Source organism: Sphingomonas benefaciens (assembly GCF_052907485.1).
Genome location: NZ_JBREIC010000002.1, coordinates 111,934 through 220,476, shown reverse-complemented (window position 1 = coordinate 220,476; position 108,543 = coordinate 111,934). Strand labels below are relative to the sequence as shown.

The following is a 108,543-nucleotide window of genomic DNA, read 5'->3' as shown; positions in this document are numbered from 1 at the left end:
ACCGACGCCAACCCCGCCGTCGATCTGACGCTGTTCGCCAATCGCAATTTCGCGATCGGCACGGTCGTCTTCTGCATCGGCTATGCGATCTTCTTCGCCAACACGCTGATCCTGCCGCTGTGGCTGCAGACCCAGCTCGGCTATACGGCGACCTGGGCGGGCCTGATCGCCGCGCCCAGCGGCCTGGTCGCGGTGATCGCCTCGCCGCTAGCGGCGCGACTGTCCGGCAAGATCGATGCGCGCATCCTCGCCAGCATCTCGTTCGTCGCCTTCGGCATCTCCTACTGGATGCGCGCGGGCTTCGTCACCGATGCGAGCTTCGTCGACTTCATGCTGCCGTTGCTGGTGCAGGGGATCGGCATGAGCATCTTCTTCCTGGCGATGGTGACGATCCTGCTCGACGGCATCGCGCCGCCGCGCATCCCGTCGGCGACCGGCATCTCCAACTTCGCCCGGATCGTCGCCGGATCGTTCGCGGCCTCGATCATCACCACCGCCTGGGACCGGCGCGAGGCGCTGCACCAGACGCGGCTGGCGGACGCCGTGGGGCAGGGGAGCGCCTTCCGCGCCGCATCGGAGCAGCTCCAGCATCTGGGCGCGAGCTCGACCCAGGCCGCGGCGGCGATCACCCGCCAGATGGTCGGCCAAGCGTATCTGCTCGCCTCGACCGACCTGTTCCGGCTGTCCGCCTATCTGTGCGCGGTGATGACGGTGGTGGTCTGGTTCACTCGGCGACCGGCGCCGCCGAGCGGCCCGGTGGCGGCCGACTAAACCCGAGGGTGGCGGCGGACCCCGCATGGGGTCAAGGAACGCGAGGCCCGCCGGCCACCCCCATAATAGGTCGAAAACGAACGTAATGAAAATAGGAATTAGTCGCGCTCGTTCCTGACAGGGTGACCGGAACCCGCGCCAACCCACCCAGCGTAAGAAAATGTGTCCACGGCGGGCTTGGTTGACCGGTCCGGTCCACCCGCCTACCTCATGCCCATGACCGCCCCCACCATCCTCCTGGTCGAGGACGATCCCGCCCTGCGCACGCTCACCACCCGCGCGCTGCAGGAGAACGGCTATGTCGTCCGCCCCGCCTCCGCCGCGCCCGAGATGTGGCTGGCGCTGGAGGCCGGGCCGGTCGATCTGGTCCTGCTCGACATCATGCTGCCCGGCACCAGCGGCATCGATCTGTGCCGGGCCTTGCGCCAGAAGAGCGAGGTGCCGATCATCTTCATCAGCGCCAAGGGCAGCGAGATGGATCGCGTCGTCGGGCTGGAGCTCGGCGCCGACGATTATCTGCCCAAGCCGTTCGGCACGCGCGAGCTGATCGCGCGCGTGCGCGCGGTGCTGCGCCGTGGCCAGCTCGAACGGCGTTCCGGCGAGCGCGAGGACGGCGTGCTCAGCTTCGACGGCTGGACGGTGACGCTGCCGCGGCGCGAGCTGACCTCGCCGACCGGCGCGGTCGTCGACCTGACCGGCGCCGAATTCGACCTGCTCGTCGCGCTCGCCGAACATGCCGGGCGGGTGATCGCGCGCGAGCGGCTGATCGAGCTGTCGCGCACCCGCCTCGGCGACAGTTCGGACCGCAGCATCGACGTGCTGATCAGCCGGCTGCGGCGCAAGCTGTCCAACGCCGGCCAGGATGCGCCGATCATCACCGTGCGCGGTGTCGGCTATATGTTCAACACCGAGGTGACGCGCCGTTGAGGCGGCTGATCCGCCCGTCGGTCGGCCTGATTGGGCAGATCGTCGCGATCCTGCTGCTCACCATGGTGATCGAATTCGGCGTGTCGACGCTGCTCTACGAGCGCGCCAGCCAGTTCTCGGTCCGCGACGACGAGGCGCGGCGGCTCGCCGAACATCTGGTGATCGCGCGGCGCCTGGTCGCCGAACAGCCGCCCTCCCGCCGGGCCGAGATGGCGGAGGACCTGACCACCGAACGCTATGCGATGCACTGGCAGCAGTCGCTGCCCGCGCCGCCGCCGATCGCGCCCGCGCTCGACAACATGCGGCACCAGGTCGTCGAGTGGGAGCCGTCGCTGCGGCACAGCGACCTTCGGCTGCGGCTGAGCTCGCCCGGGCGCAGCTCGGTGGTGACCGGCGGGCTGCAACTGCCCGACGGCAGCTGGCTGTATTTCCGCACGCTGGAGCCGATCCAGAACCTCAATCTCGCGACCGAACGCATCCTGCTCGCGCTGATCCCGGCGCTGGCGCTGATGATCCTCGGCGGGCTGCTGATCCGCCAGGCGCTCCGCCCGATGCGCCGCCTCGCCAGCGCGGCGGACAGTTTCGGCGACGGCGTCCACGCGCCGGTGCCGGAGGACGGGCCGGGTGAGGTCCGGCGCGTGATCGGCGCCTTCAACCGCATGGCGGCGCGGATCCAGCGGCTGATCGCCGACCGCACCCAGGCGCTCGCCGCCGTCGGCCACGATCTGCGCACGCCGCTCGCCCGGCTGCGGCTGCGCGCGGACGGGGTCGAGGATGCCGCGGTGCGCGACGCGATCGGCCGCGACCTGGGGGAGATGGAGGCGATGATCGCCTCGCTGCTCGCCTTTCTGGGCGGCGACAGCGACCCCGAAAAGCCGGTGCTGACCGACATTGCAGTGGTCTGCGCGACGCTGATCGACGATGTCGAAGATCGCGACCTGCCCGGCGTCTACGACGGGCCGGCGCATTGCGAGGTGCGCGTGCGCCCGGTCGCGTTCAAGCGCGCGCTCGGCAATCTGGTCGACAATGCGCTCCATTATGCCGGCAACGTCGTGCTGCGGCTCGACAGCAAGGCGGAGGGCGTGAGGATCGCCGTCGAAGACGACGGGCCGGGCATTCCGGAGGAACAATTGCGCCGCGTGCTCGAACCGTTCGTCCGCCTCGATAGCGCGCGGCCGCGCGACACGATCGGCTTTGGCCTCGGCCTGCCGATCGTCGCCAAGATCGTCCAGGGCGAGGGCGGCACGCTGACGCTGGGCAATCGGCCCGAAGGCGGCCTGCGCGCGACGATCTTCCTGCCGCGATAGCCCGTTCCACCGTCCGTCGATCCCGCGCAGGCGGCAATGACGGTGGCTGCGGCGAGAGGCCGCCGGCAACACTTTCTCACAGCGACGCGGCGTCGCAGCAAAATGCGGGCGGTATGACTCCTCCGTTGGGGCGGCGCAGCGGCGCGGCCCCTCGTCGAGGAGGAGAGAAACCCATGAACAACGAAGTGATCGGCCGCGTCCTCGCCTTCGAGAAGAAGGTGTTCCAGGATCAGCACGCGCTCTATTCGACGCTCGCCCGCCACGGGCAGAGCCCCAAGGCGCTGATCATCTCCTGTTCCGATTCGCGCATCGTGCCGGAACACATCATGCAGGCGCAGCCGGGCGACCTGTTCGTCTGCCGCAACGCCGGCAACATCGTGCCACCCTTCGCCCAGCCGGCCGGCGGCACCACCGCGACGGTCGAATATGCGATCTCGGTGCTCGGCGTGCGCGACATCATCGTCTGCGGCCATTCCGACTGCGGCGCCATGAAGGGCCTGTCGGGCGATCCCGCCGACCTCGCCTCCGTACCCAATGTCGCGCAGTGGCTGCGCCACGGTGCCGCCGCGCGCCAGGTCGTCGACCGCAGCTATCCGGAACTGACCAATGGCGAGCGCGTCCGCGCGCTCAGCCTGGAGAATGTCGTCGCCCAGATCGCCAATCTGCGCACCCATCCGTCGGTGGCCGCCGGCATCGCCCGCGGCGAGATCTCGCTGCACGGCTGGTTCGTCGACATCCACGAAGGCAATGTGCTGGGTCTGGACGGCAACACCGGCAAGTTCGTCGTGATCCGCGAACATCAGGCGTTCCCGGTCGCGCTGCCCGCCGCCGAGCGTCGCGCCAGCGACGTCGAATTCGCCCAGGCGGCCGAGTGATGCCAGCCCTCAGGCTACCCTCCACGGCGGTGCTGACGCGTGACTTCACCGCCTCGATCGTCGTCTTCCTGGTGGCGATGCCGCTGTGCATGGGCATCGCTGTCGCCTCCGGCGTGCCGCCGGAGAAGGGGCTGATCACCGGCATCATCGGCGGCATCGTCGTCGGCGCGTTGGCGGGTTCGCCGCTGCAGGTCAGCGGCCCCGCCGCCGGCCTGGCGGTGGTGGTGTTCGAATTGGTGCGCGATCACGGCATCTCCGCGCTCGGCCCGATCCTGATCGTCGCCGGCCTGATCCAGGTCATCGCCGGCGTCGCGCGGCTCGGCGGCTGGTTCCGCGCAATCAGCCCGGCGGTGGTGCACGGCATGCTCGCCGGCATCGGCGTATTGATCGTCGTCGGCCAGTTCCACGTGCTGTTCGACGCCAAGCCGCTGCCCAGCGGCCTCAAGAACCTTGCCGCGATGCCCGGCCGCCTGTTCGGCCTGTCGCCCGTCAACATCCAGGCGACCGAACTCGCCTTCGGCATCGGCCTGCTCACCATCGCCTGCATGATCGGCTGGGAAAAGCTGCGCCCGGCGTCGCTCAAGCTGGTGCCTGGTGCGCTGGTCGGGGTGCTCGCCGGCACCTTCACCGCCATGGCGTTCAGGCTCGACGTCGCCCGCGTCAACGTGCCCGAATCGATCACCGCGGCGGTGACGCTGCCCGGCAACGATCTGGTCGCGCGGTTCATGGACCCGTCGATCCTCGCCGCCGCGCTCGCCATCGCCTTCATCGCCAGCGCCGAGACGTTGCTGTCGGCGGCGGCGGTCGACCGGATGCACGACGGCGTGCGCACCAACTACAACAAGGAACTGCGCGCGCAGGGCATCGGCAACATGCTGTGCGGTCTGGCCGGCGCGCTGCCGATGACCGGCGTCATCGTCCGCTCGTCCGCCAACGTCCAGGCGGGCGCGAAGACGCGGGCCTCGACGATGATGCACGGCGTCTGGATCCTCGGCTTCGTCGCACTGCTGCCGTTCGTGCTGCGCGAGATCCCGATGGCGGCATTGGGCGCGATCCTGGTCGTCACCGGTTTCCGCCTGGTCAGCATCAGCCACGCCCGCCATCTGTTCACGCATTACGGCCCGCTGCCCGCGCTGATCTGGGCGGCGACGCTGGTCACGGTGGTCGGCGCGGACCTGCTCACCGGCGTGCTGGTCGGCATCGGCCTGTCGCTGCTCGAACTCGTCCCCAACCTGCTGCGGCTCAAGCTCAAGGTGTCGGAAGGCGAAGCGGCGGGCGCGCATGCGATCGGCCTGGCCGGCGCGGCGACCTTCGTCTCGCTGCCCAAGCTGTCCGACACGCTCGACCGTGCGCCCAAGGGGCCGGTGCGGCTCGACGTCAGCGATCTCAACACCGTCGACCATACTTGTGCCGAGCTAATCAAGGATTGGTTCCAGCGCCGCCGCGCCGCCGGCGATGCGGTGGAACTGTTCGGCGCCCGCGGCAAGGTGGCGGCGCTGGCGCACTGATCCTCGCCTATCCGTATCCGTCATCCCCGTGGACCGGGGGTGACGGAACCCGCACCATTCGGACCAAACGTGACGACGAGCAACATTTCGTCACGTTCAAGCAACCCGCGGGCAGCGTTGCTGCCTTAGCGAGGACCGTGCCCGGGCACGACCGGCGCGCCGTCTCATCCTCCTCCGAGACGAGTGTGCCGGCGGGTCCGGGCGCAGGAGGGACCTCACCGTCGTTCGTGTGAAAGGGGTCCCATGAAAGTTCTTCCGATTCTCGCCGCGGCCGGCGCCGCGCTGTTCGCCGTTCCTGCCGCCGCGCAGGAGACCGCGCCGCCCAAGCCCATCACCGTCACCGGCAGTGTTGCGCTCGTGTCCGATTACCGCTTCCGCGGCGTGTCGCAGTCGGACGAAGAGATGGCGATCCAGGGCGGCCTGACCGTAGCGCATGAAAGCGGCCTCTACGTCGGCACCTGGGCATCGAACCTCGCCGGTTGGGGCACGTTCGGTGGCGCCAATATGGAACTCGACCTGATCGGCGGCTACAAGATGCCGGTCGGTGGCGGCGGCACGCTCGACGTCGGCCTGACCTGGTATATGTATCCCGGCGGCGCGTCGAAGACCGACTTCGCCGAACCCTATGTGAAGCTGTCGGGCACGATCGGGCCCGCCAGCCTGCTCGCCGGCGTCGCCTATGCGCCCAAGCAGGAGGCGCTGGGCAATTGGTACGCGACCGGCGCGGCGGCGCAATCGGGCGTCTATACCAAGCCGGGCGACAAGCAGGACAACCTCTATCTCTGGGGCGATTTCGCCGCGGCGGTGCCGACCACGCCGCTGACCGCCAAGGCGCATATCGGCTATTCGGACGGCAACCCCGGCCTCGGCCCCAACGGTACCTCGGTGGCGCCGACGGGGAAATATTGGGACTGGATGCTCGGCGCCGATCTGGCGGTGAAGGGCACGCCGCTGACGCTGGGCGTCGCCTATGTCGACACCGACATCCGCCAGCGCGAATCGGCCTATCTGCTGCCGAACTTTTCCTCGACCAAGGACGGCGGCCCAATCGCGGGCGCGCAGGTGGTATTCTCGGTCAGCGCGGCGTTCTAAATCCCACTGCGCGGGGAGGGGACCAGCGAAGCTGGTGGAGGGGGGGCTGCCTCGCAGCACAGCGCTGGTGGCGAGCCCCCTCCACCGCCTGCGGCGGTCCCCCTCCCCGTGCCAGGGAGGACTGGCTGCGCGGAACCCATCGGGCCGCCCGCCATTCACGCCGCATGATCCATGCCGACACGCTGATCTTCACCCCCGACCAGGTCGACCTCCGCCGCTCGCCGCTGCGCCGTGGCATCGCCGAGCCGACCTTCGTGCTCGGCGCGTTCAATCCGGGCTTCACCCGGCTGCCGAGCGGCAATCTGCTGCTGATGGTCCGCGTCGCCGAGGCGCTGTCGGAGCCGGTGCGCGACGATCACGTCCGGGCGATCCGCTGGACGCCTCACGGCTATGTGCTCGATCCCTGGCCGCTCGACCAGGTCGACATGACCGACCCGCGCCAATTCGCGATCCGCGCGCACAAGCATCGCATCCTCGGCCTGACCTCGCTGTCGTGGCTGCTGCCGGTCGAGCTCGACCCGACCGGCCAGCGGATCGTCGCCATCCATTACGACCAGGCGATCGAGCCCACCGCCTCCTACCAATGCTATGGCGTCGAGGATGCGCGCATCACGCGCGTCGGCGACATGTGGTACATGACGACCTGTTCGGTCGGCGCCGAGCGCCATTGCACCACGCTCCACACGTCGACCGACGGCCTGCACTATCGGCTCGACGGCATCGTTCTCGACCACCAGAACAAGGACATGATCCTGTTCGAGGGCAAGGTGCGCGACAAGTTCCTGGCGCTGACCCGCCCGCTCGGCGAGGTCTATTTCGCCTATCCACCAAGCAGCGAATGGGTCGGCGGGCCGTCGATCAACTTCGCCCAGAGCCCCGACGCCCTGCACTGGAAGCCGCTCGACGCGCCCGGCCTGCGCGCGCGCAAGGGCTCGACCTCGGCGATGAAGATCGGCGGCGGGACGCAGCCGGTGCTGACGCCGGACGGGTGGATGATGATCTATCACGGTGTCGAGGCGCAGGAGACGGTCGGCATCTACCGCAGCTTCTGGGCGCTGCTCGACCGCGACGATCCCAGCCGCATCCTGCGCATCGAGGACGAGACGCCGCTGATCGAGGCCGACCCGATGCTGACCGCGCCGATCGCGCACCAAATGTACCTGCCGACGCCGGTCGTCTTCTCGACGGGGCTCGTCGAGGACGGCGACGACTATCTGGTCGCCAGCGGCGAGGCGGATCTCGCCTGCCGAATGACGCGCATCGCCAGGGCGCGCTTCGCCTGAGCCGGTCACCACGGCGGAACCGTTACGCTCCCATACCGTTCGAAGCGCCAATCGGGGGTGTCGGACGATGACGTGGTGGCAATCGGGCGCGATCTATCAGGTCTATCCGCGCTCGTTCCAGGATAGCGACGGCGACGGCATCGGCGACCTCAACGGCATTGCCGCGCGGCTCGACCATCTCGTCGCACTCGGCGTCGACGCCGTGTGGATCTCGCCGATCTTCCCCTCGCCGATGGCCGACTTCGGCTATGACGTCGCCGATTATTGCGGCATCGATCCGCGCTTCGGCACGCTCGCCGATTTCGACGCGCTGCTCGCCGCCGCGCACGAGCGGGGCCTCAAACTGCTGCTCGACTTCGTCCCCAACCATTCGTCGAGCGAACATCCCTGGTTCCGCGAGAGCCGGTCGTCGCGCGACAATCCGAAGCGCGACTGGTACATCTGGCGCGACCCCGCGCCGGACGGCGGGCCGCCAAACAACTGGATCAGCGATTTCGGCGGATCGGCCTGGGCGTGGGACGAGGCCACCGGCCAATATTATTACCACGCCTTTCTGAAGGAACAGCCGGACCTCAACTGGCGCAATCCCGATCTCAGGCGCGCGATGATGGACGTGCTGCGCTTCTGGTTCGATCGCGGCGTCGACGGCTTCCGCATCGACGTGCTGTGGCACATGGTCAAGCACGCCGACTTTCCCGACAACCCGGCCAACCCGGAGTATCGGCCGGAGATGGGCGAGATGCACGCCGTCCACCAGCTCCATTCAACCGACCAGCCGGAGGTGCACGGGATCGCTGCGGAGATGCGCGCCATCGCCGATTCCTACCCGGGCGACCGGGTGCTGATCGGCGAAATCTACCTGCCGGTCGAACGGCTGATGCATTATTATGGCCTCGACGCGCCGGAGGTGCATCTTCCCTTCAACTTCCAGCTGATCGATGCGCCCTGGCAGGCGCGCCGGCTCGCGCGGCTGATCGGCGACTATGAGGCGGCGCTGCCACCGGGCGGCTGGCCGAACTGGGTGCTCGGCAATCACGACCGGCCGCGCATCGCGACGCGTGTCGGCGAGGCGCAGGCGCGGGGCGCCGCGATGCTGCTGCTGACGCTGCGCGGCACGCCGACGATCTATTATGGGGACGAGATCGGGCTGGCCGATGTGGCGATCCCCGCGGATCTGGTGCAGGACCCGCGCGAATTGCGCGAGCCCGGCCTCGGCCTCGGTCGCGATCCGGTGCGTACGCCGATGCCGTGGAACGATAGCGAAAACGCCGGTTTCACCACCGGTGCGCCGTGGCTGCCGCTCGGGCCGGACTGGCGGACGCGCAACGTGGCTGCGCAAGGGGAGGACGACGCGTCGATGCTCGTGCTGTACAAGCGGCTGCTGCACCTCAGGCGCAAGCATGCGGCCTTGGCGACGGGCGACTTCCGGTTGCTGGAGGCGGAGGGCGACGTGCTCGCCTACGAACGCTGGCAGGGCGACGAGCGGATCGTCGTGGCGCTGAACCTGAGTGCGGAGCCGCAGCCGTTCGTCATCCCGGAGGGTGAGGTGCTGGCGAGCACGCTCGGTGGAGAGCCCCAGCCGGGCACGCTGCGCGGCGACGAGGGCGTCGTCGTGCTGACCCGTCCATGACCATCTATATTCGTCATCCCCGCGCAGGCGGGGATCAGAGACGCTGCCCTCCCGCCCCTATCCCGGACCCGCGCGTCTGGATCCCCGCCGGCGCGGGGATGACGGAGGAGGCGGGGCGCCAATGACGAGGACCCAAGCCACCCCATGAAGATCGCGATGCTCGCCCCGATTTCCTGGCGCACGCCGCCGCGCCACTATGGCCCGTGGGAACTCGTCACCAGCCTGCTGACCGAGGCGCTGGTCGCGCGCGGGGTCGACGTCACGTTGTTCGCGACGCAGGACAGCCTGACCGCCGGTACGCTCGCCGGTGTCGTCCCGGCGCCCTATTCGGAAGACCCGTCGATCGACGCGAAGGTATGGGAATATCGCCACCTCGCCCATGTCTTCGAACGCGCCGGCGACTTCGACCTGATCCACAACCAGGCGGATTTCCCCGCCCACGCCTTCGCCAACCTCGTCGCCACGCCGATGGTGACGACGATCCACGGCTTTTCGTCGGATCGCATCCTGCCGATGTACAAGCCGTACGAGGATCGCGTCCATTATGTCGCGATCAGCGACGCCGACCGTTCGCCCCAGCTCCATTATGCCGCGACGATCCACCACGGCATCGTCCTAGACGATTTCCCCTTCGACGCGAACGGCAGCGACGACCTGCTGTTCTTCGGCCGGATGCACCCCGACAAGGGCGCCGCCGAGGCGATCCGCGTCGCGCAGGCGACCGGCCGCAATCTCGCCATGTACGGCATCGTCCAGGACCAGGGCTATTACGACCGCGCCGTCGCGCCGCATCTCGACGGCACGCGCATCCGCCATCCCGGCGCGGTCGGCGGTGCCGAGCGGACGCGCGCGCTGGGCGGCGCGGCGGCCCTGCTCCACCTGATCAACTTCGACGAGCCGTTCGGCCTGTCGGTGATCGAGGCGATGGCCTGCGGCACGCCGGTGATCGCGATCAACCGCGGCTCGATGCCCGAATTGATCGAGCACGGCGTCACCGGCTTCCTGGTCGACAGCGTCGATGCGGCGATCGCAGCGGTGGGCCGGCTGGGCGAGATCGACCGCGCCGCATGCCGCGCGGCGGTGGCCGCGCGCTTCACCGTCGAGCGCATGGCCGATCGCTACATCGCCCTCTACCGCAGCATAATAGGTGCTTGAACGGGCAGGACGTTTGGCGCGTATAGCGTCCCCATGCTGAGCCGGTTGCGCCGCTTCCTGACCGAGGAACATTGGGAGTTCCTGCCGCACGAGCGGCCGGCGCTGCCCGGCTCGCCCGGCTCGGTGGAGCATGCGACGCGCACGCGCATCGCCTATGGCGTGATCGCGGTGCTGCTCGGCATGACCGGCGGTTTCGGCAATGCGCTGATCTCCGCCAACACCCAGACGCTGCAGGGGGCGCTCGGCCTCGATCCGGCGCAGATCGCCTGGCTGCCGACCGTCTACGTGATGACCAACGTCAGCATCAATCTGCTGCTGATCAAGTTCCGCGCGCAGTTCGGGCTGCGGCCCTTCGCGCTGATCTTCCTCGGCCTCTACTGCCTGGTGACGCTCGGCCATCTGTTCGTCCGCGAATTCCAGACCGCGGTGCTGGTGCGGGCGGTCAGCGGCATGGCCGGCGCGCCCTTGTCCAGCCTGTGCCTCTATTACATGATGCAGGCGCTGCCGCTGAAATGGCGGCTGAAGGCGATCGTGCTCGGCATCGGCGTGCCGCAATGCGCGACGCCGCTCGCCCGGCTGTTCTCGCCCGAATTGCTCGCCATGTCGCAATGGCGGACGCTCTACCTGTTCGAGCTCGGCCTGTCGTTGCTCAGTTTCGCCGCCGTCGCCCTGCTCCGCCTGCCGCCGACCACCCGGTCCAAGGCGTTCGAGAAACTGGACTTCGTCACCTTCGTCCTGTTCGGCGGCGCGCTCGCGCTGATCGCCGCGGTGCTCGGGCTCGGCCGCTACGTCTGGTGGACCAACGCCGCCTGGATCGGCTGGGCACTGATCGTCGCCATACCGATGCTCGCCGCCGCGCTGATCGTCGAGCATCACCGCGCCAATCCACTGCTCAACACGCGTTGGCTGGGCAGCGGCGACATCATTCGCTTCGCGGTGGTGACGATCATGGCGCGGATCGTCCTGTCCGAGCAGACCTTCGCCTCCGTCGGCCTGCTCACCGTGCTCGGCCAGAACAACGACCAGCTCGGCACCTTCTTCCTGATCATCTTCTTCGCCTCCGCCGCCGGCGTCGGCTTGAGCGCGCTGACGCTGGACACCGAGCGATCGGCGCATCCGATCATGCTGGCAGTCGGGCTGGTCGCGGTCGCCGCCTGGCTCGACAGCTATTCGACCAGCCTGACCCGCGCGCCGCAGATGTACGTGACGCAGGCGCTGATCGCCTTCGCCGGCACCTATTTCCTGGGGCCGGCGCTGCTGTTCGGCATGCTGCGCGCGCTGCAGCAGGGCGCCGGCCACGTGATCAGCTTCATCGCGGTGTTCGGCATCGTCAACGGCATCGGCGGCCTTGCCGGATCGGCGCTGCTCGGCACCTATCAGATCGTCCGCGAGAAGGCGAACAGCGCCGGCATCGTCCAGGGCATCGACCCGACCGACCCGATCGTCACGCAGCGGCTGCAGGCAGGCGGATCGGCGGTGGCGCGGGTCGTCGGCGACCCGGCGCTGCGCAGTGCGGAGGGCGGCGCGCTGCTGTCGCAAACCGCGACGCGCGAGGCGAACGTGCTCGCCTATGACGACACCTTCCGCCTCGTCGCGATCCTCGCCGCCGCGACCTTCCTCTACCTCCTCTTCCTCTTGATCCGCCGCGCCTATCGTGCCCGCCGCGCTGCGCTGGCAGGAGCTCCCGCATGACCGACACCCGCAGCCCCGCCGCCACCAATCCCGTCGACTCCGCCCCCGCCACCGAAGAAGCGCAGGCGGAGGCGCAAACGGGGGCCGCCGCTCCCGCCAGCTCGGGCTGGACGCCGGCGCCGCCGAGCCGGACGGCGGTGATCGTGCTGACGGTGATCGCCATCGCCGGCGTGCTCGCGGTGCTCGCCGCCTGGCGGCTGCCACCCTTCGCCACCGCCTATGAATCGACCGACAATGCCTATGTCCGCGGCCGCACCACGGTGATCGCACCGCAGGTGTGGGGCTATGTGACGCAGGTGCTGGTCCGCGACTTCGAGCAGGTCCAGGCCGGCCAGCCGTTGGTGCGCATCGACGACCGCATCTATCGCCAGCGCGTCGACCAGGCGGCGGCACAGGTGTCCGCCCAGGCGGCGACGCTCGCCAATGCGCAGCAATCGGAGCGCAGCCGCGAGGCGAGCCTCGCCGCGCAGAATGCCGCGGTCGCCAATGCGCAGGCGCAGCTGATGCGGGCGGAGGCCGACATGGCGCGCGTCAACGATCTGGTGAAGGACGGATCGGTCAGCTTGCGCGAACGCGACCAGACGCTCGCCGCGTTGCGCCAGGCCCAGGCAGCGGTGCAGCAGGCGACCGCGGCGCGCGAGATCGCCCGCCAGGACATCCGTACCGTGCAGGTCGGTCGCGGCGGCCAGCGTGCCGGCGTCTCCGGCGCGGAGGCGGCGCAGCGGCTGGCGCAGATCGACCTCGCCAACACCGTGATCCGCGCGCCGGAGGCGGGGCGGCTGTCGGAGGTCGGCGTGCGCGTCGGCCAGTATGTCACCGCGGGGTCGCAGTTGATGTTCCTGGTGCCGCCGGAAACCTGGGTGATCGCCAACTTCAAGGAGGCGCAGACCGCCCGCATGATGGTCGGCCAGCCGGCGAGCTTCACCGTCGACGGCCTCGCCAATGCGCGGCTGACCGGCCGGGTCGAGCGCATTTCGCCCGCCGCCGGCTCCGAATTCGCGGTGCTCAAGGCGGACAATGCGACCGGCAATTTCACCAAGGTGCCGCAGCGTATCGCGGTGCGCATCCGCATCGATCCGGGCCAGTCGCTGGCGCAGCGCCTGCGCCCGGGCATGTCGGTGCAGGCACGGGTCGACACCTCCTCCGGCCCGGCGGTGCGCTGATGCAGGAGGCGATACGGCTTGGATGCGACGTCACACCGTTGGCGGCAATCCCCGACGTCGCACACAGCCGCGCCGAGCCCCTCCCCTTCAGGGGAGGGGTTGGGGTGGGGCATTGCCCCAGGGAAGGCGTCTGCGGCAGCGCCCCACCCCCGTCCCCTCCCCTGAAGGGGAGGGGAGGCATTCACCTTTCGCGTCTTCGCGTCTTCGCGCGCATCGTCACTGTGCTTGCCGCGAGCACCAGCCTCGCCGCGTGCATCGGCCCGCGCCCCGCACCGCCCGCCGCCAGCGCGATCGTGCCGCCGCCCGGCTGGCGCACCGCGCTTGGTCCGGCCACGCCGATCCGCGCGGACTGGTGGAACGCCTTCGGCGATCCGGTGCTGACCGATCTCGTCGACCGCACGCTCGCCAACAACGTCGACATCGCCACCGCCGCCGCGCGGGTCGAGGAGGCGCGCGCCGCCTTCCGTCTCGCCCGCGCCCAGCAATCGCCGCAACTCGGCGGGCAGGTGCCGTCGACCAGCGGCCAGACGGTCAGCCCGCTCGGCACCCCCAGCGACGCGATCGGCGCCGCGCCCGCCGTCGCCGCCAGCTACGACCTCGACCTGTTCGGCCGCCTCCGCCAGGCGAGCCGCGCCGCGCGGGCGCAGGAACTGGCCAGTGAAGGTGCCCGCGACACCGTCCGCCTCGCCGTCGCGAGCGGCGTCGCCACCGGCTACATCACCCTGCGCAGCCTCGACCAGCGGCTCGCGGTGGCGCGCCAGACGCTCGCCGCCCGCGCCGAAGGGCTGCGCATCGCCCGTCGTCGCGCCGAGACCGGCTATACCTCCAACCTCGAGCTGCATCAGGCGGAGGCGGAATATCGCGCCACCGAACAATTGATCCCCGCCGCCGAACTCGCCGTGACGCGGCAGGAGAATGCGCTCAGCCTGCTGCTCGGCGCAGCGCCGGCGGCGATCCCGCGCGGCCTGCCGCTCGACCGGCTGGCGCCGCCGCCGATCCCCGACGGCCTGCCATCCGACCTGTTGCGCCGCCGTCCCGACCTGTTCCAGGCGGAGCAGACCTTGGTCGCCGCCGACCGCACGCTCGACAGCGCGCGCGCGGCAATGCTGCCCAATCTCGCGCTGACCGGCAGCGCCGGCGTGACGCTGTCGACCGCGCTCGCCAACCCAATCGGCGTGTTCACCATCGGCGCCAGCATCCTGTCGCCGATCTTCGACGGCGGCCGGTTGCGCGCGCAAAGCGACGTCGCCACCGCCCGCCGCGACCAGGCCGCCTTTACCTATCGCCGCACCGCGCTCGGCGCGTTCCGCGAGGTCGACGACGCGCTCGCCGGGGTGCGCCGCTCGGGCGAGCAGGCGGTCGCGCTCGGCCGCCAGGTCGACGCGCTCGCCGCCGCGCTCAACAATGCGCGCAACCGCTACCGCGCCGGCTACAGCAGCTATATCGAGCAGCTCGATGCGCAGCGGGGCCTGCTGACCGCGCAGCTGTCGCTGGTGCAGGCGCGTGCCGACCGGCTCAACGCCTATGTCTCCCTCTATCAGGCGATGGGCGGCGGCTGGAGCCGCGACGACATCGACGCCGTGCGCCGGCCATGAAGGACCCGACCGGCCCGAACGGATCGACTCCTGTGCCCGGACGTTCCGCCGCCCCATCCCCTCCCACTTTCGACCATGACCACCTATGCCGGACCCGAACGTGACAGACGAAGTGCAGAGCAGCGTCGGCAGCTGGGACTGGGACATTCCCAACGATCGCGTCACGGCCGACCCCGGCTTCGCGGCGCTCTACGGCGTCGATGCGCAGGAGGCGGAGCGCGGGGTCGCGATCAGCGGATTCTTCGCCGGCATCCACCCTGACGATGCGCCCCGCGTCCAGGCGGAGGTGGCGCAGACCATGGCGACCGGTGGCGATTTCACCAGCGAATACCGCCTGCTCCAGCCCGACGGGCGCAGCCTGTGGGTGATGGCCAAGGGGCGCTGCATCGTCGATGAGGCGGGCCGGCCGCAGCGCTTTCCGGGCATCAGTTTCGACATCGATGCGCGCAAGCGGGCGGAGATGCGGCTCGCCGCGCTGCTCGAACTCAACGATCGCCTGCGCGAGCCCGGCGATGCCGCCGACCTCGCCTTCGCCGCGGCGGAAATCCTCGGCCGCCTGTTCGAGGTCAGCCGCGTCGGCTACGGCACGATCGACCGGGCGGCGGAGACGATCGTCACCGAACGCGCCTGGTGCGCGCCGGGCATCCTGCCATTGCCCGGCATCCTCCATTTCCGCGACTATGGCTCGTATATCGAGGATCTGAAGCGCGGCGACACCGTCGCCATCGGCAACGTCTACGACGACCCGCGCACCCGCGACACGGCAGAGGGGCTGAAGGGCCTGGCGGCGCTGTCCTTCATCAACATGCCGGTGACCGAACAGGGCGGCTTCGTCGCCTTGCTCTACCTCAATCACGCGGTGCCGCGGGCCTGGCAGCCGGAAGAGGTCGCCTTCGTCCGCGACGTCGCCGAGCGGACCCGCGACGCGGTCGAGCGCCGCCGCGCCGAACAGGAGCTGGCCGCGCTGACCGTGTCGCTCGAGGAGCAGGTCGAGGCGCGCACCGCCGAGCTGATGGCGGCGGAAGAGCATCTGCGGCAGGCGCAGAAGATGGAGGCGGTCGGCCAGCTCACCGGCGGCCTCGCCCATGATTTCAACAACATGCTGACCGGCATCTCCGGCGCGCTGGAGATGATGCAGGTGCGCATCCGCCAGGGGCGGATCGGCGACCTCGAACGCTATGTCACCGCGGCGCAGGGGGCGGCGCGGCGCGCGGCGGCGCTGACCCACCGCCTGCTCGCCTTTTCGCGACGCCAGACGCTCGATCCCAAGCCGACCGACATCAACCGGCTGGTGCGCGACCTGCACGATCTGATCCAGCGCACCGTCGGTCCGGGGATCGAGGTCGAGGTGGTCGGTGCCGCCGGGCTATGGCCGGCGATGGTCGATCCCAACCAGCTTGAGAATGCGCTGCTCAACCTGTGCATCAATGCGCGCGACGCGATGCCCGACGGTGGCCGCATCACGATCGAGACCGCCAACCGCTGGCTCGACCAGCGCACCGCGCGCGAGCGCGACCTCGAGCCTGGCCAATATCTGTCGCTTTGCGTCACCGACACCGGCACCGGCATGACGCCGGAGGTACAGGCGCGCGCCTTCGATCCCTTCTACACCACCAAGCCGATGGGCGAGGGCACGGGCCTCGGCCTGTCGATGATCTACGGCTTCGCGCGCCAGTCGGGCGGGCAGGTCCGCATCTATTCGGAGGTCGGGCAGGGCACGACGATGTGCATCTACCTGCCGCGCCATTACGGCGACGCCGAGGGCGACATCTTGGTCGACACCAGCGAAGCGGTGACGGTGTCCGAGGGGCAGGCGACGGTGATGGTCGTCGACGATGAACCGACGATCCGCATGCTCGTCACCGAGGTGCTCGACGAAATGGGCCATACCGTGCTGGAGGCGGGCGACGCGGCGGCGGCGATGCGGCTGTTCGCGACCGGGGCGCATGTCGACCTGCTGGTCACCGACGTCGGCCTGCCGGGGCAGATGAACGGTCGCCAGCTCGCCGATGCGGTGCTGGAGCAGCGGCCGGAGCTGAAGGTGCTGTTCATCACCGGCTATGCGGAAAATGCGGTGATCGGCAACGGCCCGCTCGCGCCCAACATGGCGCTGGTCACCAAGCCCTTCGCGATGGACGTCATCGCCGACCGCATCGCCGCGATGCTGGACGCCTAGACCTTCCCGCCGCCGGGGGATCAGCGGGTCGACGCCAGGATCCGCTCCGCCTCGGCCAGGTGCAGCCGCTCGACCATCGCGCCGTCGAGCCGGATTGCGCCCTTGTCGGCGGCCCCTGGCGTCGCAAAGGCTGCCACGACCTGGCGCGCCCAGGCGACTTGCTGCGCATCGGGCGCGAACGCCGCATTGGCGGCATCGATCTGGCTGGGGTGGATCAGGGTCTTGCCGTCGAAGCCGAGCATCGCCCCCTGCGCGCATTCGGCGGCCAGCCGCTCCGCGTCGCCGATCGCGTTGCACACGCCGTCCAGCACGGTCAGCCCGGCGGCGCGGCCGGCGATCACCAGCTGCGACAGCGCCGGCAGCAGCGGCATCCGGTCTGGCCCTGGTCGGCAGCGCATCTCCTTGGCGAGATCGTTGGTGCCCGCGATCAGCAACTCGCAGCGCGTCGCCGCCGCGGCCGCGACGATCTCGGCCAGGCGAAGGATCGCGCCGCAGGTTTCGATCATCGCCCAGAGCGGCGGGCCGTCGCCGCCGATCGCCGCGCGGGCGGCGTGCAGATCGTCGGCCCGAGCCACCTTGGGCAGCACCACCGCCATCGCCTCGCCCACCATCGCCGCGTCGGCCGCGCCCCAGGGCGTGTCGAGCGCATTGATGCGGATTGCGACCGGCCGCGTCCGCGCCACCGCCGCCGCGGCATCCCGCCCGCTCGCCTTCATCTCGGGCGCGACCGCATCTTCGAGGTCGAGGATCGCCGCGTCGCACGCCAGCCCGTCGAGCTTGGCGATCGCCCGCGGATTGGACGCGGGCAGGAACAGCACGCTGCGCCGCGCGCCCGTCACCGCCGCAGGCCCTTCAGCACATTGCCCTCGGTCGACAGGTAATTGTCCTTGTAGTCGAAGCGCTTGGTCTCGCTGAAGATCAGCCAGTAATATTTCATCTGCTCCGACCACCAATAGCCCGGGCAGGCATCGTCCTGCGCGCCGGTGCGCACGTCCTTGAGGCCGGAAAAGCCGTGCGGCGCCTTGTTCTTGGCGATCATCAGCCGGAAATGCTTGGCGACGACATGCCGCCAGCGTTCGTCGCGGTCGTGCAGCCACAAGGTGAAGGCACCGTCGGCGAGTTCGGGACGCAGCGCGTTGGTCGGCGCCAGCACGCGCCAGTCGGTCGGATCGAATGCCTCGGGCAGCACGCCATAACGGTCCTGCGCCGCGATCCACCCCGTCATCGCCGCGACCCCGGCGTCATGGTCGCCGCCCTCCGACAACAGGCCGCCGTAATAGGCCGACAGCTCGCTCTGCCGCAGGCTCAGCTTCGCCCCCGTCTCGAAATCGACGTTGGCGAACCACAGGTCGCCCGTCGTCCGGTCCGCCATCCGCGCCAGGATCGCTGCCGTTTCGACACGATAGGCGTCGCGGCAGCGGACGTCGCCGGTCAGCCGCCACGTGTCCCACAGATATTCGAGATAGCTGTCGGTCGGCGGCCCCACCGTGGCGCGGCGACCGACCCATTGTCCGGTGGTGACGTCGATCGTGTCGCCGACCAGCCCGATCTTCGATCGCCGTGCATGCAGCGCCAGCATCGCGGCGACCGCCTTGTCGGCGAACCGTCGCTCGCCGGTCAGCCGCGACAGCGTGACATATTCGGGCGCCATGCCGCCGCCGATCTCTGCCGGGAAGGATTGTCCGTCACGGGTCTTGCCGGTGCGCAGATTGACGTAGCGCATCGGCATGCCCGTCGGCGTGTCGAAACAGGGCATCATCCGGCTGGCCAGATCGTGCGCCAGTTCAAGCAATCTGGCATCGCCGGTGGCGAGATGACCGGAAAGCAGGCCGCCGACCAGTCGGATCGACGCCTCGAACACCTGCGCGTCGCCGTCCAGGTCGAAGGTCAGCCGCTGGTGGATCCAGCGCACCGCATCTTCCAGCTCGGCGTCCAGTCCCATCAGCCACAACGTATCGAGCGCCTCGACGATCGACAGGCCGACGCTGGCGCCGGGGATCAGGAACGACTGGCCGCCGCCCGACACCGGCTTCACCTCGTCCTGCCCCCAGGCGATCCGACGATAGGCGGCGAAGGCGAAGCGCATCGCGGCCTTCACCTCGCCGGCCAGGGCCTGCCAATCCTCCCGTGGGGTGGCGGCGGGGAGCGGGGCGGCCGTGGCGGCGAGACCGGCGGCGATCAATTGGCGTCGATTCATGCCGCGAGTCTACGCGGCCATGCGGCGATCTCAACCGCCCTGCGCTGGTCCGCGTCAGCGCATCATTGATGCGGCACGCCGGCCCTTCGCGGCAGAATGATGTGCTTTCGGCGCTACGACAGCAACATTGCTATTTTTCGCATATTTCGGAGTGTTGCACGGCTGCAACAGAGCGAAAAAATCAAAGTGGGACGACAACCAATTCAGTAGCTTAGACATTTCCAGCGCTCTAGGGGCGCCGGTCCTCTGGACAGATAAACTGTCCTAATCCGCCGGCCGCATAATCATAGGACCAGGGACATGACCGTAGCGTATCGTCGCCAGTTGCTCGCGACCTCACTTCTCGTCGGCGCGAGCCTGCTCGCCACCCCCACGCTCGCGCAGCAGCAGGCCGGTACCGACCAGATCACCCCGGCGCAGACCACCCCCGCCGACACCACCAACGATCAGGCCGCCAGCCCGGCCGCGACCGGCGTGACCCCCGCCGGCGATGACGCCACCTCGACCCAGGCGCCGACCCCCGGCGGCGATATCGTCGTCACCGGTTCGCGCATCGCCTCGCCCGCCGCCGCCAGCGCCTCGCCGCTGCAGGTGATCGGCGCCGAGCAGATCCAGCAGCAGGGCGCGATCAACGTCCAGGAAGTGCTGCAGCTCAATCCGGCCTTTGGTACGCCGGGCATCAGCCGCACCAATTCGTCCTTCGCGACCCAGGGCGCCGGCGCCGCCACCGTCAACCTGCGCAACCTCGGTGAGGACCGCACGCTGGTGCTGGTCAACGGCCGCCGCTTCGTGTCGGGCCAGCCGGGCAGCCAGGCGGTCGACCTCAACGTCATCCCGACCCAGTTCATCGACCGCATCGACGTGCTGACCGGCGGCGCCTCCGCCGTCTACGGTTCGGACGCGGTCGCCGGCGTCGTCAACATCATCTACAAGAAGAATTACGAGGGCCTGCAGCTCGACGGCCAGACCGGCATTTCCGAGCGCGGCGACGGCTTCGATCGCCAGGTCAGCCTGCTTGCCGGCAAGAATTTCGCCGACGGCCGCGGCAACATCATGCTGTTCGGCGGCTATTCGAAGCAGGGTACCGTGCTGAAGCGGAACCGTTCGACCGAGGCGGGTTCGAGCGCAATCGACACCACCAGCCTGGGTGCGCAGAACGGCAACGATGCGGACCTGTTCAAGCAGCAGGTGTTGCTGTCCGGCTTCACGCCAGGCGGCCGCTTCTACGCCGGCGATCAGACCTTCAGCTACAATACCGGCTCGCTGGTCAATTGCACCGGGGTCAGCTGTGGTGGCTTCAACCGGTCCGACTCCCGTTATCTCGCGGTGCCGGTCGAGCGCTACACCGCTGCCGGCCGTGCCAATTTCGAAGTCTCACCGGCGGCCAACCTGTGGGTCGAGGGCAATTACGCCAAGACCAAGGTCAACACCGTCATCGAGCCCTTCCCGCTCAGTTCCGACCTGGTCGCGATCGCGAGCGGCGGCCAGGTGCCGATCCAGACGCGCGTCGGCGGCGTGACCTATCGCAACCCGTTCGTGCCTGACGCGATCTTCAATGCGGCGACCGACACGGACGGCGACGGGCTGAAGGATATCTATTTCGATCGTCGCCTCGCCGATTTCGGGCCGCGTACCAGCTCGGCAGATCGCGACCTGTACCGGATCGCCGGTGGCCTCAACGGCAGCTTCGCGGGCAATCGCTGGAGCTACGAGCTTTATGGTATCTACGGTGAGAGCAAGGAGCATCAGACCGGCAGCGGCCAGTTCAACAGCACCAATTTCCTTCAGGCGCTGAATTCGTACCGTGATCCCGCCACCGGCCAGATCGTCTGCGCCGACCCCGCGGCGCGTGCGGCGGGCTGCATCCCGGCCAACATCTACGGCATCGGCACGCTCGCCGCGGCGGCGCCGTACCTTGCCGTGCCGACGACGCTGGATGCCAAGATCACGCAGACCGTGTTCGGCGGCAACGTCACCGGCAAGCTGTTCTCGCTGTTCGGCGCCGACCCAATCGGCGTCAACATCGGTACCGAATATCGGCGCGAGACCAGCAGCAACACGTTCGACATCCTCACGCAGCAGGGCCTGAACGGTAACAATGCGCTGCCGTCCACGTCGGGCAGCTTCCACCTGTGGGAAGGCTTCGCCGAGGCGATCGTGCCGATCGTTCAGGACAAGCCGTTCTTCCATTCGCTGTCGCTGCGCGGGGCGGTGCGCGTGTCGGATTACTCGACCGTCGGGACCACCTTCAGCTACAATTACGGCGGTGAATGGGCGCCCGTGGAGGACATCCGCTTCCGCGTCATCAAGGCGCGGTCGGTGCGTGCGCCGAACATCAACGAACTGTACCAGCCGGCGCAGCAGGACTTCCCGTCGGGTCTGCAGGACCCCTGTCTGGGCGTGACGGCGACGACCACCGGTACGGTGGCGACCAACTGCCGTGCGGCCGCGGGCGTGGCGGCGAACATCGCGGCCAACGGCGCGTTCACCAACAACCAGGCTGACCTTCAGGGCATCACCAGCTTCGCCGGCGGCAACCCGAACCTGCAGGAAGAAAAGGGCGACAGCTTCACGGCGGGCGTGGTCATCAACCCGCGTTCGGTGAACGCGCTGCGCAACCTCGTTATCACGGTCGATTACTTCAACATCCGGATCAAGGATGCGATCGTCACGACGCCGCTGCAGTTCATCCTCAACCAGTGCTATTCGGCGTCGATCCAGAGCTATTGCGATCTGATCGTGCGTCGCCCGGCGGCGCTCGGACCGAACAGCGCCGGCTCGCTTGACGAGGTCAATTCCAGCCCGCTCAACAGCGGCGGCGTGAAGACGTCGGGCATCGACACGACGGTGACCTGGCGTCAGAACCTCGCCAACTGGGGCCTGGACGGTACGCTCGGCCTGCGCGGTTCGTATACGCATCTGATCAGCGGCTACAGCATCCCCACGCAGGGGTCGGCACGCGACTATTTCGCTGGCGAGATCGGCGCGTCGCGTGACAAGTTCACGATCAACAGCTCGTATGATCTCGACGGCGTCGGCCTGACCGTCACCGGCACCTGGCTCAGCCAGGCGAGCCTTGACGATCAGCTGACTGGCGCACGTCCGGGCAGCAATCCGCTGTACCGCGTCCGTCCGCAATTCTACCTCGATTCGCAGCTGCGCTTCCGCACCCGCGACAATTTCGAGTTCTTCGTTGGCGGCGACAACCTGCTCGACAACAAGCCGCCGTACCTCGCCGACATCGGCAGCTCGGCGGGGCAGGACACCGATGCGGGCACCTACGACCCGCTCGGCCGTCGCTATTATGCCGGCGTGCGCATCGGCTTCTGATCCGTCCGCTTCGACGATCTAGAAAGGGGGAGTGGCCGCAAGGTCGCTCCCCTTTTTCGTCAGGCCTTCTTGCCGAACAGCTTGCCCAGCACGCTTTCCGCAACCGTGCCGACCATCGCCAGCATCGCCGCCGGATCGGGGTCGCCCTGCGTGCCCTGCGGCGGCGTCGGCGGAGCGTGGGGCGGGGCGGGGGGCGCGGGCGGCGCATCGGGACCGGCGGGCGTCGGCGGCACGGGGGGCACTGGCGCGGCCGCAGCCTCGCGCTTGGCCCGGCCCTTGGCGACGGCGGCGCTCGCCGCGGCGGCGGCCATCGTCAGCCCGGCGGCGAGCATCTCGCGCCCCTGCGGCGTGTTGGCCTTCTCCAGCACCGCACCGCCGATCTCGCGCACCTCCTTGGGCAGGCGGATGCCCATCACCTCCTTGGGCAGCTTCGCTTTCTTGGTCTTCTTCTTGTCGCCGCTCTTCTTGCTCATGACTGCCTCTTCGCTGTGCTACAGCTAGGTAATACACGCCCGCATCAAATCAACGGGTGCTGGCAGGCCGGTTCGTGCGTTCCTATCTGCCCAACCTAGCATAATCCCCGGAACAGAAGTAGAACCGCGAGCATGAGCCTCACCACCATCTCCGTCCGCGGCGCGCGCGAGCACAATCTCAAGGACGTCGACGTCGACATCCCCCGCGACACGCTGACGGTGATCACCGGCCTCAGCGGCTCGGGCAAGTCGAGCCTCGCCTTCGACACCATCTATGCCGAGGGGCAGCGCCGCTATGTCGAGAGCCTGTCGGCCTATGCGCGCCAGTTCCTCGAACTGATGCAGAAGCCGGACGTCGACCATATCGAGGGCCTGTCGCCGGCGATCTCGATCGAGCAGAAGACGACCAGCCGCAATCCGCGCTCGACCGTGGCGACGGTCACCGAGATCTACGATTACATGCGCCTGCTGTGGGCGCGCGTCGGCATCCCCTACAGCCCGGCGACCGGCGAGCCGATCGCCGCGCAGACGGTCAGCCAGATGGTCGACCGCGTCATGACCCTGCCGGAGGGGACGCGCCTCTATCTGCTCGCGCCGGTGGTGCGCGGCCGCAAGGGCGAATATCGCAAGGAGCTGGCGGAGTGGCAGAAGGCGGGCTTCACCCGCGTCCGCATCGATGGCCAGATCCACGAGATCGACGAGGCGCCCGCGCTCGACAAGAAGTTCAAGCACGACATCGAGGTGGTCGTCGACCGGCTGGTGATCCGCGAGGACATCACCACCCGTCTCGCCGAAAGCTTCGAGACCGCGCTCGCGCTTGCCGACGGCCTGGCCTATGTCGACCCGGCCGATCCGGCGACCGACGAATATACCCCGCACACGCCCAAGTCGGCGGTGCTCGGCGATCACGCGCCGCCGGGCCGCATCGTGTTCAGCGAGAAGTTCGCCTGCCCGATCAGCGGCTTCACCATTCCCGAGATCGAGCCGCGGCTGTTCTCGTTCAACGCGCCGCAGGGCGCCTGTCCGGCCTGCGACGGCCTCGGCGAGAAATTGCTGTTCGACGAGGATCTCGTCGTCCCCAATCACGACCTTTCCATCAAGAAGGGCGCGGTCGTGCCCTGGGCCAAGTCCAATCCGCCCTCGCCCTATTACATGCAGGTGCTCGGCTCCCTCGCGCGCGAGCTCAAGTTCGACCTCGACACGCCGTGGAAGGACCTCCACCCGGAGGTACAGGACAAGATCCTGTTCGGCACCGGCAAGACGCCGGTCACGCTGACCTTCATCGACGGCAAGAAGAGCTACGACGTCAAGAAGCCGTTCGAGGGCGTCATCGGCAACCTCAACCGCCGCATGCTGCAGACCGAGAGCGCGTGGATGCGCGAGGAACTGTCGCGCTACCAATCGAGCCGCCCGTGCGAGGTCTGCCACGGCGCGCGCCTCAAGCCGGAGGCACTGGCGGTCAAGATCGCCGGCCAGGACATCGCCCACGCCACCCATCTGTCGGTGGTCGACGCGCTAACCTTCTTCACCGCCATGCCGGACACGCTGTCGGACCAGCAGCGCGCGATCGCCGAACGCATCCTCAAGGAGATCGTCGAGCGCCTCGGCTTCCTCAACAACGTCGGGCTCGACTATCTCAACCTCGACCGCACCAGCGGCACATTGTCGGGCGGCGAAAGCCAGCGCATCCGCCTCGCCAGCCAGATCGGCAGCGGCCTGTCCGGCGTGCTCTACGTGCTCGACGAACCGTCGATCGGCCTGCACCAGCGCGACAACGACATGCTGCTCGCGACACTCCGCCGGCTGCGCGACCTCGGCAACACCGTGCTGGTCGTCGAGCATGACGAGGATGCGATCCGCACCGCCGACTATGTCATCGACATGGGGCCGGGCGCCGGCGTCCACGGCGGCCAGGTCGTCGCCAAGGGCACGCTCAAGCAATTGCTGAAGAGCAAGACCAGCGTCACCGCCGATTACCTGAACGGCGTGCGCGAGGTGCCGGTCCCCGCCACGCGCCGCAAGGGCAATGGCAAGAAGCTGACCGTCCACAACGCCCGCGCCAACAACCTCACCGGCGTCACCGCGAGCGTGCCGCTCGGCACCTTCACCTGCATCACCGGGGTCAGCGGCTCGGGCAAGTCGAGCTTCACCATCGACACGCTCTTCGCCGCCGCCGCGCGCCAATTGAACGGCGCGCGAATCCTCGCCGGCAAGCACGACAAGGTGACGGGGCTCCAGCACCTCGACAAGGTGATCGACATCGACCAGTCGCCGATCGGCCGCACCCCGCGCTCCAACCCGGCGACCTACACCGGCAGCTTCACGCAGATCCGCGACTGGTTCGCCGGCCTGCCGGAGGCGCAGGCGCGCGGCTACAAGCCCGGCCGGTTCAGCTTCAACGTCAAGGGCGGCCGTTGCGAGGCGTGCCAGGGCGACGGCGTGCTCAAGATCGAGATGCACTTCCTGCCCGACGTCTACGTCACCTGCGACGTCTGCCACGGCGCGCGCTACAATCGCGAGACGCTGGAGGTGAAGTTCAAGGGCAAGAGCATCGCCGACGTGCTCGACATGACGGTCGAGGATGCCGCCGAGTTCTTCAAGGCGGTGCCGCCGATCCGCGACAAGATGGAGATGCTGGTCGAGGTCGGTTTGGGCTACGTCAAGGTCGGCCAGCAGGCGACGACTTTGTCCGGCGGCGAGGCGCAGCGCGTCAAGCTCGCCAAGGAATTGTCGCGGAGAGCCACCGGCAACACGCTCTACATCCTCGACGAACCCACCACCGGACTCCACTTCGAGGACGTGCGCAAGTTGCTCGAAGTGCTCCACCAACTGGTCGAGCAGGGCAACACCGTGGTGGTGATCGAGCACAATCTCGACGTCATCAAGACCGCCGACTGGATCATCGACCTGGGGCCGGAAGGCGGGGTGAAGGGCGGCGAGATCGTCGCCACCGGCACGCCGGAAGAGGTGGTGAAGGAGCCGCGGAGTTACACGGGGAAGTATCTGGCGCCTTTGTTGAAGGGTGCGCGGGCGGAGGCGGCGGAGTGAAATCCGAGTTCGCACCAGGCGAACCCTGTGGTTGCGGCAGCAGACAGCCATACTCACGTTGCTGTCAGACAGAACGAGTTAAGTATTACAGAGATGGCCGAGGCAGCGTTTTTAAGTCTATATCGCTAAACGAAGCAGGTGTTGATGCCTTCAAGGAGGCAAGTGATCGCTTTAGAGAAATGTTTGGTCGAAAACCTAGTAAAAAAGATCAGATTCTTGTAGATAGTTATTCGTATAGTCCTGATGATCTTTACCGCGATATGATGAAGGCATTTAGAGAGGCGGGCACGCCGGGCCACCTTGCTTATGCATTTTCTCGCACAGGATTGATCGTTACAGAGAAAAATCGCGACTTGGCGAGCCCGATTGATCTGGAAGAGTACGAGGCGGCCATCGATGAATACATGCTCGCATACGAAGCAGGAATCGACTTATTAGAAGCCGATGGCGGACCTGTTGCAATTAGATTGAGCGAATTTCATGATATTCTGAATATGATTGTTATTCATCTTGGAAGCTATGCGGCTAAATCGCCAAGAGAAACAGGAAAAACTCAATCTACTTTTTTTCAATACCTGCTGGTAGGAAAAGTTCACCAGTGCGCCAAAGCATTGCACCGCGGCTGGGGTACTCACCTTACGACTGAGACGTTTTCACTTTTACGTAGTGTATTTGAATGCGCACTTTTAATACGAAGGCTTCATGAGCAAAAAGAATTTGCCAAGACCCTATTTGCTCAGGCGCTTGTTGGCATTGGCCCATTTTCTTATCGACTGAAGAAGAATGGGGAGATAGATCGTTCCAAGATTTTTGATTCGTCCTCGGGCGAATTTTTTGAGGCAAGGACCTCTTATTTTGATTGCGCGAAAATAGCGTCTGAAGATGAGGCAATTTTTTTTGAGGTGATATACCCGTTCCTCAGTAGTAATATCCATTTTGATGGAGCCAGCTTCATCAAACAGTATCGCGACACTGGCAGTTTCCTAATTTGGGAAAAAGGTGATAGCGCAACTCAAGCAATCTTCATACTGGCGGTTTTCTCGTATTTTATCATATCACTCCGCCAAATCGAAGCCGTCCCATCGCTTCAAAAGCGCGATATGCAGTATCTATTGGGAGAGATCGCAGATTGTTTTTACGGACTCTACATCGCTCTTGACGATGAAGATACGGAGATAGACGAACACACATCTCTCGTATTCCACTCTGCGGACCGCTTATTCAGGGGAGAAAGTTTAAGCGAAGTAAAAGATCAAGATAGTAGCGTATAGGTTCTAAACTCCCTAGCCGCGTTCACCTCAACCTGCTATTTTTGCAACCCGCGCGAATTAATTTGATGTCAGCCAAGCCTTAACATCATTCCCTTCCGCCAGCTCCCGCGGCCCGCTACATTCCCCTAATGACCGACCTAACCCCATCGAGTCGGAGTTCGCGACCAGCGAGGACGCTGTCGCGCATGACGCGTGGTTCCGCGGTAAGGTGGAGCGGGCAATGGCGTCCACCGCCCCCAAAATCCCGCACGACCAGGTGATGGCAGAGGCGCGCATGATCATCGATCGGCACCGGGGGAAGTGACACTCGCCGTCGTCTGACACGACGACGCCTCCGCCGACTTTCTCGACATTCTCGATTACATCGCCGAACGCAACGTTGCTGCCGCGGACCGGCTAGAGGCGCTGATTCTGCATGCCGCCGACCGGCTGCCCGATCACCCCTACATTCACCGCCCCGGCCGCGTGCCCGGCACGCGCGGGGCGATCGTCCACCCAACTACATCCTCGTCTACCGCGTCGGCACGGACGCGATCGACATCCTCGCCATCCTCCACGCCCGCGAGCAATATCCCTGACGACATGCGCAGGGGCGGCTAACGCAAAACGCCCCACGTTCGTTCTATCCGAAAGATCAAACCAAGAACAAAGCGCTGTCCTACATCGCGCCGATCTGCCAGCCTCGCCCCTATCAACCGAGCGACGGAGGGTAGGATGAGCAAGCAGCAACGCACCTGGACCAAGACCGAAAGCGAGTTCTTCTGGATGCGCGGCGAGGCGCAGCGCGAGGCGACCGACCGCGCGATCCTCGCCGGGATCGAGGCGACGAAACGGGGCGAGGACCCCGGCCCGGCGATCGAGGCGACGCGGCCGATCAGCGAGGCGCACTGGCAGGAGAAGGCCGCCGCCTGGGACGCCGGCCGCCGGGCCGCCGGCGGCGAGACGCCCGACCCGGCGACGCCCGAGCCGCCCGCCGACGACCGATGCGACCGCCTGCGCGAACTCGAGGCGCGGCTCCAGCCGACGCGACTGCGCGTCGCCGGCTGGTCGACCGCGAAGCAGCGCGCGTTCATCGTCGCGCTGGCGGAAACCGGCTGCGTCAGCCACGCCGCCGCCGCGGTCGGCCGCTCGCGCCAGAGCGCCTATGCGCTGCGCAACCGGGCGCCGCGCTCGATCTTCGCGCTCGCCTGGGACGTCGCGATCGATCTCGGCCGCAAGCGCCTGCTCGATATCGCACTCGAACATGCGATCGAGGGGCGTGAGGTCGCCGTCTGGTACCGGGGCGAACAGGTCGGCACCCGCCGCGTCTTCAACGACCGGCTGATCGCCTTCCTCCTCGCCCACAAGCGCGCGCCCGCACATCCCGCGCTCACCGATTACGAGGCGGCGGGGTCGCTGCCGCAGCTGCTCGCCCGCATCGACGCGGTATTGCCCGACCCGATCACCGTTCACGCCGCGGCGGAGGCCGCGCTGCACGCGTCGGCGGACGAGGGGGGCGGTCGCACCCGTTCGCGCTGGGGCGATCTGTTCCCGCAGCCCGACGCGCTCTTCCCCCCGCTGGAGGACTGAGCGCCGGGAGGGCGGAGATTGGCCGTTCAGGCGTCAATTCTGTCAAGACTCGCGATGCTGGGGCTGGGGCGGGGCGGTGGTGGGCGCAGGACAAGGGCAGGGGCTGAGCCGGTGAACACGTGCCACTCGCCACGGAACGCCGCCGCGCCTTGACCCGTTGGGCGCAGGTATCCCGACCGGCGAAAGGACATTCTCCATGGTTTACAAGAAGATCGCCTTCGGCCTCGGCGCCTTTGCGGCGGGCGCGGCGGCGTGGACCGCGGGCGCCGCCGCCTTCGGTCCGCAGCCCGGCAGGAAGCCCGGCCGCCGCGGTGACGCCGCCAACGACCGCGCCTCCGATCCGCTCGACGACGGCGTCGGCGCGGTGCCCGGCGACAGCACCACCTCGCCGGTCACCCCGCGCCCCGCGACCATGGCGGCCGCGCCGGTCGGCCGCGCCGAGGAGGAGAAGCATTTCGAGGAGCAGCCCGGCAACCCGGCCGCGGAGCATGTCCCGACCGATCTGATGGGCGACACCCACCCCGGCAACGACAGCCGCGCGCCCGACGCCTTCCGCCCCGATCCCACCGCCGTGCCGACCGACGCCGAGAAGGAGGCGCTGCGCCCCGCCACCGGCCCCGCGCCGACCCTGGTCGCCGACCGCGGCAGCGGCTTCAGCGAGGGCGCCGGCGCCGCCTGATTCCCTTTTCCCCGTACAGGAGCTTTACCGATGAGCATTTTCGGCGCGATCAAGCACGCGATCTTCGGCGACAAGGGGCCGCTCGGCGGCCAATTCTCCGGCCAGAAGGCGGATACCGCCAGCGGCCATGCCCAGACCACCGATGCCGAGCCGCAGCGCCCGGCATCGCCCGCGCCGGCGCCTGCCGCTCCCGCACCGGCCGCCGCTCCGCAGGCCGCCGCCCCACAGGCCGCGGCACCTGCCGCGCAGCCGGTCGACGCCGAAGCGGCGATCGCGCGCATCGCCGAACAGAAGGGCAATCCCAATCTCGACTGGCGCCATTCGATCGTCGACCTGATGAAGCTGCTCGACCTCGATTCCAGTCTCGACAACCGCAAGCAGCTGGCGACCGAGCTCGGCTATACCGGCGCCAAGGACGGTTCGGCGGAGATGAACATCTGGCTGCACAAGGCGGTGATGCAGCAGCTGTCGCAGAATGGCGGCGCCGTGCCCGCGGGCCTCAAGGACTGACCTGATCCGCCCGGAACGCACCCCGGTCCGGCCCGTTGCGCCGGGGCCGTTTCCGGTCGGAGAAATACCATGGATTATAAGAAGCTTAGCTTGGGGCTCGGGGTATTCAGCCTGGCCCTAGGCGCTGCCGAACTGTTCGCGCCGCGACGCATCGCCAAGGGCCTGTCGGCCGAGGGGCACGAGGGGCTGGTCAAGGGCTTCGGCGGGCGGGAGATCGCCGCCGGTGCCGCGATCCTGCAGGCGCCGGGCCATTCCACCGCGGTCTGGAACCGCGTGCTCGGCGACGCGATGGACCTGACCGCGCTCGGCGCCTCCGCGCGCAAATCGCCCGGCAACCGGCTGGTCTGGGGCGCGCTGGCGTTCGTCGCCGCAGTCACCGCGCTCGACGTGGTCACCGCCCTGGGCCTCGATCGCGAGACGGGCAAGGCGCTGCCGGTCAGAGAACCGGCGACGGCGTAACCAGATCCTCCCCGGCACGGGGAGGGGGACCGCCGACGGCGGTGGAGGGGGGCTTCCACGCAGCGCTGCGTCGGCCGATACCCCCCTCCGTCAGGCCCGCGGCCTGCCACCTCCCCGTGCCGGGGAGGATGGGCTCACGCATTCTTGGTCAGCGACGATTTGCGCGGGATCGTCTCGCCCTGCGGCTGGCCCTTGTCGAGCGTCTCGCTCGGCCGGCGCGCGTCGCCGGGTTGCTGATGCTCGGTCGACAGATTGGGGTCGCGCGTCACCTCGGTCGGCTTCGTATCGTCCTTCATGTCCATGGCTCCTCTCGTCCCCCGCCAACGGTCCGGGTGAGCGACCCGTTCCCCTTGCGGGGCGACGCATGGCCGCTAAGCTGGCCCGGTCCACCGCCCGTTCCGGAGCCGTCATGCGTCTGAAATCCGCCGCTTTTGCATCCGCTGCCATTCTCCTTGCCGCCGCGCCCGGCGCGACCCAGACCGCCCCTGCGATCCACGGCTACGGCAGCCTCGCGCTCAGCCCCGCCGGCGACCGGACCGCGACGATCGAGGCGCAGGGCACGCGCGGCGTCGTCACGCTGCGCAGCGCCGCCGACGGCCGCGTCCTCGGCACGCTCGATCCCTGCCCAAGCTGCGGCTATTCCGGCCTGACCTTCGCGCCCGACGGCGGCCTCGTCTTCCTCGCCCGCGATTACAAGGCCGGCACCGTCGCGCTGGATCATGCCGACGCCAGGGGGGCGGTGCGCACGCTGGCGACGATCCGCGGCATCGCGCAGACGCCGCGCGTCTCGCCCGACGGCAAGCGCGTGGCGCTGCTCGTCACGCTCGGCGCCAACAAGGAATCGGGCGCGACCCAGGCGGGCGTGCGGATGATCGGCGAGATCGGCGAGCAGAATGACGAGCAGCGGCTCGCCGTCTTCGACATCGCCGGCAGCAACGTCACCGCCGTCACGCCGGTGTCGCCGCAGGGCCGCTACATCTACGAATATGACTGGACGCCCGACGGCCGCGGCTTCGTCGCGACCACCGCGCTGGGCAATGGCGACAACAATTGGTGGGTGGCGACGCTCGACGCGATCGATGCGCAGAGCGGCGCGGTGCGCCAGATCGCCAAGCCGGCGACGCAGCTCAATCAGCCGCGCGTCTCGCCCGACGGTAAGACCGTCGCCTATATCGGCGGGTTGATGAGCGACTTCGGCTCGATCGGCGGCGACGTCTTCACCGTGCCGCTCGCCGGCGGCACGCCGCGCAACATCACGCAGGGCGCCCGCGAGACGGTGACGACGATCGACTGGACGCGCGGCGGCCTGCGCACCGTCAGCCTGGCGGGCGACCAGGTGCGGCTTGGCACGTTGGTGCCCGGCCGGCCGGTCGCGCCCGGCTTCGCCAAGGCGGCGAGCGCGACCGCGGGCGACGGCCGCGCCGTCTTCTCCGCCGATGGGCGTATCGCCGCTGCGGTGGTGCAGGATTACGAACATGCCCCGGCCATCTACGCTGGCCCGGTCGCGGCGCTGCGGCAGGTGACGCACGACAATGACGCGATCCAGCCGATCGCCAGCGCGCGCAGCGTCACCTGGAAGAACGAGGGCTTCGACGTGCAGGGCTGGCTGCTCGGCCCGCGCATTGCGCCGACCGCCAAGGCGCCGATGATCACGATGGTCCACGGCGGCCCGTCCGCGGCATCGACGCCCAATTTCTACACGCCGGCCAGCATGGTCGCGCAGCTGATCGGCGCGGGCTATTACGTCTTCTATCCCAATCCGCGCGGCAGCTACGGCCAGGGCGAGGCGTTCACCGCCGCCAACAGGCGCGATTTCGGCGGCGGCGACCTGCGCGACATCCTCGCCGGCATCGATGCCGTCGAGAAGGTGGCGCCGATCGACGACAACCGCCTCGGCCTCGGTGGCTGCAGCTATGGCGGCTTCATGGCGATGTGGGCGAATACCCAGACCAACCGCTTCAAGGCGATCGTCGCCGGCGCCGGCCTGTCCAACTGGGTCAGCTATTACGGCACCAACGGCATCGACCAGTGGATGCTGCCGTTCTTCGGCAAGTCGATGTACGACGACATGAAGGCGTACGAGGACGTGTCGGCGATCTACCAGGCCAAGAAGGCGAAGACGCCGACCTTCATCTACGTCGGCGAACGCGACATCGAGGTGCCGCCGACCCAGTCGATCGAATGGTGGCATGCGTTGAAGGACAACCATGTGCCGGTCAGTTTGGTGATCTATCCCGACGCCGGCCATTGCGTCCCGGCGCCGGAACAGTCCCGCGACGTCACCAAGCGCGCGATCGCCTGGTACGACACTTATGTGAAGGCGGCGAAATAGGCGCCGTCCTGCCCCACGCCGCGGGGCGGGGGCCGGCGAAGCCGATGGAGGGACTGTTCCGCGGGCGGTATCGTCGGCGGCGGTACCTTCCCTGGGCGCCCGCGCGCTGCCGCTACGCCGCGAGCGACAGGGGTCAGCGCAGCGGCGTGCCCGAATCCTTCCACTTGTCGAGCACGGTCGATGCCGGCGGCAGATGGTCCTCGCCGGCCGCCGCGACCGGAGACAGCGCGCGGCCGCTGTCGGCATAGGGTGCGCGCACCTCCGCCGCGGGCGTCACCGGCGCGACCGGCACCGGGGCGGCGGCGGCGATCAGCGCCGGCGCGGCGGGCGTGACCGGCAACAGCGGCGGTGCATGCGGCCCGGGCAGCGGCTCGCCGCCGCGATAGGGGCGGCCGAACGCCGCCGCCGTCCCCCACGGCCCCTTCCAGCGGTGGAACAGGTGCGCGCCGACCACGTCGGTCAGCACCAAGGTCCGGTTCCACGCCGGCGTCACCGCATAGGTGTGGTAATGCGTCGCCAGCCCGACCGGCGCATAGACATAGCCGGCGAGCGCCTTGGCCGCGCTACGCGCCGCCCGCGCCCAGCCGCTGCGCGACGGCACCCGCGCCATCGCTCCGTCGCAGGCGAAGCTGAACTGGCAGCCGGCGTGCTCCGATCCCTGGTAGACGACGCCGCACACCGTCGCCGGAAAGGCGGGATGGCGGACGCGGTTGAGGACGACCTGCGCCACCGCCGCCTGGCCGGCGTCCGATTCGGACGCCGCCTCGTAATAGACCGCCGCGGTCAGGCATTCGAGCGCGCGGCCGCGGTCGATCGCGGTCGCCGCCCGGGTCGAGAAGGGGGCGGCGCCCGCCTGCATCGACGGACCGAGCGCGGCGCGGGCCACGGCGGCGGGCAGCGGCGGCAGCGCGATGGTCCCGGTGACGCCGACCGCCGGCGCCGCCTGTTCGGCGACCGGCGCGTCCGTCCGGTCCGCCGCGGCGTAGAGCAGGGCGGCGCCGGGGAAATGCGCTTCCGCCTCATAGCCGGTGGCCTGCGGCAGCGGCGGCACCGCGCCGGCATGGGCGGCGATCGCCAGCCACGCCGCCCGCACCGCCAGCGCGACGAGCACCGAAGCCGCCAGCGCGACCAGCGCCAGCCACGCCCGCGTCATCGTTCTTATGGTCCGTGCCCGCACCCGCATCGCCCGGCCATAGCGGGATAGGGGTTGCCAGTCCGTCACCATCGCCGGCCCGTCCCGCGGCGGGACGGGCCGTCCCCCTCCCGCGCGGGGAGGGGGGCTCACTTCAGCGTCGCGCTGTCCAGGTTCAGCTGCGTCTCGCCGATCGTCTCGACCTGCGGATAGGCGGCGCGCAGCGGGGCGATGAACTGCTTGGCGTCGCCGACCACGGCGATGCTCGCCGCCTTGGGATCGAGCAGCGCCGCCGACGCCGCCTGCACCTCGGCCGGGGTCACTGCCTCGACCTTCCGCGTGTAAAGCTGCAGCTCGCCGAGCGACACGCCGTCGAGGACATATTCGCCCAATATGCCGGCGACGCCGTCGGTGGTCTCGATGCCGCGGCCGAAATTGCCGACCAGCACCGCCTTGCGCGTCGCCAGCTCCGCCTCGGGCACCGGCGCGCTGCCCATCTTCGCCATTTCCGCGGTCATCAGCGTCACCACTTCCGCCGCGGTCGGGTTCTTGGTCTGCGTCCGCGCCGCGACGCTGCCGATCGTTCGGGCCGCATCGACGCCGCTCGACGCGCCGTAAGCGAGGCCGCGCTTGATCCGCACCTCCTGGTTGATCCGCGACGAGAAGCCGCCGCCCAGCACGGTGTTGGCGACCGCCAGCGGGTAATAGCGCGGATCGGCCCGCGCGATCGCCGGCCGTTCGACGACGACGCCCGCCTGTCCCGCGCCCGGCATGTCGACCGCGACGACGCGCGGTGCGGGCAGCGCCGGCGGCGGCGGCAGCGTCTGGGCGGTGCCACCGGCGCGCCAGCCGCCGAGCTGCGATTCCGCCAGCGTCCTCGCCTGCGCGGGCGTCACGTCGCCGACCAGGATCAGCGCCGCCTGGTCCGGTCGCCAGGTGCGGCCATAGGCACCGACCACGTCGGCCCGCGTGATCGCCTTCAGCGACGAAGGGGTGCCGTTGCCCGGCGCGCCATAGGGCGAGGCGCCGAAGGTGGCGCGATCGGCGACCAGCGCGGCGAGCTGCGCCGGGTTCTTGAGCGCGACGGTGACCCCGTCGATCTGCTGCGCGCGCGCCCGTTCCAGCTCCTGCGGCGCGAACACCGGATGCTGCGCGACATCGGCAAGGATCGTCATCGCCGGGGCGAGCTGGTCGGACTTGACCGTCACCGCGACCGAGCCGCCCTCGCTGGCGGCGTCGGCGCCGATCGACGCGCCCAGGCTTTCGATCTGCCGCGCGATCTCCGTCGCGGAGCGGGTCGTCGTGCCCTTGGTCATCAGATCGGCGGCGAGCTGGCTGACGCCCGACCGGCCGGCCGGATCGAGCGCCTCGCCACCGGTCGCAACCAGATAGGCGGTGGCGATCGGCAGGTCGTGCTTCTCGACCGTGATGACGCGCAGCCCGTTGGCCAGTCGCGTCTCCACCGGCTGCGGCAGATTGGCCGTGACCGGCGCCCCCGGTGGCGGCGGCAGGATGCGCTGCCCCTCGGGCGCGGGCGTCACCACCGCGATCTGCGCCGGCGGGGTCAGCGGCGCAGTCTGCACGGTCGCGGCGACTGCGATCGTGTCGCCGCTGCGGCCGGCCGGCTTGGCGCTGTCCGGCAGATAACGGATCGTCGCCGACTGGTCGTCCCGAAGATAGGCACGCGCCACCCGCTGTACGTCGGCCGCGGTCACCCGGGCGATCTCCGCCAGCTGGCGGTCGGCGGCGCGCGGATCGCCGTCGATGATGACGGAGGAGGCGAGGATGCGCGCCTTGCCCTCGGCGGTCTCGCGGCTTCTGATCGCCGCGGTCAGGATTTCGTTCTTCGCCTCGGCCAGTTCCGCCGCCGACACCGGCGCGTCGCGGAAGCGGGCGATCTCGCGCTTCAGCGCCGCCTCGCCCTGGTCGACCGTCTTGCCGCCCGCCAGGATCGCATAGGCGATGAGATTGCCCGTGCCCTGCTTGCTGTCGAGGAAGCTCGACGCGTCCTGCGCGAGTCTGTCGCGATAGACCAGGCTCTCGTACATCCGGCTGCTTTCGCCGGTCGACAATATGGTGTTGAGCACGGTCAGCGCCGGGATGTCGGCGGCGCGATCGGCCGGCACGTGCCAGCTCATCAGCACCGCGGGCAGCGGCGTATTGGGCTCGTAGACGGTGTAGCTGACCGCCCTGGTCCGCGCCGGCTCCTGCACCGTCACGCGTGGGATGGCGCCCGCGGGCTTGGCGATGCCGGCGAAATACTGGTCGATCCAGCGGTCGAGCTGCGCCGGATCGAAATTGCCCGACACCACCAGGATCGCATTGTCCGGCCGGTAATAGGTCGCGTGGAAGGCGCGCACGTCGTCGATGGACGCGGCCTCCAGATTCTCGATGCTGCCGATCGTCGAACGGGCATAGGGATGCGTCGTATAGGCCGCCGCCGAGAGATAGGTGGAGAAGAGCTTGCCGTAGGGCCGCGCCAGCGTCGACTGGCGCAGTTCCTCCTTCACCACGTCGCGCTCCGAGGCGAAACTCTTCGGCTCGACGACCAGCGCCGCCATCCGGTCGGCTTCCGCGAACAGCAGCCGCTGCAGGTGATTGGCCGGGATCACCTCATAGTAATTGGTATAGTCGTCGTTGGTCGACGCATTGTTGTAGCCGCCGACATCCTCGGTCAGCCGGTCCATCTGTTCGGAGACGAGATTGCGCGTCGCCTTGAACATCAGATGTTCGAACATGTGCGCGAAGCCGGAACGCCCCTTCGGATCGTCCTTCGACCCGACATCGTACCAGACCTGCACCGCGACGTTGGGCGTCGAGGTGTCGCGCAGCGCATAGACGCGCAGGCCGTTGGCGAGGGTGCGCTCGGTAAAGGCGATCGGCTTCACCGCCGATGCAATGGGGGCGGGACGGGTCTGGGCGGTGGCGGCAAGCGGCAGCAGGGCGGCGCCCAGAAGCAGGGCGGCACGAACGAGGCGCATCGAGTCAGGCTCCGACATGATGGGAGCGGCGAGCGTGGCAGGGCGCGCAGGTCGGTGTCAATCATCCTCCCCGGCACGGGGAGGGGGACCGCCGCGCAGCGGTGGTGGAGGGGGCTATCCGCGAACGTTGCGCTGCGTGGAAGCCCCCCTCCACCAGCTTCGCTGGTCCCCCTCCCCGCAAAGCGGGGAGGACCTAGACGCCGTCACCCCTTCTTCTTGCCTTTCTGGCCCTTGCCCGAATTGGCGAACAGCACCGCCGCGGCGACCGCCGCCGAACCGATGCCGACGCCGATGATCCGCATCGGCCAATGGCCCTTCTTCGCCGGGTCCGCGGTATGCGCCTGGGCGGCGCTGCCCGAGGCTTTCGCGGCGGCGGCGGCGGCGAGGATCTCGTTGGGCTGGTCGGCGGACTGGTCTGCCATCTTACTCTCCCTGCTCGCGCCGGTACTTGGCACGAAACGAACTGGCGAATGCGGTCAACGTGCCGCTCGCAATGGCCCCGCGCAGGTCCGCCATCAAGTCCTGATAGAAGCGAATATTATGCTCGGTCATCAGCATCGCGCCGAGGATCTCGCCGGCGCGGACCAGATGGTGCAGATAGGCGCGGCTCCAGGTCGTGCACACCGGGCAGCCGCACGACGGGTCGAGCGGGCCGGTATCCTCGGCGAATTTGGCGTTGCGCAGGTTGATCGGCCCGCCCCGCGTGAACGCCTGGCCGGTCCGCCCGGACCGGGTCGGCAGCACGCAATCGAACATGTCGATGCCGCGCTCCACCGCGCCGACGATGTCGTCGGGCTTGCCGACGCCCATCAGATAGCGGGGCTTGTCGGCGGGCAGCTGGCCGGGCGCGAAGTCGAGGCAGCCGAACATCGCCTCCTGCCCTTCGCCGACCGCGAGGCCGCCGACCGCATAGCCGTCGAAGCCGATGTCGATCAGCGCATCGGCGCTCGCCCTGCGCAATCCCTCGTCGAGCGCGCCCTGCTGGATGCCGAAGATCGCGTTGTTGGCGCCATGTTCGCCGCCGCCGTCGAAGGCGTCACGGCTGCGCTTCGCCCAGCGCATCGACCGCTCCATCGCCGCCGCCTGCACCTCGCGCGTCGAGGTCGTCGGCACCAGTTCGTCGAACGCCATGACGATGTTGCTGCCGAGCAGCCGCTGGATCTCGATCGAGCGCTCCGGGCTGAGCAGGTGGCGCGTGCCGTCGAGATGCGACTTGAACGACACGCCCTCCTCCGACCTTTTGGTCAGATCGGCGAGGCTCATCACCTGATAGCCGCCCGAGTCGGTCAGGATCGGCTTCGACCAGCCCATGAAATCGTGCAGCCCGCCCAGCCGCGCGACGCGCTCCGCGCCAGGCCGCAGCATCAGGTGATAGGTGTTGCCGAGGATGATGTCGGCGCCGGCGGCGGCAACGTCACCGGGCTTCATCGCCTTGACGGTGGCGGCGGTGCCGACCGGCATGAAGGCGGGGGTGCGGATCGTGCCGCGCTGCATCCGGATCGTGCCGGTGCGCGCGCGGCCGTCGGTGGCCGCGATGGAGAAGGCGAAACGTTCGGTCATGGGGCAGGGCTCATGACGAAAGCGGCGTCCGGTGTCGAGCGTGCCCCTCGTGCGTTGGGGCCGGTGAGACAGGAGGATAGCATGACCGACCCCGACATGGCCCCCGGCGATCAGGCCGCGCCCGGCACCCCCGGCACCGGCGAGAACGTCTGCCCGCGCTGCAACGGCAGCGGCCGGATCGACAGCGGTCCTTGCCCGAATTGCGACGGCAGCGGCGTGGTGATCGAAGGGATCGGCGGCGGCTGAAACCGCTGTCCTACAAAGGTGCAGGTGGGGTAGTGGGTGGGGATCGCTCCACCGCTCTTTCGCATCGTCCAATCATGCCCGTTCGAGCGCTTGCGCAGAGGACCGGAAGAAACGGCGTTCAGGCGTCAATTCTGTCAAGACTCGCGAGAATATGCATGCAAGCGAGAGGCTTAGCGGGCCCTATCCCGGCACCCATCCCCCTTCGTCATCCCGGCGAAAGCCGGGACCCATGGAGGCGATCGGTTGAAGGTGGCGCATCACGCCGCTGGCGCGCTGTCCATGGGTCCCCGCGCGCGCCGGGATGACCGGGGGAGAAAGGGCTGCGTCCCCCTAGCCGTCATCCCCGCGCAGGCGGGGATCCAGACGCGCAGGTGGTCATGGGGGCCGCCACGTCAGCGCCTCTGGATTCCCGCCTCCGCGGGAATGACGATGGAGACAGATGACCCGCCCCTCGTTCCCCTATATCCTTGGAACGGAAGCCCAGCCTCTTGGCCGTCATCCCGGCGAAAGCCGGGACCCACGGAGGCGATCGGTTGAACGTGGCGCATCACGCCGCTGGCGCGCTGTCCATGGGTCCCCGCGCGCGCCGGGATGACTGGGGGAGAAAGGGCTGCGTCCCCCTAGCCGTCATCCCCGCGCAGGCGGGGATCCAGACGCGCAGGTCGTCATGGGGGCCGCCACGTCAGCGCCTCTGGATTCCCGCCTCCGCGGGAATGACGATGGAGACAGATGACCCGCCCCTCGTTCCCCTATATCCTTGGAACGGAAGCCCAGCCTCTTGGCCGTCATCCCGGCGAAAGCCGGGACCCACGGAGGCGATCGGTTGAAGGTGGCGCGTCACGCCGCTGGCGCGCAGTCCATGGGTCCCGGCTTTCGCCGGGATGAACGGGGGACAAAGGGCGGCCCTCGCGCCACCGTCATCCCCGCGAAGGCGGGGATCCAGACGCGCAGGTCATCGTAGGAACCGCCACGTCAGCGTCTCTGGATTCCCGCCTCCGCGGGAATGACGGTGGAGTGGGGCTCGAGCAGCGTCCGATCCATCATCCAAGGTCTCGGGACGCTTGCCGCGGGTGCGACCTTTGCGACTTTCCACCGCACCGCCGCCCCCGCGCAAGTGCGACCTTTGAGACCTTCCGCAACCCGTCGGTCTTACCGCCGCCGCCCGCGTCCCGGCACCGGCCCCGTCGCCATCCCGGCATTGGCGCGGATCGTCAGCGTTTCCTTGCGAGTCACCGTGCCGTCCCTGTCCTTGTCGAGCCGGTCGAAGATCCGCCCGAACGCCGCGTCCAGCTCGGCGAGCGTGATCCGGTTGTCGCCATCGGCATCGACCTCGAACGGGCTCGGCAGGGCGTTGCGGTCGCCCAGCCAGCGCTCCGCCCAATCGGCGAAGGCGATATAGCCGATCGATCCGCCGCTCGCGCCGTCGGCGGTCGCGAAGCTGCGCCGCACGCCGGCCTGCAGCTCGGCGCGGGTCGTGCGGCCGTCGCCGTCGGCGTCCCAGGCGGCGATCGCCATCGCCGCCGGCGCGACGACGAAGGTCGCGGGCGGCTGTGCCTGGGTCGGCGGCGCCGTCGGCACGGGTGCGACCTGAAGCAGCAGCGCGATCAGCATAAGCATCACCGTGACGGCAGGAGGAGCGAGGAATCCCCGTAACTGTAGAAGCGATAGCCGGACGCGATCGCGCGGGCATAGGCGGCCTGCATCCGCTCCAGCCCCATCAGCGCGCTGACCAGCATGAACAGCGTCGACTTGGGCAGGTGAAAATTGGTCATCAGCCCGTCGATCGCGCGAAAGCGGTAGCCCGGCGTGATGAAGATCGACGTGTCGCCCTCGAACGGCGCGATGCCGTCGCCGCCCTGCGCGGCGCTTTCCAGCAGCCGCAGCGAGGTGGTGCCGACCGCGATCACCCGCCTGCCGCGGGCGCGCACCGCGTTCAGCCGATCGGCGGTGGCGGCGTCGATCCGCCCCCATTCGGCATGCATGCGGTGCGCGTCGGTATCCTCCGCCTTGACGGGGAGGAAGGTGCCGGCGCCGACGTGCAGCGTCAGCGTCTCGTGCAGGATCCCCGCCGTCGCCAGTCGCGCCATCAGTTCGGGCGTGAAATGCAGCGCCGCCGTCGGCGCGGCGACCGCGCCCGCCGCCGCGGCGAACATCGTCTGGTAATCGTCGGCGTCGCGCGCGTCGGTCGGGCGCTTGGCGGCGATATAGGGCGGCAGCGGCATCCGCCCGGCGCGTTCGAGCAGCAACTCGACCGGCTCCTCGCCGGCGAAATCCAGCGCGAAGCTGCCGTCGTCGGCTCGGTCGGACGCGGTCGCGGTGACGCCCTGGCCGAAGTCGATCGCATCGCCCTCGCGCAGCCGCTTGGCATTGCGGATGAAGGCGCGCCACCGCCGCGGCCCCTCGCGCTTGTGCAGCGTCGCGCCGATGCTGGCATCGCCCCGGCGTCCCTCCAGCTGCGCCGGGATCACCTTGGTGTCGTTGAACACCAGGCAGTCGCCGGCGCGCAGCAGGTCTGGCAGGTCGCGGACCTGCGCGTCGCTGGTCCCGTCGCCGTGGAGCACCAGCATCCGCGCCGAATCGCGTGGGCTGGCGGGGCGCAGCGCGATATTCTCGGGCGGCAGCGCGAAGTCGAAGAGCTCGACCCTCACTTGGCCTGCGGTGCCACCTTCTTGGGGGCCGCCTTGCCGGCGGGGCGAGGGGTGCCCTTGCCCGCACCGGGCAGCGTCACCGGCGCCCCCAACGTCACCGGCGCGGGCGCCGGCATGTTGGCATAGGGCGGGGGATTGTCCGCGGCGATATAGGCGTGGACGATCTTGGTCGGGTCCGACGGCGGCTCGCCGCGCTCGATCGCGTCGACATATTGCATGCCGTCGATGACGCGGCCGAACACGGTGTACTTCTTGTCGAGGCTGAGCCTGGGCTGGAAGACGATGAAGAACTGGCTGTTGGCGCTGTTCGGATCGTCGGCCCGTGCCGCCGCCACCGCACCGCGGACGTGGGGCAGATAGTTGAATTCGGACGCGACGTTGGGCAGCGTCGAACCGCCGGTGCCGTCGCCCTTCGGGTCGCCGCCCTGCGCCATGAAGCCGTCGATCACCCGGTGGAAGGCGAGGCCGTCATAGAAATGCTGGCGGGTCAGCGTCTTGATCCGCTCGACCATCTTCGGCGCGACATCCGGACGCAGCCAGATCGTGACCCGGCCGCCGTCGGACAGGTCGAGCAGCCACTGATTCTCCTTGTCGGTGATCGCCGGCGGTGTCGCCCGGCCGGGGACATTGGCCTCGATGACCTGCGCGGCCACCGGACTGGTCGCCAGAAACAGGGAAAGCGTCAAAAAACGGGCAAACGAACGCATGGACTTCCTATCCCGAAGATGGCGCGGGCTTAGACCAGAACCGGGCTTGCGCCAAACTGAACATTGCCAGGGGTTTGCCGCGTCCCGCCGGCGGGCGGGACTAGCTGCCCTTGCGGCCGATCGCCTCGACCCGCGCGATCACCTCTTCGCACACCTGCGGCGTGACGAACTTGCCGATCGGCCCGCCGAACAGCGCGATCTCCTTGACCAGCCGGCTGGCGATCGGCTGCAGCGCGACGTCCGCCATCAGGAAGACGGTCTCGACCCGCGGATTGATCTGCTGGTTCATGCCCGCCATCTGATATTCGTATTCGAAGTCGGCGACCGCGCGCAGGCCCCGGACGATGACCCTGGCGCCCTCGCGCTCGGCGAAGTCCATCAGCAGCGAATCGAACGCGACGACCTCGATCGCACCGGCGATGCCCGCCACCTCGCGCCGCACGATCGCCATCCGCTCGTCGAGCGTGAACATCGGCGACTTGGACGGATTGGTGGTCACCCCGATCACCAATTTGTCGACCAGCTTCGCGCCGCGGCGGATGATGTCCATATGCCCGAGCGTGATCGGGTCGAACGTGCCGGGATAGACGCCGATGCGGGTCGTCATGGTGCAGGGCTCCCCTTAGCGGTCGCGCGTCACGACGTAGCGGGCGAGGGCGCGCAGCACGTCCGCCTCCGCGCCGAAGCCCTTGAGATGCTCGACCGCCTGGTCGACCAACATGCGGCATTGCTCGCGCGCTCGCTCGATGCCGAGCAGGGTCAGGAACGTCTCCTTGCCCGCGCCGTCGTCCTTGCGCAGCCGCTTGCCGGCCACCGCCTCGTCACCCTCTGCGTCGAGCAGATCGTCGGCGATCTGGAAGGCGAGGCCGAGGTCGTGCGCATAGCCGCGCAGCGCGGTGCGGCCCTCCGGCGGCACCCGGCCGAGGATCGCGCCCGCCTCGACCGACACGCCGATCAGCGCGCCGGTCTTCATCTGCTGCAGCCGGGTCACCGTCGGCAGGTCGAAGCGCGATCGTTCGGCGACCAGGTCCATCATCTGGCCGCCCGCCATGCCGGTCGGGCCGGAGGCATGGGCGACCGCCATCACCAGTTCGGCGCGGACGAACGGGTCGGCGTGCGTCGCCGGATCGGCCAGCACCTCGAACGCCAGCGCATGCAGGCAGTCGCCGGCCAGGATCGCCGTCGCCTCGTCGAACGCCTTGTGCACCGTCGGCTTGCCGCGACGCATGTCGTCGTCGTCCATAGCCGGCAGGTCGTCGTGGATCAGCGAATAGACGTGGATCGCCTCGATCGCCGCCGCGACCTCGCCCGAACAGTCGCGCGACACGCCGAACAGATCGGCGGTGGCACAGACCAGCAGCGGTCGCAGCCGCTTGCCGCCGCCGATGGCGGCATGGCGCATCGCCCGGTACAGGTCGGCGCGGGCATCGTCGGGAACGGCGAGCAGCCGGTCGAAGCGCGCATCGATGTCGGCGGCGACGTCGCTGAGGGCGGTGGCGAGCACCGGCGGGATCATGTCAGCCTGCGGCAAAGGGACGCGTTCCCGCCGGCTTGCCCTCGGCGTCCAGCCGGATCGCCTCGATCCGCGCCTGCGCCGCATCGAGCCGCTCCGCGCAGCGCTGGCGCAGGCGGTCGCCGCGTTCGTAAAGCGCGATCGACTCGTCCAGCGTCGCTTCGCCGCTTTCCAGCCGCGACACGATCCGCTCCAGTTCCTTCAGCGCATCCTCGAACGACAGGTTTTCGATCGGCGTATCCATAACATGGCGCTATGCGGCAGGGCGCCGGATCGGGCAAGCGCCCCCGCGCGTTCGGTCCGCCATGTTCACCAGCATCAATCCCGCCACTGGCGAGGCCGGCACGCCCATCCCGGAGCTCACCGCCGATCAGATCGAGCAACGGCTCGCCCGCGCCGCCGCCGCCTATGCCGCCTGGCGGCTGACCTCCTACGACGAGCGCACGGCGCTGTTGGAACGGATCGCCGAAGCGTTCGAGGCGGACAAGCGCCGCCTCGCCGAAATTGCGACGCGGGAAATGGGCAAGACGCTGAAGTCGGCGATCGCCGAAGTCGAGAAATGCGCCGCCGCCTTCCGCCATTATGCGCAACAGGGGCCGGCGATGCTGACCCCGGCGACCTTCGACACCGCCTCCGGCCCGGCCAAGGCGCGCTGGCTGCCGATGGGGCCGGTACTGGCGGTGATGCCGTGGAACTTCCCCTATTGGCAGGTGATCCGCTTCGTCGCGCCGACGATCATGGCGGGCAATGTCGGGCTGCTCAAACATGCCTCGATCACGCAGGGCTGCGGCGCCGCGATCGAGGAGACGATCATCGCCGCCGGCGCCCCGGCCGGTCTGTTCCAGAACCTCGCCATCCGCTCTGACAAGGTCGGCGCGCTGATCGCCGATCCGCGCATCGTCGCAGTCACGCTGACCGGCAGCGAGGGCGCGGGGATCAAGGTTGCCGAGGCGGCGGGCCGGCAGTTGAAGAAGGTCGTGCTGGAATTGGGCGGCTCCGACCCGTTCATCGTCATGCCCTCCGCCGATCTCGACAAAGCGGTCGAACAGGCGGTCAAGGCGCGCACCCAGAACACCGGCCAGTCATGCATCTGCGCCAAGCGGATGATCGTCCACGCCGATGTGTACGACGCCTTTCTGGAACGATTTTCGGCGGCGATGCGCGCGGTCAAGGCCGGGGATCCGATGGCGGCGGATACCGACATGGGGCCGCTGTCGAGCGAGGAGCAGCGGCAGACCACGCTCGACCAGCTCGATGCGATCCAACGCGCCGGCGGCCGCCTGCTGTTCGGCGGCGAAGCGCTGCCCGGCAAGGGCGCCTATATGTCCGCCGGCGTGCTGGTCGACGTGCCGATCGATGATCCGGCGGCGCAGGAAGAGCTGTTCGGGCCGGTGGCGATGGTCTTCAGGGCCGCCGACATCGATGCGGCGATCGCGCTCGCCAACGACATCCCCTTCGGGCTTGGCTCGTCGGTGTGGACCAACGATCCTGCCGAGCGCGAACGCTTTGAGCGCGATATCGAGGCGGGGATGATCGCGGTCAATGCGATGCTGGCCTCGTCACCCGAGGCGCCGTTCGGCGGCATCAAGCGCTCCGGCCATGGTCGCGAACTCGGCCCCTACGGCCTGCACGAATTCATGAACCTGAAGACAGTGTTCGGCTGAGTCGCGCGGCTATCCGGCAACGGTCAGCGCAGGTGCTGTGTCCAGGTGTAGAGGACCGACACGCCGACCAGCCCCAGGTCGATCGCCGCCTGCATCCGCCGCGGGGCCGGGTCACCGACGTCATGGGTGATCAGCCGGATGTCGGCGGTCGGGTGGCGCATGCACAGTGCCGCCAGCACCAGGCCGGCGCCTATCGCAACTTTCCGCCGATCGCCCATGCGCTTGCCTCCACGACGCAGCCTAGCAGAGATGCGCCTCCGGCGCCAGTCGGTCAGGCGGCGCGGAACAGCGGCGCGGCATCGCGGACGCGATCGCGCCCCGCCGCCTTGGCCTCGAACAGGGCGCGGTCGGCGCAGCGGTACAGCGCCTTCCAATCGATCTCGCGCAGCAGCGGCCCGACGCAGGTGCCGACGCTGGCCGTGACGGTCATGTCGAAGGGCATGCGCTCGGCGCGCAGCCGGTCGAGCACGCCCTCCGCGTCGAACGGCACGCCGGCCGGAACGATCAGGGCGAATTCCTCGCCGCCGACCCGCGCCACCAGCCCCTCGGCCGGCACCGCCGCCTGCAGCGCGCGGGCGACGACGCGCAGCACCTCGTCGCCGCCATCGTGGCCGATCGTCTCGTTGACCGTCTTGAAGTGGTCGATGTCGGCCAGGATCAGCCGCTGCTCGCCCTCACGCCCGATCGCCTGTTCCAGAAAGGCGCGGCGGTTGAGCAGGCCGGTCAGCGGATCGGTCGCGGCGAGCAGCCGCGCCGCGATCTCCTGCTCGCGTGCCTCGTCGCGCTCGACGCTGAGCAGGCGGATCCGATAGGCGACGCCGAGCGACGACAATGCCGCCTCCATCGCCATGGCGAGCAGCGTCGACTGGTCGATCCACCAATGCCAGGCGATGACGTTCATCGCCGCGAGGATGCGCACGCCCGCCAGGAACACCGGGCCGCCCCAGGCGAGCGCGAAGATCCAGAGATGATTGCTGCGCAGCCGCCACGCCCGCCACAGGATCGCCGGGACGAGGCCGAGCAGCAGCAGGTAGGAAAGATTGACGGCGGCATCGATCGGCCGGGCGAAATGCGGTGCGAACAGCGCGAAGCCGATGGTGGTGACGATCACCGCACCGGCGACGGCACTGCTCGCCGGACGAAGCCAGCCGTCGAACACGCGTCGTTCGAAGAAGGCGCGGGCGAAGGTCAGCGCGGCGACCGCCGATGCCGCGAGCAGCAGATAGTTGATCCGCATCCGGTCGTTGTTGTCGATGTTGGTGATCTGGCCGAGCAGGCCCGACGACGAGAAGGCATAGCCGAGCAGGCACAGCACCATCAGGCAATAGGCCGGCTGGAATGCCTGGCGCAGCGCCGCCCAGAGGGCGAGATTGTAGATCAGCAACGCCAGGCACATACCGGCGAAGGCGGCATAGAGCGCCGCCATGCCGAGTTCGCTACCCGCCGCCTGGTGGTGGTCGGCGATGCGCGCGCCGCTGATCACGCCGCGCAGATTGAGCGAGCGTTCGACCCGCCACAGGATCTGCACCGGCGGCGCGGCGCGGGGCGGCAGCATGAACTGGAAGGTCGCGCCGAGCATCAGGTTGTTGCCCGCATGGCCGCTGTCGAAGCCGTGGCGGGTGATATGCCCGTCGGCATGGAGCACGTAGAGCGTGACGCGATCCTGCCAGGTGCTGGCGAATCGGACGGCGGTCATCGTGCCTGGTGCGACGAAAGGCCGCGACCGGATCCAGAAATCGCCCGAGCCGTAACTGCTCTGCCGGCGGCGACAATCGAACCGGTCGCGTACGCCGAACATCGTGGCGGGAGTGTCGTGCGGCTGGACCCGCGCGATGCAGGTGTCGAGGGCGGTGCCGATCGCTGCAGTGGCAGGCGTCGCGAGCACGGCGAACAGCAACGCGATGGCCATCGCCCATGTTCGTCGCAGACCCCCGTTCGGCATATTCAACCCGCTAAACCGGTTTCCCCAAACATTGGTTAACAGTGGGAAAAGTGGCTGCCGCACGGTGGCGAGAGCGTTCAAAAGGAATGCTGTGCCGCAACGCACCCTCGCGCGCTACTGGCGGTCAGGCGGTGTACAGGCGGTGGCCGATGCGCTCCTGCGGCGAACGGGTCTTTTCTCGGCTGACGGCGGCGCGGCCCGGCTCGACCATCGGTCGATCTGACCGTGCCGAAGCCGTGCCCTGACCAGCCTGGCGTGCTAGGGCCGGCGATATGTCGAAATCACATAGCAACGGCGGCACCGTCGATGTCGATGGCGTCGCCTATGAGTGGCACCTGCAACGCGAACCGCATCAGTCCGATGACGAGGGCTGGAAGGGCATGACGATCGCCCTCCTCGAACGCGACGCACAGCGCGAAGCCTGGGTCGAGTTTCCGCCGCCCAAGCGGCTTTTGAAAGGCCTGCCACGAGGCCGCCTGCAACTCGACGATGCGACCATCGCACGGTGCGTGCGCGCCGCCTTGTCGGCGGGTTGGGAGCCGACGTCCCGCGGTAAGCCGGTGGTGTTCACGGTCGATGCCGACGGCAATTGAGGCGGCCCCTTGGACTGTGAAGGTCGGACGTGAAAGTGAAGTCGCGCAATGGCCGAACGCGACAATGCCTTGGAGAACTTGGCCTGCTAGCGGCACTCGACCCGTGTCGGTGATTCCAGGCCGGCGGGGGCGCCCGCATCGATCGCCGCCAGCGTATCAGGCGGAGCAACGGGATTTGAGATTGCAGTGAACTATCGCCATTCCTTCCACGCCGGCAACAGCGCCGACGTCGTCAAGCACGCCCTGCTGATCGCGCTGGTGCGTGCCCTGCAACTGAAACAGGGTGCGCTGACCCTGATCGATACGCATGCCGGTTGCGGGCTGTACGACCTCTACGGCGAGGCTGCCCAGCGCACGGGTGAATCGATCCACGGCGTGGTACGGGCGGCTGCTGACCCCAACCCATTGCTGGACGAATATCGCGCTGCCGTGCGGGCGGTGAATGACGCGGCCGAGCCGCGTCTCTACCCGGGGTCGCCGCGCGTGCTGGCGCAGCTTCTGCGCCCGCAGGATCTTTTGATCCTCAATGAAAAACATCCCGAAGACGCCGATACCCTGCGCAGGGAGATGCGCGGCACACCCGCCGCCGTGCACGAGCGGGACGCCTATGAATTTTGGCTGGCGATGGTGCCGCCGCGGACCGCACGCGGCGTGGTGGTGGTCGACCCGCCCTATGAGCAAACGGACGAACGCGCCCGCATCGCGGCCACGCTGGGCATGGCGCACCGCAAATGGGGGCACGGCGTGACGGTGATCTGGTATCCGCTGAAAGACCGCGCGACACATTTGCGGTGGAAAGAACAGTTGCGGAAGCTTGGCATCCCCAAGTTTCTGACGGTCGAGCATTGGTTGTACGACGAGGATCAGCCCGGCATCTACAACGGTGCGGGGCTCTTCATCATCAACCCGCCCTATGCCTTCACCCAGGCGCTGCCAGCCCTGCTGGGGGCCCTGCGCACTGCCCTAGCGCCTGAGGGGCATGATGGCGTCATGTCCGCCGACTGGTTAATCGTCTAAGGCAAAGCTGTATTGCCCCCTCTTTCACGGCGGGGACGAGTGCCGCGGAAACGAAAACGGATCGGACTCCATCGAGTCCGATCCGCTTCGCCATCAGCCTGTGGGAAGAGACGCCCTACTTGGCGTCGACCGCCTCGGGCTTGCCCTTCTTGCGCGGCTTCTTCGGCGCGGCCGGCTCGATCGCGAAGGACAAGGCGCCGTCCTTCATCTTCACCGTCACCTCGCCGCCGTGGACCAGCTTGCCGAACAGCAATTCCTCGGCGAGCGGCTGCTTGATCTTCTCTTGGATCAAACGACCCATTGGGCGGGCACCGTACAATTTGTCATAGCCCTTTTCAGTCAGCCACGCCTTGGCCGCATCATCCAGGTTGATATGGACCTGCCGATCCGCCAGCTGCAGCTCGAGCTGGAGGATGAACTTGTCCACCACCCGCGCCACCACCTCGGTCGGCAGATAGCCGAACGGCACGATCGCATCGAGCCGGTTGCGGAATTCCGGCGAGAACATCCGCTGCACCGCCTGCTCGTCCTCGCCCTCGCGGGTGAGGTTGCCGAAGCCGACCGTCTCGCGCGCCATGTCGGCGGCGCCGGCATTGGTCGTCATGATCAGGATGACGTTGCGGAAGTCGACCGTCTTGCCGTGCTGGTCGGTCAGGCGCCCGTTGTCCATCACCTGCAACAGGATGTTGAACAGGTCCGGGTGCGCCTTCTCAATCTCGTCGAGCAGCAGCACGCAATGAGGGTTCTGATCGACCGCGTCGGTCAGCAGCCCGCCCTGGTCGAAGCCGACATAGCCGGGAGGCGCACCGATCAATCGACTGACCGAATGCCGCTCCATATATTCGGACATGTCGAACCGCTGGAGCGGGATGCCGAGGATCGCCGACAGCTGCTTGGCGACCTCCGTCTTGCCGACGCCGGTCGGGCCGGTGAACAGATAGTTGCCGATCGGCTTTTCCGGATCGCGCAAGCCCGCACGGGACAGCTTGATTGCGGCGGCGAGCTTCTCGATCGCCCCGTTCTGGCCGAACACCACGCGCTTCAGATCGGTTTCCAGCGTCTCCAGCGCCTTCTTGTCGTCCGTGCTGACCGACTTCGGCGGGATGCGCGCCATCGTCGCGATCACCGCCTCGATCTCGCGCGCCGTGATCGTCTTCTTGCGCTTGTTCTGCGGCACCAGCATCTGCATCGCGCCGACCTCGTCGATCACATCGATCGCCTTGTCGGGCAGCTTGCGGTCGTTGATGTAGCGCGCCGACAGCTCCACCGCCGACTTGATCGCGTCGGGTGTGTATTTGACGCTGTGATGCTCCTCGAACGCCGAGCGCAAGCCGGCGAGGATCTTGATCGTATCCTCGATCGTCGGTTCGTTGACGTCGATCTTCTGGAAGCGGCGCAGCAGCGCGCGATCCTTCTCGAAGTGGTTGCGGAACTCCTTGTAGGTCGTCGAGCCGATGCAGCGGATCGTGCCGCCCGACAGCGCCGGCTTGAGCAGGTTGGACGCGTCCATCGCACCGCCGCTGGTCGCGCCGGCACCGATCACGGTGTGGATCTCGTCGATGAACAGGACCGCGTGCGGCAGCTTCTCCAGCTCGTTGACGACCGCCTTCAGCCGCTCCTCGAAATCGCCGCGGTAGCGGGTACCGGCGAGCAGCGCGCCCATGTCGAGGCTGTAGATGACGGCTTCCCTGAGCACGTCGGGCACCTCGCCCTCGACGATCTTGCGCGCCAGCCCTTCGGCGATCGCGGTCTTGCCGACGCCGGGATCACCGACATAGAGCGGGTTGTTCTTGCTGCGGCGGCACAGGATCTGGATCGTGCGGTCGACCTCCGGCCCGCGGCCGATCAGCGGATCGACCTTGCCGATCTTCGCCTTCTCGTTGAGATCGACGGTGAACTGCTTGAGCGCGCTTTCGCCCTTGCCCTTGTCGGCGGCGACCTTCGGCTTTTCCTCCTCGGCACCCTTCGGGGGCGTCGCCTCGTTGGCTTGGGCGCCCTTGCCGACGCCGTGGCTGATGAAGCTGACCGCATCGAGACGGCTCATGTCCTGCTGCTGCAGGAAATAGACGGCATAACTCTCGCGCTCGCTGAACAGAGCGACGAGCACGTTGGCGCCGGTCACCTCGTCGCGGCCCGACGATTGGACGTGCAGGATGGCGCGCTGGACGACGCGCTGGAACCCGCTGGTCGGCGACGGGTCGGTCGCGGCATCGACCTTCAGCGCATCGAGTTCGGTATCGAGATAATGAGCGACGGTGGTCTTCAGATCGCCGAGATCGACGTTGCAGGCCTCCATCACTTTCGACGCATGTTCGTCGCCGATCAGCGCCAGGAGCAGATGCTCCAGCGTCGCATATTCGTGGCGGCGGGACGACGCGGCCTCGAGCGCCTTGTGCAGCGTGGTCTCGAGCGCGGGGGCGAAGGATGGCATTCAGCTTACTCCAGTCGGGCCACGGTGGATCGCCGGGCCCTTTCCACCAATGTCGGTATTATGGGGCGTTCCATCAACCATCCGGGTAACGGGCCGATGCCGGTTGCGACCGGCGGGGGCGATACCCGGCTGCGTCATCGCCGGAATAAGGCGTCGGCGCTTGCGCGGTGGTCAACGGCGCGTTGCATATGCGTCCGGGTCCGCTCGATCTCCGCGGACAGCGCGGCGATCCGCGCCTCCAGCTCGGCGACCGACAGCGGATCGAGATCCTGCCGGTGCAGTTCGGCAAGCGCGTCATTGGGACGAGATGGGCGGTCGTCCAGTTCCATGATCCCGGCAACGTTGACCCGCGGCCGTGCGATGTCAATAAGCTGAAGGCCGCCCCACCAATAGGATGCGACCGGATGAGCGATCTTCCCCAGACGATGCAGGCGATCGATCCGGCCGAGCCCGGCGGGCCGGAGGTGTTGCGGCTGGTCGAGCGGCCAGTGCCGCAACCGGGCGCGGGCGAGGTGCTGATCCGCGTCGCCGCGGCGGGGGTCAACCGGCCCGACGTGCTGCAGCGCCAGGGCAACTATCCCCCGCCGCCGGGCGCGCCGTCGATCCCCGGCCTGGAGGTCGCCGGCACGATCGCCGCATTGGGCGAGGGGGTGGACACGCTCTCTGTCGGCCAGCCCGTCTGCGCCCTGCTCGCCGGCGGCGGCTATGCCGAATTCGCCACTGTCGCGGCGGGTCAGTGCCTACCGGTCCCCGACGGGCTGGAAATGTATGAGGCGGCCGCGCTGCCGGAGACATTGTTCACCGTCTGGACCAATCTGTTCGAACGCGCCTTCGCCAGCCAGGGCGACACGGTGCTGGTCCATGGCGGTACCAGCGGCATCGGCACCACCGCGATCGCTCTCGGCAAGCTGTTCGGCCTGACCGTCATCGTCACCTGCGGCGACGCCCGCAAATGCGCGCGGGCGCTGGAACTAGGCGCGGACCATGCGATCGACTATCGCGAGCAGGATTTCGTCGAGGAGGTGCGCCGGATCACCGACGGGCGCGGTGTCGCCATCGTGCTCGATATGGTCGGCGGTGATTATGTCCCGCGCAATATCGCCTGCCTTGCCGAGGACGGCCGGCACGTGTCGATCGCGGTGCAGCGCGGCGCCCACGCCACCGTGCCGTTGTTCGAGATCATGCGCCGCCGGTTGACGCTGACCGGATCGACGCTGCGTCCGCGCGATGCGGCGTTCAAGTCGCTGGTCGCCGACGAGATCCACCGCCACGTCTGGCCGCATGTCGAGGCGGGGCGGCTGCGCCCGGTGATCGACCAGATCTATCCGCTCGGCGAGGCGGCGGCGGCCCATGCCCGGATGGAAGCGGGCGACCATGTCGGCAAGATCGTGCTGACGCTCTGACCGGATCGGCACAAGGTCATTTCGCGACCGGATCGAACCGTGGTGCGGTGCGTTGACGGACGGTTCAAGAAGAGGAGAGGGGATGCGGCCCTGGCGGTTGGGGGCGACTCTGGTCGCGATGGCGGTATCCTGCCCCTGCGCCGCGCAAAGTGCGCGCGAGATCCTGACCCAGGCGTCCTTCGCCGATCGCGATCCCGACGATGCGCTCAAGAAGGTCATGCAGGCGCAGGCGCTGACCAGCGCGCAGCTACGCCGCGACCCGGGCGATCGCGAAGCGCTGCTGATGCAGGCAACGGCGCTGGGGTATCGCGCCAAGCTGACCGGCAGCCGCACCGACGCGGTGGGCGCACGCCACGCGTTCGAGGCGCTGGTCGCCCGCGATCCCCGCAATGCTGAGGCGCAATTGGGTTTCGGCGCCTGGCATATGGGGGCGATCGCCAAGGTCGGCCGGATGGTCGGTCGTGCCTTGCTGGGCGCGCAGAAGCCGGTCGCGTTCGCCGCGCTCGACCGGGCGGTGGCGCTGGGGGGTGATCGCGCCTTGTTCCCGGGACTGGCCGCGTTGCTGCGGCTACAGGCCGATCCTGCCGACCCGCGCGGGCGACAGTTGGCGGAAGTGGCGGCGCGCGCCGGCGTGGTGACGCCGCTCGACCGGCTGATGCAGCGCGGCGCGGTGGCGATATTGGCATCGCTGCGCAGCGACGACCCCGCCGCGACCCGCAAGCTCGCCTCGCAATTGCTGCCGCTGGGCCGCTTGCCCGATCGCTAGAGTTGGCGGGCTCGCGAAGCCAAGAAAAGGGCCCCGCGGATCGACGCCGCGAGGCCCAATTTCATGCCGTGACGGCGCTATCGATCAGTTGCTGGCGGAATTGTCGCCGCCATCCGTCGCGACCAGCACGATCGCGACCAGTGCGGCAAGCACGCCGATGCTGATGAGGGTCGCGGTCGGCACCGATGCGCCGATCTTGCTCTTGCCGGCGGCCGGCGCCGCGGCGCGCGCGACCGAGAGGCTGGCGGCCGGGTTGCCGGTCGTCGGCGCGGCCGAGGCGGCCACCGGTGCGGCGAGAAGCGCAGTGCCGGCAACGGCGGCAAGCAGGCCCTTGAGGACGGTCATTTTATCAAACTCCCTGAACACGATATGCGGTGATCGAGCGTCGCATAGTCGAGAATTGTGACAGTTCGGTCAACGCAGGTGCCGCAAATCGTACGCCAGTTGCCATTCGGCCACACGCACAGTACATCGGGCCATTGTGACGGCCGCTCCGTGATGGGGCGGCCCTATTTATTTCCGACGGAGTAAATCCCGTGGCCCAGCCGCTCATGCCTCATGCGACCGCTTCCTGGCTGGTCGACAACACCTCGCTGTCGTTCGATCAGATCGCCGACTTCTGCGGGCTGCACATCCTCGAAGTCCAGGCGATCGCCGACGATACCGCCGGCACCAAGCTGACCGGTCGCGATCCCGTCCGCGCCCATGAGGTGACTCAGGACGAGATCGACAAGGGGCAGGCCGATCCGGCGTACCGCCTGAAGATGACCAAGGGGCCGGAGCAGGTGCGCCGAACCAAGGGGCCGCGCTACACGCCGGTGTCCAAGCGCCAGGACAAGCCGGACGGCATCGCCTGGATCATCCGCAACCATCCGGAAATCAGCGACGGCGCGATCAGCAATTTGATCGGCACGACGCGCACCACGATCGCCGCGATCCGCGACCGCAGCCACTGGAACATCGCCAACATCACGCCGAAGGACCCGGTGACGCTCGGCCTGACGTCGCAGCGCGAACTCGACGCGGCGGTAGCCAAGGCCGCCAAGGCGGCGGGTACCGAGCCGGCGCCGCAGGATACCCGGCTGGAGGGCGATCGCGAGGCGCTGATCGCGTCGCTCCGTGCCGAGCGCGAGGCGGCCGCCCGCGGCGGTGTCGAGGGCGAGACCGACGCGCAGGCAGAGGCGCGGGCGCTGTTCGGCGACCGCTGAGCCGGAAGAGCTAGGCGTCGCCCCTATCCTGCGTTAGCCTGGCGCCACAACCGATCGGGAGAGGCGCGATGTGCGACGAATGGACCGCCGAGGATAACGACCATCATCTGTCGCGCCGCCAGTTCGGCGCGGCGGCCGGCGTCGCCGGCTTGGCGATGATGCTGCCGGTCGCCGCCGATGCGCTGCCGGCGACGGGCCGCGACGTGACGATCGCGACGCCCGACGGCCAATGCGACGCCTATTTCACCGCGCCGACGAGCGGTCGTCACCCGGGCGTGGTGATGTGGCCGGACATCATGGGCTTGCGACCGGCTTTCAGACAGATGGCGGATCGGTTGGCGCAGAGCGGTTATGCCGTTCTCGTCGTCAACCAGTTCTACCGTTCGACCAAGGCGCCGTTCCTGAAGGAAGGCGAATCGTTCGACCAGCCGCAGGTGCGCGACCGGATCATGCCGTGGCGCGAGAAGCTGACGCCGGCGGCAGTGACGGCCGACGCGCATGCCTTCGTCGCGTTCATCGATCGTCAGCCCGGCGTCGATACCAAGCGGCCGCTCGGCACGGCAGGCTATTGCATGGGTGGCCCCTTCGTCCTGCGCACCGCCACAGCGGAACCGGCGCGGGTCCACGCCGGCGCCTCCTTCCACGGGGCCCAGCTGGTCACCGATACGCCGGACAGTCCGCACCGCCTCGCGCCAAAGCTGCGCGGCAGCTATCTGATCGCCATTGCGGAGAATGACGATGCGCGCAGCCCCGGCGACAAGGAAGCGTTGCGTGCCGCCTTCGCCGCGGCCAAGCGCCCGGCGGAGATCGAGGTTTACAAGGGGGCGATGCACGGCTGGTGCGTGATCGACAGCCGCGTCTACAATCAGTCGCAGGCGGAGCGCGCCTGGGGCCGGATGCTCGACCTGTTCAAGCGGACGCTCTGACCCAAGCTTTTGCATTGCTTCGGGATTGACGCGCCGCTTCGGGAATGTTCCACATTCGTTCGCAAACGAATCGCTGGGAGACGAACGATGGCGGCGCTGACCTTCTACACCAATCCGCAGTCGCGCGGGCGCATCGCCCGCTGGATGCTGGAAGAGGTCGGCGCGCCCTATGATACGGTGGTGCTCGATTATGCGTCGAGCATGAAGGCCGACGATTATCGCGCGATCAATCCGATGATGAAGGTGCCGGCCATCCGCCATGGCGACAAGGTGGTGACCGAGGGAGCGGCGATCTGCGCGTATCTGGCGGCGGCCTTTCCGGTGGCCGATCTGGCACCGCAGCCGGACGAGCTCGCCGATTATTACCGCTGGCTGTTCTTCGCGGCGGGCCCACTGGAGGCGGCGGTGACCAACCGCTCGATGAACTTCGAGCCGAACAGCGACCAGCAACGGATGGCGGGCTACGGCCATTTCGATCTGGCTGCGACCGTGTTCGACGGGGCGGTGGCGCGCCATCCCTATATCGCCGGTGATCGGTTCACCGCGGCGGACGTCTTCGTCGGGTCCGCGGCGATGTGGTACACGCAATTCGGCCTGTTGCCGAAGACCGAAGCGATGACCGGCTATATCGCCCGTCTCGCCGAGCGGCCCGCCTATCGCCGCGCGGCGGAGATCGACGACGGGCTGATCGCCGCGGCCCAGGCGTCGGCGCCGGCGACCGCCTGACCGCGCGTCAGAACCGCTGCGCGACGCCGAGCAGCAATTGCCAGCGCGGGGTGGCGGGATTGAGCCCGGCATAGGCGGCGACATCGATCTGGGCGTTCTTGCCGAGCTGATAGGCGGCGGTCGCATCGAACGAGGCCTTGGTCTCGTGGCCGCCGGGATCGTCGTCGCGCCGCACATAGGTCTCGCCGGCCAGCTGCAGCGACTGGGTGGCTTTCCAGCGCAGATTGGCGACCATCGCATAAGCGAGGTGGCGGCCGGCGCCGTCCTCGTTCGGCGCGGCATCGACTTCGGGATCGACGGTGATCGACCAGGCCTTGGACAGGAAGACCTGCGCCGGCACGATCACCCCGGCGCCCCAGGTGCCGGCGCCGATCGGCGTCCGCCCGACCGGCAGCGTCACGAACGGTTGCAGGCTGATCGCCGCGCCGCGCGACGGACCGCCGTCGCGCAGGCTCTGGCGCACGCCCAAGGTCAGGTCGCCGCTGCCCGTCTGCCGGTCGATCTCGCCGGAATGGCGGTCGCGCGTCCTGTCGATGCCGTAGCTGGTGAATCCGGCGCGCAATTCGGTGCTGCGCGTCAGGCCGTAACGGACGAGCAGATCACCGACGAGCGTCTCGTCCTCGATCGTGTCGCTGTCGCGGCTGTGCGACCAGTCGATCAGGCTCGCTTCGGCCTGCACCTTCCCCGCATCGAGCGTACAGGTCGGATTGCTCTTGCCGGGCCGGTCGGCGCAAAAATCCTTTTCCGCCTGCGCCTGGCTCGCCCAGATTGCGAGCGGTGCGATCAGCCAGCGCGCTTTCATCATGCCATCTCCCTTTCGCCAGCGTAACGAGCGGCGGAGGGTCCGGTTGCCGACCGGCTAAAGGTTGGGCTGGCCGAGCGCCCGCATGCGCGCCGGCAGCGCGGCGAGGATCGCCCGGCGCTCCTCGGCCGGTTTGGCGCTCCAGTTCGAGATCTCGCCGATCGTCCGGCCGCAGCCGCGGCACCAGCCGGTGGCGGCGTCCAGCGTGCAGATGTTGACGCAGGGCGAGGCGAGGCTGATCGGCTCGGCCGGAACCAGTTCGATCATCGCGCCTCAGCCTCAGTCCTCGACCGGCGCGCCGACCGCGAGCGACACCGACAGGAAGTCGGGGATCGGCCCGTTCCAGCCGCCGTTCCAATCCGACTCAGTGTTGTCGTCGTGGGACTCGCGGCGCGGGCGCCGATCGTTGCCGCGCGGACGCTCGTCGCGCCGCGCCTCGGCGGGGCGGGGAGTCGCTTCGGCAGCGCGGCCACCACGCCGCGCACCGCGCTCGCTCCGGTTGCCACCACGCTCGCCATCACGCGGGGCCCGGGCGCGGGGCGCCTCGTCGTCGCCGTCGTCACCGGTGTCGAGCGCCAGCCGGTCGATCTTCTGCCCGGTCAGCTTCTCGATATTCTCGATATTTTCTGCATCCTCGGCGGTGATCAGCGTGTAGGCGGTGCCAGTCGCGCCACCGCGGCCGGTGCGGCCGATCCGGTGGACGTAATCGTCGGGATGCCAGGGCGCGTCGAAGTTGAACACGTGGCTGACGCCCTTGATGTCGAGCCCACGCGCCGCGACGTCGGACGCGACGAGAATGTTGATCTCGCCCTTCTTGAACAGGTCGAGCTCGGCGAGCCGCTGCGGCTGTTCCATGTCACCATGGATCTCACCCGAGCGGAAGCCGTGCTTCTTCAGGCTCTTGTTCAGCTCGCGCACCGTCGTCTTGCGGTTGCAGAAGATGATCGCATTAGTGACATCGTCACGGCGCAGCAGCTGGCGCAGCGCGTCGCGCTTCTTGAACGACGACCCCGGCACCGGCACCAGGAACTGCTTGATATTGGTGTTGGTCGTCGCCGGCCGCGCGACCTCGATCGTCTTGGGATTGTCGAGGAACTTGTCCGCCAGCTTCTTGATCGGCGGCGGCATCGTCGCGGAGAAGAGCAGCGTCTGGCGCTGCTTGGGCAGCTTGGTGCAGATCTCCTCGATATCGGGGATGAACCCCATGTCGAGCATCCGGTCCGCCTCGTCGATGACCAGCATCGAACAGCCGGTCAGCAGGATGTTGCCGCGACCGAACAGGTCCATCAGCCGGCCCGGCGTCGCGATCAGCACGTCGACGCCCTTTTCAAGCGCCTTGATCTGATCGCCCATCGACACGCCGCCGATCAGCAGGGCCATGGAGAGCTTGTGGCCGGCGCCGTATTTCTCGAAATTCTCGGCGACCTGCGCGGCGAGTTCGCGCGTCGGCTCGAGGATCAGCGAGCGCGGCATGCGGGCGCGGCTGCGGCCGTGGGCGAGGATGTCGATCATCGGCAGCACGAAGGCGGCGGTCTTGCCCGTCCCCGTCTGGGCGATGCCGATCAGGTCGCGCATCATCAGCACGGACGGGATGGCGCTCGCCTGGATCGGGGTCGGCTCCGAATAGCCGGCCTCGTTGACCGCCTTCAGGAGTTCGTCGGAAAGGCCGAGATCGGCAAAGCTCATGCAAATGTCCGGATAAGGGCGCGCCAGACAAAGGGGTGGCCGCCGCGCTGCAACGTCGCCCCCGCGCGCTTGCGGATTTGGGCGTAAAAGTCAAGGAAACCCGGCGGGCAGCCGAAGACGAGGCTCGGCGTCGGCCGCGAGTCTTGACACAATTGACACCTGAAACGGACGAAAACGATCTTCGCCATGCAACTTCGTTGCGCGGGTAGGTTGCGGTGCGGGCTCTTGCTCTTCGTCATGAGAAGTCGCGGTCGACTCGATGGGCGATCAGGGTGATGACAGAGCCGGGCCATGTAGGACAGTGCGGCGCGTGCCGCGATGACGTTACGTCGTGTTGCAAGGCCCGGAATGCGCGCCAACGCCCAACGGCAAGCATTCGCGTTTGGCCTGGAGCAGATTCTACGGCTGAGGGCTGACCTTGAAATGCCGGTAAGCCAACAGTGCGTACCCGACCCCAGCTTTGGAAACAAAGTCGTCGGCGTCGATTGAGTGCACCAAGCGTTCCATCGAGGAGCGGGGCAGCAAGGGGCATCAAGATGCAGGTCGTCCGCGGCAACGTCGAAGGTCCGATCACCCTAGAGGCCGATACGGTGCTGCGGGGCAACGTCATGGGCGATGTCACCGTGCGTCCTGGCTGTCGGCTTGAGCTTCGCGGCAACGTGATGGGCGATGTCGTACTGGAGGGCAACGCAACGGCTAGGATCAAGGGCAACCTCATGGGAGATGTAGTGCAAGCCGGATAGCTCCGTGAGAACGCCGGTTGCTCAATCACGGCAGTGAACAGGCCGTGTGCGCCCAACGCCGGACGCTCAGGCTGACGATCTCCTTTCCAGACAACAGTCGCTCGTTGCGCGCGGTGGTTAGAGCTAGCTCCCCGCGCCAGATTTCTCCTCAACAGTAGATTTGGGGCATGGAACGTCACCATGAAGATCATGTTCGCCGTGCTGCTGGTGGCGGTCGCAGCCGGGGCGCAGGCCCAGACAGCGCAAGAACGACCCATTGGAAGGACAGCCATGAATGACGCCGCAAATGTGATTGCCGTCGACCACACGGGCTTCGCCGTGTCGTCCTTGAGCGAAGCCATCCGGTTTTGGACGGGAGCGCTCGGTTTCACGCTAGAGCGGCAATCGGAAATGGGAGGCGAGTTCCTGCATCAGGTGACAGGCGTCGATGATCCCAGCGTAAAGACGGCGATTGTCAGAGCGCCAGACGGTTACGTGGTTGAGTTGTTGCAATATTCGAACGGCCGCCGGAACGGGGTGGTGCCATCCAGCGCGGGTTCGATCGGAGCGGCACATTTGGCGCTGACCGTAAAGGATATCCATGCGGCCATTTCCCGAGTCGAGGCAGCCGGATGGAAGGCCAAGGGTAGTCCCCTGCCGATCGCCGGTGGTCCACGCAAAGGAACGCTTGTGGCCTATGTTTCAGGCCCCGATCATATCACGGTAGAGCTGATGCAGCGGCCGGTCGGCTAAGAGACGAGCGAGACTTTTTTCCACTACCCGCCCCTTTCTAGCGAGGGCAGCGAGCCGACGTCTTCTATCGCAACCAGCCTGCCAGAAGCCGCTGTTCCGCTTCCCCCCACAGCCGGACGCTCGTTCACGACCCCCGCGCTGCACTCACCGCACGGCGACCAGTTTGCGGAACGCCTTGATCTCGCAGGTCAGCCCGGATCGCATGCTGAGCACGTCGCGGCCGGCGCAGACCTGGCCGTCCGCCGCCGGCTTCAGGTAGAAGCGCGCATAGAAATCCATCGGCCGGCAATCGTCGCCGAGCTTGGCCCGGATGCGCCGGTTGCCGGTGAGCGCCAGGTCGAGCATGCCGGCCCCGCTGACCAGCGCACCGCCGAGATCGGCGATGGCGATGCATTTCGGCCCCTTCTTTTCCTTCCAGCGATTCGGCGTCACGGTGACGGCGCGGGGCGGCGGGGCCGACGGGCCGACACGGATCACGATGCGCTCGTGGATCGTCACCTGCGCCAGCTGAAGGCCGCCGAGATCGTCGCCCACGGCGGCGACGGCCGGGGCGGCGAGCGCCAGCAGCGAAACGGGAATCGCGGGATGGATCATGCGGGATCGGTCATGACGAGATCGGCGACTCCTAGTCCGCATCGTTGAACACGGGATGAACTTGGCCTAGCGCCAACGGCATGACTCCCGCGCAGACCGCGATGCTCGAGGCGCTCGCCCCCCGGCTGGGCCGTCAGGCGATCGTCACCGACCGCGACCTGATCGCGCCCTGGGAAATCGACTGGCGCCGCCGTTTCCACGGCCACGCCCCCGCGATCGTCGCCCCCGCCGACACGGCGGAGGTCGCCGCCGTCGTCGCCGCCGCCGCCGCGCATCGCGTGCCGCTGGTGCCGCAGGGCGGCAACAGCTCGATGGTCGGCGGCGCGACGCCGCCGGCGGACGGATCGGCGCTGATCCTGTCGCTGCGCCGCCTGAACACGATCCGCACCGTCGATGCCGAGGCAGGGCTGGCGGTGGCGGAGGCGGGGGTGATCCTCGCCGACCTGCACGATGCCGCGCTGGCGGTGGATCGCCGCTTTCCGCTGACCCTGGGCGCCAAGGGCAATGCGACGGTCGGCGGCCTCGTCTCGACCAATGCCGGCGGCACGCAGGTGCTGCGCTTCGGTTCGATGCGCGGGCTGGTCGCGGGGGTGGAGGCGGTGCTTGCCGACGGATCGATCCACGACGGGCTCGCCGCGCTGAAGAAGGACAATCGCGGCTACGACCTGACCCAATTGCTGATCGGCGGCGAGGGGACGCTGGGCATCGTCACCGCCGCCGCGCTGCGGCTGGTGCCGCTGCCTGCGGTGCGTGCGACCGCCTGGGCGGCGACGCACGACCCGGAAGCGGCGCTGAAGCTGTTGCGCCGCTTCCAGCATGCCAGCGACGCGGTCGAGAGTTTCGAGATCCTGCCGCGCGAATCTCTGGCCGCGGTGCTCGCGCATCTGCCGACCGCGCGCGCGCCGCTTGCCGGCGACCATCCCTGGCATCTGCTGATCGAGCTGACCGGCGCCGACGCGCCCGCCGTGCTGGAGCGCGAGCTGGCGGCGGGACTGGATGACGGGCTGATCGCCGATGCGACGATCGCGGCCAGCGAGGCGCAGGCGCAGGCGTTCTGGCGGATGCGCGAGTCGATCTCCGATGCCGAGCGCGCGCTCGGCCCCGCGTCGCAGCACGACATCTCCGTACCGGTCGCGATCATGCCGCGCTTCATGATCGAGGCGGCGGCGGCGTGCGAGGCGCGCTTCCCCGGCACCCATGCGAGCGGCTTCGGCCATCTGGGCGACGGCAACATCCATTTCCACGTCCGCGCCGCGCCCGGCACCGATCCGGCGCGCTGGTATGCCGAGGACGTACCGGTGGTGACGCGCTTCGTCGACGATCTGGTCGTCGCGGCGGGCGGGTCGATCGCGGCGGAACACGGCATCGGTCAGATGAAGGTCGCCGAGCTCGCCCGCCTGTCGTCGCCGGCCCGGCTGACCGCGCTGCGCGCGGTCAAGGCGGCGATGGACCCGCTCGGCATTCTCAACCCCGGCAAGCTCGTCGCGCTTGCGCCCCCCGCCGCCGCGCAATAGAGCAGCCGCCGGTTACCGGCGCGCGGGCCGCGCCAAAACTCACGGATACGGAGAGAGTTCCCATGGCCAGTGCGCCGCTTCCCCTGTTCTACAACGGCCTCGAGCCGCTTTCGAGCGAGATGCATGCGACCTGGCGCGTCAAGCCGGCGGACAGCGCGCCGTTTCTGATCGGCCAGCATGCCATTCCGATCACCACCGACGAATTTCCGCTCGTGCAGCGCTTCATGCCGATCGTCTTCTCGAGCGGCGACGATGCCATCCCGCTCGCGCTGATGGGCCTGAACGAGGGCGTCAACGTCTTCGTCGGCGACGACGGCAAGCTGACCGAGAGCAATTTCTACGTTCCGGCCTATGTCCGCCGCTATCCCTACATGCTCGCCCGGCTGCGTCCCGACAGCGAGGAGCTGTCGCTGTGCTTCGACCCGACGTCGGAGACGATCGGCGACTTCGCGGAGGGCGAGGCGCTGTTCGAGGGTGGCCAGCCGACCGAATTCACCAAGAACATCCTCGGCTTCGCCGAACAGTTCGAACAGGCCGGCGCCCGTACCCAGGCGTTCATGAACGAGCTGCGCGAGCAGGAGCTGCTGATGGAGGGCGAGGTCACCATTCAGGTCGACCAGAACCAGCAGCCGTTCGTCTATCGCGGCTTCCAGATGATCAACGAGGAAAAGCTCAGCAACCTGCGCGGCGACCAGCTGCGCAAGATGAGCCAGTCGGGCATGCTGCCGCTGCTCTATGCGCATCTGTTCTCGCTGGCGCTGATGCGCGAGGTGTTCGGGCGCCAGATGGACCAGGGCAAGGCCCCGCAGCCGCAGCTGGGGTAAGTACCGATAGTCCCCCGTGACCGTCGTCATCCCTGCCGCACCGCCGGGGTGACGACTGGGGCTGCAAGGAACCGCACTGCGACAGGCCGGTCTTGACCTCGGGCTTGCAGGGCGCAACGGTACGGTTCCTAACCCAGAGAAAGAACCGACGATGAGCCGACTGCCGCGCGACGAGCGCTATTCCCGCGTCGCCATCTGGTTCCACTGGACGATCGCGGTGCTGATCGTCGCCAATCTGATCATCGGCATCGGTCACGACGGCATTCCCGCGCTGCGCCGGCTGATGGGCGCTCATATGGCGATCGGCATCACCGTGTTGGTGCTGACCGCCCTGCGCCTCTTCTGGCGGCTGGGGCATCGTCCGCCGGCCTATCCCGCGGCGATGCCGTCCTGGGAAAAGGGTGTCGCCCATGCCAGCCACTGGACGCTGTACCTGCTGATGGTCGCGTTGCCGGTGACCGGATGGATGATGGTCTCCGGACCCGAGGCCCGCCGGCCATTGAGCTGGTTCGGCCTGTTCAACGTGCCGCTCCTGCCCGTCTCCGGCGCCACCTCCGGCTTCGGGCACGAGGCGCACGGCGTGCTCGGCTGGATGATGGTCGCCTTGCTCGTGCTGCACGTCGCGGCGGCGCTGCGCCACCATTACATCCGTCGCGATTCGATCCTGATCCGGATGGCGCCGGCGTTCGATCGGCACTGATCGTTAAAAAATTCGCACCGTTCGGTCGCAGGGGTTGAACCAATCGCGCCGTGACTTATTTGTAACAGCGTACGGTTCTCGTGTCCCCCCTTTCGCGAGGCCGTATGACACACCTTCGGGTGTGTCTCCTCCCTGAACCTTGGCCACCTCGTGCTCGGCACGAGGTGGTTTTTTTATTCCGCCGCCAGCGGCAGCGTGCCGCCCGACGCCTCGTCCTCGACCGCGGCGATCATCCGGCGGAGCAGCGCCACCGTCTGTGCGAACCCCGATCCGAGCTCGTCGAGCGCGGCGTCGAGATAGAGCGCGCGATCGAATTCGATCTGGATCGCATGCACGCCCCGCGCAGGATCGGCGTGCCGCGCCAGGATGTGCCCGCCGGCATAAGGCGTGTTGAGCGCGACGCCGAGGCCGACCCGCATCGCTTCCGCCTCGAGCCGCGCGACGAAGCGCGGCGCCGCCGATTTGCCGAACCGGTCGCCGATGACGATCCGCGTCGCATTGCCCAGCGACGGCATCGAATGGATGTCGAGCAGCACCGCGACCCCGAAGTGCGATCGCGCCGCCGCCAGCCGCCCGGCCAGCATCGCATGGTAGGGCCGATGATCGGCGGCGATCCGCGCCGCCACCTCCGCGGCGGTGAACCGGCGCCGCCACAGGTCGCCGGCCGCCCCGGCGCGGCGCGGGATCAGCCCCAGGCCACTGCGCAGCTTCGCCGACAGCGCCGGCTGACCCTGCGGCCGGACGCCCTCGTCGACCTTGGCGTCGCGCTCCTCCTCGCTGCGATTGAGGTCGATCCAGGCGCGCGGCCGGCGCTGCACCAGCATCGTCTCGACCCCCCGCGCCGCCGCCGCGACCTGATCGATGTGGCGATCCTCCAGCAGCGCCAGCGCGGTCGCCGGCACGCGCAGGGCCGCGACCAGCGCCGGCGGATAGGCGCGTCCGGCGTGCGGCACCGACAGCACCACGGGGCTGGCGGGAGGCTCGGTGCCAAGCAGGTCGAACGAAGCGTCCATCAATGGCACGTCTTATCCGCTTTGATGCGTCCATGCGCTGGAAATCTGTCCGCACCCGCCGCATAGAGGCGCGGAGACTCAGGAAGGGCCGATGATCCGTATTCTGCTGGCAGAAGACGACCAGGTGATGCGCGAATATCTGACGCGCGCGCTGGAACGTGCAGGCTATGCCGTCGCGGCGGTCGACCGCGGCACGGCGGCGCTGCCGCTGCTCGTCAACGAGCGCTTCGATCTGCTGCTCACCGATATCGTCATGCCCGAAATGGACGGCATCGAGCTGGCGCGCCGTGCCAACGAGATGGTCGAGGGGCTGCGCGTGATGTTCATCACCGGCTTTGCCGCGGTGACGCTGAAGGCGGGGCGCGAGATGCCCAATGCCCGCGTCCTGTCCAAGCCGTTCCACCTGCGCGACCTGGTGGCGGAGGTCGATCGCGTTTTCGAACGGGGAAATGCCAGCGGCATCAATTGACGCTTGCATCCCCGCAAGCGCCCGGCTAATGGCGCCACTCCCTTGTGGGCGTGTAGCTCAGTGGTAGAGCACTGTGTTGACATCGCAGGGGTCGCAAGTTCAATCCTTGCCACGCCCACCACCAAAGTTACGGCTATCCGGTCATTTTTGCCTCCTCGGCGAGAGGACCGGATAGCCTGACTTCGGCGCAGTTTCGGCGCAGAGCACCTGGCGCACGAAGCTCAATCTCCCCGACAATGTCACTGAGCGCGGTCGCGACGGTCTTGAAATGGCCGATCGCATAGACCTCGGTCATGCTGTTCGAGTCGTGACCGAGGAAGCCCTCGAGGTCCCACTTCGCCACGCCAGGTCGATTGCGGACGATCGTCGCAAGGCTGTGGCGCAGCAGGTACGGCTTCCATTCTCGGCCGGACGGCAGCTTCAGCTCGCGCAGCATGGTCCGCCAGGACGTGTCGACGTCCAGGACCGAGCGGCCGTAATAGTTGACCAGGAAGCCTGCGCCCTTCCGCGCGGTGCGATCGAGGCGCTCATAGACCGCCAGCTCGGCTGCCAGCCAATCCGCCAGCACTGGCAGGACCGGTATGACGGGCCGATACTTGTTGGTCTGGGCCCGGCCGAAGGGATTGAGGTCAAGCGTCGGCGATCCTGGGTACCACTGCTCCCGCTCGGGCGCGACGCAGATGTCCACGACGCTGTCCGGCCGCGCCATCGTGCAGATCGATCCGACCAGGAAGGCATGCAGCGAGGCGCGCTTCTTCCCCGGCTCGGCGGCATAGGCAAGCATATCGGCGATCGCCGGCACGTCGATTCGCACCTTGCGCGGTCGCGACACCTGCTTGCGTGGCAGCGGCTTGTATATCGGCCGGCGTTCTGAGCGCGGCGGATCCGCATCAGCGGCATGGTTGAGCGCGGCCGCCACCTGCAGCACCGACTCCTCGGTCGTCGCAGCTGCGCGCGGCCGCGAGGCGGTGATGGCGCCGGCCTTGTTGCGCCACACGACCGGCTGCTTTGCCGACCAGGCGCGAAAGGCAGTGATGAACGGCGTGCCGCACGCGACAGCGCAGCTGGTCTCGAGCCCGAACGTGCCGCCAGCCTCCTCCTCCGCATCCAGGAAGTCGGCGACGTGCTTGAGGCGCGCGGCGATGCTGTCGGCCGATCGCGCGTGCACCGCGTGCTCGAGCTGATAGTCGGCCATGGCGTCGGTCAGCAGATAGGCGTCGGCCGAGGCGAGCGGCTGGCCACAGGCGTAGCAATACGCCGGCGCCTCGCTTGCATCACCGAGGTAGCGCCGATCGAGCGCTACGATCGCTTCGTCGACGTCTGTTGTACCCGTCGACGCGCTTGCTTCGCGTCGCGCCTCGGGATCGTACCAGAAGACGTACCAACGAGGCGAACGGGGGGTGCCGTCCTCCCGTCTGAGCTTGTCGAGCCAGTATTTTCCCCTGCGATAGACTGGCGCCTGGCGTTCCGGCATCGTCCCTGTTCCTTCAGAAATTCGGCTTTGGCGTCGTGAAGCAGGTCGATGAGACCGAGGCTGACGAGCAGATCGAGGTCGGCAGCGGTGAGATCGACGCCGCGCCCGACCTCGGCGGCACGGCTGACCCGTTTGTCGAGGTGGACGATCGAAGGGGCATTCATTTCGGGGGACCTCCCAGCAGGAGCGGGCCCGGGCGGCGAGCCTCGTATTCTGCGGCGATCGGCGCCGCGATCCGGTCGTAAACAGTGGCGCCATCGGCCATCACAACGTTCGCGAGGAATGCTTCCTCGAACGTCTCAACGCCGCTTTCCACGCTCTCGAGCTTCGCTTTGATGACCAGGAGCAGGGCCCGGCCGCGCTGGCGACGCCATTGCTCCCCGACGCGCTGCGCGTCCTGGCGTGGCCCCTTCATCTGCTCGACCTCTTCCCGCGTGGGGAAAGTGACGCGGAAGCGCACCGCGCGATCGGCCAGATGGAATTCCAGCGTGAACCGATCACGCTCCTCCATCTGGCCGATCCGATCAGCACCCGCCCTGCGGACGAGGCCCGAGATCTCCGCGATCGAGCGCTCGAAAGGCACCTTGGTGTCCTTGGCAAAAGTCATGCGCGCCTCGTCCACCAGCAGAGGTCGCACTCACCAGTCGGGTGCAAGCTGCACTCGGGGCATGGACGGGCGATCAGGCGTATCCTGTTCCACCGCCTGCGCCACCAGCTGCACGGAGGCCGACCCGGGGGCTTGCCGTCGATCGGTGTCACGCTCCCTCCCTCTCCCCGTTCCTCGGCCATGTGCGCGCCTCCGTCGAAAGGGGGCTGCCGATCGCGAACAGCCGGGCTTTGCGGCGGAGGTCGGCGTTTTCAGCCATGGCCGCGTAATAGAGGAGGGCGAAGGTCAGGGCGGTGATCAGCAGCAAGCCGATTACGGCCGCGATCAGCACGAGCTCGAACGGCGACAGCGTCATGGCAGCACCGCACGCAAAGCGTCGGCAGCGCCAGCGGGATCGATCAGGAACATGATCGCGGTGACCACAGCGGCGGCACACAGCGCCAGGTGTCCCATCATCGACAGGCTAAGCTGGTCGGCCGGCACGGCGGGCGCGCAGCGCTCGCAGCTGCAGTGCATCGCATGATACCGAGCGGTGAGCGCCGGGGGCGCGCTATCCCGGTGGTGGAAGGTCTGGCCAGTCGAGAACATTGGCTTTTCTCCGGGCATGCAAAAGGCCGCCTCCGAAAGCGGCATGCGTCGGAGCGGCGTGGTTCAGTCGTGGCGTCGTTGCTTCGGGCGTCGGCTAGATCGGGGCGCCGTGTGCTCCTTCCCTGGCGCGATCGAGCGCGTCGCGGCAGACCGCGATCGCGCGATCGACGATCTCGTCGCACTGTTCGAGTTCGGGGAGGGCAGCGCGCAGCTTGTCAGGATCGGCGTTGCTCAGCCCGATCGCGACCAGGGCGGCGATCGCCTCGCCGCCTTCCTTCGCCAACGCTGCACCGAGATTGCCGAGCGCGGCAGCGTCGACGAAGCGCTCGGCGTGCTTCGTCTCGAGGCGACGGCTGTACGCCTCGAGCAGTGGGAAACCGCCCCCGTTCTTCTCGTGATAGGCGAGATCAAGCAGCTCGGCATCGCGCATCGAGAGGACCTCGCGCTTGTCTGGGTCGGTGCAGGCGCGGAGATAATCCTTGCCCTTGTTGGTTACCTCGGCGGCCCGCTCGATCGTCAGATCGCCGAGCACCCTGAACAGCGTGTTTTCGATCGACAGGGCGTCGCGAACCTTGGTCATGCCACTGCACCGGAAAGGGCCGCCGTCGGGAGCAGACGAAGCTGCTCGCGGCGGGCAGATTGAGACTGCGGCGCGCAAGGGGCGCGCCGGATGCGAAAGGTCCAGGCTGTCCGTGCTTGCTCCACTGCGACTTTGGGCGCGCGCCGACGGGAGAGGAAACGTCGCGACAACCCGGGGCGGCCAGGCGCCCGGTTCGAAAGGGTGGCAGGCATCACGGCGACCCGACGGCAATTTTGACAAACTCCGGGCCTTCCACCCCGCCGGCCTGCCAGCGCCGGGGCGAAATCAATATTATCAGTCAGGTTGGTGCCGGCCCCTTGGGGCAGGCCGGCACCGTTTTTACCGGAATGCAGATTGCTTGCCCGCGCGCCTGGGATGCGCGAACTCCGACCGGCCTGCTGGCGGTCGAACTGATAGGGAGGGGGCGTCATCGCGCTGCCTCGAGAAGATCGGTTTGCGGTCCGCCCAGGTGCTCGGACGGGTACAAATCTGGGCGCAACCTGTGTCGGCTAACTCCCGTAGCGGCCTCCAGCGGGAGAACCCACTTCGCACTGCACACCTTGCCGGACGCGAGCTTTGCAGAAACCGCCTGCTGAGACACCTTAAGCAGCCGCGCGGTCGCAGATTGGCCGTTGAGAAGCTGCACAGCCTCCGCCAGCGCGTCGGCAGCCATCTGATGCGATTCTTCTGGTGGGCGACTCATTCTTGCTACCTACAAGTGTATTTGTAGGATGGTCAACCAGAAATGGTCGTCGCCATCTACAAATTATCCTGTAGCTAAAGGTACCGTGCTAGACGCGGATCGTCTCCGGGCTCGAATGAAGCTGATCGGCCTGTCGCAGTCAGAGCTGGCACGACGCGTGGGCGTGTCTCAGCAGAACATCGGCCATCTTCTCTCTGGCAACGCCCAAGGGTCCAAGCGCCTCCACCTGATCGCTCGGGAGTTGCGCACCACGCCCGCCTATCTCACCGGCGAGATCGATGATGCAGATGAGGGGGCACCGCCGCCTGTGCCACCCCGGCCGCCGCGGATTATGCTCGAGGTTGTGCTGCCGTCCGAGGATTTGCTGGCGGCCATGTTCGAGGGGGTGCTGCTAGGGATCGACCGCGAGCTGCCGCTCGACGCGCAAGCTCGGCTGCTCGCACGGTCGCTCCCCATCGCGATGTCGCAAATTCAATGCGCTCGACCTGTCCCGGCGCCTCCCGTTCCGGAGATCCGGGCGGATGCGCGAGAAGCTGTTGAAGCTCTCGCCACGCATGGTCACGGAGGGCAACCGTGACGCTGCAGGCGACGGTGCAGAAGGAACAGCCGAGGATACAGGCAGGCGCAGAAAGGAGCATACGATCTCGCAAGCGAGGGAATCGAGGGCACAGCTTGCTCCTTGCCCAGGCCAGATTAGCAGATCGTCTTAAGATTAGGACAAAATCGCTGCCGATTTGGTTCTATCTCCGTGCCTGACGTCCGGCTGAGCCCTCGCCAGGCGGAATGTCTACGGCTCGTCTATCAGCGCCGTACCACCAAGGAGATTGCGGTGATCCTTGGTCTCGCGCCGGGCACCGTCAGCACCTACTGCAGCGAAGCCGTTGCGCTGCTCGGTGCGCGCGATCGGCGCCACGCTGCCGAGATTTTGCACGCCCTGGAAACCGCCCCCTCAAATCAGGGGCCCCAATCTGAAGGGGTGGCCGACGAGGCTGTCATCCCGCCAACGATCGTCCCGCCAGGCAAGCCGGCCCACCCCCTGGGCCCGCTTTCGCCACAGAATAGGGATGCAGACAATGACACAGGCGTCTTCGCTCGGCTCGCATGGATCCTCGTCCTCGCTATCGGTCTTGCGGTCGGGTTCGGATCGATCGTCTCGTCGACCCGAGCCATCAGCGACGTCGTTCGCGAGCGACAATGATGCTGCGAAGGTAATCGAGCTCATGCACAAGTATGAGGACACGCTGCGCAACGCGCACGTCGCAGGCTTGGAGCTGCTGCTTGGAATGCGACAGGCACAGGCGGAGCGTGGTCTGACGGCGATTACCGGACACGCGATGTTCCGCCAGTTCGATGAGGCTCAAGTGCAGATTGGGACGGCGATCGCCAGCGCGGCCGCCGGGCACCGGCTGGCCCGCTCGGTCGCGACGTCGGTGGGCGTCGACCCGCACGCGTACGGCGAGGTCACCGATCCTGCCGCGGTAGAAACGCCGCTGCGGCGGGTCGGCTGAGCTAGGCCACGATGAACCAGGCGGCCCGATGCTGCGCATAGTTGCTTTCGAGCTGCTGCAGCTAGCGGTCTCCTGGTTCGCGATACGGCGAGGTGGCGCGCCTGAGCGCGTTGTTGGCTGGATGCTGTTGATTGCAGCGATAGCCAGTGTGGCGATCGGCGTGCCAGCAAGCCAGTGGCGCGAGATCAGCGTCGTGCTCGTCGCGGTCGATGTCGGCGTGCTCCTCGGTTTGGTTGCGGTGGCGCTGCGAGCCAATCGCTTCTGGCCGTATTGGGCCTCTGCACTGCAATTGCTGGCGATCGGCGTCCATGCCGCACGCGCCTTTGATCCAACCTTGGTGCCCATCGTCTATTCCCGGATGATTGGGGAGGTCGCCTATCCCATGTGCTTCGTGCTCGTGATGGGGACCTACCATTACATCCGCCGAACACGCCGCCAGGGGGTGGCGCCTAGGCCTTGGGCACCGTTCAGATGGTAACAGACCATGGAGCAGAAGCCCGGTACGTCGCCGGCCGCGGCGCGGGTACAGCGCGCGTTTGAGCTCTACGCGGCCCGGCGGGCACGCGATGCCGCTTTCGGTGCAGCGGCAGACGGTTTTGGTGAGCCAGCTTGGGACATGCTGCTGATACTCTGCGTGCATGACGGACCTGGCGGGGGCCTGACACGTGACACCCTGCTGGATGCGGCTGGCGGCACGCGGATGATCGCGGAGCGCTATCTAGACTGGCTGGCATCGCGCGAGCTGATCACCGTCGACGTTGAGAACGGGGACACGGTCATCCGGCTGCAGGAGCACGGTCGAGTTTTGCTCCAGGCCTACTTCGATCGGGAGACCAAACGATGCTCATGATGGGAGCGGGCGCGCAGATCCGTATCGCGGCGGACCCGGAATATTATGATGCGCTAGCCAACACCGTCAAAGGTGAGAAGCTGGTGCTCGCTCGTGAGACTGATCAGTCAGACTCGCGGATCGCGGTGCTGAACGAAAGCCAGGAAATCATTGGCTGGCTGCCGCCCGACGATCCGATCGTTGCAAAGCTACTTGGTGGATCGCGGTATCAGGCAACGGCAGCGAATATCGTTCGTGGCAGCGGATTGACCCGCTTCACCAACATACATCTGTCGATCACCCTGCCCCTTGGTGAGCTCAAGATGCCGCCCGACCTGAATTAGATTGCTGCCGATCTAAGGGGTTATCGCGCGGGTACTTCCCCAATAGCTTCACGCAAAAGCCGCGCATTTCTGCGGCTCTTGGACAACCACGGCGGAGGGCATCTCCGCCCTGTGCTCATTGCTTGACGGGATAATGGGCCGCTCATCGGGCGAACCCATCACAGAGGTTCCCACAAGGGGAACATACGGGAGAACGTCTATGAAGATACTGAAGCTTCTGGCTGTAGTGCCAATGGCCTTGATTGTTCCATCCGTAGCAGTTCCGACCCCAGCAAAAGCTCGGGGTACGCAATGTATGTATGATTCATGGCATATTGCTGATCGGGCTACCAACAATGCGCCGCATACCGATCCTGATTGGCAGGCTATCCAAACGCAATATATGGAAGATAACTGCGGCGAAGAGCAGGACGGCACTAGCTTCTACGGGCTAGGTTATTACTATTGCGAAAATCGACACCTTCCTGAACTTTGGCCCGCAGATCAGCCTTATCCCGCGGGCTGGGGTGGCTTTGACTGCCGCCCGATCTAATTGACGGCCATGGGTAAACTGACGACTTAAACGGGTGGCGGATGCAATCGTGCATCCGCCATTCAACCTCGAGAGCCCCGTCACGGAATTGGCTAGGCGGAGGGTATCTCCGCCGCGAATGACTGTTTTGGGAGGGAAGCGGACGTTCGCGAGATCAAGACCGAGGGCCGAACGTCAGTACCATCGCTTTTGCCACCGCGATTGGACGATGTTCCATTGTTCGTCGGCAAGGCTGAAACCGTAATAGCTATTCGCCGCTTCTCGGACGTCAGTGATCCCGTTCGCTTTGGCGCTCTCAATCGCCTCATCGATCAATTCAGTCGATCGGTCACCTGGCGCCGGACGAAACCACCGACGCAATCGAGTTAGCAAGTTAGCCGGGGGTCGCACGCTTCGCCGGTGCATCAACCCATTTGAGAATGCCACGATTAATTTCAAAGGTACGCAATCAGGCAAAATAGCAGAATAGAGGTACGGGTCTGACGACCGTTTTTGGGCGATAGCGGACGCGGGTATCGAGCGGGTATTTCTGCCGCGCGCAGCCTCGAAACCAACGCTAATCTGCGGGCTGGCGGCAACCACGGCGGAGGGCACCTCCATCTGCATCACTCATCTTGAGGTGCCGCCGGAGCATCGGGCAAGCGGATTTTTCGTATATCGTTACGCGGGGGGTTCAGTGACTCATGTTTCAAAGTAGACCTTGGTACGAAACTTGGCCCGACGGATCCGAGGGGAGTTTCAGCCCCGAACGAGCTGCAAGTAATGCTGAGTTTCTTGCTCGAATACTTGGGAACTGGATTGTCCAGCTCCCCAAAGGGCCGAAGCCACACCCGCTAAATCAGTCTTGGAATTACGGTGGATCTGCTGCTTTCATGCAACTGAACCGACTGGCTGAAGATATCCGGATACTAGAAGAGGTGCCGGGATTAGTAGCCTTGATAAGCGATTTGAAAATCGTGAAGCGGTTTGAACCCACATTGCACGAAATTCATACGGCAGCGCTATTCCATCGTGGTGCTCAGGCAGTGCTGAAGTTTTACCCTCACTCAAATGACTCAGTTCCTGATTTTGACACAAATATTCAACAGAGGACGCCAGTAGAGGTAAAACAGCTGATGCCGTCTGCGATGTCTAGTAGATTTTCAGGGCTATCATTTGAGCTTCATCAGCAGCTAATCAAAGATCTGGATATAGCTAATCTCAGCGCCGAGGCAGAGATCGTCATTGCCGTTAAAAAATACGGAGATATGCCTCATCCGGCGGAGCTCGTCGGATTAATACCTGAAATACTGAGCGAACTTTTGCGGGGGAGAATGTATGCAAGCCCCGTTTTCAATCTATTTGCGAAGCCGCTGCCTCCGTCTGAGGGATTTCATGAGAGAATAAATATTCAGGTAATTTCGCCAGCCGATCCGAAAGAGGACGAGAGAGTGGAAGGCTTGCTCAAGAAGGCTAATCGTCAGCTTCGGTTAAATACTCAAGAAGCGGCTCCAGGGATCGTTTGCATTGGGCTTAGCGAGATGCAGGACGCTGAGGCAGTTGTAAACTTAATGCAGCGCAAATTTTCCGATGGTCAGTTTCGGAGCATATCCGCGGTACTGCTTCATCGAAACGCCCGGTTTGGTGATAGTAGATCGGATAAAATGGCGGATGCCCTTTCATTTGTATCCAACGAGAATGCCAACGTACCAATTGTGTCTACAGTGCAATTGAGCGGCCCCGAGCTAATCGGAAAAATCGAAGAGCTTCCTCTCGGTGACACCATCTCATGCTACAATACGTGTTGGAGCCAAGGTCGCATAAAAGACAAAAATTTGCCAGGATGGATCGGAGTGAACCCGATGCGGCGGGCCGATCCCAAAATGTTCGCGTAAATAGCCTTATTCAAACCTCGCGTATAAGCGTTATTCCACCTATGTTCCTCAAATGGGGGTATCATGGATGGGAGTGCAAACTGCTGTAGTTGCGATCCCGCGGCGGTACGAGGCGTTGGCGTACATCATCGAGCGGATCGTCCAGACCGGCATCAGCCCGAGCTATGACGAGATCGCCGACCGGCTCGGCGTGCGCAAGACCCGCGCACGCGAGCTGGTCGACCAGCTGATCGCCGAGGGTTTGGTCGAGCGGCCGCTCGGCAAACAGCGCAGCTTCCGCGTTCGCGACGTCTCCGGATCGCGCAACATCCTGGTCGAGGTGCTGAACCGCCTCGGCTGGACTGACGCCGTGCCGCTCGGCGAACTCGAGCAGCCCCGCACACATGAGCGGCTATCGATGTTGCCGCCATTCGCGCATTTGCCGAGCGTCGATTAGCCGGGAACCAGCATCATGCAGAGCAGCGAGCGCGAGGCGCAACGCATCGAACACCTCGTGCTCGGCCGGCCACGGCCGGCGCCGATGACGGGCCCTAAGCCGAAGGGCATGTCGAAGCAGGAGTGGCGCGCTGAGAAAGCGCGACTGCGCGCCCGCGGGAGCGAGCTGCTGCCCGGCATCGAAGAGCGCGTGTCGCTGATCGAGGCGTTCGGCGGCCGGCAGGGGACACCCGAAACGATCGCCCAGCTTGAGCACCGGGAGCGACGGTCCGGCGCGATCGCGCGCCTCTATGCGACCAGAGCGATCGACGCCGATCAGCTCGCCGCGGCCGACAAGATCGCGACGACGTACCGCGCCGTGACAGCCGATGCGCCGATGCAAACCGCCAGCTGGGAGACGCGGACGGGCGGCGGCTACGGCGGTGGCGACGCCGATATCATGATCTTGGGCGCGAGCCTGGGCGAATATGCGCTGTGGTGGTGGCTGCGCACGATCCAACAGCCGCAGGCGATCGTCGCGATCGTCGTGGCCGACATGGCGCTGACAACCGCGGCCGACCGCTTTGCGCTATCAGTGCCGCGGTTGCGTAAACTGCTCGGCGAGGCGCTGACAACCTGGTGGCTGCGGTTCGGCCGCGGCGACGTCGTCGGCTCGTAATCCCTGCACTTTCGAGCACTGCACACACGAGCGGGGCGCAAAATCGTCACGTAACGGCCAGAAACGACCCCGCCACAGCCGCGTCTGGAGCCCGCCTCGAGCGGACTTTTGCGCTTCTGGGAGACCTCCGTATGGCCGACCAGCGCCTCATGGTCGATGAGTGCGAGCGCGTTAGCGCCGACCTCGACCGGCTCATTGCGAGCATGCGTACCGGCCGATCGCCGCTCACCCGGCACGGCGATCATATCGACCAGGTGGAGGCTCTCGGGCTGCGCCTCATCGCAGCGGCCCGTGGCCCTGGTCGACCCATCAATCCGCCGATCGCGCTCAGCGCCGACGGCCGCAGCGCAGCGTGGTGAAGCAATGATCGACGTCGCACATGCCATCGCCGCGGTAGCTGCGATCCCCGGCACCGTCGTGGCTATGCCGAAAAGCCAGATCGCCGAGCTGCTCGCCGAGGTCGAGCTGGGGCAGCGGGCGCGGCGTATCCTCGCGAACGCCGGGATCCCGATCGGCGCGGCGGCCGGCACGACGGGAGCACCGGCATGACCGACCTCGCGCACCCCAACATCATCACCGTCGGCGAAACCGACTATCTGCGCGACGCCAAGGGCAACTTGGTGCCGATCGCGACCGTCAAGACGGCCGATCTCCTCATGGACGAGCTGGTCCGCAAGGTGCTGGACCGCGCCCGCGAGCAGTCGGCGCAGATCGCCGCGTTCAAAGCATCCACCTTCGAGCAGGTCGGCTCGCTGCAGGCGCTGCTGGCGCAGCAGTACGGTGCCAGCGTTGGCGGCGCCAAGGGCAACCTGACGCTGCTGTCCTTCGACGGCTGTCAGAAGATCCAGGTGCAGGTCGCTGATCTGATCGAGTTCGGCCCCGAGCTGCAGACGGCCAAGGCGATCATCGACGAATGCCTGACGCGCTGGTCGGCCGGCAGCCAGGTCGAGCTGCAGGCCCTCGTCAACCGCGTCTTCTCGGTCGAGAAGCAGGGCCAGATCAACCGGGCCGAGCTGTTCATGCTGCTGCGCGTCGAGATCCAGGACGAGCAGTGGAAGAGCGCCATGGACGCGATCCGTGACAGCATCCGCCCCGTCGGGTCGCGCACCTATGTCCGCTTCTACGAGCGGCCGGCGCCGGACGCAGCGTGGCGCGCCGTGTCGCTCGACATGGCAGCCGTCTGATTGGGCAAGCTTAAGGCGATCGGTAGCAGCCTCACCAGGCTGAAGCCGACGATCGGGTCACTCGCGCCAGTTGAGCGCAGCACTGACGCTGAGCGGCAGCTCTTTGCCCCGTGGCGCGCCTGGTACAAGTCGGCACGCTGGCGGGCGTTGCGGCTCATCGTGTTCGCCCGAGACCTCTACACTTGCCAGTGGCCGGGCTGCGGCTTCACGACGGCGAACACCGCGTTGCTGGTCGCCGACCACCGCGAGCCGCATCGGGGCGACGAAGCGCGCTTCTGGGACATCGACGGGCTGCAGACGCTCTGCAAGCCCTGCCACGACCGGCATAAGCAGCGGGCAGAGCGGCGCGCAGCGCAAGGCTGACCCCCCGGGGGGGGCGGTCAATCTCTGACTGACCGCCGCCCCCTGGACCGGTCTCGCCGGCACGCAGAGATTTTTTCCCGGTGGGCGATCGGGGGTGCGCACTTTCGGGGCGGGAGGCTATGTGAATGGCGGCCCGCAAAACTGCTGACGAATGGTCGCGAATTCAGCGCGAATACTTGGCGGGCGAAGACTCGATCCGCGAAATAGCTGATCGATACGAGATCTCGGAAGCGGCTATTCGCAAGCGCGCGAAGGCGGAAGGGTGGGAAAGGCCGGTTCGCACCCGCGAACCAGTGCGCACTTTGCTGCCGGTACCGCGGCCGGCGATCGCGCAGCCGATCGAGCCGCCGGCGCCGGTCGAGAACGGCGAGATCGTCGATCATGCGCGCCAGCTGGTCGCCCGCATGCTCGACGAGCTGGATACGGTCACCAGCTATCAGGGCGAGCTGGAAGAGGTGATCGAGATCGCCACCGCCAACGATGAGAACGACCAGCGGCGCGACGCGATGATGAAGGCTGTGTCGCTGCCGGCGCGCTCGCAGATCGCGAAGAACCTTGCCAGCGCGCTGAAGACGATCAACGAGGCCGGCGGCCCGGCGAAGGGCAAGAAGGCGCAGGCGCAGGATCGCGCGGCGGCCGCCGGGCGGAAGTTCGGCACGATCGGCGCGCCGACCAGGTCGATCAACTGACATGTCGGTCACCTGGTCAACGGCCTGCCTGGATTGGAAGCGCAGGATCCGCGATCGCCGCACGCTGATCCCGTTCACCCCGCTGTTTCCAGCGTCGGCCGAGGCGAAGATGGCGGTGTTCACCGCGCTGCGGATCGCCGACCTCGGCATCAACCCGGCGACGGACGAGACCTGGACGATCGGCGAGTCGGCCGACGAATGGCTGCTGGACTTCGCCGCGGCGATCTTCGGCGCCTACAACCCCGAAACGGGCGAGCAGATGATCCGCGAGGGCATGCTGCTCGTCTCGAAGAAGAACACGAAGTCGACGATCGCGGCCGGCATCATGCTCACCGAGCTGATCTGCGGGTGGCGACCGTCCGACGAGAACCTGATCCTCGCGCCGACGATCGAGGTTGCCGGCAACAGCTTCAAGCCCGCGTGTGACATGATCCGCGCGGACGAGGAGCTGCTTGATCTGCTCCATATTCAGGAGCACGTCCGGCTCATCACCAACCGCGAGACCAAGGCCACGCTGAAAGTGGTGGCGGCCGACGCGGCGACGGTGTCGGGCAAGAAGGCCAGCCGCGTGCTCGTCGACGAGCTATGGCTGTTCGGCAAGAAGGCAACGGCGGACGCGATGCTGCGCGAGGCGACGGGCGGGCAGGTGTCGCGGCCGGAGGGCTACACGCTCTACCTGACGACGCAGTCGGACGAGCCGCCGGCGGGCGTCTTCAAGGACAAGCTCGCCTATGCGCGCGACGTCCGCGACGGGGTGGTGACCAACCGGAAGTTCCTGCCGGTTCTTTATGAATTCCCGCCCGAGATGCTCGCGGCCGATGAGCACCTCGATCCCGCCAACTTCTACGTCACCAACCCCAACCTTGGCCGATCGGTCAGCCAGACGTGGCTCGAGGACGAGTTCGCTAAAATCACCAACGCGGAGGACGGCACCAAGCAGGTGTTCTTCGCCAAGCACCTGAACGTCGAGATCGGCGTCGGCCTGCGTCACGATGCCTGGATCGGCGCCACCTATTGGGCCCAGGCGAAAGCCGCGGTCGATTTGTGGGATGGATCGCTCGAGCAATTCCTCGAGCTGGTCGAGGTCGCCGTCGCCGGCATTGATGGCGGCGGCCTCGACGACCTTTTCGGCCTGGCGCTGCTCGGCCGCCTCCGCGCGGATCCTCGCACCTGGTTGATGTGGAACCGCGCCTGGGCCCACCTCGACGTGTTCGAGCGTCGCAAGGACATCGTCAGCCGCCTTAACGGCTTCGTGAAGGATCAGACGCTCGTTCGGTGCGAGGATCCAACGCAGGACCTGGTCGAGGTCGCGGATCTGCTCGAGCTGGTGAAGGATCGGGGCCTATTCCCGGACGAGGCGGCGATCGGGCTCGACCCGCAGGGCGTTGCCGCGCTGGTCGATGAGATCATGGGGCGCGGCTTCACGGCCGAGCAGCTGGTGGCGGTGCCGCAGGGCTTCCGCCTCACCGGCGCGATTAAGGGCTCCGAGCGCAAGCTGAAGGACGGCACGCTGCTCCACGCGGGGCAGGAGCTGATGAACTGGTGCGTCGGCAATGCGAAGGTCGAGCCGCGCGGTAGTGCGATCCTGATCACCAAGCAGGTGTCGGGGACGGCCAAGATCGACCCACTGCTGGCGGGCTTCAACGCGGTGGTGCTGATGACGCGCAATCCCTGCACCAACACGTTCGAATATACGGGGATCTGAGCATGTCGATCAGCGGGTACCAGCTGTCGCGACGTGCGGCAGAAGCAGAGGCGCGTCGCGCCGGCCAGAACGTCGCTGCGCCGGCGCCGGCGGTGGGGCAGTCGATCGGGGCGGCGGCTGACGGGATGAACGATCCCGACGGCTTCACCGTGCTGAACCTGCTCGGCGGTACCCGGGGCGGCGCGATCGGCGAGCAGGCGGCCCTGTCGTTGCCGGCGGTGCTCCGCGCGCTCGAGGTGCTGACCGGCCTCTTCGCGATGACCCCGCTGATCTATTATCGCCGCCAGGGCGAGGACAAGATCCGCGTCGACGACGCGCCGCAGGCGAAGATGCTGCGGACCAGCTCGAACGACGTCCAGAATGCGTTCCTGTTCAAGGAGCTGATGCTGGGCGACATCATCATGTCCGGCGGCTTTGGCGGCTACATCCACCGCGATACGCTTTACCGGCCCGAGAAGCTGACCCGGGTAGATCCGCGCGGTATCGCGCCGGCGACGAGCTGGGACAAGCAGAACGGGCTCGAGGTGTTCTACGACACCTCACTGCCAGACGGCAGCCGCGAGCGGCTGACCCGCAACGACCTGTGGTTCGTGCCCGGCTTCTCGCGCGACGGCCTGGTCGGCATCGATCGCCTGAAGGTGCTGCAGGACACATTCCAGGCGGCGGCCGCAACATCGGCGTTCGCCGCCCGCTTCTGGGAGAACAACGCGCAGCCGTCGACCATCCTGACGGCCAAGGGCAAGATGGAGCCCGGCGCCAAGACCCAGATCAAGACCGACTGGCAGAGCCGCTTCTCGGGACCGCGCAACGCCGGCGCCGTCGCCGTGCTCGACCAGGAGATGGACGCCAAGTTCCTCGCGCACGACAACGCGAAGAGCCAGTATATCGAGGTCCGCGCCTTCTACGTCGTCGAGGTTGCGCGCGCCTTCGGCGTGCCCCCGCATATCGTGTTCGAGCTGAGCCGGGCCACTTTCTCGAACATCGAGCAGCAGAGCCTCGAGCTGATCCTCTACTCGATGATGCTCCACTATGAGCGGGTCGCCGCGGCCGCGACGCACCAGTTCGCTGAGGATGGCCACTTCTACGAATTCCTGCCGGACGCGCTGCTGAAGGGCGACCTGGCGAGCCGCTATGCCGCCTACGGACTGGCGATCGACAAGGGCTTTCTCAATCCCAACGAGGTCCGCCGGCGGGAGAACTGGAACGGCCGCGAGGGCGGCGACCAGTTCCGCGTCGGATCCGGATCGATCCTCGAAGGCCAGGAGCCGCCCGCGCCGGTCGATCACCGCCCGCCCGAACAGCCGAAGCCGAAGCCGAAGCGCTCGGCCGACGACGAGGAGCAAGAATGAACCAGCACGTTCTGGCCGCGATCCGTTCGCAGCCTTGGGCGATCATGCCCGGCTATCTCGAGGCGATCGAGCAGGTCGCGCTGCGCGTCCTCGATCATCCCGCGCTGCTCGCGGTGAAGGATGACGGTCACCAGGAGCGCCAGATCTCGGCCGTCGCCCAGATGGGCGAGCGGGCGCCCGGCACCCGCAAGGCGATGCTGCGCGATGGCGTCGGCATGCTGCCGGTCACCGGCCCGATCTTCCCGCGCGCCAACATCATGACCGATCTGTCGGGCGCGACCTCGCTCGACGTCGCCGCGGCGGATCTGCGGGCGCTGAACGCCTCGCCGGAAGTCCGGCAGATCCTTATGGTCGTCGACAGCCCGGGCGGCGCTGTCGCCCAGGTCAACGACTTCGCCCGCCTGGTCGCCAGCTCGGCCAAGCCGGTGTCGGTGCACATCACCGGCATGTGCTGCTCGGCCGCCTATTGGATCGGCAGCTCGGCCGCCGGCGGCATGAGCCTCGATCCCACCGGCATCGTCGGCTCGATCGGCGTGCTGATCTCGACGTCGTACCAGGTGCAGCCTGGCGCTGACGGCCGGCGCGACCTCGACATCGCCAGCTCCAATGCGCCGAACAAGCGCCCGGATCTCTCGACCGAGGAAGGCCAGGCGCAGATCCGCCAGATGCTCGACGGCATCGAGGAGATATTCATTTCCAGCGTCGCGCGCGGTCGCGGCGTCACCGATGCGGTGGTGCGGCGCGAGTTCGGCGCCGGCGGCACCCTCACCGGCAAGGCGGCCAAGGCGGCCGGGATGGTCGACCGGATCGAGGCCGACGGCCTGGACGGCGCGATCCGCCGGCTGACGAAGGCCGGCCCTGCCACACCGCGCCGGGATCGCGCGGCCAATGCCCTGACGCTCGCGCAGCTGCGCAGCTGATCCCGAACACCCGCATTTCAACCCAGGAGACGTGACTATGCGCATCACTGCGCTCAACCTTGCCCTTGCGGCCGCCTTGTCGGCCATGGACGGAATCCTCGGCGCGGCCGCGACCGATGGCGATCGCGACCTCACCGCCGAGGAACAGGCGACCTTCGACGACCACAAGGCCAATGCCGAGAAGCTCAAGGGCAAGATCGCCGTCGAGCAGGATCTGCTCGATCGCCAGGCGGCGGTTGCCAAGCCGATCACCGTGCCCGGCGGCCCGCAGGGCGGCCAGACCGGCACCGTGCCGGCGGCCGTGAAGGAGAAGATGGAGCCTGGCGCGATGGTCGGCCGCGTCGCGATCGCGATCGCTGCGACCGGCGGCAACGACCAGCGCCAGATGGCCGACCATGCGCAGAAGGTCTTCGGTGACGAGACCGGCCAGATCGTCGCCAACATGGAGCAGTCGACCAACACGAAGGGCGGCTATCTGGTGGACACGGCCTATAGCCGCGACTTCATCGGCCTGTTGCGCCCGCGCGTCGTGATCCGCCAGGCCGGCGCTCGCTCGGTGCCGATGCCCGATGGCAACATTACCATGCGCAAGCAGACCGGCTCGACCACGGCCGGCTACGTCGGCGAGCGCTCGCCGGCGCCGACCACCGACCTGACCGTCGGCACGCTGACGATGACGGCCAAGACGCTGCGCGCGCTGGTGCCGATCACCAACCAGCTGCTGCGCCGCGCCTCCTGGGGCGTCGACACGCTGGTGCGTGACGACCTGGTCACCTCGGCCGCGATTAAGGAGGACCAGCAGTTCCTCCGCGGCGTCGGTGGCCAGCTGACGCCGGCGGGCCTGCTGTCGATGATCCCGGCCGGCAACAAGCTGACCATGACGGCCAATCCGGACTTGGCGACGGTGACGTCCGACATGGCTCGGCTGAAGCTGCGCGTGGTCAATGCCAATGTGCCGATGTCGAAGTGCGCGTACATCATGTCGCCGCGCACCCAGAGCTTCCTTGAGAACATCCGGGACGGCAACGGCAACAAGGCGTTCCCGGAAGTCGCGGAAGGTCGGTACGGGATCTATCCGATCCTGGTCACCACCTCGGTGCCCGACAACCTCGGCGCCGGCACGAACGAGTCGGAGATCTACTTCGGCGACTTCGAGCAGTATCTGATCGGCGACACCTATCAGGTGACCCTCGCCGCCTCGGACAGTGCCGCCTACGACGACAACGGCACGATGCGCTCGGCCTTCTCGAACGACGAGACGGTGATCCGCCTCATCGAGGAGCATGACACTCAGCTCCGCTACGACGCCGCCTTCGCGGTGCTTCAGGGCGTGACCTGGGCCGACTGAGCCTAACCCACCATCCACCGACCTAGCGAAGGGCGTCCACGGGGCGCCCTTTGCGCATGGAGAGCCGACATGGCTGTGAAGTTCCTGAAGCCCTGCCAGCAGGGCACGCTGTACAACAAGGACGAGGTCGCGAGCTTCGACAAGGACGTCGAGGCGCGCCTGATCGAGCAGAAGTTCGCCGAGCGTCACTCGCCGAAGGCGGAAAAGGCGGCGGCCGCAGCGTCGACGGCGCCGGCGGCCTAAGTCATGGCTGACGCGCCCGTGATCGATGGCGTTGTGCTGACGATCGCCGCGGCGCGTCAGCACCTGCGCGTCAGCTCGAGCGTGACCGACGCGATGCTCGCGCCGCTGATCATGGCGGCCGAGGACAGGATCGTATCCTTCCTCGGCCGCCCGCTGATCGGGGCCGACGGATGGGCGACGCCGGCGGATGTCCCGCCGCTGGTGACGCACTGCGCCAAGCTCGCGCTGTCCGACTTCTACGTGAACCGCGAAGCGCCGCAGCTCACCGACGACCAGCTCCGCGCGATGATCGGCCGCCACCAGCGGCTGTCCGTCGCATGATCGTGCTCCCGGCGGGCAACCGCGACACGTTTGTCCGATTCGAGCGGCCGATCGCCGATGTCAGCTTCCGCGGCGCCGGCGCCGGCGGCTGGTCGCCCGTCGCCGAGGAGTGGGTCGAGCTGCGCGATCAGCTGCCGAGCCGCGGCGAGCTGCCCGCCGGCGGCATGCCGGTTTCGATCCGCCGCGCGCGCCTCCGGATGGAATGGCGGGACGACATCACCCCCGACTGCCGCGTCATCGATGGTGACAGCGTCCTGCAGATCATTTCCGGGCCGGCGACGGTCGGCCGCCGCGCCGCGCTCGAGATGATGCTCGAGGAAGTCCGCCCGGCCGGTAACGCCGCCTGATGGCGAAGAAGCGCAGCGGGCGGACGTCCGGCCGCCAGCTGAAAGATCTGCCCGAGCTCTTCCTTGAGCGAATTCTGCCCGGCGCCGGGCGCGCCGGCGGCCAGGTGGTGGCGGATGCTGCCCGGGAGCTGCTCGGCAGCAAGCGGGTGGACACGGCAAATGGCGGCAGCGCGCTGATCGCCGATGCGCTGAAGATCCGCATCCGCCGCGAGGGCACGATCATCCGCGGCAAGATCACCATGGAAGGGCCGGGATCATCCGTCGGCCGCTGGCTCGAATATGGTACGGCGCCGCACTTCATCAGCGTGGCGAATGTCCGCCTCGGCGTGACGGCTGCCCGAGCGAACCGGCGCCTGAAGGATGGCGATGCCGCCCTGCACGCCTCGCTCTTCATCAACGGCACGCCCGTTGGCCCAACCGTCTATCATTCTGGCGCTCGCGCCTTCCCGTTCCTCCGCCCCGCCTACGACGCCAACATGGATGCGATCGTGCCCGCCATGCTCGCCTACATGGCGAAGCGGATCACACGCGCCGGCGTGATCAGCGGGCCCGACATCGAGGCAGACGCATGACCGGAGCCGATATCGTCGGCGCGCTGCTGCGCGATTACGCCGCGTTGGTCGAGGAGGTGCCGATCGAGCGGATCAAGGGCGGCCGGCTCCCTGCGAACATTGCGCTTCCCGCGCTGCTCGTCCGGACGATCAGCAGCGCCGAGCGGCAGCGCCTGCGCCGCGGCGATACGACCCGCACCAACGATCGCGTCTCCGTCACCGTCCGCGCCAGCAGCTGGGATGAGCAGATCCGCATCCTCGACCTGGTCGTCGAGGCCTGCGCCGATCGCACCGGCAGCATCGAAGGCGCCACCAATTACGCCGTGCTCACTGCCGGCCGCGGCCCCGACATGGATGGCCCGGGCGATAGCTTCGAGCAGGCGCAGGATTTCCGGGCGAGCTTCGACAAGCCCAACCCACGAGGAGACTGACCATGTCCGACGCCGAATCCCAGACCGTGCGCGCCATGCCGACGCGCGACTTCAGCGACGCCGGTAGCGAGCGTAATTTCACCGTCGGCCAAGCTGTCGACCTGACCGCAGGCGAGTTCGCCAATTTCCAGGCCGCCGGCCTGGTCAAGGCCGAGCCCACCGACGCGCCGGCGGCCGATGCCGGCGAGGCCACGCCCCCGGCGCGCCGCGGCAGCAAGTAACCCGCGCGGCCGCCGCCTGGCGGCCGATCATCCGCCGGCTCGCCGGCAATCCCAAATGAAAGGACTATCATGGGATCGCAGACTGCGGCGGGCTCGACGCTCGCCATTTCCGTCGCTTCGCCGGCTACCTCGGACGCGACCGGCTTTGCCGCGCTCAGCTTCACCGAGATCGGCCAGGTCGAAAAGCTCGGCTCGTTCGGCCCCAGCTTCGCCAAGGTGGAGTTCCAGCCGCTGAAGGGCGCCAAGCAGAAGTTCAAGGGCTCGGTCGACTACGGCGCGCTGCAGCCGACCATCGCGATCGACAGCACCGACGCCGGTCAGACGCTCCTGCAGACCGCCGGCGCCGATGAGAGCCAGAAGCTCTACTCGTTCTGCGTCACGTTCCAGGATGGCGCGAAGCGCTACTTCCAGGGCCGTGTGTTCGGCATGCCCGAGACGGCCGATGGCGCCGACTCGATGGTCACCGCCGCGCCGTCGATCGAGATCTGCACGAAGATCGTGAAGGTCCCGGCCGCCTAAGCTCCGGCCTGACGCCTAAGCTTGGCCGCGCCTCCTGCGCGGCCGCCCCTTTCCCTACCGGCGCCCGCGACGCCGGCCTCTCTGCACCGGCTCGCCCCGCTCGTCGCGGGTATGCGGGGCGGGTCGGTGCGCCATCCTCCCGCGAAGGATCATCACCATGACCAAGCTTCTGAACATCGCCACCTTGGGCGTCGCCGCTGTGGCCGCTTTGCACGTCAAGAATGCGGCCGGCGAGCCGCTCTATGCGGACGAAGAGCGCACGCTGCCTGTTCGTATCCTGCTGCACAGCCCGGGCAGCGAGATCGCCAGCGTCGTCGAGGGGCGCCAGACCGCCCGTTCGCTGAAGCGGATGCAGGATAACGACGGCAAGATCACCGCCGGCACACCCGAGGAGCGCAAGGCCGAGACGGCCGCGGATCTCGCAGCGCTGACCGCCGGCTTCGAGAATTTCACCTATGGCGATGGCAGCCTGTCCGGCGAGCGGCTGTACGTCGCCGTCTATTCCGACCAGGCGCTCGGCTTCATCACCCGCCAGGTGGCGAAGTTCTTCGGCGATTGGGGAAACTTCAGCGCCAGCTCGAGCAACGGCTGACGCTCTGGATCCGGCAACTGGCGTGGCTTCATGCCACGCCAAAGCCGGATGCCCGAAGCAAGCGCGGCCAGATCGAGCCTGACGCGCCGCGGCCGAGCCGCATCGAAAAGTTCAAGGCGCGCAAGATTGAGCCGCGCATGCCCCCCAATCCGGCGCCGCACATCACCGACCGCCTGATCGAGATCGGTCTGACGGAAGCTGCCGGCATGGGGGCGGGCCCGATCTCCTGGCTGACGATCGAGGCATGGAAGCGCGCTACCGGCGTGCCGATCGAACCGTGGGAGGCGCGCCTGCTGCGCCGCCTCTCGACCGCATATCTGGCCGAGAGCCGGCGCGCGGAAACCGAGGCCTGCCCGCCGCCCTGGCGGACTGCGATCAGCGCGCGCGAGCGCGAGGCCGACGAGGACGCTCTGCGCAGCGTGCTCGGCTGATCACCACCAACCGCCGCCAAATTCGGGGAGGATCGCCATGACCGACGAACTGCCCGGCTTTGGCGTCGGCTTCATGATCGATGCCGGCGACAGCATTGCCCAGCTCGCCCAGCTCGACGCGCTGATGAAGTCGACCGAGGCGAAGATCCTCGGCCAGGCGCTCGCGATCGAGAAGGCGACCAAGGGCATGATCGACGTCGCCGATTCGTCGGCGAACGTGCGCCAGCTCGCCGATACGACCGCCAAGGCTACCGCCGACATGAAGCGCGACCTCGGCCAGGTCGGCGCCGCCAAGGAAGCGCTCGATCGCGCGCTCGCCAACACCACCGTCAGCACGACGGGGCCTGCCGCATCCGGCGAGCAGGCGAAGCTGACGCGTGAGATCAACACGACCGAGAAGGCGATCGAGCGCCTGGTCGCTCAAATGGATCGAGAGGCCGCGGCGATCGGCCGGACCCGTCAGGAGCGTCAGACGGCGCTTGCCGAGGAACTACGGGCACAGGCGGCAGCTCAGGGCAACACCGATGCAGTTGAGCGCCTCGCTGTGGCACAGCGTACTTTGGGGGCCGCACGAACCGCGGCATCGGAGGAAGCAGCCCGGGCTGCCCAGCAAGAGGCTGCCGCGATCGAGGCCGTCGCCCAAGCGAACCGATCCGCCGCGCTCGGCGTGCAGCAGTTCGAGGCATATGCGCGTACGAAGATGCGCGCCTACCAGGAGCAGCAGCGGGAGGCCGCGGCGGCAGCACAGGCGGAAGAGGAGCTGGCTCGCGCTGGGGAGCGCCTGCGCGTATCGGTGGATCCTGTCTACGCGGCGCAGCAGCGCTTCAATCACGAGATCTCAGAGGCGCGCACCCTGCTAGGTGCCGGCGTCGTCTCGCTCGACGATTATTGCGCCAAGCTTCGGATCGAGAAGCAGCTGCTCGAGCAGACGTCGAGCAGCCACGGCCAGGCAGCAGAAAAGTCCAACGCGCTCCGCTACGCCTACCAGGATCTCGGCTATCAGATCCAGGACGTGGGCGCGCAGCTCTCCACCGTGAGTGGTCCGAGCGGTCTCCTCCGCATCTTTTCCCAGCAGGGCGGCCAGATCTTCGACGCGCTCAACCGCATTTCGATGGCGAGCGGAGAAGCGGGGAAGGAGATCAAGTCCGTCGGAGGCGCCAGCGAAGAGGCCGGCACCGATATGGGCGGGCTCGGCGATCGTGCGATCGGTGTGGCCGAAAAGGTCCAGAATACCGGCTCAAAGCTTGGCGCCTTTGCATCGTTCATGGCGGGGCCGTGGGGCGCCGCCATCATGGTCGGCATCACCGTGCTCGGTCCACTCGTCGCCAAGTTGTTCGACACCGATGACGCGGCAAAGAAGGCCGCCGAGGGGCTGAAGACCTTCCAGGATCGTCAGTCGGATATCGGCAACTTCATCGATACGACCACCGGGAAGCTGACCGAGCAGAATCGGACTCTTGTGCTGAACGCGATCTTGACGCGTCAGGCGCAGGTTGCGGCGAACGCCAAGGCGATCACCGAAGGCAGAAACGCTGCCTTCGAGATGGCTCGCAAGACTTACACGGCCAAGGCACCGTCCGCGGGCGTTGGCACCGCCAACGTCTCCCTGATGTCGATGGGTGTCACCGATCCGGACGTTCAGCGCGCGATCCGTGACGCCGGCGGCAACGTCGACAAGCTGTCGCAGAGCATCAACAAGCTCGCCACGACGACGCGACCCGATCTGAAGAAGCTCAATCTCGATCTGTCGACGCAGGCCGGTGCTGCGATCCAGGCGCAGCGCGAGAACGAGAAGCTCGGCCGCGAGCTACGTGCCTTGGGGGGCGACACCACAGCACTTGCGGGTTCTACGACCGCCCTCATCGACAAGCAGGTTGCCCTGGCCACCGCGACAACGCCACTGCTCAAGGCTCGTGCGCAGCTGGCGATCGTGCAGCAGGGTGCCGCTGCGGCCGATAAGGCGGGCGGGGCGGCGCTGGTGAAGTATCGCCAGGATCTCACTGCAGCAACCAACGCCGTGAATCAGGCCGAGGCGGCGCAGAAGGCGGCCGCCGCGGCGAAGCGCGAGGGCACCAAGGAGTCGAACCGTGCCGCGGCCGAGGCCCGGAAGGAGGCCAACAAGGCGGCCGAGCTGGCGCGCGAGGCCGAGGCCATCGAAGCGCAGACCCGCAATCTCTATGCCCTAGCCGACGCCTACGGGAAGTCGGGCGGCGCCGCGCTGATCGCCGAGGCGGCCGTGAAGGCCGAAAGCCACGCGATCAAGGAACAGGCGGACGTCACTGCGGCGATCAACCGTCAGGTTGGCCTGGCGATTGCGCAGCGCGTATCCGACGCCGAACGCGGCACCACGGCTTCGCGCGAGCAGACCGCCGCGCAAGAGGCGATCAACGCACAGGTGAAGGCCGGCCTGGTGCCGGCGGAGCGCGCGGCCGAGCTGGTCCGCGACCGGATCGCCGATCTGCCGCTGCTCGCCGCGATCGAGGCGGCGCAGCAGCGCGGCCTGACCGAGCAGGCCGAGCGTGCGACCAAGGCGCTGAAGGACCAGCAGGCGGCGCGCGCGGCGGCCACCGGCGCCGCGACCACCGCCTCGTTCAACGCCGACGATCAGGCCGCGCGGCAGCGCCTCGACGAGCTGCGCGAAGAAATGCGGCTGGTCGGCATGACCGACATGGAGCGCGCAAAGGCGCTCACCACGATCCGTGCGACCAACGAAGCGAAGGCCAAGGGCTATGACCCGACGCAGACCGACGCCTATGTGAAGCAGCAGGTCGAGATCGCGGTCGCGCAGCAGCAGCTAACGGACAAGACCGACGCCTGGAACGCATCGCTCAGCCGCTCCTCCGAGCTGTTCGACGAGATCGATCGGTCGGCGCAGCAGGCCGCCCGCGGCATGGCGGACGCCTTCGGCGACGCCGGCGCCGCGGTCGGCGACGCCCTGACCGCGATCACCGGCTATTACGCGCAGCAGGCGCGTCTCGAGGAAGATCACCAGGCCGCGCTTCGCAAGGCCGGCACCGATCAGAAGCAGATCGCCCACGAGCAGCAGCTCTACGCGATGCGCTCCTCGTCGCTGCAGATCGGCGCGTTCGGTGACATGGCGGCAGCCGCCAAGGGCTTCTTCAAGGAGGGCTCTGACGGCTACAAGGTGCTGACCGGCGCCGAGAAGGCCTTCCGCCTGGTCCAGTTCGCCCTGTCGGTCCGCGCGATCGCGCAGGATGCGATCGAGACCGGCAGCAAGATCGCGAGCAGCGCCGCGCGCACCGCCGCGCATGCCGTCGAGGCGGTGGTGAAGGCGATCAGCAGCCTGCCGTTCCCGCTCAACATTGCAGCCGGCGCCGCGACGATCGCCGCGCTCGCCGGCATCGGCGTGTCGGTCGTCGGCGGCCTGTCGGGTGGCAAGAGCAACGTCACGCCGGCGAACACCGGCACCGGCACGGTCCTCGGCAACAGCCAGGCGCAGTCCGCCTCGATCAAGAATTCGATCGACGCGCTAAAGGAGGTGGACACGTTGACCAACTCCTATGCGCGCGAGATGAGCGCCTCGCTGAAGTCGATCGACAGCCGGATCGGCAACGTCGCCTCGCTGGTGGTGCGCTCTGGCGACACCGCGACGCAGGTCGGCGTCACGGAAGGGTTCAAGCCGAACGCGATCGGGTCGGTGCTCGGCGCCATCCCGCTCGTAGGTGGCTTCCTGTCGTCGCTGTTCGGCAGCAAGACCGATATCCTGGCCAACGGCCTCTATGGCAGCGCGCAGTCGCTCGGCAGCATCCTGTCGGGCGGCTTCAATGCCCAGACCTATGCCGATGTGCAGAAGACATCGAAGTTCCTCGGCATTACGACGGGCAAGAAGACGTCGACGCAGTATGGCTCGATGAATCCTAACCTCGCCAGCCAGTTCACGCTGATCCTGCGCTCGTTCAGCGACGCGATCGGCGCGGCCGCGGTGCCGCTCGGCCAGTCGACGCAGGAGATCCAGAGCCGCCTGAACGGCTTCGTCGTCGACATCGGCAAGATCGACCTCAAGGGGCTGACCGGCGAGCAAATCCAAGAGAAGCTGTCGGCGGTGTTCGGCGCGGCGGCCGACAAGATGGCCGCCGCGGCGTTCCCAGGGATCGAGCGCTTCCAGAAGGTGGGCGAGGGCGCCTTCGAGACGCTGGTGCGGGTGTCGTCGACGGTGGAGGCGGTCACCACCGCGCTCGACCAGCTTGGCGCGTCGACCCGCTCGCTCGGCATGGATGCAAAGCTCGGCCTGGCCGACCAGTTCGACAGCATCAGCGACCTCACCAGCGCCGTCGACAGCTATTTCTCGGCCTTCTACACCAAGGAAGAGCAGGCGGCCGCGAAGGGCGCGCAGCTGTCCAAGGTGTTCGACAGCCTCGGGCTGGCGATGCCGGCGTCGCTTGCCGCCTTCCGCCAGCTGGTCGAGGCGCAGGATCTGACTACGGCCGCCGGCCAGGCGACCTATGCCACGCTGCTGAAGCTGGCGCCGGCGTTCGCCGACCTCAAGTCGGCCATGGATGGCGCAAAGAGCGCGGCCGATATCCTGTCGGAGCGCGAGGGGCTGCAGCGTCAGCTGCTCGAGCTGAACGGCGACACCGCCGCGATCCGTGCGCTCGACCTTGCCAAGCTCGATGCCAGCAACCGCGCCCTGCAGGAGCAGATCTATGCGATCCAGGACGCGCAGGACGCCGCCAAGGCGGCCGACGAGCTGCGCCAGGCGTGGACTAGCGTCGGCGACAGCATCATGGACGAGGTGAAGCGGATCCGCGGCCTCACCGATGCGAGCGGCGGCAATACCTTTGCGACCTTGCTCGGCCAGTTCAACGCCGCGAACCAGGCGGCCCGCGCCGGCGACCAGGACGCGGCCAAGAGCCTGCCGGCGCTCAGCCAGGCGCTGCTCGGTAAGGCGGCCGACGTGGCGACCAGCCGGCAGGAGCTGGCGCGCATCCAGGCACAGACGGCAGCCATGCTCGAGGCGACCTATGGCGTGATTGGCTCTTCGACCGGCCAGAAGGCGACGTCGACCAGCGACAAGGTGACCGCGGCGGCCGAAAGCCAGGGCGCATCACCAACGGCCGCCGCGGCGAACGATGACGTGGTGACCGAGATCCGCGGCCTCCGCGCGGACGTCGATCAGCTCCGCCGGGAGAACAACGCGGGCAGCGCGGCGATCGCCAGCGGGGTCAACAAGACGGCCAAGATCCTCGAAAACGTGACCGGGCCCAGCGGCGGTACCGCCGTTGCGGTGGCGAACGGCTGATGCGGGTCGAACTGGACGACGGCTCGGTCGTCGAGCTGGGCACGGTCGAGACGGCGCCGACGATCGGCATCATCGACTATAGCCGCCGCGACACCGATGCTTTCGGTATCACGACGGTGGTCGAGCGCGGCTTTGCCCGGCGCATGTCCGTGCGCCTCGCCATCCCGTCGGCCGACGTCGATCGCGTGCAGCAGCAGCTCGCCGCGATTCGGGCCACCGCCGCCCTGTGGGTGGCCGACGACGATATCGCCAGCCTGTCGGTGCGCGGCTTCTTCAAGGAGTTCGAGCTCGATCTGGCGGTACCGCCGCTGAGTTACTGCACGCTGACCGTCGAGGGGCTGGTCTCGACGATCGACACCGTCGAGACCGGCATGGACGCAGCGCCCGCCGGCGACGCCTCGACCCTACTGCTGCTCGATCCGATCGCGATCGATACCAGCGTGTTCGCCGGCAGCAACATCGACGAGGGCGGCACCGCTGCCTGGGTGGCGTCGGTGTCCTATGCCAAGGGCGCGCAGGCGATCCGCAACCATCGGATCTGGGAAAGCCTCTTCGACGCCAATGTCGGGCACGATCCGGTCGAGGATGCGACGCGCTGGGTCGATACCGGCCCGACCAACACCTGGGCGATGTTCGACCAGGCGCTCGGCACCAAAACTCACGGCGCCGACGATATCATCGTCTCGCTGCACCCGCCGAGCGTGGTGACGGGCCTCGCGATCCTCGACACCGACGCCGGCTCGATCCGCGTTCAGGCCCCCGGCTATGACCGGACGCAGGACGTCGATGCCAGCGGCAGCGTCCTGTTCGCCGACCTCGATGTCGCGATCGGCGGCCCGATCCTCGTCACCGCCACGGCCGCGGCGATCGCGGGCACGCCGGCGGTGTGGTCGGACAACGACGTATGGCAGGATGGCGGGCGCTGGGCCGACCGCACGATGGGCGGTGACGGTACCGTTTCGATCGGCACGCTGCTGATCGGCGCGCTGCGCGGGATCGGCATCACCGAGGCATCGCCGACGGCCGGCATCACCGACTATTCGGTGAAGGAGACCGACCAGTTCGGCGAGACGACGGTCACGCCGCGCACCTATGCCAAGCGGATGACGGCGCGGGCGCTGATCGACAGCGCAGCGGTCGACCTGGTCGCCGCGCGCATCGCCGCAGTGCGAGCCCGGCCGGCGCTGTGGATCGGCGACGTCGGCAGTGACAGCCTCACCGTCTACGGCTTCTTCAAGGACTTCTCGATCGAGATCGCGGAGGGCGTCAGCAAGTTGTCGCTGTCGATCGAGGGCTTGAGCGAGGCGGCCGATGTCGCCCCACTCATCGGCGCGATCGACTGGCCGGACGTCGGCGATCCCGATGGCACCAAGCCCGCCGACAACGCCGACAAGACCAGCGAGAACACGTCCAAGGACACCGAGGCGGTCGGCGGCAAGCCGGCGGGCGAAATTCTCAGCGCGATCGGCGAGATCCCGCAGGTGCAGAAGGCCGTCGAGGACGCGACCGCGGCGATCGGCCAAGTGCGGGATGATGCCGCGGCGGCCGTGCAGGACGTCGACGCCCGGCTGGCGACGGCGCGCGGCGACCTCGACAAGGCGGTCGGCGATATGCTCGCCGAAGCCGCTCGCGCGCAGGGTGCCGAAGAGGACCTGGCGCAGCGGATCGAGAACCTGTCCGCCAACGGCGGCTATGACGACACGGCGGTCCGCGCGCTGATCAACGACGTCGACACCGCGCGTGCAGACGACAAGCGAGCGATCACGCAGCGGGTCGAGGACGCCGAGACCGAATATCGCGGCCTCGATGCCACCACGAATACCCGGATCGCGCGGACCGAGACGGCGCTTAGCGATGCGCAGCGGTCGATCGCGCAGCAGATCACCGAGGTCACCACCGATTACCAGGGCTTAGATCGGGCGACGAACAGCCGGATTACCAACTCGGTCGCGTCGCTGTCGGATGCCGATCAGTCGCTCAGCCAGCGGATCGATGCTCTTGTCGCACAAGGCGGCGGTGGCAGCGAAGGCGTCGACAGCGTTGCACGGTCGGAGGTCAGCCGGGTCGAGCAGGCCTATATCGCCGCGGACGTTGCGATCGGGCAGCGGCTCGACAGCGTCTCGGCGAGCTTCACCCGGTCGGGTGGCAATCTGATCCCAGGCAGCGAGTTCACGACGCTGGATGGCTGGTCGCTCAGTGTAGCGCTTCCGGGCACCACGCTGTCGCGCAATGGATCGGGCAGTGACTGGTTTCCGGGCGGCGTCGAAGATGTGATGACGCTCCGGCAGGTGGGCAATAATGCCGGCGCGTATTGCGAAGTCATGAGCGCGCCATTCGCCGTGCAGCCGAGCGCCTGGTACCAGTTCTACGTCTTTTCCTCGTCGCATCGCGCGCGCAACTGGGTAACGCTGTTCTACTACGATGTGAGCGGCGCTTTCATCGGGTATTCGGGCGAGAACATGGCGCCCCGTTACGACAACGGCGGCCGTGACATCCGGGGCTGGGATCAGAACGGGCTCAAGGCGGTGCAGGCGCCAGCATCGGCCGTCTACGCCCGCATGGTGCTGCGCAAGTACGACACGTTTCCCGATAAGGGGGACAGCTATGCGTGGTGGTGGCACCCCTATGTCGGCGAAGCGCGCGAGGGGCAGACCAATTGGAACCCCTATGCGGTAGGGAACAGCCGCGGCGCCCAACTCGCCGCCAGCGCCCGGATTGATCAGGCGGCGACCAGCGCGGCGAACGCCTCGCAGGCGGTGGCGAACCTCTCGACCAGCGTCGACACCCGCTTTACCGGGGTCAACCAGACGCTCGGCACGTTCGATCAGCGCATCACCGGCCTGTCGACGGATCTGAGCGGCTATGCCGGCCGGGCGACCGTGCTGGAGGCCGCGGCCTCGGCTGGCGTGGCGGCGGCCCGAAACGATCGCTTCGCCTATTGGACGGACGGGCAGCGATACGCGACCGGCTGGATCGATTGGCCGACAACTCCGCCGCCCGCGTCGTACATCGTACAGCGCGTGGGGAGTGATCTCGGTTCGCCCTACGGCGTCCGGACGGAAGCCAGCGCTGGTCTCGACTGTGGCTTCTGGCAGGTAGTGCCCGTATCGCCGGGCCTCTGGATTATCGAGGTCACCGCTCGCCGGGTGTCGGGCAGTCTCAGCGGCGCTGGTGTGACGCTGAGCGGCCAATGGAACCTCGATTTCCTGTCCGACCCCGACATCAACGGCCGGGTCGGCGACAGCGTCGATGGCCAGATCCGCACCTGGTCCAAGGCCGTGAGTATCGACGAGAGGACCGGCCAGACGGTCAATCTCCATGCGATGCAGGGCTGGTCCGGCTTCGGTCGCGCCATCGCCTCGCACGCAATCGTCTGGTCGAAGCTGTCGCTTCGCCCGGCGAGCCCTGGCGACATCGCCGGCATCAAGAACGCGGCCGACCTCGTCAGCGTCACCGCGCGGGTGCGGGCCACCGAGGACGTCGTCGCCGATCTGCCGAACCGCTACGCTGCGGCGTCGCGCGTCAACACCGTCGAGGCGCAGCTGAACCGCACCGCGGCCAGCCCGCTCAACAGCTATGTCGACGCGGTCAATGGCCGGATCGACAGCGTCAACAATGGCACCGTCGCCAGCCTCAATGCCCGGATCGAGGACCGGGCCAACGCCATCGCCGACGCGAAGGTCGGCCCCGTCGCGCAATCCGTCCAGAACGTCTCGACGCAGGCCGGCGATGCGTACAGCCGAGCGAGCGTGGCGCTGTCGGCCGCCAACGATGCGGCGGGCAAGCTGTCGGCCGCGCGGCTGGATTTCTCCGCCGTCACGTCCGGCGGCCGTGCGCAGGTGGTCATTCGGTCCGACAATGCGAACGGTGCCGCGGTCGACATCATCGGCGACACGCGGTTCCTCAATCAGAACGGTGGCGGCAACATCATCTCGATCAGCGCCACGTCGGGCATCACCATGACGACGCCGGGCGGCATCACCTATGTCGAGATTGGCTGATGCCGGTGATCTTCCGGGACCGGAACACCGGCCGCACGCTGTTCGACACGACGACGCGGTCCGGCAGCTTCATCGCGGCGCTCGACATCGGCGGGGCCGGCTCGGCGCAGGATGGTTCGTTCGGGCATCCGCTGCTCGCGATCGGAACGCCCTTTGCCGTCGCAATGAGCGGCGGGGTCAGCTTCACCCGTGAGAATGTCTACCCGTCCTTCAGCTTCTCGGGGAACACCTTCTACTGGCACTATCCGATGGCCAGCGCCGGCGCCGACTGGCAGCACCCGCCGTGCCGAGTGCTGCTCGGCGTGAAGCCCGGCAGCGGCCCGCTGCCGCCGATGACCGGGCCGAAGCTCTGCATCCGCGACCAGAACACCGGGATCATCCAGCTGTTCAGGGGCGGCCTATGCTTCCAGCTGGCGGGGAAGGGCACCGTCACCACCCGCACGGACTATCGGGTCGGCAACACCGGGCGCAGCGTCATCCTGATCCCCAACAATCCGTCCGGCACCACCCGGCTGATCGCGGTGCGCAGCACCAGCTTTGCGGTTGCCAAATGGGGTAGCATCACGATCGGCGGCCAGGTCTATGCGATCTACAGCTGCGGCACGACGGCGACGGGCCAGCCGGTCGACTATTGGATCTTCGATCTGCCTGAAAACATCCCGACAGGCGGTGACGGGCTTCGCCTGAAGGACCCCGACAGCCTCCGGATGCTCTACAACAGCAACTGCGACGCGCTGCGCATCATGGACGTGCCGACGCTCAACGCAGGCCTCTACAATTCCAGCGCGAGCGTCAGCTATCCGTCGGGACGCACCTATGCCGTCGTGCAGCCGACGATCGCCGGCTACAATTCGTCGACCGAGGCGCTGTACCGTGATGGCCTGCTGATACTCGACGACGGCAACTATGACGGCAGCTATCACACCTGGGCACGCCAGAACGACGGCAAGCTGCTCGGCACCTGGGTCGATGGGGCGACGGTCCGCGTCGACCCCGTCAGCTTCGACGACGTGATCGGGCAGACACCTGGCTACGCGCCGCAGCCCGACCCGGCGACCGTCTATTGGTCCAACCCGATGACCAACCTGATCGTCGTCGACGTCACCGATCTTTAGCCTTCCACCACAGCAGAAAGACGAGACAATGAAGAAGCTCCTTGCGCGATTCCTCGCGTGGGTGAGCCGCGTGCTGCGCGGCCGCCCCGACGACCAGGCCGTCCCCGGTGGCGGCGGTGGCGGTGGCCTCGATCAGGATCACCCGTCCAAGCAGATCGAGCTGCCCCGGCCCGAATAACACCCTCGGCCGGTCGCCTCGCGCGGCCGGCCGCCCTTCCGCGCTTCCATCCCTGGAGAACGCCATGACGCTCGAGGACATCCCCGGCGCGGCGAAATGGTCGTTCGACTTCGTGTCGATCGGCATTGTCGTCGGCACCGTCGCCCAGGCGCTGCCGGCGATCGCCGCGGCCGTGACCATCGTGTGGACCACGATCCGCATCTTCGAAACCGACACCGTCCGCAGCTTCCTGAGCCGCCGGCGTGCCCGAAAGGATCAGGACATTGGCTGACGTGAAGCAGCTCGCCGTGCGCGGGCTCGCCGGCATCCTCGGCTCGCTCGCCGGCGCCTCGCTGGTGATGACCGCGATTCCGGCCGAGGAGAGCGGCCGCAAGGTCGCTGTAACGATCGCGCCGGATGGCAAGGCGAGCGTCCGCCATATCTCCGGGCCGCAGTATCTGCGCGCCTACCTCGACGCCGTGAAGGTGCCGACCGCCTGCGACGGCATCACGAGCAATATCCGGATGGGGCAGACCTATACCGAGGCGCAGTGCGCGACGATGCTCGAGGCAGAGCTGTCTGACACCGCCAAGCACGTCGTCGCGTGCGTGCCCGGTCTCTACGGCCGGCCGAACCAGGCCGCTGCCTCGGTGATCCTGGCCTATAACATCGGCTGGCCGACCTTCTGCCGGTCGACGGCCGCGCGCCGCTTCAAGGCGGGCGCCTGGCGGCAGGGCTGCGATGCCTTCCTCTTCTACGATCGCGCCGGCGGCCGCGTGCTCCCCGGCCTGGCCGCACGCCGCAAGCGCGAGCGCCAGATCTGCCTGACGGGGCTCGCATGATGGGCGCGCTCAGTGCCATCCAGCGCGCGATCGGCGCCGGCCTCCTGGCCGCGCTGCTCCTCGCCCTGCTCTGGGGCGCCCGCGTCGACCACCTTCGCGCCGGCTACAAGGCGGCGCTGTCGAGGATCCTCGTCTCGATCGACCTCACCACCGGCCGCAAGGTCGACGTGGCCGCGGCGCCGGTGACGATCGAGGCGATCGGCGTGCTGCGCGATCGGTACCGCCTGGAGCGCAACGAGGCGCGCAGCGTCGTCGATCGCCAGACGGCCTCGATCAAGGCCGCCGGCGCCGAGACCGCGCGGCTCGCCGCGATCAGCGCTCGCGATCGCCAGCTCGCCGAGGCCACCGCCCGGGAACGCGACGTGTGGATCCAGCGCGCTCGCGATGCCGAAACCCGAACCCAACGTCGCTCGGCCGAAGCCGAGGTGGAGGAATGCAATGCGGTGCTCGATGCGCTCTATCACGATGGCTTCTAGCCTGCTGCTGCTCGCCGCCTGCGCCGGCCGCACGAAGGTCGAGCCCGAGATCCAGTACCGTGAAGCGGCCGTCGCCGTCGCCGTCGGCTGCGTCGTCGACCGACCGGCACCGGTAGCGCCGCTCAACCAGCAGGTGCCGGCGGCCGAATGGGCGGCGCGCGCGCCTGGTGCGAAGGCCCAGGCCATGCGCGCCCAGGCCGGCCGCCGCCTCAATTACGAGGATCGGCTCGCCGCTTCGACGGCCAGCTGCTCGCCACGCTGACGGGGGGATCATGGACGACCATTACAAGAACGTATTCAGCGGTGTCGGTGATCCTGGCACCGCCGCGGCCGAGATCATACCGAGCGACGGTACCGATCTCGATCAGATCCCCAAGGGGATCTACGTCGGTTCTGCCGGCGATATCGCGATGATCGGCGTCGGCGATCTCGCCGGCTCGACCGGCGTGATCTGGCGCAATGTCCCGGCCGGCGCGCTCATTCCTTATCGGCCGCGGCGGATCCTCGCCACCGGCACCACGGCCGCCGATCTGGTCGCGATCCGCTGATGCGCATCGCGATCGGCGTCAGCCTCGCGGCGCAGCGCGCCCGCACGATCGTCGGCCTCGCGCTCGGCGCGGCCGGCGCCATCCTCATCCCTCGCCGCTGGTCGGACGCCGACAGCTGGCAGGATAATCAGACTTGGAAGGACGCAGCATGACCGTGCTGACCACGATCCCCAACGGGGCATCGAATCGCGATATCCGCGACACCCTCAACAACGCGCTCGCCAACATTGCGATGCTGCTGGCGGCAGCTGGCGGCACCGGCGGCACCGGCGGTACGGGTGGCACCGGTGGTACGCCGACGCCGAGCCCGACGCCTCCGCCTGCCGCGGGCACGTTCGATCGCGATCTGACCGTCGTCGGCGACAGCCAGACGGTGAACGGCGGCAACCCGATCTATGCGATGCAGACGGATTATCCCGGCCGCAACATCACGGTCCTGGCGCAGACCGGCCGCAACCTTGGCACGCCCGACAATCTCAACGACGGCGGCAACACCGTCTACGGGCAGCTCGCCAACATCATCGCCCAGAAGGCGCGGATGTACATCATCCACGACGGTGCCAACACGCTCGGTTCCTACGGCTGGACGTCGGCACTGTGGATGGAGCGCATCCAGGACATCGCGCAGAAGATCAAAGCCGGCGTCGCCGGTACGTCCGTCTTCTGCGTCACGCCGCTGCCCAACGGGAACGCCTCGCAGGCGTCCGCCGGCTTCGAGCAGCAGCGCCAGGACGTGAACACGGGCCTGCGCGCGGCGATCGGCGGCTCCTGGCTGACCGGCATCCTGCCCTATGGTCAGCACCCGTTTCTGAGCGACACCACCGATGCGACCTACTTCCAGTCGGATCAGATCCACCTCAAGCAGGCCGCTTATGACGCGATGAAGCCGCAGCTCTACGCCGTGGTCAATGCGTTCCTCGCCGGCAGCAACGCCCTCGACCCGAGCGCCTTCTCGCTGACCGACCTCAACAACCGGGCGGCGTCGACCTCCTATACCTCGGAGGTTGTCGTCGTGTCCGGCCTTGGACCGGCGGTGACCGTCACCGCCTCCGTCGCCGGCGGCACGATGCAGGCGCGGCAGGGGGCCTTTGGTGCGGCCAACGTCGCAAAGATGGTCAACGGCGATGCCGCTCGCCTGCGGGCGACCACCGCCGCCACCAGCGGCACCGCGACCAATGTCGTGCTGTCGTTCGGCGCGACGTCCGACACCTGGACGCTGACGACGCAGGCGGCGGCCGGCAACCAGGTGACGCTGGCGACGTCGTCGGTTCCGTTCACGTCGAACCACAACTTCGACACGGCCCATACCTATGCCGCGGTGCCGTTCCCGGCAGGTCGCCCGCTGCTGCTGCTCGAAATGAACGGCGGCCAAGCGCCCTTCAGCGTCCAGATCAACGGAGCGGCGGCCCAGGTCGTGATCAGCGATGGCGGTCGCCTGGTGGCGCTCGGCGCGGCGGTGCTCGATGCCGGCAGCTATGACGTGAAGGTCACGACCGGCAATCCGGACAAGGCGTTCAATGCCGCGATCATGCACGCCGGTGCGATCACGAACGCCGCGGCCGGCAATCCGGTCGTTGGCACCGCATCGCTCGGCTACCAGTACCGCGGCGACGACGACCAGGCGGTCGGCCAGGCGATCGCTATCCCGACGTCGGGGCTCGCGGTCATCCTCTATTACAACGGCACCGCCGACTTCACGCTGCCGACCGGCTACACGCTCGCCCGCGACATGGGCGACGGCTGGTACTGGATCACGGCCACCGCCAGCGACACCTACCACATCAAGTCCAACGACTATGGCAACACCATGATGCTCGCGATGGGCTTCACGGCCTAGCACGGCCGGCGTCAGCGGTTTTCCGAGTCATAGCACGAGGATTTGAGGGTATCGCGGCGCGTTCGAGCGGGTATCGGCACGCCGCAACGGCCGAGAAATGCGTGCACAGGGCGGAGGAGGTCTCCGCCGCGAATGTCCGCTTTTGGGAGGAAAGCAGACGGTCCGCTTTCGAGCCGGATCGCTCGCAAGCAGCCAGTAGCACGACGCTATTCGAGTTGCCCGTTCACGCTCACAAGCGCATCCCATACGGGAAGCGTCTCACCCGTGTCGAAGTCCGACCACACGCTCGAAGCATCAACATACCTTGCAAGGAATGGGACAAGTTCATCGAAGGTGTCTTGGTAAGTGTCGCCATCCCGAAAGGCCCGATCGCTCGAGCTGTGGACATCCATTTGCCAGCCGAGCTGATCTCGGCCGACGACGACGAACTCCACGTCGGCGTTTGGCGAGGTCACCTTGAACCAACGCTCATTGAAGTGCAGCTTCATCTCTGCATCTTAACGGCCTAACGAATGTCCGCAATCGGGTGGTCGTTATCAGCAGCTTAATGGCCAGGCCTGGGCGAAAGCGGACGTCGGGTATCGCCGCAGCGCGAGCGGGTACCTAACCGCTAGTCTGCGGCTGAAAAGCGAAGGGAGGGCGGAGGGTGTCTCCGCCGCAAGCCAGCACACTGGGGTGATAGGAAGCTGACGGACCGCGACCGCTGTCTAGCCGGAAACTGGCTGATCATTGATGCGTGTCAATATGGCCGCTCCGGTCAAGGTATGATAGCTAGGCTGACTTATGTTGCAGGAGGGCGGCTTGGTAGGGGGAAGGTTTTTGGCTCGGATGCAGAACGTCGGGCTCATTGACAGTAAAGAAGCTGCGACACTGCTTACACTTCCTTGGTCAGTAATCCACGTACCGCGACAGAAAGACATCCTGCGGATTGGTGCCAGCCCCGAATATCTTTACTTTATTGAGGACGGTTGGGCGGCACGATATAGCATTCGTAGGGACGGCAGCCGCCGTATCACTGGCTTCATGTTACCCGGTGATTCCTGTTCCATCCATGCCATTGCTCGCGAGCCTCTCGATCACGCGATTATGGCGGTTACTGACTGCGAGGTGGCTCGCATCCCGGTTGACCTTGTTATTGCAGCGGCCGCAGAGTCGCCAGCATTCAGTGTTGCTCTGTGGAGAAGCAAGCTCATAGATGAAGCAACCCTTCGGGTATGGCTTACTAATTCGAAAGATGCACTTTGGTCGGTAGCGCATCTGATCTGTGAGCTACATGCTAGGCTTGACGCGATAGGCGAGGTGAGCGACGGTGCGTTCGTCTTGCCGGCAACTCAGGAACAGATTGGCGACGCGCTCAATCTCACGCCTGTTCACGTCAATCGGATGCTGAAGAAACTCCGAAGCGCGGGTCTTATTCAGGTGCGCGACTTCAAAGCGTTCATCCCTGATTTACAGGCGCTTCAGACGGCCTGCGCCTTTTCACCGAGCTACCTCCATTTGGGTGTGAGTACGCCGTCAAGGCATTGATCATTGACGATGCCAGCACCTTCTGGGGATTAAAGCTGGAGTGACCCGTCCCACGGTATCTCGCGTCCTATCGTGGGGTCAGGCCGTCCGTGATCGCAGCAAACCAACGGTAAGCGGGAGGCACTACTCCACTGCTGCTGATGTCACGCAGCGGAGCAGTATCAACATATCCGCCGTTTGAAGGGACGTAACGCATTGATAAGGATCAATGGCGCAGTTAGCCTAGGATGATGGAGAGAGCTAATTCCGCAAACCAACAGGAGTTGCTCGAACTCAAGCTTCAGGAGGCTCTAGAGCTTGCTGACAAGATCGAGCTTACTCTCGTCGCGGCTCTGATTGTAGAAACCCTCGACGCGCTGCCTGGACCCACCCACCTCATCTAGCCGGCCGCTGTTGGGGTATGGCAACGTCTGCCGCGCGTATCACTGTCGCGGCATCGGGGTGCAAAGGCCCTGTTACAGCACAGAAAATTTGCAGTAGGCAGAGGAAGTCTCCGCCCTCGTGAGGCAACCATCAGCTCGCACCTTCCGCTGCAGGCGAGATGGTAGCGACGAGATCTAGCCTTAGAAGCACAAGCCCATGGTGGTCGGCCACCTCGACCCGCCAGTCCGACAGGGCCCAAACATCGGCAGCCTCCTTGAGCGTAGCACCGGCAAGGATTGTAGCTTCGCGTCGAGCTTCGCTCAGGGATGATAACTCGATTCCGTCGTGGTCCATTTGAGCGGCCGGATTGAAAACGTTGAAGTGATATTTGGGCAAACTGCCCTCCGCTGAAGCGGCTGCACCGAGGCATCCGACAAAAGCAGTCCTCCTAGGATCCTGCGGTCGGAAGCGCTTTGATCCGCGTCAAATTCTCAACCGACAATCGATGAGGCGTGCGAATGCTGAACAACGCAGTCGTGAAAGCGGCGCGGCCGCGGGCGGCCGCCTACAAGCTCACTGACGCCGGCGGGCTGCACCTCTACGTCGCCCCGACGGGCCTCCGGTCGTGGCGCTGGCGCTTCCGCATTGATGGACGCGAGCAGCTGCTGACGATCGGCAGCTTTCCCGATGTTAGCCTCGACCAGGCGCGCAGCCGGCGCGACGGCGCAGCTGCTGCACGCGCTCGAGGCGAGGATCCACGCGCCGTTAGTACGGTCGGCGATATCGGCGGGCCGCGCACTTTCGAGGAGGAAGCCCGGCGTTGGTACCAGCACATGCTGCCGCGGTGGACTGAGGTGCATGCTGGAGACGTCCTGGCCAGCCTTGATCGCGATGTCTTCCCGGCAATCGGCGCGATGCCGATCGGCGCCATCACCCCGCCAGTGGTGTTGAACGCCATGCGTTCCGTCGAGCAGCGCGGCCGCCGCGAAACGGCGCGTCGCATCTGCCAGCGCATCTCGGCCGTCTTCCGGTTTGCAATCGCCGAGGGCATCGTGGACAACGATCCGGCTCAGCACGTCGGGCGCGCGTTGATGCCACCTCGACCGGCGCGGCGACAGCCGGCGCTGCTGCGTGCGGCCGAGGCACGCGAATTGCTGAACGCGGTCGATCAGTTGGGCGGCGCGGATATTATCAAAGCCGCGTCACGTTTCCTTGCCCTGACGGCTGTGCGTCTGGCGGCGGTGCGTGGCGCCTGCTGGGATGAGATTGAGGATCTGGACGGCGATGCGCCCCTGTGGCGCGTGCCTGCGGCCAGGATGAAGCTGGCACGTGCGAAGAAGGACGACGCGGCCAACGATCACCTGGTGCCGCTATCGCGCCAGGCAGCGCAGCTGCTCCGCAGCCTTCGGACAAGCTCCAACGATTCGGGCCTGATATTCGCCGGCCGCGCCGGCGGCCAAATGGGCGAGGCGGCGATCGGTGCGCTCTACGCTCGCGCCGGTTTCACAGGTCGCCACGTCCCACACGGCTGGCGTGCGACCTTCGCGACGGTGTTGAATGAGCTCCAGCCCGAGGCCCGCTCAGCGATCGACCGCGCGCTCGCGCATGCACCGAAGGACAAGGTGGAGGCGGCCTACAACCGGGCCGAGCTGCTCGAGCGCCGGCGCGATCTGTTTCAGGCGTGGGCGGACCAGCTCGATGCTTAAGTCCGCCAGCAGTGCTCTTGACGAAGCTCAGGCTTTGCGGGCTTGATCCTTCGGCTTTGTTGCAGCGTCTGCAGCCTCTTGCATGCGCTGCTGCCCGAAGGCTTCGGTAGCGGCATCGTGAAGCCTGTCAGAAGTCGAGACTGCCGCCATCGGCGTAAGGGCCACGGCCACCCCATCCGGGCCGTCGACGAGCACCCGGCCTTCCTCCGCTACCACGTCAGAGGGTTTGTTGTGGGTCACCATGTCGATCTCCTCAGCTGCTCAGCGCGCTGAGCGCGACAGTGTTCCGCGGTTATCAGGGCGGGGGGCGAAAGTGTCGATGGCTCACCCTCGGACACCACGCAGTGGCACCGTGCGCGTCGAGAAGTGTCCCTGGGTAAAAAGATCAGTCGGATGCCGATGGCGGATCTTCGGCCACGCCGCGTGCCGGATAGCGCTGCATCCAAGCGTCCAGGCGGTAGAGGTTGTGGGTCATGCCGACCAAGCCCTGGCCGACAAGCTCGTCGGCCGCCGCCCGGGCAACGCTGCGCAGCCCATCGTCGAGCGGTTCCAATTTCTCGCGCCGGCCGATCTCCCGCCCAGCAGCGACGGCGGCCGCCAGCAGCGTCTCGCGGTAGAGGCTCCAGTTTGACGGCCGCACGGCGTGCGCCCCGGCCAGAACCATGCGTGCGACGTCTTCATCGGTCAGGCTGATCCGAAACCCATTGCAGCGTTCCTCACGATCGTCGGTCATCAGCTCTTCCTTGAAAGGCGCCGCATGCGCGACGCCGGGGGCAGTTGGCGCGGTTCGTGCTCCTCCCCCCTAGGCAGCCCCGGGGCGGCGCAAGCCGCCACGCTCCGACAGCCGCGTCTGAGCGGTCGGGTCCGTGGGGTGTGCCGTTTCGGCAGGGGGGAGCACGAGGAGCGCATGGATCTGCCGGCGCAGATCCATTCTCACAGCGCATGGGCCCGCCTAAGCGGGTCCATTCCTTTTAATCTCACCCCTTGGGAGGGATACAGACCGCTTCATGAACTCGCGCTCTCGATCCGAGAGTAGAGGGAGGCGAGCGCCATCCCCAAGGGCGTCGCGGACGATTCAGGCGGCGGTGGAGGGCTGTCGGGTGGGGGGGCGGCCTTGGCAGCGGCATTTGCCTTCTTGCGCGCCAGGAGGTCGCGGAAGCGCATCCAGACGCCTTTGTGGCGGTCGCGCATGCGGGCGAAGCTGAAGAAATAGGCGTTCGACGTCTGCTTGCGCTGGGGCCCGGCTTGGCCCTTTGCCCCGACCCGAACGCTCCGTCGCACCCAATCGAGGAAGCCGTGCTCGCGCAGCCGCTTCAGCGCGCCCACGACGGCCGGTTTCGAAAGGCCGGTCCACTTCATGATCGTCAGCAGCTCGGGCTCCGATCGCCCGGTCTTGAAGTCGAGGGCCTTACGCACGATCGCCGTCAGCACCCGTATGCCGTTCGCCTGCAGCGGCCCGCGCGATCCCTTCTGCTTGTGAACGACGTCGAACTCCTCGGCCGTCTTCAGCAGCGCGTCGGCGAAGGCGAGGCCACCCTTTTTCGTGCCATCCTCGATCTTGCGCCACACCTGGGCGCGGCTGTCGTCGACGTCGTAACTGTCGCGACGGACATGGGGATCAGGACCGCGGGTCTTCCCCGTCATGCCGGCGGTGGCTTGCTTGATGATCTGGCGTGTCTGGCGCGCGATCGGTGCTGCGTCAGACGTAGAGGTAAACGACATCGTGTCGGCTCCCGTGCGGAGTCGATGGGCGCACGAAAGCGCCGGCTGAATCGCTGTGTTCAGCCGCGCGCTTACGTGATGGCGTTGGCGCGCGGAGCGCCTAAATGTCGGTGGGGGGCTTCGGCGCGACTTCGGCGTTCGCCAAAATCACGCACGGTTTTCCGCGAGTTTTCACGAGGTCAACGAGGGCGACGGAAGTCAGAAACCGGCGGAAAACCGCGCTACCGCCTTCGTTGACATCGCAGGGGTCGCAAGTTCCATCCTTGCCACGCCCACCATGCCAGTCGCTCCCTCCGCATCCATGCTTTCGTCAACGAAGCGCGGGCGGAGCGACTGGACCGCCGTTCCACTGTTGGTACGCTGGGCGACTGCCATATTGACGGGCGTCGCGATGCTGGCGGCACAGACGGTGTTCTCGCCTTTTCCCGCAGCGGCGGGCTATTACGCCCGTCACGCGCAGCTGATCTGGGATAAGGTTGCGGGATCGCCGGTTGGCGTGCGGCTGGTCTCACCCGATGGCCGTTCGCGCGTGCTTGCCCGGTATGACGAACGCCAGGGCGAGGATGGCGAAGTCACGTTGCGCATCCGCGGAGCCATCGGCGCTGGCGAGGTGTCTCTCGGCGCGGGTGTCGGCTCGGAGCTCCTCTGGTCGCCAACGTCGCGGGCCTTTGCCGTAACGACGAGCGATGGCGGGGCGAATGGGCCATTTCGCGTCCTGATCGTAGCCGGCGATCGTCGACGGCTACGCACGGTCGATCTGGCGCCGCTCGTCCATGCTGCATTCGGGCAGCCGACACTATGCGGCTGGCCCGAACGCCCAAACGTTGCGGTGATACGATGGCGGTCCGAAACGCGCTTGATCATCGTGGCGGAGATCGTCGCGCACAGTGATTGCGACAGCTTCGGGACGTTCGTGGCCTATGACGTCGACTGGCGCGCCCGCCGAATCCTCCGCACGTTCGATCAAATCACCGCGAAGCGCCTGTTCGGTCGCGCTCTGGGGGTGGAACTGCGGAGCGCGCCAGACGGGTGCATCCGGCGGCCGCGCAGGTGCTGGGTGTCGACAAATCATGATGAGCGCATGACGCGTTGATCCTGGAACGTCTGCGCTGGTCCCCGTGCGGTGTTGCCACTAGGGCTCGGCAGATGACCGATATCGCGCTGTCCCCCGCTCCCCGTCCGCTCGGCCGCAGCGGCATGCTTGTCTCGCCGATCGCCTGGGGCATGTGGCGGCTGGCGGGCGATGATATCAAGGCGGTGCGCGCGGCGATCGATGCGGCGCTGGGCGCGGGAATCACGCTGTTCGATACCGCCGACATCTATGGCGCGGATCAGCCGGCCGGTTTCGGTTCGGCAGAGATCCTGTTCGGCCGTGCGCTCGCCGAGGCGCCGGCGCTGCGCGACACGATGACGATCGCCACCAAGGGCGGCATCCGCCCCGGCATTCCTTATAATTCCAGCGCCACCTACCTGGCCGAGGCGCTCGACGCATCGCTGGCGCGGATTGGCATCGACCAGGTCGACCTCTACCAGATCCACCGCCGCGACCTGCTGGCGCATCCGCAGGAAGTGGCGGCGGCGCTCGATGCCATGGTGGCGAGGGGCAAGGTGCGCAGCATCGGCGTGTCGAACCACAGTGCGGCCGAACTCGATGCGCTGCAGACGTTCCTCGGCCAGCCGATCGTCAGCACCCAGCCGGAATTCAGCGCCCTGCACAGCGCGCCGCTGTTCGATGGTACGCTCGACCAGGCGATGGCCCGCGACATTGCGGTGCTCGCCTGGTCGCCGCTCGGCGGCGGCCGGCTGGCGGATGCGGCGCTGCCGGCGGCGGCGCTGCTCGCCGACCATGGCGCCCGCTACGGCGTCGACGCGGCGACGGCGGCGCTTGCCTGGGTGATGGCGCATCCGGCGCGCGTCATCCCGATCGTCGGGTCGCAGCAGCCGGCCCGGATCGCCGCCGCCGCCGGCGCCTATGCGGTGCGCTGGACGCGGACGGAATGGTACGCGGTGTTGCAGGCGGGCATGGGGCATGCGCTGCCGTGACCGGCGGGCCGGTGACGG

The 108,543-nt window shown here is 67.4% G+C and carries 118 protein-coding genes, 1 tRNA gene and 2 pseudogenes (1 of these 121 only partly in view); 85 read left to right on the top strand and 36 right to left on the bottom strand.

Annotation, left to right across the window (positions count from 1 at the left end):
* The 14 genes and pseudogenes from ACU5AX_RS09575 to ACU5AX_RS09510 form a co-directional block, all read left to right on the top strand.
* A protein-coding gene (locus ACU5AX_RS09575) for a DHA2 family efflux MFS transporter permease subunit (RefSeq protein ID WP_446690690.1) crosses the window boundary here: on the top strand, positions 1 to 771 show its 3' end. 777 nt of this gene lie to the left of the window's left edge; the window shows 771 of its 1,548 coding nt (coding positions 778-1,548); its start codon lies off the left edge, out of view; the stop codon is at positions 769 to 771.
* A 216-nt stretch (positions 772 to 987) separates the two neighbouring features.
* Positions 988 to 1,698 carry a response regulator gene (locus ACU5AX_RS09570; protein ID WP_198353642.1) on the top strand — a complete coding sequence of 237 codons (711 nt, stop codon included), beginning with the start codon at positions 988 to 990 and terminating at the stop codon, positions 1,696 to 1,698.
* Positions 1,695 to 3,005, top strand: a complete 1,311-nt coding sequence (locus ACU5AX_RS09565; protein WP_198353641.1) for an ATP-binding protein — start codon at positions 1,695 to 1,697, stop codon at positions 3,003 to 3,005. Before ACU5AX_RS09570 ends, ACU5AX_RS09565 begins: the two co-directional genes overlap by 4 nt.
* 173 nt (positions 3,006 to 3,178) lie before the next feature.
* The gene (locus tag ACU5AX_RS09560) at positions 3,179 to 3,880 is read left to right on the top strand and encodes a carbonic anhydrase (protein ID WP_446690689.1); all 702 of its coding nucleotides are present in this window, start codon (positions 3,179 to 3,181) and stop codon (positions 3,878 to 3,880) included.
* Positions 3,880 to 5,388 carry a SulP family inorganic anion transporter gene (locus ACU5AX_RS09555; protein ID WP_446690688.1) on the top strand — a complete coding sequence of 503 codons (1,509 nt, stop codon included), beginning with the start codon at positions 3,880 to 3,882 and terminating at the stop codon, positions 5,386 to 5,388. Before ACU5AX_RS09560 ends, ACU5AX_RS09555 begins: the two co-directional genes overlap by 1 nt.
* Before the next feature lie 243 nt (positions 5,389 to 5,631).
* The gene (locus tag ACU5AX_RS09550; protein ID WP_446690687.1) at positions 5,632 to 6,480 is read left to right on the top strand and encodes a TorF family putative porin; all 849 of its coding nucleotides are present in this window, start codon (positions 5,632 to 5,634) and stop codon (positions 6,478 to 6,480) included.
* 164 nt (positions 6,481 to 6,644) lie between these two features.
* The gene (locus tag ACU5AX_RS09545) at positions 6,645 to 7,763 is read left to right on the top strand and encodes a glycoside hydrolase family 130 protein (RefSeq protein WP_446690686.1); all 1,119 of its coding nucleotides are present in this window, start codon (positions 6,645 to 6,647) and stop codon (positions 7,761 to 7,763) included.
* A gap of 67 nt (positions 7,764 to 7,830) precedes the next feature.
* A complete protein-coding gene (locus tag ACU5AX_RS09540; protein ID WP_446690685.1) occupies positions 7,831 to 9,393 on the top strand; it encodes an alpha-amylase family glycosyl hydrolase in 1,563 nt (520 codons plus the stop codon).
* Between the two features lie 144 nt (positions 9,394 to 9,537).
* Positions 9,538 to 10,548, top strand: a complete 1,011-nt coding sequence (locus tag ACU5AX_RS09535; RefSeq protein WP_446690684.1) for a glycosyltransferase family 4 protein — start codon at positions 9,538 to 9,540, stop codon at positions 10,546 to 10,548.
* A gap of 33 nt (positions 10,549 to 10,581) precedes the next feature.
* A complete protein-coding gene (locus ACU5AX_RS09530; protein ID WP_446690683.1) occupies positions 10,582 to 12,240 on the top strand; it encodes an MFS transporter in 1,659 nt (552 codons plus the stop codon).
* On the top strand, positions 12,237 to 13,403 hold the full coding sequence (locus ACU5AX_RS09525) for an HlyD family secretion protein (protein WP_446690682.1): 1,167 nt from the start codon (positions 12,237 to 12,239) through the stop codon (positions 13,401 to 13,403). Before ACU5AX_RS09530 ends, ACU5AX_RS09525 begins: the two co-directional genes overlap by 4 nt.
* 212 nt (positions 13,404 to 13,615) lie before the next feature.
* Positions 13,616 to 14,998 (top strand): efflux transporter outer membrane subunit, encoded by a 1,383-nt coding sequence (locus tag ACU5AX_RS09520; RefSeq protein WP_446690945.1) that lies wholly within the window; start codon positions 13,616 to 13,618, stop codon positions 14,996 to 14,998.
* Positions 14,999 to 15,083: 85 nt separating this feature from the next.
* Positions 15,084 to 15,413 (top strand): annotated as a pseudogene (locus tag ACU5AX_RS09515) (PAS domain-containing protein); the annotation flags it as partial.
* A 45-nt stretch (positions 15,414 to 15,458) separates the two neighbouring features.
* Positions 15,459 to 17,174, top strand: a complete 1,716-nt coding sequence (locus ACU5AX_RS09510) for an ATP-binding protein (RefSeq protein ID WP_446690944.1) — start codon at positions 15,459 to 15,461, stop codon at positions 17,172 to 17,174.
* Between the two features lie 20 nt (positions 17,175 to 17,194).
* On the opposite strand, the gene ACU5AX_RS09505 is transcribed toward ACU5AX_RS09510, so the two are convergent.
* On the bottom strand, positions 17,195 to 18,013 hold the full coding sequence (locus ACU5AX_RS09505; protein ID WP_446690681.1) for an HpcH/HpaI aldolase/citrate lyase family protein: 819 nt from the start codon (positions 18,011 to 18,013) through the stop codon (positions 17,195 to 17,197).
* Positions 18,010 to 19,371: a glycoside hydrolase family 47 protein gene (locus tag ACU5AX_RS09500; RefSeq protein ID WP_446690680.1), complete on the bottom strand. Its 1,362-nt coding sequence runs from the start codon at positions 19,369 to 19,371 to the stop codon at positions 18,010 to 18,012. The genes ACU5AX_RS09505 and ACU5AX_RS09500 overlap by 4 nt, the downstream gene beginning before the upstream one ends.
* 300 nt (positions 19,372 to 19,671) lie before the next feature.
* On the opposite strand from ACU5AX_RS09500, the gene ACU5AX_RS09495 reads away from it, so the two are divergent.
* Positions 19,672 to 22,701 (top strand): TonB-dependent receptor domain-containing protein, encoded by a 3,030-nt coding sequence (locus ACU5AX_RS09495; RefSeq protein ID WP_446690679.1) that lies wholly within the window; start codon positions 19,672 to 19,674, stop codon positions 22,699 to 22,701.
* 59 nt (positions 22,702 to 22,760) lie between these two features.
* On the opposite strand, the gene ACU5AX_RS09490 is transcribed toward ACU5AX_RS09495, so the two are convergent.
* Positions 22,761 to 23,174, bottom strand: coding sequence for a hypothetical protein (locus tag ACU5AX_RS09490; RefSeq protein ID WP_198353628.1), 414 nt, complete (start codon positions 23,172 to 23,174; stop codon positions 22,761 to 22,763).
* Between the two features lie 132 nt (positions 23,175 to 23,306).
* Here ACU5AX_RS09490 and uvrA point away from each other — a divergent pair, with 132 nt between their 5' ends.
* From uvrA to ACU5AX_RS09445, 9 genes and pseudogenes are all read left to right on the top strand, one after another.
* On the top strand, positions 23,307 to 26,222 hold the full coding sequence (gene uvrA / locus ACU5AX_RS09485) for an excinuclease ABC subunit UvrA (protein ID WP_446690678.1): 2,916 nt from the start codon (positions 23,307 to 23,309) through the stop codon (positions 26,220 to 26,222).
* Positions 26,219 to 27,493, top strand: a complete 1,275-nt coding sequence (locus ACU5AX_RS09480) for a hypothetical protein (RefSeq protein WP_446690677.1) — start codon at positions 26,219 to 26,221, stop codon at positions 27,491 to 27,493. The genes uvrA and ACU5AX_RS09480 overlap by 4 nt, the downstream gene beginning before the upstream one ends.
* 145 nt (positions 27,494 to 27,638) lie before the next feature.
* Positions 27,639 to 27,797, top strand: coding sequence for a type II toxin-antitoxin system RelB family antitoxin (gene relB, locus ACU5AX_RS09475; RefSeq protein ID WP_446690943.1), 159 nt, complete (start codon positions 27,639 to 27,641; stop codon positions 27,795 to 27,797).
* A gap of 47 nt (positions 27,798 to 27,844) precedes the next feature.
* A pseudogene (locus ACU5AX_RS09470) lies at positions 27,845 to 27,919 on the top strand (hypothetical protein); the annotation flags it as partial.
* Positions 27,920 to 27,996: 77 nt separating this feature from the next.
* Positions 27,997 to 28,071: a hypothetical protein gene (locus tag ACU5AX_RS09465; RefSeq protein ID WP_446690942.1), complete on the top strand. Its 75-nt coding sequence runs from the start codon at positions 27,997 to 27,999 to the stop codon at positions 28,069 to 28,071.
* Between the two features lie 136 nt (positions 28,072 to 28,207).
* A complete protein-coding gene (locus tag ACU5AX_RS09460) occupies positions 28,208 to 29,062 on the top strand; it encodes a hypothetical protein (RefSeq protein WP_446690676.1) in 855 nt (284 codons plus the stop codon).
* A 196-nt stretch (positions 29,063 to 29,258) separates the two neighbouring features.
* Complete coding sequence (locus ACU5AX_RS09455; protein ID WP_446690675.1) at positions 29,259 to 29,741, top strand: hypothetical protein; 483 nt, start codon at positions 29,259 to 29,261, stop codon at positions 29,739 to 29,741.
* A 30-nt stretch (positions 29,742 to 29,771) separates the two neighbouring features.
* Positions 29,772 to 30,251 (top strand): DUF3597 domain-containing protein, encoded by a 480-nt coding sequence (locus ACU5AX_RS09450; RefSeq protein ID WP_446690674.1) that lies wholly within the window; start codon positions 29,772 to 29,774, stop codon positions 30,249 to 30,251.
* A 69-nt stretch (positions 30,252 to 30,320) separates the two neighbouring features.
* A complete protein-coding gene (locus ACU5AX_RS09445) occupies positions 30,321 to 30,710 on the top strand; it encodes a hypothetical protein (RefSeq protein ID WP_446690673.1) in 390 nt (129 codons plus the stop codon).
* A 134-nt stretch (positions 30,711 to 30,844) separates the two neighbouring features.
* On the opposite strand, the gene ACU5AX_RS09440 is transcribed toward ACU5AX_RS09445, so the two are convergent.
* Entirely contained in the window at positions 30,845 to 31,006 is a 162-nt protein-coding gene (locus tag ACU5AX_RS09440) for a hypothetical protein (RefSeq protein ID WP_446690672.1), read from the bottom strand.
* 113 nt (positions 31,007 to 31,119) lie between these two features.
* Here ACU5AX_RS09440 and ACU5AX_RS09435 point away from each other — a divergent pair, with 113 nt between their 5' ends.
* A complete protein-coding gene (locus ACU5AX_RS09435; protein ID WP_446690671.1) occupies positions 31,120 to 33,042 on the top strand; it encodes a S9 family peptidase in 1,923 nt (640 codons plus the stop codon).
* A gap of 133 nt (positions 33,043 to 33,175) precedes the next feature.
* Here ACU5AX_RS09435 and ACU5AX_RS09430 read toward each other — a convergent pair whose 3' ends face one another.
* The 4 genes from ACU5AX_RS09430 to tgt all read right to left on the bottom strand — a co-directional run bounded on the left by ACU5AX_RS09430 (position 33,176) and on the right by tgt (position 38,715).
* Positions 33,176 to 34,195, bottom strand: a complete 1,020-nt coding sequence (locus ACU5AX_RS09430; protein WP_446690670.1) for a cell wall hydrolase — start codon at positions 34,193 to 34,195, stop codon at positions 33,176 to 33,178.
* A gap of 128 nt (positions 34,196 to 34,323) precedes the next feature.
* A complete protein-coding gene (locus ACU5AX_RS09425) occupies positions 34,324 to 37,155 on the bottom strand; it encodes a M16 family metallopeptidase (protein WP_446690669.1) in 2,832 nt (943 codons plus the stop codon).
* Positions 37,156 to 37,358: 203 nt separating this feature from the next.
* Positions 37,359 to 37,577 (bottom strand): hypothetical protein, encoded by a 219-nt coding sequence (locus ACU5AX_RS09420; RefSeq protein ID WP_198353614.1) that lies wholly within the window; start codon positions 37,575 to 37,577, stop codon positions 37,359 to 37,361.
* Position 37,578: 1 nt separating this feature from the next.
* Positions 37,579 to 38,715, bottom strand: a complete 1,137-nt coding sequence (gene tgt, locus ACU5AX_RS09415) for a tRNA guanosine(34) transglycosylase Tgt (protein ID WP_446690668.1) — start codon at positions 38,713 to 38,715, stop codon at positions 37,579 to 37,581.
* 81 nt (positions 38,716 to 38,796) lie between these two features.
* Between tgt and ACU5AX_RS09410 the strand changes: the two genes are divergently transcribed.
* Positions 38,797 to 38,961 (top strand): hypothetical protein, encoded by a 165-nt coding sequence (locus tag ACU5AX_RS09410; RefSeq protein ID WP_446690667.1) that lies wholly within the window; start codon positions 38,797 to 38,799, stop codon positions 38,959 to 38,961.
* A gap of 1,149 nt (positions 38,962 to 40,110) precedes the next feature.
* Here ACU5AX_RS09410 and ACU5AX_RS09405 read toward each other — a convergent pair.
* The 6 genes from ACU5AX_RS09405 to ACU5AX_RS09380 form a co-directional block, all read right to left on the bottom strand.
* The gene (locus ACU5AX_RS09405; protein WP_446690666.1) at positions 40,111 to 40,572 is read right to left on the bottom strand and encodes an EF-hand domain-containing protein; all 462 of its coding nucleotides are present in this window, start codon (positions 40,570 to 40,572) and stop codon (positions 40,111 to 40,113) included.
* A 5-nt stretch (positions 40,573 to 40,577) separates the two neighbouring features.
* Positions 40,578 to 41,609 (bottom strand): tRNA preQ1(34) S-adenosylmethionine ribosyltransferase-isomerase QueA, encoded by a 1,032-nt coding sequence (gene queA / locus ACU5AX_RS09400; RefSeq protein ID WP_446690665.1) that lies wholly within the window; start codon positions 41,607 to 41,609, stop codon positions 40,578 to 40,580.
* Positions 41,606 to 42,316 carry a peptidylprolyl isomerase gene (locus tag ACU5AX_RS09395; RefSeq protein WP_198353609.1) on the bottom strand — a complete coding sequence of 237 codons (711 nt, stop codon included), beginning with the start codon at positions 42,314 to 42,316 and terminating at the stop codon, positions 41,606 to 41,608. Before ACU5AX_RS09395 ends, queA begins: the two co-directional genes overlap by 4 nt.
* Positions 42,317 to 42,416: 100 nt before the next feature.
* Entirely contained in the window at positions 42,417 to 42,923 is a 507-nt protein-coding gene (gene coaD / locus ACU5AX_RS09390) for a pantetheine-phosphate adenylyltransferase (RefSeq protein ID WP_446690664.1), read from the bottom strand.
* Between the two features lie 15 nt (positions 42,924 to 42,938).
* Positions 42,939 to 43,832: a polyprenyl synthetase family protein gene (locus tag ACU5AX_RS09385; protein ID WP_446690663.1), complete on the bottom strand. Its 894-nt coding sequence runs from the start codon at positions 43,830 to 43,832 to the stop codon at positions 42,939 to 42,941.
* A gap of 1 nt (position 43,833) precedes the next feature.
* Positions 43,834 to 44,073: an exodeoxyribonuclease VII small subunit gene (locus ACU5AX_RS09380; protein ID WP_198353606.1), complete on the bottom strand. Its 240-nt coding sequence runs from the start codon at positions 44,071 to 44,073 to the stop codon at positions 43,834 to 43,836.
* A 61-nt stretch (positions 44,074 to 44,134) separates the two neighbouring features.
* Here ACU5AX_RS09380 and ACU5AX_RS09375 point away from each other — a divergent pair, with 61 nt between their 5' ends.
* Positions 44,135 to 45,493, top strand: a complete 1,359-nt coding sequence (locus tag ACU5AX_RS09375; RefSeq protein WP_446690662.1) for an NAD-dependent succinate-semialdehyde dehydrogenase — start codon at positions 44,135 to 44,137, stop codon at positions 45,491 to 45,493.
* A gap of 23 nt (positions 45,494 to 45,516) precedes the next feature.
* Here the strand turns inward: ACU5AX_RS09375 and ACU5AX_RS09370 are convergent, their stop codons facing one another.
* Positions 45,517 to 45,711 (bottom strand): hypothetical protein, encoded by a 195-nt coding sequence (locus tag ACU5AX_RS09370; RefSeq protein ID WP_446690661.1) that lies wholly within the window; start codon positions 45,709 to 45,711, stop codon positions 45,517 to 45,519.
* A gap of 53 nt (positions 45,712 to 45,764) precedes the next feature.
* Complete coding sequence (locus tag ACU5AX_RS09365) at positions 45,765 to 47,402, bottom strand: GGDEF domain-containing protein (RefSeq protein WP_446690660.1); 1,638 nt, start codon at positions 47,400 to 47,402, stop codon at positions 45,765 to 45,767.
* On the opposite strand from ACU5AX_RS09365, the gene ACU5AX_RS09360 reads away from it, so the two are divergent.
* The 3 genes from ACU5AX_RS09360 to ACU5AX_RS09350 all read left to right on the top strand — a co-directional run bounded on the left by ACU5AX_RS09360 (position 47,395) and on the right by ACU5AX_RS09350 (position 49,045).
* Positions 47,395 to 47,658: a hypothetical protein gene (locus ACU5AX_RS09360; protein WP_446690659.1), complete on the top strand. Its 264-nt coding sequence runs from the start codon at positions 47,395 to 47,397 to the stop codon at positions 47,656 to 47,658. The genes ACU5AX_RS09365 and ACU5AX_RS09360 overlap by 8 nt on opposite strands.
* Positions 47,659 to 47,707: 49 nt before the next feature.
* Positions 47,708 to 48,028, top strand: coding sequence for a hypothetical protein (locus tag ACU5AX_RS09355; protein ID WP_446690658.1), 321 nt, complete (start codon positions 47,708 to 47,710; stop codon positions 48,026 to 48,028).
* Positions 48,029 to 48,214: 186 nt separating this feature from the next.
* Positions 48,215 to 49,045 (top strand): 23S rRNA (adenine(2030)-N(6))-methyltransferase RlmJ, encoded by an 831-nt coding sequence (locus ACU5AX_RS09350; protein ID WP_446690657.1) that lies wholly within the window; start codon positions 48,215 to 48,217, stop codon positions 49,043 to 49,045.
* A 115-nt stretch (positions 49,046 to 49,160) separates the two neighbouring features.
* Here ACU5AX_RS09350 and clpA read toward each other — a convergent pair whose 3' ends face one another.
* Positions 49,161 to 51,476, bottom strand: a complete 2,316-nt coding sequence (gene clpA / locus ACU5AX_RS09345; protein WP_446690656.1) for an ATP-dependent Clp protease ATP-binding subunit ClpA — start codon at positions 51,474 to 51,476, stop codon at positions 49,161 to 49,163.
* Between the two features lie 134 nt (positions 51,477 to 51,610).
* A complete protein-coding gene (locus tag ACU5AX_RS09340) occupies positions 51,611 to 51,805 on the bottom strand; it encodes a DUF1192 domain-containing protein (protein ID WP_446690655.1) in 195 nt (64 codons plus the stop codon).
* A gap of 75 nt (positions 51,806 to 51,880) precedes the next feature.
* Between ACU5AX_RS09340 and ACU5AX_RS09335 the strand changes: the two genes are divergently transcribed.
* Both ACU5AX_RS09335 and ACU5AX_RS09330 read left to right on the top strand, forming a co-directional pair.
* Complete coding sequence (locus ACU5AX_RS09335) at positions 51,881 to 52,879, top strand: NAD(P)H-quinone oxidoreductase (protein WP_446690654.1); 999 nt, start codon at positions 51,881 to 51,883, stop codon at positions 52,877 to 52,879.
* Positions 52,880 to 52,961: 82 nt separating this feature from the next.
* Positions 52,962 to 53,645, top strand: coding sequence for a hypothetical protein (locus ACU5AX_RS09330; protein ID WP_446690653.1), 684 nt, complete (start codon positions 52,962 to 52,964; stop codon positions 53,643 to 53,645).
* Positions 53,646 to 53,729: 84 nt separating this feature from the next.
* Here the strand turns inward: ACU5AX_RS09330 and ACU5AX_RS09325 are convergent, their stop codons facing one another.
* A complete protein-coding gene (locus tag ACU5AX_RS09325) occupies positions 53,730 to 53,990 on the bottom strand; it encodes a hypothetical protein (RefSeq protein ID WP_446690652.1) in 261 nt (86 codons plus the stop codon).
* Between the two features lie 191 nt (positions 53,991 to 54,181).
* Between ACU5AX_RS09325 and ACU5AX_RS09320 the strand changes: the two genes are divergently transcribed.
* The 3 genes from ACU5AX_RS09320 (at position 54,182) to ACU5AX_RS09310 (ending at position 56,505) form a co-directional block, all read left to right on the top strand.
* Positions 54,182 to 54,853, top strand: a complete 672-nt coding sequence (locus ACU5AX_RS09320) for a cell cycle transcriptional regulator TrcR (protein ID WP_332837948.1) — start codon at positions 54,182 to 54,184, stop codon at positions 54,851 to 54,853.
* A gap of 68 nt (positions 54,854 to 54,921) precedes the next feature.
* Entirely contained in the window at positions 54,922 to 55,779 is an 858-nt protein-coding gene (locus tag ACU5AX_RS09315) for a dienelactone hydrolase family protein (RefSeq protein ID WP_446690651.1), read from the top strand.
* Positions 55,780 to 55,866: 87 nt separating this feature from the next.
* On the top strand, positions 55,867 to 56,505 hold the full coding sequence (locus tag ACU5AX_RS09310) for a glutathione S-transferase family protein (protein WP_446690650.1): 639 nt from the start codon (positions 55,867 to 55,869) through the stop codon (positions 56,503 to 56,505).
* A 7-nt stretch (positions 56,506 to 56,512) separates the two neighbouring features.
* Here ACU5AX_RS09310 and ACU5AX_RS09305 read toward each other — a convergent pair whose 3' ends face one another.
* Genes ACU5AX_RS09305 through ACU5AX_RS09295 form a run of 3 tightly spaced genes read right to left on the bottom strand, consistent with a single transcriptional unit; the run spans position 56,513 to position 58,993 of the window.
* On the bottom strand, positions 56,513 to 57,310 hold the full coding sequence (locus ACU5AX_RS09305) for a transporter (protein ID WP_198353593.1): 798 nt from the start codon (positions 57,308 to 57,310) through the stop codon (positions 56,513 to 56,515).
* 54 nt (positions 57,311 to 57,364) lie between these two features.
* A complete protein-coding gene (locus ACU5AX_RS09300) occupies positions 57,365 to 57,574 on the bottom strand; it encodes a DUF1289 domain-containing protein (RefSeq protein WP_446690649.1) in 210 nt (69 codons plus the stop codon).
* Between the two features lie 12 nt (positions 57,575 to 57,586).
* The gene (locus ACU5AX_RS09295) at positions 57,587 to 58,993 is read right to left on the bottom strand and encodes a DEAD/DEAH box helicase (RefSeq protein WP_446690648.1); all 1,407 of its coding nucleotides are present in this window, start codon (positions 58,991 to 58,993) and stop codon (positions 57,587 to 57,589) included.
* A 536-nt stretch (positions 58,994 to 59,529) separates the two neighbouring features.
* On the opposite strand from ACU5AX_RS09295, the gene ACU5AX_RS09290 reads away from it, so the two are divergent.
* Positions 59,530 to 59,736, top strand: coding sequence for a hypothetical protein (locus ACU5AX_RS09290; protein ID WP_446690647.1), 207 nt, complete (start codon positions 59,530 to 59,532; stop codon positions 59,734 to 59,736).
* Between the two features lie 180 nt (positions 59,737 to 59,916).
* Positions 59,917 to 60,468: a VOC family protein gene (locus ACU5AX_RS09285; RefSeq protein WP_446690646.1), complete on the top strand. Its 552-nt coding sequence runs from the start codon at positions 59,917 to 59,919 to the stop codon at positions 60,466 to 60,468.
* A gap of 144 nt (positions 60,469 to 60,612) precedes the next feature.
* Here the strand turns inward: ACU5AX_RS09285 and ACU5AX_RS09280 are convergent, their stop codons facing one another.
* A complete protein-coding gene (locus ACU5AX_RS09280) occupies positions 60,613 to 61,062 on the bottom strand; it encodes a hypothetical protein (RefSeq protein ID WP_446690645.1) in 450 nt (149 codons plus the stop codon).
* Between the two features lie 80 nt (positions 61,063 to 61,142).
* Between ACU5AX_RS09280 and ACU5AX_RS09275 the strand changes: the two genes are divergently transcribed.
* The 3 genes from ACU5AX_RS09275 (at position 61,143) to ACU5AX_RS09265 (ending at position 64,100) form a co-directional block, all read left to right on the top strand.
* On the top strand, positions 61,143 to 62,576 hold the full coding sequence (locus tag ACU5AX_RS09275) for an FAD-binding oxidoreductase (protein ID WP_446690644.1): 1,434 nt from the start codon (positions 61,143 to 61,145) through the stop codon (positions 62,574 to 62,576).
* Positions 62,577 to 62,638: 62 nt separating this feature from the next.
* Positions 62,639 to 63,400, top strand: coding sequence for a SapC family protein (locus ACU5AX_RS09270; RefSeq protein ID WP_198353587.1), 762 nt, complete (start codon positions 62,639 to 62,641; stop codon positions 63,398 to 63,400).
* 151 nt (positions 63,401 to 63,551) lie between these two features.
* The gene (locus ACU5AX_RS09265; RefSeq protein ID WP_446690643.1) at positions 63,552 to 64,100 is read left to right on the top strand and encodes a cytochrome b; all 549 of its coding nucleotides are present in this window, start codon (positions 63,552 to 63,554) and stop codon (positions 64,098 to 64,100) included.
* A 173-nt stretch (positions 64,101 to 64,273) separates the two neighbouring features.
* Here the strand turns inward: ACU5AX_RS09265 and ACU5AX_RS09260 are convergent, their stop codons facing one another.
* Positions 64,274 to 65,113 carry an N-formylglutamate amidohydrolase gene (locus ACU5AX_RS09260; protein ID WP_446690642.1) on the bottom strand — a complete coding sequence of 280 codons (840 nt, stop codon included), beginning with the start codon at positions 65,111 to 65,113 and terminating at the stop codon, positions 64,274 to 64,276.
* Positions 65,114 to 65,204: 91 nt separating this feature from the next.
* On the opposite strand from ACU5AX_RS09260, the gene cpdR reads away from it, so the two are divergent.
* Together cpdR and ACU5AX_RS09250 are read left to right on the top strand one after the other, a co-directional pair.
* Entirely contained in the window at positions 65,205 to 65,582 is a 378-nt protein-coding gene (gene cpdR / locus ACU5AX_RS09255) for a cell cycle two-component system response regulator CpdR (RefSeq protein WP_446690641.1), read from the top strand.
* Between the two features lie 46 nt (positions 65,583 to 65,628).
* Positions 65,629 to 65,703, top strand: a tRNA-Val gene (locus ACU5AX_RS09250).
* 12 nt (positions 65,704 to 65,715) lie between these two features.
* Here the strand turns inward: ACU5AX_RS09250 and ACU5AX_RS09245 are convergent.
* The 6 genes from ACU5AX_RS09245 to ACU5AX_RS09220 form a co-directional block, all read right to left on the bottom strand.
* Positions 65,716 to 67,056: a site-specific integrase gene (locus tag ACU5AX_RS09245; protein WP_446690640.1), complete on the bottom strand. Its 1,341-nt coding sequence runs from the start codon at positions 67,054 to 67,056 to the stop codon at positions 65,716 to 65,718.
* A gap of 160 nt (positions 67,057 to 67,216) precedes the next feature.
* Positions 67,217 to 67,663: a hypothetical protein gene (locus ACU5AX_RS09240; RefSeq protein ID WP_446690639.1), complete on the bottom strand. Its 447-nt coding sequence runs from the start codon at positions 67,661 to 67,663 to the stop codon at positions 67,217 to 67,219.
* A 148-nt stretch (positions 67,664 to 67,811) separates the two neighbouring features.
* Positions 67,812 to 68,018: a hypothetical protein gene (locus ACU5AX_RS09235; protein ID WP_446690638.1), complete on the bottom strand. Its 207-nt coding sequence runs from the start codon at positions 68,016 to 68,018 to the stop codon at positions 67,812 to 67,814.
* The gene (locus ACU5AX_RS09230) at positions 68,015 to 68,251 is read right to left on the bottom strand and encodes a hypothetical protein (protein WP_446690637.1); all 237 of its coding nucleotides are present in this window, start codon (positions 68,249 to 68,251) and stop codon (positions 68,015 to 68,017) included. Before ACU5AX_RS09230 ends, ACU5AX_RS09235 begins: the two co-directional genes overlap by 4 nt.
* Before the next feature lie 94 nt (positions 68,252 to 68,345).
* Positions 68,346 to 68,831, bottom strand: a complete 486-nt coding sequence (locus ACU5AX_RS09225; RefSeq protein WP_446690636.1) for a hypothetical protein — start codon at positions 68,829 to 68,831, stop codon at positions 68,346 to 68,348.
* Positions 68,832 to 69,258: 427 nt separating this feature from the next.
* Positions 69,259 to 69,504: a transcriptional regulator gene (locus ACU5AX_RS09220; protein WP_446690635.1), complete on the bottom strand. Its 246-nt coding sequence runs from the start codon at positions 69,502 to 69,504 to the stop codon at positions 69,259 to 69,261.
* 145 nt (positions 69,505 to 69,649) lie between these two features.
* Between ACU5AX_RS09220 and ACU5AX_RS09215 the strand changes: the two genes are divergently transcribed.
* From ACU5AX_RS09215 to ACU5AX_RS09185, 7 genes are all read left to right on the top strand, one after another.
* On the top strand, positions 69,650 to 70,111 hold the full coding sequence (locus ACU5AX_RS09215; RefSeq protein WP_446690634.1) for a helix-turn-helix domain-containing protein: 462 nt from the start codon (positions 69,650 to 69,652) through the stop codon (positions 70,109 to 70,111).
* A 171-nt stretch (positions 70,112 to 70,282) separates the two neighbouring features.
* Complete coding sequence (locus ACU5AX_RS09210; protein ID WP_446690633.1) at positions 70,283 to 70,732, top strand: helix-turn-helix domain-containing protein; 450 nt, start codon at positions 70,283 to 70,285, stop codon at positions 70,730 to 70,732.
* Between the two features lie 22 nt (positions 70,733 to 70,754).
* Positions 70,755 to 71,042 carry a hypothetical protein gene (locus tag ACU5AX_RS09205; RefSeq protein WP_446690632.1) on the top strand — a complete coding sequence of 96 codons (288 nt, stop codon included), beginning with the start codon at positions 70,755 to 70,757 and terminating at the stop codon, positions 71,040 to 71,042.
* Between the two features lie 28 nt (positions 71,043 to 71,070).
* Positions 71,071 to 71,520 (top strand): hypothetical protein, encoded by a 450-nt coding sequence (locus ACU5AX_RS09200; protein WP_446690631.1) that lies wholly within the window; start codon positions 71,071 to 71,073, stop codon positions 71,518 to 71,520.
* Between the two features lie 6 nt (positions 71,521 to 71,526).
* Complete coding sequence (locus ACU5AX_RS09195) at positions 71,527 to 71,892, top strand: hypothetical protein (RefSeq protein ID WP_446690630.1); 366 nt, start codon at positions 71,527 to 71,529, stop codon at positions 71,890 to 71,892.
* Positions 71,883 to 72,215, top strand: coding sequence for a hypothetical protein (locus tag ACU5AX_RS09190; RefSeq protein WP_446690629.1), 333 nt, complete (start codon positions 71,883 to 71,885; stop codon positions 72,213 to 72,215). The genes ACU5AX_RS09195 and ACU5AX_RS09190 overlap by 10 nt, the downstream gene beginning before the upstream one ends.
* 199 nt (positions 72,216 to 72,414) lie before the next feature.
* Complete coding sequence (locus tag ACU5AX_RS09185; RefSeq protein ID WP_446690628.1) at positions 72,415 to 72,747, top strand: hypothetical protein; 333 nt, start codon at positions 72,415 to 72,417, stop codon at positions 72,745 to 72,747.
* A 174-nt stretch (positions 72,748 to 72,921) separates the two neighbouring features.
* Here ACU5AX_RS09185 and ACU5AX_RS09180 read toward each other — a convergent pair whose 3' ends face one another.
* Entirely contained in the window at positions 72,922 to 73,353 is a 432-nt protein-coding gene (locus tag ACU5AX_RS09180) for a hypothetical protein (protein ID WP_446690627.1), read from the bottom strand.
* Between the two features lie 266 nt (positions 73,354 to 73,619).
* Between ACU5AX_RS09180 and ACU5AX_RS09175 the strand changes: the two genes are divergently transcribed.
* The 32 genes from ACU5AX_RS09175 to ACU5AX_RS09020 all read left to right on the top strand — a co-directional run bounded on the left by ACU5AX_RS09175 (position 73,620) and on the right by ACU5AX_RS09020 (position 101,164).
* Positions 73,620 to 74,621, top strand: a complete 1,002-nt coding sequence (locus ACU5AX_RS09175; RefSeq protein ID WP_446690626.1) for a hypothetical protein — start codon at positions 73,620 to 73,622, stop codon at positions 74,619 to 74,621.
* 52 nt (positions 74,622 to 74,673) lie between these two features.
* A complete protein-coding gene (locus ACU5AX_RS09170; protein WP_446690625.1) occupies positions 74,674 to 75,057 on the top strand; it encodes a LexA family protein in 384 nt (127 codons plus the stop codon).
* 15 nt (positions 75,058 to 75,072) lie between these two features.
* Complete coding sequence (locus ACU5AX_RS09165) at positions 75,073 to 75,714, top strand: hypothetical protein (protein WP_446690624.1); 642 nt, start codon at positions 75,073 to 75,075, stop codon at positions 75,712 to 75,714.
* Positions 75,715 to 75,845: 131 nt separating this feature from the next.
* Positions 75,846 to 76,073, top strand: a complete 228-nt coding sequence (locus ACU5AX_RS09160; protein WP_446690623.1) for a hypothetical protein — start codon at positions 75,846 to 75,848, stop codon at positions 76,071 to 76,073.
* 4 nt (positions 76,074 to 76,077) lie between these two features.
* Positions 76,078 to 76,263 carry a hypothetical protein gene (locus tag ACU5AX_RS09155; RefSeq protein WP_446690622.1) on the top strand — a complete coding sequence of 62 codons (186 nt, stop codon included), beginning with the start codon at positions 76,078 to 76,080 and terminating at the stop codon, positions 76,261 to 76,263.
* The gene (locus ACU5AX_RS09150; RefSeq protein ID WP_446690621.1) at positions 76,260 to 76,898 is read left to right on the top strand and encodes a DUF3164 family protein; all 639 of its coding nucleotides are present in this window, start codon (positions 76,260 to 76,262) and stop codon (positions 76,896 to 76,898) included. Before ACU5AX_RS09155 ends, ACU5AX_RS09150 begins: the two co-directional genes overlap by 4 nt.
* A complete protein-coding gene (locus ACU5AX_RS09145) occupies positions 76,899 to 77,261 on the top strand; it encodes an HNH endonuclease (protein ID WP_446690620.1) in 363 nt (120 codons plus the stop codon).
* 293 nt (positions 77,262 to 77,554) lie between these two features.
* Positions 77,555 to 77,950, top strand: coding sequence for a hypothetical protein (locus tag ACU5AX_RS09140; RefSeq protein WP_446690619.1), 396 nt, complete (start codon positions 77,555 to 77,557; stop codon positions 77,948 to 77,950).
* A 1-nt stretch (position 77,951) separates the two neighbouring features.
* On the top strand, positions 77,952 to 79,655 hold the full coding sequence (locus tag ACU5AX_RS09135) for a terminase large subunit (RefSeq protein WP_446690618.1): 1,704 nt from the start codon (positions 77,952 to 77,954) through the stop codon (positions 79,653 to 79,655).
* 2 nt (positions 79,656 to 79,657) lie between these two features.
* Entirely contained in the window at positions 79,658 to 81,004 is a 1,347-nt protein-coding gene (locus ACU5AX_RS09130; protein WP_446690617.1) for a phage portal protein, read from the top strand.
* Complete coding sequence (locus tag ACU5AX_RS09125) at positions 81,001 to 81,924, top strand: S49 family peptidase (RefSeq protein WP_446690616.1); 924 nt, start codon at positions 81,001 to 81,003, stop codon at positions 81,922 to 81,924. The genes ACU5AX_RS09130 and ACU5AX_RS09125 overlap by 4 nt, the downstream gene beginning before the upstream one ends.
* 37 nt (positions 81,925 to 81,961) lie before the next feature.
* Positions 81,962 to 83,272, top strand: coding sequence for a phage major capsid protein (locus ACU5AX_RS09120; protein WP_446690615.1), 1,311 nt, complete (start codon positions 81,962 to 81,964; stop codon positions 83,270 to 83,272).
* A gap of 69 nt (positions 83,273 to 83,341) precedes the next feature.
* Positions 83,342 to 83,515 carry a hypothetical protein gene (locus ACU5AX_RS09115; protein WP_446690614.1) on the top strand — a complete coding sequence of 58 codons (174 nt, stop codon included), beginning with the start codon at positions 83,342 to 83,344 and terminating at the stop codon, positions 83,513 to 83,515.
* A gap of 3 nt (positions 83,516 to 83,518) precedes the next feature.
* Positions 83,519 to 83,836: a head-tail connector protein gene (locus ACU5AX_RS09110; protein ID WP_446690613.1), complete on the top strand. Its 318-nt coding sequence runs from the start codon at positions 83,519 to 83,521 to the stop codon at positions 83,834 to 83,836.
* A complete protein-coding gene (locus ACU5AX_RS09105; RefSeq protein WP_446690612.1) occupies positions 83,833 to 84,183 on the top strand; it encodes a phage head completion protein in 351 nt (116 codons plus the stop codon). Before ACU5AX_RS09110 ends, ACU5AX_RS09105 begins: the two co-directional genes overlap by 4 nt.
* Complete coding sequence (locus tag ACU5AX_RS09100) at positions 84,183 to 84,755, top strand: HK97 gp10 family phage protein (RefSeq protein WP_446690611.1); 573 nt, start codon at positions 84,183 to 84,185, stop codon at positions 84,753 to 84,755. The genes ACU5AX_RS09105 and ACU5AX_RS09100 overlap by 1 nt, the downstream gene beginning before the upstream one ends.
* A complete protein-coding gene (locus ACU5AX_RS09095; protein WP_446690610.1) occupies positions 84,752 to 85,165 on the top strand; it encodes a hypothetical protein in 414 nt (137 codons plus the stop codon). Before ACU5AX_RS09100 ends, ACU5AX_RS09095 begins: the two co-directional genes overlap by 4 nt.
* Positions 85,166 to 85,167: 2 nt before the next feature.
* Positions 85,168 to 85,386: a hypothetical protein gene (locus tag ACU5AX_RS09090; protein WP_446690609.1), complete on the top strand. Its 219-nt coding sequence runs from the start codon at positions 85,168 to 85,170 to the stop codon at positions 85,384 to 85,386.
* Between the two features lie 69 nt (positions 85,387 to 85,455).
* A complete protein-coding gene (locus ACU5AX_RS09085; RefSeq protein ID WP_446690608.1) occupies positions 85,456 to 85,905 on the top strand; it encodes a hypothetical protein in 450 nt (149 codons plus the stop codon).
* A 157-nt stretch (positions 85,906 to 86,062) separates the two neighbouring features.
* Positions 86,063 to 86,497, top strand: coding sequence for a hypothetical protein (locus tag ACU5AX_RS09080; protein WP_446690607.1), 435 nt, complete (start codon positions 86,063 to 86,065; stop codon positions 86,495 to 86,497).
* On the top strand, positions 86,461 to 86,928 hold the full coding sequence (locus ACU5AX_RS09075) for a phage tail assembly chaperone (RefSeq protein WP_446690606.1): 468 nt from the start codon (positions 86,461 to 86,463) through the stop codon (positions 86,926 to 86,928). Before ACU5AX_RS09080 ends, ACU5AX_RS09075 begins: the two co-directional genes overlap by 37 nt.
* Before the next feature lie 37 nt (positions 86,929 to 86,965).
* Positions 86,966 to 92,188, top strand: a complete 5,223-nt coding sequence (locus ACU5AX_RS09070) for a hypothetical protein (RefSeq protein ID WP_446690605.1) — start codon at positions 86,966 to 86,968, stop codon at positions 92,186 to 92,188.
* A complete protein-coding gene (locus tag ACU5AX_RS09065) occupies positions 92,188 to 96,189 on the top strand; it encodes a coiled-coil domain-containing protein (RefSeq protein ID WP_446690604.1) in 4,002 nt (1,333 codons plus the stop codon). Before ACU5AX_RS09070 ends, ACU5AX_RS09065 begins: the two co-directional genes overlap by 1 nt.
* Complete coding sequence (locus tag ACU5AX_RS09060) at positions 96,189 to 97,304, top strand: hypothetical protein (RefSeq protein ID WP_446690603.1); 1,116 nt, start codon at positions 96,189 to 96,191, stop codon at positions 97,302 to 97,304. Before ACU5AX_RS09065 ends, ACU5AX_RS09060 begins: the two co-directional genes overlap by 1 nt.
* Before the next feature lie 28 nt (positions 97,305 to 97,332).
* The gene (locus ACU5AX_RS09055) at positions 97,333 to 97,482 is read left to right on the top strand and encodes a hypothetical protein (protein WP_446690602.1); all 150 of its coding nucleotides are present in this window, start codon (positions 97,333 to 97,335) and stop codon (positions 97,480 to 97,482) included.
* 64 nt (positions 97,483 to 97,546) lie between these two features.
* The gene (locus ACU5AX_RS09050) at positions 97,547 to 97,753 is read left to right on the top strand and encodes a hypothetical protein (RefSeq protein ID WP_446690601.1); all 207 of its coding nucleotides are present in this window, start codon (positions 97,547 to 97,549) and stop codon (positions 97,751 to 97,753) included.
* A gap of 1 nt (position 97,754) precedes the next feature.
* On the top strand, positions 97,755 to 98,303 hold the full coding sequence (locus ACU5AX_RS09045) for a lysozyme (protein WP_446690941.1): 549 nt from the start codon (positions 97,755 to 97,757) through the stop codon (positions 98,301 to 98,303).
* Positions 98,300 to 98,779: a nucleotide exchange factor GrpE gene (locus ACU5AX_RS09040; RefSeq protein WP_446690600.1), complete on the top strand. Its 480-nt coding sequence runs from the start codon at positions 98,300 to 98,302 to the stop codon at positions 98,777 to 98,779. The genes ACU5AX_RS09045 and ACU5AX_RS09040 overlap by 4 nt, the downstream gene beginning before the upstream one ends.
* Positions 98,769 to 99,041, top strand: a complete 273-nt coding sequence (locus ACU5AX_RS09035; protein ID WP_446690599.1) for a hypothetical protein — start codon at positions 98,769 to 98,771, stop codon at positions 99,039 to 99,041. Before ACU5AX_RS09040 ends, ACU5AX_RS09035 begins: the two co-directional genes overlap by 11 nt.
* Positions 99,042 to 99,051: 10 nt before the next feature.
* Positions 99,052 to 99,327, top strand: coding sequence for a spike base protein, RCAP_Rcc01079 family (locus ACU5AX_RS09030; protein ID WP_446690598.1), 276 nt, complete (start codon positions 99,052 to 99,054; stop codon positions 99,325 to 99,327).
* The gene (locus ACU5AX_RS09025) at positions 99,327 to 99,479 is read left to right on the top strand and encodes a hypothetical protein (protein WP_446690597.1); all 153 of its coding nucleotides are present in this window, start codon (positions 99,327 to 99,329) and stop codon (positions 99,477 to 99,479) included. The genes ACU5AX_RS09030 and ACU5AX_RS09025 overlap by 1 nt, the downstream gene beginning before the upstream one ends.
* Positions 99,476 to 101,164, top strand: a complete 1,689-nt coding sequence (locus ACU5AX_RS09020; RefSeq protein ID WP_446690596.1) for an SGNH/GDSL hydrolase family protein — start codon at positions 99,476 to 99,478, stop codon at positions 101,162 to 101,164. Before ACU5AX_RS09025 ends, ACU5AX_RS09020 begins: the two co-directional genes overlap by 4 nt.
* 206 nt (positions 101,165 to 101,370) lie before the next feature.
* On the opposite strand, the gene ACU5AX_RS09015 is transcribed toward ACU5AX_RS09020, so the two are convergent.
* On the bottom strand, positions 101,371 to 101,652 hold the full coding sequence (locus ACU5AX_RS09015; RefSeq protein WP_446690595.1) for a hypothetical protein: 282 nt from the start codon (positions 101,650 to 101,652) through the stop codon (positions 101,371 to 101,373).
* A gap of 340 nt (positions 101,653 to 101,992) precedes the next feature.
* On the opposite strand from ACU5AX_RS09015, the gene ACU5AX_RS09010 reads away from it, so the two are divergent.
* Positions 101,993 to 102,691 (top strand): Crp/Fnr family transcriptional regulator, encoded by a 699-nt coding sequence (locus tag ACU5AX_RS09010; RefSeq protein ID WP_446690594.1) that lies wholly within the window; start codon positions 101,993 to 101,995, stop codon positions 102,689 to 102,691.
* A gap of 513 nt (positions 102,692 to 103,204) precedes the next feature.
* Here ACU5AX_RS09010 and ACU5AX_RS09005 read toward each other — a convergent pair.
* The gene (locus ACU5AX_RS09005; protein ID WP_446690593.1) at positions 103,205 to 103,450 is read right to left on the bottom strand and encodes a DUF6894 family protein; all 246 of its coding nucleotides are present in this window, start codon (positions 103,448 to 103,450) and stop codon (positions 103,205 to 103,207) included.
* A gap of 122 nt (positions 103,451 to 103,572) precedes the next feature.
* On the opposite strand from ACU5AX_RS09005, the gene ACU5AX_RS09000 reads away from it, so the two are divergent.
* On the top strand, positions 103,573 to 104,760 hold the full coding sequence (locus ACU5AX_RS09000; RefSeq protein WP_446690592.1) for a tyrosine-type recombinase/integrase: 1,188 nt from the start codon (positions 103,573 to 103,575) through the stop codon (positions 104,758 to 104,760).
* A 27-nt stretch (positions 104,761 to 104,787) separates the two neighbouring features.
* Here ACU5AX_RS09000 and ACU5AX_RS08995 read toward each other — a convergent pair whose 3' ends face one another.
* From ACU5AX_RS08995 to ACU5AX_RS08985, 3 genes are all read right to left on the bottom strand, one after another.
* Positions 104,788 to 105,003, bottom strand: coding sequence for a hypothetical protein (locus ACU5AX_RS08995; RefSeq protein WP_446690591.1), 216 nt, complete (start codon positions 105,001 to 105,003; stop codon positions 104,788 to 104,790).
* 142 nt (positions 105,004 to 105,145) lie between these two features.
* Positions 105,146 to 105,493, bottom strand: coding sequence for a hypothetical protein (locus tag ACU5AX_RS08990; protein ID WP_446690590.1), 348 nt, complete (start codon positions 105,491 to 105,493; stop codon positions 105,146 to 105,148).
* 272 nt (positions 105,494 to 105,765) lie between these two features.
* Complete coding sequence (locus ACU5AX_RS08985) at positions 105,766 to 106,482, bottom strand: hypothetical protein (protein ID WP_446690589.1); 717 nt, start codon at positions 106,480 to 106,482, stop codon at positions 105,766 to 105,768.
* A 391-nt stretch (positions 106,483 to 106,873) separates the two neighbouring features.
* On the opposite strand from ACU5AX_RS08985, the gene ACU5AX_RS08980 reads away from it, so the two are divergent.
* The gene (locus ACU5AX_RS08980) at positions 106,874 to 107,575 is read left to right on the top strand and encodes a hypothetical protein (RefSeq protein WP_446690588.1); all 702 of its coding nucleotides are present in this window, start codon (positions 106,874 to 106,876) and stop codon (positions 107,573 to 107,575) included.
* A 53-nt stretch (positions 107,576 to 107,628) separates the two neighbouring features.
* Entirely contained in the window at positions 107,629 to 108,525 is an 897-nt protein-coding gene (locus tag ACU5AX_RS08975; protein ID WP_446690587.1) for an aldo/keto reductase, read from the top strand.
* The last annotated feature ends 18 nt before the right edge of the window (positions 108,526 to 108,543 follow it).

What these genes read in the sequence shown, in the direction of transcription:
- ACU5AX_RS09375 (WP_446690662.1), top strand. Translation starts at nt 44,135, where the DNA reads ATGTTCACCAGCATCAATCCCGCCACTGGCGAGGCCGGCACGCCCATC.
- ACU5AX_RS09060 (WP_446690603.1), top strand. Translation starts at nt 96,189, where the DNA reads ATGCCGGTGATCTTCCGGGACCGGAACACCGGCCGCACGCTGTTCGAC.
- ACU5AX_RS09340 (WP_446690655.1), bottom strand. Translation starts at nt 51,805, where the DNA reads ATGGAACTGGACGACCGCCCATCTCGTCCCAATGACGCGCTTGCCGAA.
- ACU5AX_RS08995 (WP_446690591.1), bottom strand. Translation starts at nt 105,003, where the DNA reads ATGGTGACCCACAACAAACCCTCTGACGTGGTAGCGGAGGAAGGCCGG.
- ACU5AX_RS09545 (WP_446690686.1), top strand. Translation starts at nt 6,645, where the DNA reads ATGATCCATGCCGACACGCTGATCTTCACCCCCGACCAGGTCGACCTC.
- tgt (WP_446690668.1), bottom strand. Translation starts at nt 38,715, where the DNA reads ATGACCGAACGTTTCGCCTTCTCCATCGCGGCCACCGACGGCCGCGCG.
- ACU5AX_RS09190 (WP_446690629.1), top strand. Translation starts at nt 71,883, where the DNA reads ATGCTCATGATGGGAGCGGGCGCGCAGATCCGTATCGCGGCGGACCCG.
- ACU5AX_RS09430 (WP_446690670.1), bottom strand. Translation starts at nt 34,195, where the DNA reads ATGACGCGGGCGTGGCTGGCGCTGGTCGCGCTGGCGGCTTCGGTGCTC.
- ACU5AX_RS09175 (WP_446690626.1), top strand. Translation starts at nt 73,620, where the DNA reads ATGCAACTGAACCGACTGGCTGAAGATATCCGGATACTAGAAGAGGTG.
- ACU5AX_RS09085 (WP_446690608.1), top strand. Translation starts at nt 85,456, where the DNA reads ATGGGATCGCAGACTGCGGCGGGCTCGACGCTCGCCATTTCCGTCGCT.
- ACU5AX_RS09445 (WP_446690673.1), top strand. Translation starts at nt 30,321, where the DNA reads ATGGATTATAAGAAGCTTAGCTTGGGGCTCGGGGTATTCAGCCTGGCC.
- ACU5AX_RS09200 (WP_446690631.1), top strand. Translation starts at nt 71,071, where the DNA reads ATGCTGCGCATAGTTGCTTTCGAGCTGCTGCAGCTAGCGGTCTCCTGG.
- ACU5AX_RS09305 (WP_198353593.1), bottom strand. Translation starts at nt 57,310, where the DNA reads ATGATGAAAGCGCGCTGGCTGATCGCACCGCTCGCAATCTGGGCGAGC.
- ACU5AX_RS09460 (WP_446690676.1), top strand. Translation starts at nt 28,208, where the DNA reads ATGAGCAAGCAGCAACGCACCTGGACCAAGACCGAAAGCGAGTTCTTC.
- ACU5AX_RS09275 (WP_446690644.1), top strand. Translation starts at nt 61,143, where the DNA reads ATGACTCCCGCGCAGACCGCGATGCTCGAGGCGCTCGCCCCCCGGCTG.
- ACU5AX_RS09510 (WP_446690944.1), top strand. Translation starts at nt 15,459, where the DNA reads ATGCGGCTCGCCGCGCTGCTCGAACTCAACGATCGCCTGCGCGAGCCC.
- ACU5AX_RS09550 (WP_446690687.1), top strand. Translation starts at nt 5,632, where the DNA reads ATGAAAGTTCTTCCGATTCTCGCCGCGGCCGGCGCCGCGCTGTTCGCC.
- ACU5AX_RS09090 (WP_446690609.1), top strand. Translation starts at nt 85,168, where the DNA reads ATGTCCGACGCCGAATCCCAGACCGTGCGCGCCATGCCGACGCGCGAC.
- ACU5AX_RS08975 (WP_446690587.1), top strand. Translation starts at nt 107,629, where the DNA reads ATGACCGATATCGCGCTGTCCCCCGCTCCCCGTCCGCTCGGCCGCAGC.
- ACU5AX_RS09270 (WP_198353587.1), top strand. Translation starts at nt 62,639, where the DNA reads ATGGCCAGTGCGCCGCTTCCCCTGTTCTACAACGGCCTCGAGCCGCTT.
- ACU5AX_RS09150 (WP_446690621.1), top strand. Translation starts at nt 76,260, where the DNA reads ATGACCGACCTCGCGCACCCCAACATCATCACCGTCGGCGAAACCGAC.
- ACU5AX_RS09410 (WP_446690667.1), top strand. Translation starts at nt 38,797, where the DNA reads ATGACCGACCCCGACATGGCCCCCGGCGATCAGGCCGCGCCCGGCACC.
- ACU5AX_RS08985 (WP_446690589.1), bottom strand. Translation starts at nt 106,482, where the DNA reads ATGTCGTTTACCTCTACGTCTGACGCAGCACCGATCGCGCGCCAGACA.
- ACU5AX_RS09365 (WP_446690660.1), bottom strand. Translation starts at nt 47,402, where the DNA reads ATGGCCATCGCGTTGCTGTTCGCCGTGCTCGCGACGCCTGCCACTGCA.
- ACU5AX_RS09225 (WP_446690636.1), bottom strand. Translation starts at nt 68,831, where the DNA reads ATGACCAAGGTTCGCGACGCCCTGTCGATCGAAAACACGCTGTTCAGG.
- ACU5AX_RS09215 (WP_446690634.1), top strand. Translation starts at nt 69,650, where the DNA reads ATGAAGCTGATCGGCCTGTCGCAGTCAGAGCTGGCACGACGCGTGGGC.
- ACU5AX_RS09555 (WP_446690688.1), top strand. Translation starts at nt 3,880, where the DNA reads ATGCCAGCCCTCAGGCTACCCTCCACGGCGGTGCTGACGCGTGACTTC.
- ACU5AX_RS09100 (WP_446690611.1), top strand. Translation starts at nt 84,183, where the DNA reads ATGGCGAAGAAGCGCAGCGGGCGGACGTCCGGCCGCCAGCTGAAAGAT.
- ACU5AX_RS09105 (WP_446690612.1), top strand. Translation starts at nt 83,833, where the DNA reads ATGATCGTGCTCCCGGCGGGCAACCGCGACACGTTTGTCCGATTCGAG.
- ACU5AX_RS09170 (WP_446690625.1), top strand. Translation starts at nt 74,674, where the DNA reads ATGGGGGTATCATGGATGGGAGTGCAAACTGCTGTAGTTGCGATCCCG.
- ACU5AX_RS09330 (WP_446690653.1), top strand. Translation starts at nt 52,962, where the DNA reads ATGCGGCCCTGGCGGTTGGGGGCGACTCTGGTCGCGATGGCGGTATCC.
- ACU5AX_RS09020 (WP_446690596.1), top strand. Translation starts at nt 99,476, where the DNA reads ATGACCGTGCTGACCACGATCCCCAACGGGGCATCGAATCGCGATATC.
- ACU5AX_RS09115 (WP_446690614.1), top strand. Translation starts at nt 83,342, where the DNA reads ATGGCTGTGAAGTTCCTGAAGCCCTGCCAGCAGGGCACGCTGTACAAC.
- ACU5AX_RS09135 (WP_446690618.1), top strand. Translation starts at nt 77,952, where the DNA reads ATGTCGGTCACCTGGTCAACGGCCTGCCTGGATTGGAAGCGCAGGATC.
- coaD (WP_446690664.1), bottom strand. Translation starts at nt 42,923, where the DNA reads ATGACGACCCGCATCGGCGTCTATCCCGGCACGTTCGACCCGATCACG.
- ACU5AX_RS09435 (WP_446690671.1), top strand. Translation starts at nt 31,120, where the DNA reads ATGCGTCTGAAATCCGCCGCTTTTGCATCCGCTGCCATTCTCCTTGCC.
- ACU5AX_RS09230 (WP_446690637.1), bottom strand. Translation starts at nt 68,251, where the DNA reads ATGTTCTCGACTGGCCAGACCTTCCACCACCGGGATAGCGCGCCCCCG.
- ACU5AX_RS09295 (WP_446690648.1), bottom strand. Translation starts at nt 58,993, where the DNA reads ATGAGCTTTGCCGATCTCGGCCTTTCCGACGAACTCCTGAAGGCGGTC.
- ACU5AX_RS09235 (WP_446690638.1), bottom strand. Translation starts at nt 68,018, where the DNA reads ATGACGCTGTCGCCGTTCGAGCTCGTGCTGATCGCGGCCGTAATCGGC.
- ACU5AX_RS09420 (WP_198353614.1), bottom strand. Translation starts at nt 37,577, where the DNA reads ATGGCAGACCAGTCCGCCGACCAGCCCAACGAGATCCTCGCCGCCGCC.
- ACU5AX_RS09035 (WP_446690599.1), top strand. Translation starts at nt 98,769, where the DNA reads ATGGCTTCTAGCCTGCTGCTGCTCGCCGCCTGCGCCGGCCGCACGAAG.
- ACU5AX_RS09185 (WP_446690628.1), top strand. Translation starts at nt 72,415, where the DNA reads ATGAAGATACTGAAGCTTCTGGCTGTAGTGCCAATGGCCTTGATTGTT.
- ACU5AX_RS09540 (WP_446690685.1), top strand. Translation starts at nt 7,831, where the DNA reads ATGACGTGGTGGCAATCGGGCGCGATCTATCAGGTCTATCCGCGCTCG.
- ACU5AX_RS09530 (WP_446690683.1), top strand. Translation starts at nt 10,582, where the DNA reads ATGCTGAGCCGGTTGCGCCGCTTCCTGACCGAGGAACATTGGGAGTTC.
- ACU5AX_RS09070 (WP_446690605.1), top strand. Translation starts at nt 86,966, where the DNA reads ATGACCGACGAACTGCCCGGCTTTGGCGTCGGCTTCATGATCGATGCC.
- ACU5AX_RS09195 (WP_446690630.1), top strand. Translation starts at nt 71,527, where the DNA reads ATGGAGCAGAAGCCCGGTACGTCGCCGGCCGCGGCGCGGGTACAGCGC.
- ACU5AX_RS09315 (WP_446690651.1), top strand. Translation starts at nt 54,922, where the DNA reads ATGTGCGACGAATGGACCGCCGAGGATAACGACCATCATCTGTCGCGC.
- ACU5AX_RS09405 (WP_446690666.1), bottom strand. Translation starts at nt 40,572, where the DNA reads ATGCTGATCGCGCTGCTGCTTCAGGTCGCACCCGTGCCGACGGCGCCG.
- ACU5AX_RS09495 (WP_446690679.1), top strand. Translation starts at nt 19,672, where the DNA reads ATGACCGTAGCGTATCGTCGCCAGTTGCTCGCGACCTCACTTCTCGTC.
- ACU5AX_RS09080 (WP_446690607.1), top strand. Translation starts at nt 86,063, where the DNA reads ATGACCAAGCTTCTGAACATCGCCACCTTGGGCGTCGCCGCTGTGGCC.
- ACU5AX_RS09110 (WP_446690613.1), top strand. Translation starts at nt 83,519, where the DNA reads ATGGCTGACGCGCCCGTGATCGATGGCGTTGTGCTGACGATCGCCGCG.
- ACU5AX_RS09310 (WP_446690650.1), top strand. Translation starts at nt 55,867, where the DNA reads ATGGCGGCGCTGACCTTCTACACCAATCCGCAGTCGCGCGGGCGCATC.
- ACU5AX_RS09455 (WP_446690675.1), top strand. Translation starts at nt 29,259, where the DNA reads ATGGTTTACAAGAAGATCGCCTTCGGCCTCGGCGCCTTTGCGGCGGGC.
- ACU5AX_RS09425 (WP_446690669.1), bottom strand. Translation starts at nt 37,155, where the DNA reads ATGCGCCTCGTTCGTGCCGCCCTGCTTCTGGGCGCCGCCCTGCTGCCG.
- ACU5AX_RS09015 (WP_446690595.1), bottom strand. Translation starts at nt 101,652, where the DNA reads ATGAAGCTGCACTTCAATGAGCGTTGGTTCAAGGTGACCTCGCCAAAC.
- ACU5AX_RS09560 (WP_446690689.1), top strand. Translation starts at nt 3,179, where the DNA reads ATGAACAACGAAGTGATCGGCCGCGTCCTCGCCTTCGAGAAGAAGGTG.
- ACU5AX_RS09180 (WP_446690627.1), bottom strand. Translation starts at nt 73,353, where the DNA reads ATGCAGATGGAGGTGCCCTCCGCCGTGGTTGCCGCCAGCCCGCAGATT.
- ACU5AX_RS09205 (WP_446690632.1), top strand. Translation starts at nt 70,755, where the DNA reads ATGCACAAGTATGAGGACACGCTGCGCAACGCGCACGTCGCAGGCTTG.
- ACU5AX_RS09395 (WP_198353609.1), bottom strand. Translation starts at nt 42,316, where the DNA reads ATGCGTTCGTTTGCCCGTTTTTTGACGCTTTCCCTGTTTCTGGCGACC.
- cpdR (WP_446690641.1), top strand. Translation starts at nt 65,205, where the DNA reads ATGATCCGTATTCTGCTGGCAGAAGACGACCAGGTGATGCGCGAATAT.
- ACU5AX_RS09490 (WP_198353628.1), bottom strand. Translation starts at nt 23,174, where the DNA reads ATGAGCAAGAAGAGCGGCGACAAGAAGAAGACCAAGAAAGCGAAGCTG.
- ACU5AX_RS09025 (WP_446690597.1), top strand. Translation starts at nt 99,327, where the DNA reads ATGCGCATCGCGATCGGCGTCAGCCTCGCGGCGCAGCGCGCCCGCACG.
- ACU5AX_RS09335 (WP_446690654.1), top strand. Translation starts at nt 51,881, where the DNA reads ATGAGCGATCTTCCCCAGACGATGCAGGCGATCGATCCGGCCGAGCCC.
- ACU5AX_RS09245 (WP_446690640.1), bottom strand. Translation starts at nt 67,056, where the DNA reads ATGCCGGAACGCCAGGCGCCAGTCTATCGCAGGGGAAAATACTGGCTC.
- ACU5AX_RS09265 (WP_446690643.1), top strand. Translation starts at nt 63,552, where the DNA reads ATGAGCCGACTGCCGCGCGACGAGCGCTATTCCCGCGTCGCCATCTGG.
- ACU5AX_RS08990 (WP_446690590.1), bottom strand. Translation starts at nt 105,493, where the DNA reads ATGACCGACGATCGTGAGGAACGCTGCAATGGGTTTCGGATCAGCCTG.
- ACU5AX_RS09000 (WP_446690592.1), top strand. Translation starts at nt 103,573, where the DNA reads ATGCTGAACAACGCAGTCGTGAAAGCGGCGCGGCCGCGGGCGGCCGCC.
- ACU5AX_RS09040 (WP_446690600.1), top strand. Translation starts at nt 98,300, where the DNA reads ATGATGGGCGCGCTCAGTGCCATCCAGCGCGCGATCGGCGCCGGCCTC.
- ACU5AX_RS09360 (WP_446690659.1), top strand. Translation starts at nt 47,395, where the DNA reads ATGGCCATCGCCCATGTTCGTCGCAGACCCCCGTTCGGCATATTCAAC.
- ACU5AX_RS09065 (WP_446690604.1), top strand. Translation starts at nt 92,188, where the DNA reads ATGCGGGTCGAACTGGACGACGGCTCGGTCGTCGAGCTGGGCACGGTC.
- ACU5AX_RS09290 (WP_446690647.1), top strand. Translation starts at nt 59,530, where the DNA reads ATGCAGGTCGTCCGCGGCAACGTCGAAGGTCCGATCACCCTAGAGGCC.
- ACU5AX_RS09300 (WP_446690649.1), bottom strand. Translation starts at nt 57,574, where the DNA reads ATGATCGAACTGGTTCCGGCCGAGCCGATCAGCCTCGCCTCGCCCTGC.
- ACU5AX_RS09370 (WP_446690661.1), bottom strand. Translation starts at nt 45,711, where the DNA reads ATGGGCGATCGGCGGAAAGTTGCGATAGGCGCCGGCCTGGTGCTGGCG.
- ACU5AX_RS09260 (WP_446690642.1), bottom strand. Translation starts at nt 65,113, where the DNA reads ATGGACGCTTCGTTCGACCTGCTTGGCACCGAGCCTCCCGCCAGCCCC.
- ACU5AX_RS09050 (WP_446690601.1), top strand. Translation starts at nt 97,547, where the DNA reads ATGACGCTCGAGGACATCCCCGGCGCGGCGAAATGGTCGTTCGACTTC.
- ACU5AX_RS09500 (WP_446690680.1), bottom strand. Translation starts at nt 19,371, where the DNA reads ATGAATCGACGCCAATTGATCGCCGCCGGTCTCGCCGCCACGGCCGCC.
- ACU5AX_RS09220 (WP_446690635.1), bottom strand. Translation starts at nt 69,504, where the DNA reads ATGGCTGCCGACGCGCTGGCGGAGGCTGTGCAGCTTCTCAACGGCCAA.
- ACU5AX_RS09450 (WP_446690674.1), top strand. Translation starts at nt 29,772, where the DNA reads ATGAGCATTTTCGGCGCGATCAAGCACGCGATCTTCGGCGACAAGGGG.
- ACU5AX_RS09120 (WP_446690615.1), top strand. Translation starts at nt 81,962, where the DNA reads ATGCGCATCACTGCGCTCAACCTTGCCCTTGCGGCCGCCTTGTCGGCC.
- ACU5AX_RS09125 (WP_446690616.1), top strand. Translation starts at nt 81,001, where the DNA reads ATGAACCAGCACGTTCTGGCCGCGATCCGTTCGCAGCCTTGGGCGATC.
- ACU5AX_RS09055 (WP_446690602.1), top strand. Translation starts at nt 97,333, where the DNA reads ATGAAGAAGCTCCTTGCGCGATTCCTCGCGTGGGTGAGCCGCGTGCTG.
- ACU5AX_RS09385 (WP_446690663.1), bottom strand. Translation starts at nt 43,832, where the DNA reads ATGATCCCGCCGGTGCTCGCCACCGCCCTCAGCGACGTCGCCGCCGAC.
- ACU5AX_RS09165 (WP_446690624.1), top strand. Translation starts at nt 75,073, where the DNA reads ATGCAGAGCAGCGAGCGCGAGGCGCAACGCATCGAACACCTCGTGCTC.
- ACU5AX_RS09380 (WP_198353606.1), bottom strand. Translation starts at nt 44,073, where the DNA reads ATGGATACGCCGATCGAAAACCTGTCGTTCGAGGATGCGCTGAAGGAA.
- ACU5AX_RS09130 (WP_446690617.1), top strand. Translation starts at nt 79,658, where the DNA reads ATGTCGATCAGCGGGTACCAGCTGTCGCGACGTGCGGCAGAAGCAGAG.
- ACU5AX_RS09535 (WP_446690684.1), top strand. Translation starts at nt 9,538, where the DNA reads ATGAAGATCGCGATGCTCGCCCCGATTTCCTGGCGCACGCCGCCGCGC.
- ACU5AX_RS09095 (WP_446690610.1), top strand. Translation starts at nt 84,752, where the DNA reads ATGACCGGAGCCGATATCGTCGGCGCGCTGCTGCGCGATTACGCCGCG.
- ACU5AX_RS09280 (WP_446690645.1), bottom strand. Translation starts at nt 61,062, where the DNA reads ATGATCCATCCCGCGATTCCCGTTTCGCTGCTGGCGCTCGCCGCCCCG.
- ACU5AX_RS08980 (WP_446690588.1), top strand. Translation starts at nt 106,874, where the DNA reads ATGCTGGCGGCACAGACGGTGTTCTCGCCTTTTCCCGCAGCGGCGGGC.
- ACU5AX_RS09030 (WP_446690598.1), top strand. Translation starts at nt 99,052, where the DNA reads ATGGACGACCATTACAAGAACGTATTCAGCGGTGTCGGTGATCCTGGC.
- ACU5AX_RS09240 (WP_446690639.1), bottom strand. Translation starts at nt 67,663, where the DNA reads ATGACTTTTGCCAAGGACACCAAGGTGCCTTTCGAGCGCTCGATCGCG.
- ACU5AX_RS09440 (WP_446690672.1), bottom strand. Translation starts at nt 31,006, where the DNA reads ATGAAGGACGATACGAAGCCGACCGAGGTGACGCGCGACCCCAATCTG.
- ACU5AX_RS09010 (WP_446690594.1), top strand. Translation starts at nt 101,993, where the DNA reads ATGCAGAACGTCGGGCTCATTGACAGTAAAGAAGCTGCGACACTGCTT.
- ACU5AX_RS09325 (WP_446690652.1), bottom strand. Translation starts at nt 53,990, where the DNA reads ATGACCGTCCTCAAGGGCCTGCTTGCCGCCGTTGCCGGCACTGCGCTT.
- ACU5AX_RS09570 (WP_198353642.1), top strand. Translation starts at nt 988, where the DNA reads ATGACCGCCCCCACCATCCTCCTGGTCGAGGACGATCCCGCCCTGCGC.
- ACU5AX_RS09155 (WP_446690622.1), top strand. Translation starts at nt 76,078, where the DNA reads ATGATCGACGTCGCACATGCCATCGCCGCGGTAGCTGCGATCCCCGGC.
- ACU5AX_RS09355 (WP_446690658.1), top strand. Translation starts at nt 47,708, where the DNA reads ATGTCGAAATCACATAGCAACGGCGGCACCGTCGATGTCGATGGCGTC.
- ACU5AX_RS09285 (WP_446690646.1), top strand. Translation starts at nt 59,917, where the DNA reads ATGAAGATCATGTTCGCCGTGCTGCTGGTGGCGGTCGCAGCCGGGGCG.
- ACU5AX_RS09525 (WP_446690682.1), top strand. Translation starts at nt 12,237, where the DNA reads ATGACCGACACCCGCAGCCCCGCCGCCACCAATCCCGTCGACTCCGCC.
- clpA (WP_446690656.1), bottom strand. Translation starts at nt 51,476, where the DNA reads ATGCCATCCTTCGCCCCCGCGCTCGAGACCACGCTGCACAAGGCGCTC.
- ACU5AX_RS09160 (WP_446690623.1), top strand. Translation starts at nt 75,846, where the DNA reads ATGGCCGACCAGCGCCTCATGGTCGATGAGTGCGAGCGCGTTAGCGCC.
- uvrA (WP_446690678.1), top strand. Translation starts at nt 23,307, where the DNA reads ATGAGCCTCACCACCATCTCCGTCCGCGGCGCGCGCGAGCACAATCTC.